The organism is Desulfuromonadaceae bacterium, from assembly GCA_019429445.1.
GTDB lineage: Bacteria > Desulfobacterota > Desulfuromonadia > Desulfuromonadales > JAHYIW01 > JAHYIW01.
In genome coordinates this window covers 1-115,343 of the sequence record JAHYIW010000003.1, presented here as the reverse complement: position 1 = coordinate 115,343, position 115,343 = coordinate 1, and the positions used below count along the sequence as shown (strand labels likewise).

The 115,343-nt window shown below is 54.9% G+C and carries 104 protein-coding genes and 1 tRNA gene (1 of these 105 running past the window's edge); 63 read left to right on the top strand and 42 right to left on the bottom strand.

The features are described from left to right. The 9 genes from K0A93_01995 to K0A93_01955 all read left to right on the top strand — a co-directional run. Positions 1–118 carry the 3' portion of a DUF494 domain-containing protein gene (locus tag K0A93_01995; protein MBW6510876.1) on the top strand. The gene continues 365 nt to the left of window position 1, outside the view, so the window shows 118 of its 483 coding nt (coding positions 366–483); its start codon lies beyond the left edge, outside the window; it ends in the stop codon at positions 116–118. Positions 119–175: 57 nt separating this feature from the next. Then, positions 176–2,542 carry a type I DNA topoisomerase gene (gene topA / locus K0A93_01990; GenBank protein ID MBW6510875.1) on the top strand — a complete coding sequence of 789 codons (2,367 nt, stop codon included), beginning with the start codon at positions 176–178 and terminating at the stop codon, positions 2,540–2,542. A gap of 205 nt (positions 2,543–2,747) precedes the next feature. Next, positions 2,748–4,079, top strand: coding sequence for a methylenetetrahydrofolate--tRNA-(uracil(54)-C(5))-methyltransferase (FADH(2)-oxidizing) TrmFO (gene trmFO, locus K0A93_01985; protein ID MBW6510874.1), 1,332 nt, complete (start codon positions 2,748–2,750; stop codon positions 4,077–4,079). Continuing rightward, entirely contained in the window at positions 4,066–4,677 is a 612-nt protein-coding gene (locus tag K0A93_01980; protein ID MBW6510873.1) for a Maf family protein, read from the top strand. The genes trmFO and K0A93_01980 overlap by 14 nt, the downstream gene beginning before the upstream one ends. Before the next feature lie 139 nt (positions 4,678–4,816). Then, entirely contained in the window at positions 4,817–5,506 is a 690-nt protein-coding gene (locus K0A93_01975; protein MBW6510872.1) for a YggS family pyridoxal phosphate-dependent enzyme, read from the top strand. Positions 5,507–5,627: 121 nt separating this feature from the next. After that, complete coding sequence (locus tag K0A93_01970; protein MBW6510871.1) at positions 5,628–6,044, top strand: hypothetical protein; 417 nt, start codon at positions 5,628–5,630, stop codon at positions 6,042–6,044. Beyond that, positions 6,019–6,846, top strand: coding sequence for a type II toxin-antitoxin system MqsA family antitoxin (locus tag K0A93_01965; protein MBW6510870.1), 828 nt, complete (start codon positions 6,019–6,021; stop codon positions 6,844–6,846). The genes K0A93_01970 and K0A93_01965 overlap by 26 nt, the downstream gene beginning before the upstream one ends. Positions 6,847–6,943: 97 nt before the next feature. Next, positions 6,944–7,819, top strand: a complete 876-nt coding sequence (locus tag K0A93_01960; GenBank protein ID MBW6510869.1) for a transposase — start codon at positions 6,944–6,946, stop codon at positions 7,817–7,819. Positions 7,820–7,874: 55 nt separating this feature from the next. Beyond that, positions 7,875–9,152 carry a hypothetical protein gene (locus tag K0A93_01955; GenBank protein ID MBW6510868.1) on the top strand — a complete coding sequence of 426 codons (1,278 nt, stop codon included), beginning with the start codon at positions 7,875–7,877 and terminating at the stop codon, positions 9,150–9,152. A gap of 178 nt (positions 9,153–9,330) precedes the next feature. Here K0A93_01955 and K0A93_01950 read toward each other — a convergent pair whose 3' ends face one another. Continuing rightward, positions 9,331–9,615, bottom strand: a complete 285-nt coding sequence (locus K0A93_01950; protein ID MBW6510867.1) for an HNH endonuclease — start codon at positions 9,613–9,615, stop codon at positions 9,331–9,333. 156 nt (positions 9,616–9,771) lie between these two features. On the opposite strand from K0A93_01950, the gene trkA reads away from it, so the two are divergent. Beyond that, positions 9,772–11,124, top strand: coding sequence for a Trk system potassium transporter TrkA (gene trkA, locus K0A93_01945; GenBank protein MBW6510866.1), 1,353 nt, complete (start codon positions 9,772–9,774; stop codon positions 11,122–11,124). Further along, positions 11,125–12,567, top strand: a complete 1,443-nt coding sequence (locus K0A93_01940; GenBank protein ID MBW6510865.1) for a TrkH family potassium uptake protein — start codon at positions 11,125–11,127, stop codon at positions 12,565–12,567. It abuts the gene before it with no gap. 1 nt (position 12,568) lies between these two features. Here the strand turns inward: K0A93_01940 and K0A93_01935 are convergent, their stop codons facing one another. From K0A93_01935 to K0A93_01885, 11 genes are all read right to left on the bottom strand, one after another. Continuing rightward, positions 12,569–13,774 (bottom strand): response regulator, encoded by a 1,206-nt coding sequence (locus tag K0A93_01935; protein MBW6510864.1) that lies wholly within the window; start codon positions 13,772–13,774, stop codon positions 12,569–12,571. Further along, positions 13,771–15,297, bottom strand: coding sequence for a hypothetical protein (locus K0A93_01930; protein ID MBW6510863.1), 1,527 nt, complete (start codon positions 15,295–15,297; stop codon positions 13,771–13,773). Before K0A93_01930 ends, K0A93_01935 begins: the two co-directional genes overlap by 4 nt. Beyond that, a complete protein-coding gene (locus K0A93_01925) occupies positions 15,294–15,860 on the bottom strand; it encodes a YfiR family protein (GenBank protein MBW6510862.1) in 567 nt (188 codons plus the stop codon). Before K0A93_01925 ends, K0A93_01930 begins: the two co-directional genes overlap by 4 nt. A gap of 27 nt (positions 15,861–15,887) precedes the next feature. Beyond that, complete coding sequence (locus K0A93_01920; GenBank protein MBW6510861.1) at positions 15,888–17,879, bottom strand: TonB-dependent receptor; 1,992 nt, start codon at positions 17,877–17,879, stop codon at positions 15,888–15,890. 92 nt (positions 17,880–17,971) lie between these two features. Beyond that, positions 17,972–18,766 carry a peptidoglycan editing factor PgeF gene (gene pgeF / locus K0A93_01915; GenBank protein MBW6510860.1) on the bottom strand — a complete coding sequence of 265 codons (795 nt, stop codon included), beginning with the start codon at positions 18,764–18,766 and terminating at the stop codon, positions 17,972–17,974. Between the two features lie 2 nt (positions 18,767–18,768). Continuing rightward, entirely contained in the window at positions 18,769–19,770 is a 1,002-nt protein-coding gene (locus tag K0A93_01910) for an RluA family pseudouridine synthase (protein ID MBW6510859.1), read from the bottom strand. Beyond that, the gene (locus K0A93_01905) at positions 19,771–20,040 is read right to left on the bottom strand and encodes a hypothetical protein (GenBank protein ID MBW6510858.1); all 270 of its coding nucleotides are present in this window, start codon (positions 20,038–20,040) and stop codon (positions 19,771–19,773) included. Between the two features lie 123 nt (positions 20,041–20,163). After that, positions 20,164–20,919, bottom strand: coding sequence for an HAD family hydrolase (locus tag K0A93_01900; GenBank protein MBW6510857.1), 756 nt, complete (start codon positions 20,917–20,919; stop codon positions 20,164–20,166). Further along, a complete protein-coding gene (lpdA, locus tag K0A93_01895; GenBank protein MBW6510856.1) occupies positions 20,912–22,330 on the bottom strand; it encodes a dihydrolipoyl dehydrogenase in 1,419 nt (472 codons plus the stop codon). The genes K0A93_01900 and lpdA overlap by 8 nt, the downstream gene beginning before the upstream one ends. Positions 22,331–22,377: 47 nt before the next feature. Continuing rightward, on the bottom strand, positions 22,378–23,556 hold the full coding sequence (gene odhB, locus K0A93_01890) for a 2-oxoglutarate dehydrogenase complex dihydrolipoyllysine-residue succinyltransferase (GenBank protein MBW6510855.1): 1,179 nt from the start codon (positions 23,554–23,556) through the stop codon (positions 22,378–22,380). A 241-nt stretch (positions 23,557–23,797) separates the two neighbouring features. Next, complete coding sequence (locus K0A93_01885) at positions 23,798–26,479, bottom strand: 2-oxoglutarate dehydrogenase E1 component (GenBank protein MBW6510854.1); 2,682 nt, start codon at positions 26,477–26,479, stop codon at positions 23,798–23,800. Positions 26,480–26,669: 190 nt separating this feature from the next. Here K0A93_01885 and K0A93_01880 point away from each other — a divergent pair, with 190 nt between their 5' ends. Further along, positions 26,670–27,140, top strand: coding sequence for a hypothetical protein (locus tag K0A93_01880; GenBank protein MBW6510853.1), 471 nt, complete (start codon positions 26,670–26,672; stop codon positions 27,138–27,140). On the opposite strand, the gene K0A93_01875 is transcribed toward K0A93_01880, so the two are convergent. Beyond that, the gene (locus K0A93_01875) at positions 27,128–27,244 is read right to left on the bottom strand and encodes a DMT family protein (protein MBW6510852.1); all 117 of its coding nucleotides are present in this window, start codon (positions 27,242–27,244) and stop codon (positions 27,128–27,130) included. The genes K0A93_01880 and K0A93_01875 overlap by 13 nt on opposite strands. A 40-nt stretch (positions 27,245–27,284) precedes the next feature. After that, positions 27,285–27,602 (bottom strand): multidrug efflux SMR transporter, encoded by a 318-nt coding sequence (locus K0A93_01870; protein MBW6510851.1) that lies wholly within the window; start codon positions 27,600–27,602, stop codon positions 27,285–27,287. A 498-nt stretch (positions 27,603–28,100) separates the two neighbouring features. Between K0A93_01870 and pal the strand changes: the two genes are divergently transcribed. Together pal and ybgF are read left to right on the top strand one after the other, a co-directional pair. After that, the gene (gene pal / locus K0A93_01865) at positions 28,101–28,682 is read left to right on the top strand and encodes a peptidoglycan-associated lipoprotein Pal (GenBank protein ID MBW6510850.1); all 582 of its coding nucleotides are present in this window, start codon (positions 28,101–28,103) and stop codon (positions 28,680–28,682) included. Positions 28,683–28,739: 57 nt separating this feature from the next. Continuing rightward, on the top strand, positions 28,740–29,576 hold the full coding sequence (gene ybgF / locus K0A93_01860) for a tol-pal system protein YbgF (GenBank protein MBW6510849.1): 837 nt from the start codon (positions 28,740–28,742) through the stop codon (positions 29,574–29,576). Positions 29,577–29,632: 56 nt separating this feature from the next. Here the strand turns inward: ybgF and K0A93_01855 are convergent, their stop codons facing one another. Next, on the bottom strand, positions 29,633–31,357 hold the full coding sequence (locus K0A93_01855) for a cation:proton antiporter (protein MBW6510848.1): 1,725 nt from the start codon (positions 31,355–31,357) through the stop codon (positions 29,633–29,635). 254 nt (positions 31,358–31,611) lie between these two features. Between K0A93_01855 and pdxA the strand changes: the two genes are divergently transcribed. The 23 genes from pdxA (at position 31,612) to K0A93_01740 (ending at position 53,327) form a co-directional block, all read left to right on the top strand. Then, positions 31,612–32,622, top strand: a complete 1,011-nt coding sequence (gene pdxA, locus K0A93_01850) for a 4-hydroxythreonine-4-phosphate dehydrogenase PdxA (protein ID MBW6510847.1) — start codon at positions 31,612–31,614, stop codon at positions 32,620–32,622. Between the two features lie 16 nt (positions 32,623–32,638). Then, a complete protein-coding gene (gene uvrA, locus K0A93_01845; protein MBW6510846.1) occupies positions 32,639–35,452 on the top strand; it encodes an excinuclease ABC subunit UvrA in 2,814 nt (937 codons plus the stop codon). A gap of 134 nt (positions 35,453–35,586) precedes the next feature. Then, on the top strand, positions 35,587–36,165 hold the full coding sequence (locus K0A93_01840) for an efflux RND transporter permease subunit (GenBank protein MBW6510845.1): 579 nt from the start codon (positions 35,587–35,589) through the stop codon (positions 36,163–36,165). Position 36,166: 1 nt separating this feature from the next. After that, entirely contained in the window at positions 36,167–37,600 is a 1,434-nt protein-coding gene (locus K0A93_01835) for an efflux transporter outer membrane subunit (GenBank protein MBW6510844.1), read from the top strand. A 90-nt stretch (positions 37,601–37,690) separates the two neighbouring features. Next, a complete protein-coding gene (locus tag K0A93_01830) occupies positions 37,691–37,870 on the top strand; it encodes a hypothetical protein (protein MBW6510843.1) in 180 nt (59 codons plus the stop codon). Positions 37,871–37,998: 128 nt separating this feature from the next. Then, positions 37,999–38,760 (top strand): tRNA 2-thiocytidine(32) synthetase TtcA, encoded by a 762-nt coding sequence (ttcA, locus tag K0A93_01825; protein ID MBW6510842.1) that lies wholly within the window; start codon positions 37,999–38,001, stop codon positions 38,758–38,760. 73 nt (positions 38,761–38,833) lie between these two features. Further along, positions 38,834–39,538, top strand: a complete 705-nt coding sequence (locus tag K0A93_01820) for a PilZ domain-containing protein (protein MBW6510841.1) — start codon at positions 38,834–38,836, stop codon at positions 39,536–39,538. 34 nt (positions 39,539–39,572) lie between these two features. Continuing rightward, positions 39,573–40,574 carry a thiamine-phosphate kinase gene (gene thiL, locus K0A93_01815; GenBank protein ID MBW6510840.1) on the top strand — a complete coding sequence of 334 codons (1,002 nt, stop codon included), beginning with the start codon at positions 39,573–39,575 and terminating at the stop codon, positions 40,572–40,574. A 111-nt stretch (positions 40,575–40,685) separates the two neighbouring features. Continuing rightward, positions 40,686–41,546, top strand: coding sequence for a protein-glutamate O-methyltransferase CheR (locus K0A93_01810; protein MBW6510839.1), 861 nt, complete (start codon positions 40,686–40,688; stop codon positions 41,544–41,546). 69 nt (positions 41,547–41,615) lie between these two features. Next, positions 41,616–42,905, top strand: coding sequence for a methyl-accepting chemotaxis protein (locus K0A93_01805; GenBank protein ID MBW6510838.1), 1,290 nt, complete (start codon positions 41,616–41,618; stop codon positions 42,903–42,905). A gap of 2 nt (positions 42,906–42,907) precedes the next feature. Next, positions 42,908–43,324, top strand: coding sequence for a chemotaxis protein CheW (locus tag K0A93_01800; GenBank protein ID MBW6510837.1), 417 nt, complete (start codon positions 42,908–42,910; stop codon positions 43,322–43,324). Between the two features lie 15 nt (positions 43,325–43,339). Then, positions 43,340–43,711, top strand: coding sequence for a response regulator (locus K0A93_01795; GenBank protein MBW6510836.1), 372 nt, complete (start codon positions 43,340–43,342; stop codon positions 43,709–43,711). A gap of 23 nt (positions 43,712–43,734) precedes the next feature. Beyond that, entirely contained in the window at positions 43,735–45,639 is a 1,905-nt protein-coding gene (locus K0A93_01790) for a chemotaxis protein CheA (protein ID MBW6510835.1), read from the top strand. Then, positions 45,640–46,260 carry a chemotaxis protein CheC gene (locus tag K0A93_01785; protein ID MBW6510834.1) on the top strand — a complete coding sequence of 207 codons (621 nt, stop codon included), beginning with the start codon at positions 45,640–45,642 and terminating at the stop codon, positions 46,258–46,260. It abuts the gene before it with no gap. Next, entirely contained in the window at positions 46,257–46,751 is a 495-nt protein-coding gene (locus K0A93_01780; GenBank protein MBW6510833.1) for a chemotaxis protein CheD, read from the top strand. Before K0A93_01785 ends, K0A93_01780 begins: the two co-directional genes overlap by 4 nt. A 24-nt stretch (positions 46,752–46,775) precedes the next feature. Beyond that, complete coding sequence (locus K0A93_01775; GenBank protein ID MBW6510832.1) at positions 46,776–47,555, top strand: outer membrane lipoprotein carrier protein LolA; 780 nt, start codon at positions 46,776–46,778, stop codon at positions 47,553–47,555. A gap of 81 nt (positions 47,556–47,636) precedes the next feature. Continuing rightward, positions 47,637–48,977, top strand: coding sequence for a 30S ribosomal protein S12 methylthiotransferase RimO (rimO, locus tag K0A93_01770; GenBank protein ID MBW6510831.1), 1,341 nt, complete (start codon positions 47,637–47,639; stop codon positions 48,975–48,977). Between the two features lies 1 nt (position 48,978). Next, positions 48,979–49,977, top strand: a complete 999-nt coding sequence (locus K0A93_01765; protein ID MBW6510830.1) for an FAD:protein FMN transferase — start codon at positions 48,979–48,981, stop codon at positions 49,975–49,977. Beyond that, positions 49,968–50,360, top strand: coding sequence for a NusG domain II-containing protein (locus K0A93_01760; protein ID MBW6510829.1), 393 nt, complete (start codon positions 49,968–49,970; stop codon positions 50,358–50,360). The genes K0A93_01765 and K0A93_01760 overlap by 10 nt, the downstream gene beginning before the upstream one ends. Then, the gene (locus tag K0A93_01755; protein ID MBW6510828.1) at positions 50,341–50,916 is read left to right on the top strand and encodes a Gx transporter family protein; all 576 of its coding nucleotides are present in this window, start codon (positions 50,341–50,343) and stop codon (positions 50,914–50,916) included. Before K0A93_01760 ends, K0A93_01755 begins: the two co-directional genes overlap by 20 nt. Before the next feature lie 54 nt (positions 50,917–50,970). Continuing rightward, positions 50,971–51,420 (top strand): hypothetical protein, encoded by a 450-nt coding sequence (locus K0A93_01750; GenBank protein ID MBW6510827.1) that lies wholly within the window; start codon positions 50,971–50,973, stop codon positions 51,418–51,420. Between the two features lie 29 nt (positions 51,421–51,449). Beyond that, a complete protein-coding gene (locus tag K0A93_01745) occupies positions 51,450–52,448 on the top strand; it encodes an NTP transferase domain-containing protein (GenBank protein MBW6510826.1) in 999 nt (332 codons plus the stop codon). Between the two features lie 141 nt (positions 52,449–52,589). After that, positions 52,590–53,327, top strand: coding sequence for a FadR family transcriptional regulator (locus tag K0A93_01740; protein MBW6510825.1), 738 nt, complete (start codon positions 52,590–52,592; stop codon positions 53,325–53,327). 171 nt (positions 53,328–53,498) lie between these two features. On the opposite strand, the gene K0A93_01735 is transcribed toward K0A93_01740, so the two are convergent. The 18 genes from K0A93_01735 to rpmH form a co-directional block, all read right to left on the bottom strand. Beyond that, positions 53,499–53,909, bottom strand: coding sequence for a F0F1 ATP synthase subunit epsilon (locus tag K0A93_01735; GenBank protein ID MBW6510824.1), 411 nt, complete (start codon positions 53,907–53,909; stop codon positions 53,499–53,501). Between the two features lie 38 nt (positions 53,910–53,947). Further along, positions 53,948–55,360 (bottom strand): F0F1 ATP synthase subunit beta, encoded by a 1,413-nt coding sequence (gene atpD / locus K0A93_01730; GenBank protein MBW6510823.1) that lies wholly within the window; start codon positions 55,358–55,360, stop codon positions 53,948–53,950. A gap of 43 nt (positions 55,361–55,403) precedes the next feature. Then, positions 55,404–56,270: an ATP synthase F1 subunit gamma gene (atpG, locus tag K0A93_01725; protein ID MBW6510822.1), complete on the bottom strand. Its 867-nt coding sequence runs from the start codon at positions 56,268–56,270 to the stop codon at positions 55,404–55,406. Between the two features lie 31 nt (positions 56,271–56,301). Continuing rightward, positions 56,302–57,810, bottom strand: a complete 1,509-nt coding sequence (gene atpA, locus K0A93_01720; GenBank protein MBW6510821.1) for a F0F1 ATP synthase subunit alpha — start codon at positions 57,808–57,810, stop codon at positions 56,302–56,304. A gap of 10 nt (positions 57,811–57,820) precedes the next feature. Then, positions 57,821–58,363 carry an ATP synthase F1 subunit delta gene (gene atpH / locus K0A93_01715; GenBank protein MBW6510820.1) on the bottom strand — a complete coding sequence of 181 codons (543 nt, stop codon included), beginning with the start codon at positions 58,361–58,363 and terminating at the stop codon, positions 57,821–57,823. Next, positions 58,360–58,947 (bottom strand): F0F1 ATP synthase subunit B, encoded by a 588-nt coding sequence (gene atpF / locus K0A93_01710; GenBank protein ID MBW6510819.1) that lies wholly within the window; start codon positions 58,945–58,947, stop codon positions 58,360–58,362. The genes atpH and atpF overlap by 4 nt, the downstream gene beginning before the upstream one ends. Continuing rightward, positions 58,944–59,372 carry an ATP synthase F0 subunit B gene (locus K0A93_01705; GenBank protein ID MBW6510818.1) on the bottom strand — a complete coding sequence of 143 codons (429 nt, stop codon included), beginning with the start codon at positions 59,370–59,372 and terminating at the stop codon, positions 58,944–58,946. Before K0A93_01705 ends, atpF begins: the two co-directional genes overlap by 4 nt. Positions 59,373–59,479: 107 nt before the next feature. Next, entirely contained in the window at positions 59,480–59,899 is a 420-nt protein-coding gene (locus K0A93_01700; GenBank protein ID MBW6510817.1) for a polymer-forming cytoskeletal protein, read from the bottom strand. Positions 59,900–59,988: 89 nt separating this feature from the next. After that, positions 59,989–60,843 carry a ParB/RepB/Spo0J family partition protein gene (locus K0A93_01695; GenBank protein ID MBW6510816.1) on the bottom strand — a complete coding sequence of 285 codons (855 nt, stop codon included), beginning with the start codon at positions 60,841–60,843 and terminating at the stop codon, positions 59,989–59,991. Positions 60,844–60,849: 6 nt separating this feature from the next. After that, entirely contained in the window at positions 60,850–61,617 is a 768-nt protein-coding gene (locus K0A93_01690; GenBank protein ID MBW6510815.1) for an AAA family ATPase, read from the bottom strand. Between the two features lie 157 nt (positions 61,618–61,774). Next, positions 61,775–62,431, bottom strand: coding sequence for a 16S rRNA (guanine(527)-N(7))-methyltransferase RsmG (rsmG, locus tag K0A93_01685; GenBank protein MBW6510814.1), 657 nt, complete (start codon positions 62,429–62,431; stop codon positions 61,775–61,777). Further along, the gene (mnmG, locus tag K0A93_01680; protein ID MBW6510813.1) at positions 62,421–64,292 is read right to left on the bottom strand and encodes a tRNA uridine-5-carboxymethylaminomethyl(34) synthesis enzyme MnmG; all 1,872 of its coding nucleotides are present in this window, start codon (positions 64,290–64,292) and stop codon (positions 62,421–62,423) included. Before mnmG ends, rsmG begins: the two co-directional genes overlap by 11 nt. 32 nt (positions 64,293–64,324) lie before the next feature. Continuing rightward, positions 64,325–65,689, bottom strand: a complete 1,365-nt coding sequence (gene mnmE / locus K0A93_01675) for a tRNA uridine-5-carboxymethylaminomethyl(34) synthesis GTPase MnmE (protein MBW6510812.1) — start codon at positions 65,687–65,689, stop codon at positions 64,325–64,327. A gap of 1 nt (position 65,690) precedes the next feature. Further along, a complete protein-coding gene (locus tag K0A93_01670; GenBank protein MBW6510811.1) occupies positions 65,691–66,323 on the bottom strand; it encodes a Jag N-terminal domain-containing protein in 633 nt (210 codons plus the stop codon). A 16-nt stretch (positions 66,324–66,339) separates the two neighbouring features. After that, a complete protein-coding gene (gene yidC, locus K0A93_01665; GenBank protein MBW6510810.1) occupies positions 66,340–67,998 on the bottom strand; it encodes a membrane protein insertase YidC in 1,659 nt (552 codons plus the stop codon). Between the two features lie 30 nt (positions 67,999–68,028). After that, on the bottom strand, positions 68,029–68,241 hold the full coding sequence (yidD, locus tag K0A93_01660; protein ID MBW6510809.1) for a membrane protein insertion efficiency factor YidD: 213 nt from the start codon (positions 68,239–68,241) through the stop codon (positions 68,029–68,031). 5 nt (positions 68,242–68,246) lie between these two features. Beyond that, complete coding sequence (gene rnpA, locus K0A93_01655) at positions 68,247–68,621, bottom strand: ribonuclease P protein component (protein MBW6510808.1); 375 nt, start codon at positions 68,619–68,621, stop codon at positions 68,247–68,249. Between the two features lie 23 nt (positions 68,622–68,644). Beyond that, positions 68,645–68,797: a 50S ribosomal protein L34 gene (rpmH, locus tag K0A93_01650; protein MBW6510807.1), complete on the bottom strand. Its 153-nt coding sequence runs from the start codon at positions 68,795–68,797 to the stop codon at positions 68,645–68,647. Between the two features lie 291 nt (positions 68,798–69,088). Here rpmH and dnaA point away from each other — a divergent pair, with 291 nt between their 5' ends. From dnaA to nth, 10 genes are all read left to right on the top strand, one after another. Next, complete coding sequence (dnaA, locus tag K0A93_01645) at positions 69,089–70,474, top strand: chromosomal replication initiator protein DnaA (protein ID MBW6510806.1); 1,386 nt, start codon at positions 69,089–69,091, stop codon at positions 70,472–70,474. 213 nt (positions 70,475–70,687) lie between these two features. After that, a complete protein-coding gene (gene dnaN, locus K0A93_01640; GenBank protein ID MBW6510805.1) occupies positions 70,688–71,809 on the top strand; it encodes a DNA polymerase III subunit beta in 1,122 nt (373 codons plus the stop codon). A 71-nt stretch (positions 71,810–71,880) separates the two neighbouring features. After that, the gene (locus K0A93_01635) at positions 71,881–72,954 is read left to right on the top strand and encodes a DNA replication/repair protein RecF (protein MBW6510804.1); all 1,074 of its coding nucleotides are present in this window, start codon (positions 71,881–71,883) and stop codon (positions 72,952–72,954) included. Between the two features lie 19 nt (positions 72,955–72,973). Continuing rightward, the gene (gene gyrB, locus K0A93_01630; GenBank protein MBW6510803.1) at positions 72,974–75,358 is read left to right on the top strand and encodes a DNA topoisomerase (ATP-hydrolyzing) subunit B; all 2,385 of its coding nucleotides are present in this window, start codon (positions 72,974–72,976) and stop codon (positions 75,356–75,358) included. A gap of 61 nt (positions 75,359–75,419) precedes the next feature. After that, positions 75,420–77,921: a DNA gyrase subunit A gene (gyrA, locus tag K0A93_01625; GenBank protein ID MBW6510802.1), complete on the top strand. Its 2,502-nt coding sequence runs from the start codon at positions 75,420–75,422 to the stop codon at positions 77,919–77,921. Beyond that, positions 77,863–78,741: a tetratricopeptide repeat protein gene (locus K0A93_01620; GenBank protein MBW6510801.1), complete on the top strand. Its 879-nt coding sequence runs from the start codon at positions 77,863–77,865 to the stop codon at positions 78,739–78,741. The genes gyrA and K0A93_01620 overlap by 59 nt, the downstream gene beginning before the upstream one ends. A 1-nt stretch (position 78,742) precedes the next feature. After that, positions 78,743–79,786: an NAD(P)-dependent glycerol-3-phosphate dehydrogenase gene (locus tag K0A93_01615; GenBank protein MBW6510800.1), complete on the top strand. Its 1,044-nt coding sequence runs from the start codon at positions 78,743–78,745 to the stop codon at positions 79,784–79,786. Positions 79,787–79,799: 13 nt separating this feature from the next. Next, positions 79,800–80,381: a peptidyl-prolyl cis-trans isomerase gene (locus K0A93_01610; GenBank protein MBW6510799.1), complete on the top strand. Its 582-nt coding sequence runs from the start codon at positions 79,800–79,802 to the stop codon at positions 80,379–80,381. Between the two features lie 47 nt (positions 80,382–80,428). Beyond that, entirely contained in the window at positions 80,429–81,148 is a 720-nt protein-coding gene (locus tag K0A93_01605; protein MBW6510798.1) for a hypothetical protein, read from the top strand. A 2-nt stretch (positions 81,149–81,150) separates the two neighbouring features. Beyond that, positions 81,151–81,801 carry an endonuclease III gene (gene nth, locus K0A93_01600; protein MBW6510797.1) on the top strand — a complete coding sequence of 217 codons (651 nt, stop codon included), beginning with the start codon at positions 81,151–81,153 and terminating at the stop codon, positions 81,799–81,801. Between the two features lie 200 nt (positions 81,802–82,001). On the opposite strand, the gene K0A93_01595 is transcribed toward nth, so the two are convergent. After that, the gene (locus K0A93_01595; protein MBW6510796.1) at positions 82,002–82,574 is read right to left on the bottom strand and encodes a cytochrome d ubiquinol oxidase subunit II; all 573 of its coding nucleotides are present in this window, start codon (positions 82,572–82,574) and stop codon (positions 82,002–82,004) included. A gap of 393 nt (positions 82,575–82,967) precedes the next feature. Here K0A93_01595 and K0A93_01590 point away from each other — a divergent pair, with 393 nt between their 5' ends. Beyond that, positions 82,968–83,834 (top strand): NAD(P)-dependent oxidoreductase, encoded by an 867-nt coding sequence (locus tag K0A93_01590; protein MBW6510795.1) that lies wholly within the window; start codon positions 82,968–82,970, stop codon positions 83,832–83,834. A gap of 55 nt (positions 83,835–83,889) precedes the next feature. On the opposite strand, the gene K0A93_01585 is transcribed toward K0A93_01590, so the two are convergent. Beyond that, entirely contained in the window at positions 83,890–85,452 is a 1,563-nt protein-coding gene (locus tag K0A93_01585) for a GTP-binding protein (GenBank protein ID MBW6510794.1), read from the bottom strand. 69 nt (positions 85,453–85,521) lie between these two features. Continuing rightward, entirely contained in the window at positions 85,522–86,325 is an 804-nt protein-coding gene (locus tag K0A93_01580) for a sulfate adenylyltransferase subunit 2 (GenBank protein MBW6510793.1), read from the bottom strand. Positions 86,326–86,684: 359 nt separating this feature from the next. Here K0A93_01580 and K0A93_01575 point away from each other — a divergent pair, with 359 nt between their 5' ends. Next, positions 86,685–86,930 (top strand): hypothetical protein, encoded by a 246-nt coding sequence (locus K0A93_01575; protein ID MBW6510792.1) that lies wholly within the window; start codon positions 86,685–86,687, stop codon positions 86,928–86,930. A 110-nt stretch (positions 86,931–87,040) separates the two neighbouring features. Here the strand turns inward: K0A93_01575 and K0A93_01570 are convergent, their stop codons facing one another. From K0A93_01570 to K0A93_01550, 5 genes are all read right to left on the bottom strand, one after another. Next, positions 87,041–87,466 carry a universal stress protein gene (locus tag K0A93_01570; protein ID MBW6510791.1) on the bottom strand — a complete coding sequence of 142 codons (426 nt, stop codon included), beginning with the start codon at positions 87,464–87,466 and terminating at the stop codon, positions 87,041–87,043. 19 nt (positions 87,467–87,485) lie between these two features. Then, entirely contained in the window at positions 87,486–88,772 is a 1,287-nt protein-coding gene (locus tag K0A93_01565; protein MBW6510790.1) for a TRAP transporter large permease, read from the bottom strand. A 7-nt stretch (positions 88,773–88,779) separates the two neighbouring features. Next, a complete protein-coding gene (locus tag K0A93_01560; GenBank protein ID MBW6510789.1) occupies positions 88,780–89,283 on the bottom strand; it encodes a TRAP transporter small permease subunit in 504 nt (167 codons plus the stop codon). 87 nt (positions 89,284–89,370) lie between these two features. After that, complete coding sequence (locus K0A93_01555; protein MBW6510788.1) at positions 89,371–90,420, bottom strand: TRAP transporter substrate-binding protein; 1,050 nt, start codon at positions 90,418–90,420, stop codon at positions 89,371–89,373. Between the two features lie 114 nt (positions 90,421–90,534). Next, positions 90,535–91,569: a TRAP transporter substrate-binding protein gene (locus tag K0A93_01550; GenBank protein ID MBW6510787.1), complete on the bottom strand. Its 1,035-nt coding sequence runs from the start codon at positions 91,567–91,569 to the stop codon at positions 90,535–90,537. A gap of 266 nt (positions 91,570–91,835) precedes the next feature. Here K0A93_01550 and gabD point away from each other — a divergent pair, with 266 nt between their 5' ends. Further along, on the top strand, positions 91,836–93,302 hold the full coding sequence (gene gabD / locus K0A93_01545; GenBank protein MBW6510786.1) for an NADP-dependent succinate-semialdehyde dehydrogenase: 1,467 nt from the start codon (positions 91,836–91,838) through the stop codon (positions 93,300–93,302). Positions 93,303–93,520: 218 nt separating this feature from the next. Here the strand turns inward: gabD and K0A93_01540 are convergent, their stop codons facing one another. Continuing rightward, positions 93,521–93,700, bottom strand: coding sequence for a hypothetical protein (locus K0A93_01540; protein ID MBW6510785.1), 180 nt, complete (start codon positions 93,698–93,700; stop codon positions 93,521–93,523). Positions 93,701–94,096: 396 nt separating this feature from the next. On the opposite strand from K0A93_01540, the gene K0A93_01535 reads away from it, so the two are divergent. The 13 genes from K0A93_01535 to K0A93_01475 all read left to right on the top strand — a co-directional run bounded on the left by K0A93_01535 (position 94,097) and on the right by K0A93_01475 (position 115,262). After that, positions 94,097–94,744 (top strand): hypothetical protein, encoded by a 648-nt coding sequence (locus K0A93_01535; GenBank protein MBW6510784.1) that lies wholly within the window; start codon positions 94,097–94,099, stop codon positions 94,742–94,744. A 216-nt stretch (positions 94,745–94,960) separates the two neighbouring features. Beyond that, positions 94,961–104,131 (top strand): glycosyl transferase, encoded by a 9,171-nt coding sequence (locus K0A93_01530; GenBank protein MBW6510783.1) that lies wholly within the window; start codon positions 94,961–94,963, stop codon positions 104,129–104,131. Between the two features lie 120 nt (positions 104,132–104,251). After that, positions 104,252–104,749 (top strand): tRNA adenosine(34) deaminase TadA, encoded by a 498-nt coding sequence (gene tadA, locus K0A93_01525; protein ID MBW6510782.1) that lies wholly within the window; start codon positions 104,252–104,254, stop codon positions 104,747–104,749. 10 nt (positions 104,750–104,759) lie between these two features. Further along, a tRNA-Ser gene (locus K0A93_01520) sits at positions 104,760–104,847 on the top strand. Between the two features lie 245 nt (positions 104,848–105,092). Further along, positions 105,093–106,079 (top strand): type I restriction-modification system subunit M, encoded by a 987-nt coding sequence (locus K0A93_01515; GenBank protein ID MBW6510781.1) that lies wholly within the window; start codon positions 105,093–105,095, stop codon positions 106,077–106,079. Continuing rightward, positions 106,034–107,416, top strand: a complete 1,383-nt coding sequence (locus tag K0A93_01510) for an SAM-dependent methyltransferase (protein MBW6510780.1) — start codon at positions 106,034–106,036, stop codon at positions 107,414–107,416. Before K0A93_01515 ends, K0A93_01510 begins: the two co-directional genes overlap by 46 nt. A gap of 195 nt (positions 107,417–107,611) precedes the next feature. Beyond that, positions 107,612–108,541, top strand: a complete 930-nt coding sequence (locus K0A93_01505) for an Abi family protein (protein MBW6510779.1) — start codon at positions 107,612–107,614, stop codon at positions 108,539–108,541. A gap of 41 nt (positions 108,542–108,582) precedes the next feature. Beyond that, positions 108,583–110,007 carry a hypothetical protein gene (locus K0A93_01500; GenBank protein MBW6510778.1) on the top strand — a complete coding sequence of 475 codons (1,425 nt, stop codon included), beginning with the start codon at positions 108,583–108,585 and terminating at the stop codon, positions 110,005–110,007. Positions 110,008–110,153: 146 nt separating this feature from the next. Then, positions 110,154–110,375 carry a hypothetical protein gene (locus tag K0A93_01495; protein ID MBW6510777.1) on the top strand — a complete coding sequence of 74 codons (222 nt, stop codon included), beginning with the start codon at positions 110,154–110,156 and terminating at the stop codon, positions 110,373–110,375. Positions 110,376–110,380: 5 nt separating this feature from the next. Beyond that, positions 110,381–110,992 (top strand): MBL fold metallo-hydrolase, encoded by a 612-nt coding sequence (locus K0A93_01490; protein MBW6510776.1) that lies wholly within the window; start codon positions 110,381–110,383, stop codon positions 110,990–110,992. 106 nt (positions 110,993–111,098) lie between these two features. Next, positions 111,099–112,364 carry a nickel-dependent lactate racemase gene (gene larA, locus K0A93_01485; GenBank protein MBW6510775.1) on the top strand — a complete coding sequence of 422 codons (1,266 nt, stop codon included), beginning with the start codon at positions 111,099–111,101 and terminating at the stop codon, positions 112,362–112,364. Between the two features lie 96 nt (positions 112,365–112,460). Then, positions 112,461–113,843, top strand: coding sequence for an FAD-binding protein (locus K0A93_01480; protein ID MBW6510774.1), 1,383 nt, complete (start codon positions 112,461–112,463; stop codon positions 113,841–113,843). A 144-nt stretch (positions 113,844–113,987) separates the two neighbouring features. Beyond that, entirely contained in the window at positions 113,988–115,262 is a 1,275-nt protein-coding gene (locus K0A93_01475; protein ID MBW6510773.1) for a (Fe-S)-binding protein, read from the top strand. Positions 115,263–115,343: the final 81 nt, after the last annotated feature.

Genomic DNA, 115,343 nt, shown 5'->3' with positions numbered 1-115,343 from the left:
TGGTTTAAAGGAGCTCAAAACGCTGACCATTTTGACCCTCTTCGCCCACGCCCATTACGACTGGCTCCGCGAAGTTGACTGCATCCTGGAGGATGACTGGTCACGACTCTATCACTGAAGCAAAGGGCCACGGGACACCCCGCGGCCCTTTGCTTTGAGTTATTGGAAAGGCACTATGGCACAATCGCTTGTTATCGTCGAATCGCCTGCCAAGGCGAAGACTATCGAAAAATTTCTCGGCAAGGGCTACAAGGTTCTGGCCTCGTACGGTCACGTCCGCGCCATCCCCAGTAAACAAGGGATGGTCGATGTCGATAACGACTTCGAGCCCCAATACCAGATCCTGGCGGACAGCGAAAAACACATTCAGACGCTGAAAAATGCCGCCAAGGGTGCCGATGAACTGATCCTCGCCACTGACCTTGACCGCGAGGGGGAGGCCATCGCCTGGCACCTGCTGCAAGCCCTCGGGATCGACGAAAATGGTGCCAAACCAACAGTTAAACGGGTGGTCTTCAATGAAATCACCAAGGGCGCGATCCTCGCCGCGATGCAGCAACCTCGTGCGGTCTCCAAAGAGATGGTCGATGCTCAGCAGGCGCGCTCGGTCCTCGACTATCTGGTCGGCTTCAATCTCTCCCCCTTCTTGTGGAAGAAAATACGTTATGGACTTTCCGCCGGGCGCGTTCAGTCGGTAGCGTTGCGCCTGATCTGCGAACGGCAGAAGGAGATCGACGCTTTTAATCCCGAAGAATACTGGTCGATAGAAGCGACCCTCGATACGTTGCGCAAAGAGCCGTTCAGCGCGCGACTCTACTCAGTCGACGGCAAAAAACTCGACAAACTCGGGATCACCAATCAGACCTATGCCGACGAACTGGCCACTGCGTTGCGCACGGCCGATTATCGGGTCGCCCGGATCGACAAGAAGACCAAAAAACGCAATCCCAGCGCCCCGTTCACCACCAGTACCCTGCAACAGGAAGCAAGCCGCAAGCTCGGCTTTACCGCGCGCAAGACGATGACCGTGGCGCAAAAGCTCTATGAGGGGATTGACGTCGGCAGCGAAGGTGCCGTCGGTCTGATCACCTACATGCGAACCGATTCACTGACCCTGTCGTCAGTGGCCCTGGAAGAAGCCACCCAGGTCATCACCGCGCAGTATGGTGCTGAATACGCCTTAGCGGCTCCGCGCATCTTCAAGAATAAGAGCAAAAACGCCCAGGAAGCTCACGAGGCGGTGCGCCCCACGACCCTCACACGAACCCCGGAAGCGATCAGGAAATATCTCAGCTCCGATCAGTTCAAACTCTACCAGTTGATTTGGCAACGCACCGTCGCTTCACAAATGGCTGCGGCACTCCTCGCCGCGACCTCCGTCGATATCGCCGCCGGGGAAAAATTTCTCCTTCGCGCCAGCGGTCAGGTCGTCGAGTTTCCCGGCTTCATGCAACTCTATATCGAGGGAAAAGATCAGAATGGCGATGAGGACCAGGAGGGGTTGTTGCCGGTCATGGCTGAAGGCGAAACTGTTGCCCTCAAGGAGCTGGTGCCGGAGCAGCACTTTACCCAACCACCACCAAAGTTCACTGAAGCGAGTCTGGTTAAGACTTTGGAGGAATATGGCATCGGCCGCCCGTCAACCTACGCCAGCATTATCCAGACTTTGACCACCCGCAAATATGTCCGGATGGAGAAAAAAGCGTTTCAGCCGGAAGATGTCGGCATGGTCGTCAGTAACCTGCTGGCGGAACATTTTGCCACTTACGTTGATTACGCCTTTACCGCCGGAATGGAAGAAAAACTCGACGCGATCTCGCGCGGTGAAAAAGAGTGGCGGCCGACCCTCCGGGAATTCTGGCAGCCGTTTATCACCCTGCTGAAACAAAAAGACACCGAGGTCAACAAGTCTGACGTCACCACTGAAAAGACCGACAAAACCTGCCCCAAGTGCAGCAAGGGACTGGTCATCAAGCTTGGCCGCTCCGGGCGGTTTCTGGCCTGTTCCGGTTTCCCCGAATGCCGCCATACCGAGCCGCTGACCAGCGATGGCCAGCCCGCTGAAGAGCCGGAGGTCTCGGACGAAAAGTGTGACAAATGCGGTGCGCCGATGCTGATCAAGATGGGCCGCTACGGCAAATTCCTTGCCTGCAGCGCCTACCCCGGGTGCAAGAATATTCAGCCGCTGGAAAAGCCGAAATCGCTCGATATTCCCTGCCCGACGTGTAAAGAGGGGGTATTGATGGAGAAGAAGAGCCGCTACGGCAAAATCTTCTATTCATGCAACCGCTATCCGTCCTGCAAATATGCCCTCTGGGATCCACCGAAAGAAGAGCCGTGCCCGCTGTGTAAATGGCCGCTGACGGTAATCAAGACCACCAAACGCTTCGGCACCGTGCAGCGCTGTCCGCAGGATGAGTGCGAATACAGCAAGGTGCTGATCGAGCCGCAAAAGCGGCCGGTCGAGAAGAAGGCTCCCGCGAAAAAAACTGCCGCCAAGAAGCCTGTGGCCAGGGAAAAAGCGAAAAAAAAGTCATCCTGACCGATCATCTGGTTACTGTTTCACCTGTCCGGCCGGACCTCAGGGTCCGGCCGGTTTGTGTTTAAAAAAAATGATTTCAGCGTGAAGCACGCTGAGGAGACGAGGAAACGATCACCTGTTTTATTTTTCTTGGTGAGCTTCGTGAACTCCGTGGTAAAAACAGACCATAAATCATTCGACTTAACACCATTTGCAAGGATCAAGCATGGATATCACCATTATCGGCGGCGGTCTGGCCGGTTGCGAGGCCGCCTGGCAAGCAGCGGCGGAGGGGCTGCACGTCACCCTCTACGAAATGAAACCGCTGCGCTATTCACCGGCCCATCAGCGCGAAGAGCTGGCGGAACTGGTCTGCTCCAACAGCCTGCGCGGCGCGGGGATGAATAACGCCGTCGGCTGCCTGAAAGAAGAGCTGCGGCGTTGCCACAGTCTCTTCATTGCCGCCGCCGATGCCACGGCGGTCCCGGCGGGCGGGGCGCTGGCGGTTGATCGGGAAGCCTTCGCCACCTTCATCACCGCGCGGATTACCGCTCATCCACGAATCAAGCTGATCCGCGAAGAGCTCACCGCGATTCCCGCTGCCGGGACGGTCATTATCGCCAGCGGCCCTTTGACCTCCCCGCCCCTCGCCGCCGCCATCGCTCGCTTTACCGGAGCCGAGCAACTCTATTTTTATGACGCCATCGCGCCGATCATCGAAGTTGACTCGATCGATTTCTCCCGCGCCTGGCGCGCCTCCCGCTACGCCAAGGGGGGGGACGACTACATCAACTGCCCCCTTGGCAAGGAGGAGTACCTGCGTTTTATCGACGACCTCAACGGGGCAGAAAAAGTCCAGCCGCGCGACTTTGAACAGGCCATTCACTTTGAAGGGTGCATGCCGATCGAGGAGCTGGCGGCGCGCGGCCCGCTGACCCTCGCCTTCGGACCGATGAAGCCGGTCGGACTGCCCGATCCGCGTACCGGGCGGGAACCGTTCGCGGTGATTCAGCTGCGCCAGGACAACCGCCACGCCACCCTCTTCAATATCGTCGGCTTCCAGACCAAACTGACCTACCCGGAACAGCGGCGCATCTTCCGTACCATCCCCGGACTGCGCGATGCCCGCTTCGCGCGGCTCGGCAGCATGCACCGCAACACCTTTATCAACGCGCCGCGCACCCTTGACGGGCGGTTGCGCGCCAGGACCGATCCGCGCATCTTCTTTGCCGGTCAGATCACCGGTGTCGAAGGGTACGTCGAATCGGCCGGGAGCGGCTTTCTGGCCGGGATCTTTGCCGCCCGGACGCTCAAGGGGATGACCGTCGTCCCGCCGCCGCAGACCACCGCGCTCGGCGCGCTGCTGACCCATCTGCGCAGTGCCGACGCCGACAATTTTCAGCCGATGAACGTCAATTACGGCCTCTTCCCGCCGCTGACGGAAACCCGCAAACTTAAACGCGCCGACCGCCGCCTCGCCCAGGCGGAACGCGCCCTGGCCGATCTCGCCCCGTGGTGGGCACAGCTCATGGAGGAGCGCCGCGATGGCGGAGAATGAACAGATTGTCCTGGCGTCGGCTTCACCGCGGCGGCGTGAACTGCTGACTCAGGTCGGAGTGCAGTTCACCGTGGTACCGAGCACCGCCCCGGAAGAAGTCTTGCCGGACGAGACTCCGCAGGCCCATGTCACCCGCCTGAGCCTCGCCAAGGCCCGCGAGGTCGCCGCCCGCGCCGAGGTTGCCGGGCGCTGGTTCATCGGCAGCGACACCGTCGTGGTGCGCGACGGCGTAATCCTCGGCAAGCCGTGCGACGCCGCCGATGCGGCGGCAATGTTGCGTTCCCTCTCCGGCCGCAGTCACCGCGTCTGGTCCGGCTACGCCATCATCGACCGCCTCAGCGGACAGCAGGAGGCCTACGCCTGCGTCACCGTGGTCACCTTCAAGGAGTTGACCGACGCTGAAATCGTGGGGTATATTGCCACTGGTGAACCGATGGACAAGGCCGGAGCGTACGCCATCCAGGGACGCGGCATGTTCATGGTCCGCGCCATCGACGGCAGCTATCCGAATGTTGTCGGCCTGCCAGTCTGTGAAGTCGTCACGCGCCTCGAAGCACTCGGCGCGCACCGCATGTTCGGCGCAACAGAGACCACTTAAGGGCAAAGGGCAATAGGCCGCTGATCAAATCTGATCAAGGCGGATCTTGAATCGGCCAACCCTGCTTGCGCTCTTCGTGTCCTCGTGCCTCCAGTGAGTGCAACGAACGGGTGGTAAAAACCAGAAAAGGAAGATGACAATGCCTGAAAATATCGCCGCGAATCTTGCTGCCATTCATACCCGGATTGCTGCTGCGTGTGCTCGTTCCGGACGTAATCCGTCAGCCGTTCGGCTGGTCGCGGTTTCCAAGATCAAACCGGCGGCCGATGTGAGCGCGGCGTTTGCCGCCGGACAAACCGTTTTCGGCGAAAGTTACGCGCAGGAGTTGCGGGACAAGGCCGAGCAGCTCAGCGACCCGGTCGTCTGGCACTTTATCGGCGGGCTGCAATCGAACAAGGTCAAGTACCTGTGCGGCCATGTCGCCCTGATCCACTCCGTCGATCGCCTGTCGCTGGCCGAGGAGATCGACAAGCAGTGGGGCAAGGACGCGGCAATCGCCGACATCCTCATTCAGCTCAATCTCGGTGCCGAGCAGACCAAATCGGGGACCACCGCCGCCGCCCTCGAAAAGCTGGTGCGTCAGGTCGCCGCGCTGCCAAACCTCCGCATTCGCGGACTGATGGCGTTGCCGCCCTGGGAGGACGACCCCGAAGCGGTGCGCCCCTTCTTCCGCGAACTGCGCGAACTGGCCGCCGGGATTGCCGCGCTGCATATCCCCCGAGTGGAGATGAACGAATTGTCGATGGGGATGAGTCACGATTTTGAGGTGGCGATTGAGGAAGGGGCGACGCTGGTGCGGGTCGGGTCGGCGATCTTCGGGGAGCGTTGAGATAGCGGAAAAAGATGAGGCTGGAAAGTCGCTGATATTAAAACTTGACAATGGTATCAATTGATACCATACTTACGCCGAGGTCTGGTTCCTGCCACCTCGGCTTTTTTGAGGGGATACAATGGCAAGACCGAGCCATAAGGAACTGAACGGTAAACTTCACCTCGCGCGTGATGCGGTTCACGACAATCGAATTATCCTTATCGAACCTGCTGTTATTGTTTCAGATGCCATGGCCCTCGGCTATTCGATTCGGCATGAATTGCAACTGGTTTTACTGGAGCTTCTGAACAACACCGGGCCGGATCGTTATGCAGGCCATCATCCACCCGAAAGATCTTACGAAAAGCGGATTCGCAATCTCGATTTGTGGGCGTTTTCGGTGTCGTGCCAGAGATTTGAGCCGCGCGTCTACTACAAGTTTTCTCTCCAGAACGCATGGTTTTACCTGGTGTCGCTGCATGTTTGCACCAGTACGGGGGAGAAGTGGAGAACCCAAGATGAGTCAATCCATGAAAGAGATCTGCCCCAGCTGTGAGGGGCGAGTAGCGCAGGTCAACGTTGAAAAACAAACCCAAGTCAAAGGGGTGGATGTCACTTACACCGCCAGACTGCACCAGTGTTGCGATTGTGGGTTGGAGCTGGCTGATACTGAAGAAACCGCGACCATGCAGGAACGGCTGGCCGATGCTTACCGGCATGCCGTTGGCCTGCTCAGCAGTGAAGAAATTCGTCAGCTGCGCCAGAAACAGGGTTTTTCGCAACAGGCCCTGGCTGAGGCGCTGGAGGTTGGTGTTGCCAGCATCAAACGCTGGGAAACCGGAGTGGTTCAAAGCAAGTCGATGGATAACCTGCTGCGCACTCTGCTGCAAGACCATCCGTGCAACGAACACACCGGTAACCGCGATTTTTCCATCCCGCGCATCCGTCTGGTTCTCGATGCTTTTGAATCGCAGTTAGGGCGTCCATTATTGAAAAAAGATGATCGTATGCTCTATGCGGCCAAATACCTCTGGTATGCCGACATGAGCGCCTGTCGCGATCTTGGCCGAAGCATGACCGGGTCCACCTATGCGGCTCTGCCGATGGGACCTCAGCTTAACAACTATCGCGATCTGGTCGATGAGATATTCAAGGCTGATTTAACCGATGTCCCCCCGCTCAGTCAAACAGAAGCAGCCATTATCGCACTGGTTGCCAAAACCTTTCCGACCAATAAACAGGTGTTCGATGCTTCACACCGCGAAGCACTCTGGCAGGGCTGCCCGACCGGGGCGCTGATTCCCTATTCCCGTGCCGCTGAACTGATCGAAATGCCTCACCTCAAGGATCTCCCATGACCACTGAATTTGATCAACCAAGCGCCGGGGTCAAAAGCACCGGGGTCCACCGGGGTCAAGTCTTGCAATCAAACATTTCTATGGTAATTTTTTACCCATGGCCCGACAATTACGTATTGAATATCCAGGCGCAGTTTATCATGTGACTTCCCGTGGCAATGCTCGGAATGCCATTTATGCCGACGATGTTGACCGGGAAAAATTTCTAAAGGTACTGCATTCCGTTGTCACCCGCTACCGCTGGTTTTGCCATGCCTACTGCCTGATGGACAACCACTATCATCTGCTGATCGAAACCCCGAATGCCAACCTGTCGCAGGGAATGCGCCAACTCAATGGCGTTTATACCCAGAGATACAACAAACGGCACGGTTTGGTCGGTCATCTTTTGCAGGGGCGCTTTAAAGCGATAGTGGTCGAAAAGGAGAGTTATCTACTCCAGCTCTGTCGATACATTGTCCAGAATCCGGTGGCAGCAGATATCGCTTCGACGCCTGGGGAATGGCTGTGGAGCAGTTTCCAGGCGACCTGCGGACTTGCCCCCGCACCGGAATGGTTGAGCGTTGATTGGGTTCTCAGCCAGTTCAGCGAAAATATCGATGAGGCGCGGGATCGGTACCGGGAGTTCGTCGGCGCGAGGATAACGGACTGTAGCCCATGGGATGCGTTGATCGGTCGCGTTTTTCTGGGCAAGGAAGGATTCACCGAAAAGCTTGGACCACGACTCGCCGACCAGGAACAACTGGTGGAGGTTCCGAAAGAAGAACGCTTCGCCGCGAGGCCATCCCTGAGCAATCTCATGACAATGTCCCCACTGGTGAGCAGATCGGAACGGGATGCAAAAGCCTTCCGGGCCTACCGTGATTTTGGTTATACCCTGAAAGAGATTGCAGATTTTCTGGGCGTGCATTACGCGACGGTGAGCCGGGCGATAAAAAAAGTTGAGACCGATTTGCACGATTGCAAGACTTGACCCCGATGTTATTAACCATTGACAGCCGCGCGCATCCCTTGTAAACAACCCTACCATGACCTCCCATCGTCTGACCCAAAAAGAGATCGCCCTGTTCTTCTTTCCGCTGGTTCTCAACGTCCAGCTGATGAGCGTTTCGCATTCGATTATCAACGCCATTCTGGCGCGGCAGGACGATTTTATCACCGCGCTGGCCGGGTTTTCGGTGGCGATGGTTGTTCACCTCTTTCTCGCTTCTCCCTCCTACCAGAACCATACGATCACTATCGCCATGGTCCGCGACCGCCAGTCGTTGCGGAGCATGGCGATCTTCATCGTGCTGGTGGCTACCTACATCTCGATCATGCTGGCGCTGGTTGCTTTTACGCCGCTGGGCGTCTGGCTGCTGCGCGACCTGCTCGGGGTGAATAGCGCGGTCATGAGTGAAGCGCAAAGCGTCCTCGCCCTGCTTGTTTGCCTCCCTTTTTTCACCGGTTTTCGTGGATTGGCGCAGGGGCTGGTGATCCGCGCGCGGCGCACGGCGCTGGTATCGCTGGCCACCGGGGTGCGCATCGGCGCGCTGTTTGGATTTTTGCTGCTCGGCACCCGCTGGTTTTCCGGCGGGCAGATCGGGGCGTTCGGATTGTTGATGTGTGTCGCAACGGAATCGCTGCTGATCGGTTTCTTCGCCTGGCGGGTCAGGCTCCCCGCAGAGCAAGGCAAAGGTCGAACCACCGGGGAGGTTATTCGTTACGGCTTGCCGCTGGCCTACTCCTCGTGCCTGCAACAGACGATCCCGCTGCTGATCAACGCAATCATCAGCCGGATGCCTGACGGCACCCTGGCGCTGGCCGCCTTCGGCATCGTGCGCGGCTTCCTGTTTCTGCTCGCGGGACCGATGCGCAACTTGCAACAGGCCTATTTGACGTTGGTACACAGCGTTGAAGATTTTACCGCGTTGACCCGGTTTTTTGTCCGCGTGGGGATCGGGATGGGGGTAACCGTGCTGGTGCTTGCTTATCCATTGAACCCGCTGATCTTCGGTTCGTTGATGGGGGTGGCTTCACTGTTGCGCGACTATCTGACCTTGCCGTTGGCGCTGTGCGCGATTTTTCCACTGCTCTACGGGGGATCAAATCTGCTGCGTGGCTGGTTCGCCGGCGTCCATCGCACCGGGATGCTGGGGCGCTCGACGCTCCTGAAGACCGGCTACATGCTCGGCTGGTGGGGATTTCTGACCCTTGTGCCGCTGCCGATTTCCGGGGCGTTGCTGGCGGTCTTGCTGCTCCTTTCGGCGGAGTGCGTCGAGGGGTTGTATCTGCACCGGCAGAGGAACAGGTTTCTTGCCGGATAAGATCCCTGAATTACGCCGTTATTTCTCCAGCCGCGCCAGGGAGCCTGTCCGAGAATGAATGACCGGCTGCAAACCCAGCTGTTTGGCTCATATTTCAGCTCCTTTTTGCCCCATAGCTACGGGAGGCTGCAAACGAGCCAAAATCTGCCCTCAAACGTCTGGATTTTCGCTTTGACCCTTATTCTCGGAAAGACTCCAGATACTCCTCCCACTCCAGCGGTAGCAGACTCTGTTTTTTGGAATTGCACGCCTTGCACGCCGCCACACAATTTCCCCTGGTGCTGCGCCCGCCGCGAATCAGCGGCACCACATGGTCGAGGGTCAGCTCCTTCGGGGCGACCTGCGCGTTGCAGTAATGACAACGGCCAGCGGCGATCCGGTTTTGCCACCATCGGGTTTTACGCAGCTCACGCGCCTTGTTGCGTTCGCGGCGGATATCTTCGTCACTCGGTTCAATCAACATAGTACAACTCCAGGGTTCTTTTTTTCGGACTATAGTTTACCCGCAGAGGGCGAACAAGTATGTTAGAATCTGTTCGCCTTGCATATTTTTTTCAAATATGGCATGTGTTGCCGCTGTGATTGTGAAATCGTGGAGCAGAAAGAAACGAAGTCATTTATGAAAATTCTGATTGTTGGTGCCGGCCAGGTCGGTTATTTTTTGTGCGAACGGCTGGCCGCGGAAAATCATGAAGTCACCCTGGTGGACAGCAATGAAGACCAATTGCTCCGCGCCAGGGACCGTCTGAATTTACTCGGCATCCTCGGCAACGGTGCCAGTGCAGAGAGTCTGGAACAAGCCGGGATCAAGACCACGGATATTTTTATTGCTGTCACTGACCTTGATGAAGTCAATATCCTTGCCTGCCTCATCGCCCGTGAATATCACGTTAAAACGTTAGTCGCCCGCGTCAAAAGTATCGAATATTCCAGCCATGGTGCGATCCTTTCCAAAGAAAAACTCGGCATCAGCCTGTTGATCAACCCGGAGGATGCTGTCGCTGATGAAATTGCCAAAATCGCCTGTCGCCACGGGGCCTTCGATGTCGCTGAATTCGTCGACGGGCAGATTCAGTTTCTCGGCTATCGTATCAATGAGGACAGCCCACTCTGTGATCTGACCTTGAAAGAGCTGGGCGATATCCGCAGGATGTACCGTTTTGTCATTGCCGCGATCACACGTCAAGGACAAACAATTATCCCCCGCGGCGACGATATCATCTACTCCGGCGACAGCATTTTTGTCTTCGCTCACCATAAGGACCTGCCTGCAATCCAGTATTTGCTCAAGCTGGAGGGCGTGTCGCATAGTCGCTCACAACGTGCCTTCATCCTCGGTGGTGGACGGATCGGCCTGCGCATAGCCGAACAGCTGGAAAAACAAAAGTTCAATACCCGGCTGATCGACCGTGATATGAAACGCTGCGAGACCCTTTCCGCCAAATTGAAAAACACCCTGGTCATCCACGCCGAAGGGAGCGATATCCACACCTTGCAAGACGAAGGGATCGAAGGTGCAGATGTTTTTATCGCCGCAACCGAGAATGATGAAAGTAACATTCTCTGCTCGCTGCTCGCCAAACAGCATGGCGCGAAACGCATCATGACGCTGATCAACCAGCCGGAACTGTTCAGCCTGGCGTCGACACTGGGGATTGATGTTTGTGTTTCGCCACGGATCGCCGCGGCAGGAGCGATTCTTAAATATGTGCGCCGTGGCGACATTGTTTCTGTCGCCACAATCGAAGGGAGCAATTCCGAAATTCTCGAACTTGAGGTCAAGGCAGATTGTGCGATTGTCAATTTGCCCCTCAAGGATTTGAGCTTCCCCCGTGGCGCGGTGATTGGGGCGATCGTACGTGGCAAGGAGTACGAAATCCCCACCGGTGAAAGTATCCTGACTGCCGGAGATCGGGTCGTGGTTTTCGCTCTACCGGGTGCATTTGCCAAGGTGGAAGGATTTTTCAGCTAAATGAATATTCTGCTGACCGGACGCATTCTTGGGGCACTGCTCCTCTTTCTGGCGACGGCGCTCCTCATCCCGGTCCCCTTTTCGCTCTGGTATGATGACGGTGCGGCACTTGCGCTACTCGCTGCGGCGACAACCTCCCTGGCGGCAGGGGCCGTACTGTTCCTTAACTGTCGCAGCAATAAAGAACTTTCATTACGTGAAGGTTTTGCCATTGTTTCTTTCGGCTGGCTGTTCTACGCCCTCTTCGGGGCTTTGCCATACGTCATCAGTGGCGCGATCCCTTCGTACCTTGATGCGGTCTTTGAAACGATGAGCGGCTTTACAACCACCGGTTCGACGATTCTGGTCAACATCGAAAGGTTGCCCGAGAGCCTGCTGTTTTGGCGTGCCCTGACCCATTGGCTCGGCGGGATGGGGATCATCGTTCTGTCATTGGCGATCCTGCCGATGCTCGGGGTCGGCGGGATGCAACTGTTCAAAGCCGAGGTGCCGGGGCCGACCACCGACCGCCTGAAACCCCGCATTCAGGATACCGCGAAACTCCTCTGGGGGGTCTACGTGCTGTTGACAGCAGCGGAAACGCTGCTGTTGATGTACGGCGGCATGAACTTTTTTGAGGCGATCTGTCACTCCTTTGCGACCCTGGCAACCGGGGGATTTTCAACACGTAATGCTTCTGTTGCGGCGTTTGACAGTCCCTTCATCGAATGGGTGATTATCGTCTTCATGTTTCTGGCGGGGATTAACTTTTCACTGCACTATCACGCCTTGCGCGGGCGATTTCAGGAATATCGGCGCAACGAGGAATTCCTTACCTACGTCGGTATCACGCTGGTTGTAACAATTGTGCTGACTTTTTTGACTTTCGACACGGGGCATGGCGCGCTCGCCACGAGTCTGCGCGACAGCGCATTTCAAACCGTTTCGATTCTGACCACGACCGGGTTCGGCACCGCAGACTACGAGCTCTGGCCGGTGCTGGCTCAATATCTGCTGGTATTTCTGATGTTTGTCGGTGGCTGCGCCGGATCGACCGGGGGGGGGATGAAAGTTGCGCGCATTTTACTCCTGTTCAAACATGCCCAGGTGTCGGTCTTTCGGCTGATCCACCCCCGGGCGGTGCGGCTGGCAAAACTCGGGGGCACCCCGGTTGATCGCGAGGTCATGCAATCAATCCTCGGGTTCTTTGCACTTTTTATGGGGATCTTTGTTGCCGCATCGTTCATGCTTGCCGCGACGGGGCTGGATCTGGTTTCGGCCGCGGCAGCGGTCATCGCCACCCTCAGCAATATTGGCCCAGGACTCGGCAGTGTCGGGCCCACCGATAATTTTGCCCATGTTTCCGATCCGGGCAAGGGCATCCTGATTTTCTGCATGCTCGCCGGTCGCTTGGAACTCTTTACCGTTCTGGTTCTCTTCTTCCCCAGCTTCTGGCGCAAATAAACTACACATCCAGCGAACAGTCTTCGTAAAGAGCCGCAACCAGGCGCTCGACATCCCCCTGGGGGTGCCCGCCGGCCAGCAAAGCGTCCCGGTAACTATCGAGGGCACTGCGTAGCGGTAATGCTGCGTTACTGTCCTGATACAAACGCACCAGTCGCCTGAGCGCCACATCATTCAGTGGCTCCCTGAGTATAACCTCCTCGACAACCTTGATCGCTGCGCTAACGTCACGCCGCGCGGAATAAATAGCGCTGAGTTGCAAACAACAATTATTGAGCAGGGTTTGCACTTCCCGGCGTTGCGCAACCACTGGTGCAAAGTCAGGTAATACCGGGAGGAACGGTTCTTTGGCCAGCTCGATCGCTGCCAGCAGCGAACCCTCGGCGGCATTCAGGTGGCGTTGTTTAAGGTGCACCGCAGCTGTTTTGCACAACTGTGTAAATTGCGACAGATCACTCTGACAGTCGGGCAGCATCAGGATGCTGTGCTTGACCACGATCAGATCATCGACCCGCCCCTTGGGCAAGACGGCTTCAACCACTCTGCGGGTGCGCAAGATAAGCGAATCGAAACTTGATCGCGCTTTCGGTGCCGGGCTGTCCGGCCAGAGAGCCGCGGCCACGGTCTCGACCGGCAATTGCCTGAGGGACGCGCTCAGCAATAATCCGAAAAGTGCGCGTTGGGTCTTACTCAGTTGCTCACTGCGCAAAACCACCCGCTTATCGACCAACAGTTGCAAGCCGCCGAAGGTCTTGAAAATGAAGGGGGCGTTGGCGTCAAGCGGAGCGGCGGCGCGATCCCCCCCGGCAATGGTCTGCCGCAGTCGGCGTTCAACCTGGCCCCGGTTCATTGCCAGGTCGATGGCAACACAGAGCCTTTTTTCCTCAAATGGTTTGAGAATATAACCGAAAGCATCAATGCCGATGGCCTGATCAACCAATTCCTGCTCACCAAATGCGGTTAAAAATACGATCGGTGTCCACTTCTGACGCTGAATCTCACGCGCTGCTTCCAGGCCGTCAATCTTTCCGCCCAGGCGAATATCCATCAACACCAGGTCAGGCTTCTCGCGCGTGGCGACCCGAATCGCCTCTTCTCCGGAGGTCACGCAACCGGTCACCGAAAAACCATAATTTTCGAGGGTTTCACAAATATCCATCGCCACGATACGCTCATCTTCAACAACCAGAATGCGCCCCTTACTCATATCAAATCCTTTTCAGCGTCTTTGTGACTGTTGGCCTGGTCGAGAATGGCGGTCGCCCTGCTGACATGAAAGGGGAACTTGAGGATGGCGCACGACCCGTTTGTGTCGATAAATGTCATCTCGCCATTTAATTGTTCGGCCAGGCTGTGCACCAGAGTTAAACCAAGGGATCGCGTTGTTTTGTCAATCCCCCCCCGTCCATTATCTTCAACACTTAACATCACGAAACCTCTCACCTGGCGCAGAGTCACAACCACATTTCCCGATTTTCTGCCGAGGAAAGCATGTTTAAACGCATTTCCCAGCAACTCACTCAAAATCATGCCGCAAGGCATTGCCTGATCGACACTGAGGTTCACGGCATGTAATTCTTCGCGAACGGTAATCGACCGGTCGGTGGCCCCGTAAACAACGGCAAGCTGGTCGATGAACACCCTGATAAAATGATCAAAAGCAACCTCATTCAACTTCTCACCACGGTACAGCTGCTCGTGAATCAGCGCCATGGAACGGATGCGCTCGCGCACGGAGAGTAATTCGGAGTGCCCTTCTGCAACACCATTTTTACGCAGTTGCAAGCTGATCAAACTGGAGATCACCTGCAAGTTGTTCTTCACCCGATGGTGAATTTCCCTGAGCAGTAATTCTTTTTCCGCGAGCAGGGCGTCCTTCTTTTTCTCGATACGCACCCGGCGGTTAACTTCCGAAGTCAGGCGGTCGTTGGCCAATACCAGTTCAGCGGTGCGTTGCTTGACCCTTTCCTCCAGCCTGGCGTTGACTGTTGTTAATTGTCTTTCGTGCTGATTAATCCGCGCCAGCATGCGCTTGAATCCGTCCAGCAAAACACCGATTTCGTCCGCACCCCGCCCGATCTGCGGCGCTTCCTCGTCGCGCTTGTCACCAAAAACTTCGCCCATCTCACCGACCAGCTGTTGCAGCGGTTCTGAAATCAAGCGTTGTAACCGCAAGGTCAGAAAATAGGCAACGACCCCGGCGACCAGCAGCGCCCCCAGGCTGATCAGGCTGGTCAGCAGATAACGCTCCCGCAACGAACTGAGTTCCGCCTTGATAAATAGTTTACCGATCAGCTCGCCTGCGATGACAACCGGTTGATAAAAATATAAAAAGTCGTCTGAAAAATATTCGTGGGTAGCAAAGACTTCCCCTCCGGGCCAGTCAACAGATTGCCACGCTGTGTCCTGGCGTTGACCCTTGCGCAAAAATTCCGCAAATGGGCGCGCATTATCAACGAGCAACACAGCCTGAACGATTTCAGGTTCAAACTGGAAGGCACTCAACATCTGATTTGCCGCGTCGGCATCGTTAAAAGCGACCGCAGCACGACTGTTGAACGCAACGACAGCGCCGATGGCGCTCAGGTCAGCAACCGTGTCACGACGGTCCTGATGCACATTGACCAGGTCATTGATCAGGGTAACCAGGAGGATAGCGGTGCAACTGATGGTCATCATCATGATGATCAGTTTGGTTTTGATCGGCAGCTTGCTAAAGGAGAAGATCATTCTATCCCCCTCACCGGAACCTTGCCTTCAACCTCATCGGCCAACCGCAACACCTCGGAACTGATCGTTATACCGGCTTTTTTCGCTGCAACGAGGTTGATCACAAAGTGCAGGCGCCGCTCAACCGTAAAGAGCCTGATCATGCCCCCTGCCGCGGTAAAATCGGGTGCCCGGCCAACCGTGAGTATCGGCAACCGGGAGATTCGCGTCAGCAAGGGGGGGGAAGGGCTTTCGCCTTCCCCAAAAAACACAATGTGCGGCGCGGCATCACCTTCGTCAAGATTGTGCAGTAGTTGTACTTTAACCGGACGGTCAGCGACATACCGCCCGGTGAGCGTCGCGGCGGCAATGTCAGCAAAATCTTTATCAAGGGTGGCAATGACAAAAAACTCCCGCTGGTCCAGAGCAGACTTTGGCCAGTGGGAGAAAAGGGCGAAATTATACAGGTAGGCTGCCGTCACCTGATCCGTCGGAAAACGGTAGGACAAGTCACGCCCCAACGCTCCTGCGGGGAGGAACAGCAGGATAATCAGCAGTGAAAAAAGAAAAAAACGTGGTCCCATCTTGTTACACATTCCCCTCGCAACAAATTACCAGAGGCAGGTCAGCTTGAGATACCCACCCCGTTCAACCTCCGCAGGGTAAACACTGAAGAGTGTCTCTCGCGGAAACTCCTGACGCCGCGCATCAAGCAGATTCTGGCCGACCAGTTCAAGCGTCAGGTTGCGCTGTAACTTCCACGCCAAACGTAAATCCAGATCCAAATATGCCGGAATATCGTCGCGGCCCATATGGCTGGCATAACGCAGGGTTAAACCGGTCTCGGTGTGTTCCGTCGGGTCATAGTCGATGCGCAGATAGGCATGATACGAGGGAGTTTTTTCTTCTTCGTCTTGTGCAAAACTGCGCACCAGAGCACTGGCATTGGGGTCACGATGTTTGAAATCAACGTGAATATAGGTGGCGGAAAAAAAAGTTTTCAAACGAGCGGACAGTCTCCAGTTAACCGCCAGTTCGGCCCCGCAGGTTTCCCCGCTGACGTTATTTTCAATGCTTCCGACCAATGTCGGCGCAGTTCCCCCGACGACTTCAAAGCTGCGCAGGTGACTGTATTTATTGTAAAAAAGCGCGGTATCGAAACTGAAATCCTCGGTCGGGGAGCTGCGGTATCCCAGTTCGTAAGCAGTCACTTGCTCCGCGTCAAAGTCCGGGTTGCCGTAAAGAATCCCCAGGCCATTCACGGCGAGTCGGCTCTCACGTTCGAGGCGACCGGGGGTTCGGGCCACACGGGAAACAGCGCCCCATAACGAATGACGCTCGTTCGGTACCATCAGCAGACGCAGATTCGGCTGTGCCTCCCAATGGGTATAGGGATTATGTTCCAGCTTCACGCCGAGAGTCGCCAAAAACCGGCGATCCAGCAATGACAACTCATGTTGGGCAAAAACGTTATAAACGTTTTCGCGTCGGTCTACCGAACTCAAGGAATATTTTGGCGAGCCATGCGCATGGCTGCTGGTGCTCCGATATCCCCCCCCCCACAGAATGGTATTGGCTCCCAGAGAAAAGTCATGCTGAAAATCAAGATCATAAACGCCGCGGGATTCCTCCAGCAAAAAATCTTTCCGACTTTCGTAGTCGTAATAGAGTCTTAACTTGGTGGCATGTCCGGCAAGATCTTTGCGCTGCCAGTGCAGCAGCAGATTCCCCCCGGCGATCAGAGTATTATCGGTGACGATTGCCGGGGGCGTACTCTCACCAACGATCCCGGCCCGGCCTTTGAACAAATCACCTTGCAGCGTAACCGACTGATCATCAATCCGCTGATCATAGCGAAACCCGGTACGCTGCATGGACCATTCGTCATGGCTGTCACTGTCCGCCACGGTCCGATAATTATCGCGTAAAAAATGCTTGCCGAAGATCCGCCAGGCCCGATCAGCAGAGGAATTTTCCCCGATGCGCCAATTGACAAAACCACGTTCTTCGCTCCCCGCCCCCGCTGACATCAGCACCCCCGGAGTGAGTTGGGCGCTGCGGGTAACAATGTTGATCACCCCGTTTACCGCATGGGAGCCCCACAGTGCCGCCGCCGGCCCGCGAATAACTTCAATCCGGTCGACATCTTCCAGCAACGTATCCTGACTGGTCCACAACACGGCGGAATAAAGGGTATTAAAAACACTGCGTCCATCGATCAGGACCAGTAACTTGTTTGCATAAAGGCTGTTGAAGCTGCGTGAACTGATCGCCCATTTATTGCTGTCAACACGGGAAACCAGCAGCCCCGGCGCCATGCGCAGCGCCTCGGGAATACTGGTTACCCCGGAACGGCGAATATCCTCGCGAGTGATGACAAAAACGGCCGCCGAAACCTCCGCCAGCTTGCGCTCTTTTTTGGACGCTGACGTGACCTCCAGCGACATCAATTGCTGCAGAGCGAGTGCGGAAATCTCGCTTTCCGGTACCAAGCGGTCGTGTTCAGCGGCACGTGCCACGCCCCCGCCAAGTGAAACGATGCTCAGGACAACGCCAAAAAGCAGCAGAGCGAAATGGCTTTCCCTTGGTAAGACAACGGTCATAAACAATCACTTTCCAGATTCCGCAAAAAAATTCATCCTGACCGGTGATGAGGACCTCGGTGCAGTCCCTCACGCCCCCCGAAATTAATAAATCAATCGATCAATACAAACCCAAGCTGGCGACCGGTCTGCCCTTTATCCCGCCGATGGGAGAACAACGTCTCGCGGTGACAACAGGTACACTCCCTGGCGATCTCGATCTTGTGCGCCAACAGTCCCGCTGCATTGAGTTGCAGTTCGCAACAACGGCGCAGGTCGAGGTGCCATTTCCCCAACGCGACCTCAACGGAAATTTCGTCCCAGCGCCCCGCTCCATGGCGGAAAGCATCGCGCACCGGACGATCGACCTGGTAGGCATGCGCGCCGATACCGGGACCGACCGCCGCCAGTAACTGTTCCGGTCGACAGCCATATTCGGCATGCATGACCTGAACGGTTTTCTCGATCAGGCTGTACGCCGCGCCACGCCAGCCAACATGAACGACGCCCGCAACCTTGCGTTGCGAATCGACCAGCAGCACCGGGTAGCAGTCGGCGGTCAGAATACCGACCATGATTTTCGGTTGATCGGTAACCACAGCATCGCATGCGACACTCAGAAAGTATGACAGGTCGGGGTTCGGTTCATTGACCAGCAGGACATCGCTGCCATGGACCTGATTAACTGTCAGTAACTGGTGCGGGCGCAACCCGAAGGCGCGGGTCAGGGTCGAACGATTCCCCTCGACATTGACCGCCAGATCGTCGGTATTGTACCCCAGATTCAGCGAGTTGAACGGTGCCCGACTGACGCCACCATTCCTCCCGGTAAACCCGGCGCGAACGCCGCAATGTTCCGCCCAGGTCGGTTGCAGATAACCAATTTTACCCTCGTGTGCAAATTTCATTATCATTCCTTCTCGTCCGGGCATGGCGAAACGGGCTCCGCAGTACCGTATTTTTCATCGAGATAATCCACCAAGCGGGCCATATCGGTCGGCAGAGGACTTGTGAATTCGCAATATTCACCGGTTAGCGGATGACTAAAGCCGAGCAGCCGGGCGTGCAGCGCCTGACGCCCCAAAGCACGGATCAACGCACACAAATGCTCATCCTTGACGCACTTGCGCGGATCTCTGCCATAGGTCTGATCCCCTACCAGGGGATGGTTGTACTCAGCAAGATGGACCCGGATCTGATGGGTCCGCCCGGTTTCGAGGCGCAATTCCACCAGGCTCAAACGGTCATCCTCGTAGCTGCGTAAAACTTTCCAGTGAGTGACTGCCCGACGCCCCCCGCGCCCCTTGCCACTCATCTTTTTGCGTTGCGTTGGGTGGCGACCAATCGGCTGATCAATCGTGCCGCGCGGGGTCGGTAATATCCCGTGAATCAACGCCTGATAGCGGCGGTTAACACGATGTTCACTGAATTGCTGCGCCAGGGACTGATGCGCCGCATCATTTTTCGCTGCGACCAGCACCCCGGAGGTGTCCTTGTCCAACCGATGCACAATCCCTGGACGTAACTCCCCTCCGACTCCGGACAGATCGTCGCAATGATGCAACAATGCATTCACCAGCGTGCCATCGCCATGCCCGGCGGCGGGATGAACAACCAGCCCGGCCGGTTTGTCGATGACAATCAGAACCGGATCTTCGTAGAGGATGGTAAGGGGAATTGCCTGGGGAAGGGTCTGCGTCGGGACCGGCTCCGGGAGTGTCACCGACAGGGTTTCACCACCCTTCAGCTTCGTTCCCGCTTTAATGGTACTGCCGTCAATAATGACCTGGCCATCGTCGATCAGCTTTTTCAATTGCGAACGTGACAGCTCCGGCAACGTCCTGGCCAAAAACCGGTCAATCCGTTCGGGGGGCTGTCCGGGAGGAAAGACCAGTGCCCTGTGGTCAGCCATTTACCAGATGGGGCTTTCGATCTTGCCTGCCTGCTTGATCATGACATCAACAATTGCCCGATCAAAGAGCTGATCCCGCTCGGTGAGCGCGGGGTCAACCCGGCCATGAAAATGCTCCCGGCCCTCTTGCAGCTCTTCGGCGAGCGCATCGAAGATGTTGTCGTTTTTTATCCCGTCCTTGACCTTTTCCTGGTTGTAAAGCGCGATATCGGAGATAATCGCCCGCGCCAGGCGGAATGCAAGCTTAGGATTGTCAACCAGTTTGGCCATGCTACCTCCAATAGTTACCGCGCCCATCTAACCGCCACACACTGCGGCGAGCCAGGAACGGTTGCCGCACAGGGGATTTCCCAGCAACGAACTCGGGCAGAGTAACGGAAATTTGCCAGATTGTCAATTTTTACCAGGCGTTCCAAGGGTTTCCAGAAAAATTCCCAGTTGTGTGTGATCACCACGCCAATCACAGCTGTAATGGGGACCGTTCCGCTCAATTAACCAGGGGTCGACCAGGAAGGTCGGGATGCCCACTTTGCGGGCCGCCAGATCATGTTCCGTATCGTTGCCAACCATCACCACTTCAGCGGCAGACAAGCCGAGTTTCGTCAGTACCTGGCGGAAATAACCAGGGTGCGGTTTACAATAATGGCTGTTTTCCAGTGACGTAACCAATGCGTAAGGCAATGCGCCGATCCCGGCCCACTCCAGCCGGGCCGCAACCACCTCGCGCGGAAAGACCGGGTTGGTCGCGATGACCACCTGCATCCCCCGTTCAAGACAAGTGAGCAAAAGCGCCTGCGCTTGTGGCAAAGGCGTCACCAACGATTGTAATCCGGCAAGGCTTTGTGCATAAAAGTTTCTGAATCGAACCGCGCCGACCAGCGGATCGATCCCCAGTCGTCGTTCCAGCACCTCCGCAACCACCAGCGCATTCAAGCGCCCGTCGTCTGCCTCAAGAAGTGCCGAGATCAGTCTGCGCATCGTCCGCGCAAAGCGCTCGGGGGCGACCAGATCGGAAAAATGTCCAGCCAGTCGCTCAAGATAAACAGGAATAAAGCGCGACATATCGACATCCAGCAGGGTTCCGTCAAGATCAAAGAGAACGGCGCGTACCCGTGCCGGATCGAAGCGGTCGACGCACCCGTCAACCATGTATTGCCGCCTTCTCGACCGCCAGCGCCGCCTCTTTAAATGCCTCGGCCAGCGTCGGATGTGCGTGAACCGTTGCCGCAATATCGCGCACGCTGCCGGAAAAACTCATCACTGCGGTTGCCTCGGCGATCAGTTCTGAGGCCCGTGCCCCGACAATATGCACGCCAAGGATCCGGCCATCCACGGGTGCGGCGAGCACCTTGACCAGCCCCTCGGTTGCGGCCAGACAGTGGGCACGTCCGCTGGCGAGAAAGGTGAACTTGCCAACCGCATAGTCGGTCCCGGCACCTTGCAGTTGTTCCTCGGTCTTGCCGATCGTCGCGACTTCCGGCATGGTATAGACCACGCCGGGAATCAGCTCAAGATCGACCCTGGTCTGGCGTCCATGTTGCCGTTCGACAAAGGCAACCCCTTCCTCCATCGCCTTGTGCGCCAGCGGCGGACCGTCGATCAGATCACCAAGGGCATAAACTCCGGCGGCACTGGTTCGATAATCGACATCCACCTGAACCCGCCCGGCAGCGGTCAGCGCAACGCCAGCCTCTTCGAGCCCCAGCCCGGCCGTTACCGGTTTACGCCCGATCGCCACCAGCAGCTTGTCGCAAACAAGTTCATCCGCCCCTTTCGGCCCGGTGACCGTCGCTTTGATCCTTTCCCCGTCTTCTTTCCAGGCGGTGACCTTGCTCTGCAAATGAAATTTAAACCCTTGCTTGTGCAACGCGCGTTGCAGCGTAGCGGCAATTTTACGATCAATCTGCGGCAGGATATGGGGCAGCATCTCGACCACCGTAACTTTGGCTCCGAGGCGGCGCCAAACCGACCCGAGTTCCAGACCGATAAAGCCGCCGCCGATCACCACCAAATGTTCGGGAACCTGGGTAAACGCCAGCGCGGCGGTCGAATCAACAATCCGCTGTCCGTCAAAGGGCAGTTCGGACAACCCCTGCGGCTGCCCCCCGGTAGCCAGCAAAACCTTCCGCCCGACCAGCTCTGCCGGAAGGCCGTCAGCGGCATCCACCAACCGAACATGTCGCCCTCCCTCCCCCGTGTCCCCAAGGATACCACGTGCCTGAATATGTTTGATCTTATGTTTTTTAAACAGCAGAGCGATGCCGCCGGTCAGTTTGGTGACCACTTCGGCCTTGCGCTCCTGCATCCGCGCCAGATTGAGTCGCGGCGCTTCAATGTCGATCCCATGCCCGGCAAATTCATCCCGCGCCAGGGAAAAATATTCACTCGAATCAAGCAACGCTTTACTCGGAATGCACCCTTCGTTGAGACAGACCCCCCCCAGAGTTGCGCGTTGTTCAACCACCACCACCCGCTCCCCCAGTTGCGCCGCACGGATTGCCGCGACATAACCGCCAGGGCCACCGCCGATCACCACCAGATCAAAAATATCCTCCGCCATTTCTTGCTCCGTAATTATTTTTTGTAAGGGCATGGATGTTCCCCCCTTCACAGTTCGAGAATCAACTCTTCCGGAGCCTCAACCAGATCCTTGATGCGTTTGAGACAACCGACCGCCTGACGACCATCGACAAGACGATGATCATAACTCAACGCCAGATACATCATCGGACAAATAACAATTTCGCCATCGCGGGCCACCGGGCGCTCCTGAATCGCGTGCATGCCGAGCACCCCGCTTTGCGGAACATTGAGGATCGGCGTGCTCAATAAAGAGCCGTAAACCCCGCCGTTGCTGATGGTGAAAGTGCCGCCCTCCAGCTCCGCCAGGGCAATCTTGTTAGTGCTGACTTTTTCCCCGAACTCCGCAATCTGACGTTCGATCGCCGCGAAACTCAGCTGGTCAGCGTCGCGCAATACCGGCACCACCAACCCCTTCTTGCCGCCGACCGCAATGCCAATGTGCTGCGCGTGATGATAAACAATATCGTCGCCGTCGATCTGTGCGTTGACCTCAGGGAATTCCTTGAGTGCAGCCACCGTCGCCTTGACAAAGAACGACATGAACCCCAGCTTGACCTGGTGCCGGGCCATGAAATGTTCCTGATGTTCACGGCGCAGCCTGATGATATGACTCATATCCGCTTCGTTGAAGGTGGTCAGCATCGCCGTCTGCTGCCGCGCCTGAAGCAACCGCTCGGCAATTTTTTTGCGCAGCGGGGACATCGGTTTGCGGGTGGTCCGCTCTGCTGCATCGTGCCACTCAGTCGGTGGGGATTCCCTTGCGGGAGTTACCGTAGTCGTCTCCTGGTCCGCCACGGTGGCGCTCGCCGTCAACACATCAGCGACGATCACCCGACCATCGCGACCGCTCCCGTGCAGTGTTGCCGGATCGATGCCACGTTCTTCCGCCAGTTGTCGCGCACCGGGATTGATCGGCGCCGCGCCAGAACTTTTCGCGGTTCTGGTCACAGTCGGCGCGGTGTCCTGGACAGCCGCGCTTGCATCGATCGTGGCAATGGTCGCACCGATCGGCAGCGTTTCACCTTCTGCCGCCTGCAGCGCAATCGTCCCCGCCGCATCGGCACGGATTTCAACGGTGACTTTGTCGGTTTCAAATTCGCAGATCAATTCGTCTTTTTGCACCGTATCACCCGTTTTTTTATGCCACTTGGCAATCAGCCCCTCGAGGATCGACTCGCCGACTGCCGGTATTTTGACATCCATAAAAGACTCCATATTGATTAGTAGGGCTTGTAAAAATGGGTTAAAGTTGGTTAAAGGGTAACTATCCACCTACCCGTCCAAGGGTCGTCATCCCCGAAGGATCCTGTCGGGGATCCAGACTTTCAACCCTGAAAAATCTGGATTCCGGCTAAAATCATGCCGGAATGACGCTGTAGGAGCCACCTTCAGGCGCGATGATTCGCGGCTAAAGCCGCTCCCACAGAAGATCTGAACAGTTACGTTAAAGGGTCAACGCCGCGTCGATGATGTGTTGCTGTTCCTCCAGGTGCAGACGATGCAAACCGACCGCCGGAACCGCCGCAGCCTCACGTCCAAAATAGCCGACCTCACCGGCTGCCAGCGCTGCCAGCTGCGGACGCAAGTGACGCCATGCCCCCATATTTTCAGGCTCTTCCTGCACCCAGAACAGTGGTCGATCTAAAGCGCGATACGGTTCCAGCGCAGCGCTGAGCAGCTCGGTATGCAGCGGATAGAGTTGCTCAACACGGATCAGGGCGACATCGTCACGCTGTTCCTCATTGAGCCGGGCCAGCAGTTCGTAGTAAATTTTCCCACAGCACACCAGCACCCGCCGCGTTGCCTGCGGGTCGCTGGTTGCAGGAAGCACTGGCTGAAACGTGCCACTACTCAGTTCTCGCACACTTGAACGACAAAGCGGATTGCGCAGCAGACTTTTCGGGGTAAAGACGACCAGCGGACGCCGGTAGGGCAGCTTGACCTGTCGCCGCAGCAGATGAAAAAACTGGGCCGGGGAACTCGGGTAAGTGACCAGCAGATTCTCTTCGGCACACAGTTGCAGATAGCGTTCGATTCGGGCGCTGGAATGCTCCGCCCCCTGCCCCTCATAGCCATGCGGCAGGAACAGGGTAATCCCGCTGGCGCGATCCCACTTGGAAATCCCGCCGGCAATAAACTGGTCGATGATCACCTGGGCACCGTTGGCAAAATCGCCGAACTGCGCCTCCCAGATCGTCAGCCCTTCGGGGGTCTCCAGCGAATATCCGTATTCAAAACCAAGGACTGCCGCCTCGGAGAGCATACTGTTGTAAAACTGTGCCGCTGCCTGTCCTCTTCCCAGTGCCGCATAAGGCGTGAACAGCGCGCCATTGCGCTGATCGACCAGCATGGCGTGACGGTGATTAAACGTCCCGCGCCGTGAATCCTGCCCTGAAACCCGCACTGGCACTCCCTCCGCCAGCAGGCTGGCAAAAGCCAGGGCCTCGGCGTTTCCCCAGTCGATTGCCGCGCCTGACTCCAGTGCCGCCAGGCGTCCGTGCAACAACTTTTCCACTTTCGGATGCAGCGCGAACCCGGACGGAACGTGCGCCAGTTTCTTCCCCAGCTGCTGAAGGGTTTTCGCCGCAACTGCGGTGACCGGTTGCTGCGGCGAATAATCCCGCTGCACCCTCGCCCACTTCTCTTGATAACCCACTTCGGCCGGTTGCGGCGCAGCTTCCAGCGCCGTCTCCAGCCTGGCGGTGACCTCCTGCGCCAACGCGTCGATCGCCGCAGGGGGAACCCCCTCCGCCACCAGCTGCTCGGCGTAAACCTTATCGATCGGCGGGCGATCCTTGATCCTGGCATACATCAGCGGTTGAGTAAAAGATGGCTCATCCCCTTCATTATGCCCATGCCGACGGTAGCAGCAGATCTCAACCACAGCGTCTTTGGCAAAACGCTGTCGATAATCAAAGGCCAGTTCGGCGACGAAAACCGCCGCCTCGGGATCTTCGCCGTGGATATGAAAGATCGGTGCCTGGAGCATCTTGGCAACATCGGTGGCATAGGGGGTCGAGCGGGCATCTTTCGCCGTGGCGGTAAAGCCGATTTGATTATTAACAATAACATGCAGCGTACCGCCGACCTGATAACCATCAATCTGCGACAGGTTGAGGGTCTCGGCAACCAGCCCCTGCCCGGCAAAAGCCGCATCTCCGTGAATCAATACCGGGAGCACCTTTTGTTTCCCCCCCGGACCATGCAGATTGTGACGCGCGCGAGATTTGCCGATCACCACCGGATCGACCGCTTCAAGATGGCTCGGATTGGGAGCGACAGTCAGATGAATCGTCGCCCCGGAGGGGAGCTTGCGGTCGGTTGAAAACCCTTTGTGGTATTTGACGTCACCGTCACCGATAAAACCGAGTTCGAGGTTGTCGGCGAATTCGGCAAAAATATTCTCCAGCGGTTTGCGTAAAATGTTGGCCAGCACATTCAGCCGCCCGCGGTGCGACATCCCCATCACCAGGTCGCGAACGCCACTGCGGGCAGCGTGTTCGACCAGGGCATCAAGGAGCGGAATCAACGTCTCGCCACCTTCGAGGGAAAAGCGCTTCTGGCCGACAAATTTGCGCTGCAGAAATCGCTCAAAAAGGGCCGCTTCCTGAATCTTTCCGAGCACCGCGAGCTTTGTCTCGCGACTTAGCTGCGGCCGATTGCGACACGGTTCCATCCGCTCCTTCAACCAGTCGCGCTCGACCGGATTCTGGATATGCATGAACTCCACTCCGACGCTGCGGCAATAGGTGTCGCCAAGGATGGCAAGGATTTCACGCAGGGTGGCGCTTTCTTTTTCGAAACGCACCGAATGAAAGACTCGATCGAGATCGTTTTCATCAAGGCCGAAGGACTCCAGGGCGAGCCGGGGATGCGTCGCGGGGGCAGGGTCGAGCGGATTGATGGCGGCCTGCAAATGACCCAGATCACGATACCGATAGAGCAGCGACTGAACCGCTGATTCCTTCAGCGCCGGTTCTGCAGCAAGCGGCGTTTTTGTCTCCAGCGCCAGATCGAACCCGCTGAAAAAAAGCTGCCGATCGGCAGCCACCGAATCAGGATCAGCCTGCCAGCGACGATATTCCTTCTCCAGATATTCAGGACTGAGGTGCATCCAAAAATTCATGACTCCCCCTGCAAAACAATGCGGTTTCTTTATCGAAGTAGAAGTATATCAGGGCAAAGAAGCGATGCAAAGCGACAAAGGTCGAGCCTTATTTCGTTTGTTACCGGCAAAAGTCGACAGATGAAATTGTCGTTCGCCACCGCGACAGTTCCTGCTATCCTTCCCCCTGTCTCAAAAAGAGAGAGGGCCAATGCTGAAAAAATCGTTACAACTCTGCGCAGAGATCGAAAGCATGATCGGTCAGCTTTATCGCAACTTTGAGCAATCGTCCGCATCGACGCCAAAGATGAAAGCCCTCTGGGCACAGATGGCGCTTGATGAAACCGGCCATGAGCGCCACATTTGCTTTGTGCTGCGGTTGCCAACCAACGAAATTTGCCTTGATAAGGAGGGGGAAGAAGATCGGCGGGTTGCGGCGCTGCATGGTCAAGTCCGCGCGGCCCTGACCCGAGTTGAGCAAGAAATGTTGACCGCCAATAAAATGCTCGACCTGGCCGAGCAGCTGGAATCACACTTTATGGCCGTTCATGCGGCCAACGCTGTCGCCAGTCAGCACAAATCATTAACGAACATGCTTACCGCACTGGGCAAACATGACCAGGAACATGTCGCGCAGCTGACCGAATTTATTAAAGATTTCCGCAGCACTCAGCCTTCCTGAAAAAACTCCGGTGCGTACCAGGCGAACGTCATAAATACATTCGACAACGTCAGTAACGCAACGGTCTGCAACACCACGGGAATTTTGAGGCCGACGAATGGCATCGCATGCCTATCCTTGCCGAGACACAACGCTTGACATGGATCAATGTGCCACGTTGAGCGTGGCAACCCCAGCCACGATAAGTGCCACACCTATATATCTGGTCATTGAGGCTGGATCGCCATAACAGAGAACCCCGACAAAAAAAGTTCCAGCAGCGCCGATGCCTGTCCAGACGGCATAGGCCGTACCGATGGGAATTTGTCGCTGAGCCAGCCAAAGAAGAAATCCACTGACTGCCATGAACACAACCGCGACCCCAATCCCCGACCACCGGGTTTCGGGTGTTTGTGCCATCTTCAGGCCGACCGGCCAACCGATCTCGGAGAGGCCAGCAAAAATCAGGTAAACCCATGCCATAGTGATCTCCGTAACTGGGCACTAACCGCCGGGACGCCGCCTGATGGCACGATCCTCTCAAGCATCCGGTTGTGCAATTTTTTTTGCAGATCCAGTAATTATATGGGATTTTATCGTGGAAACTGGTGTGATCCGGGCAAGAATAGCGGGAATAACAGCTAACGACAATGAAATTTTTATCGTTGCGCTCTTAGACATTAGTGGTGGCCGGTTGGTTTTGATGGTCAGGGTCTCATTCCCGGTGGTGTTCAGTTCCATAATATGCCGTGACCGGGGTTCTCTCCACATATTTTCCTTGGTAATACGGTAATGCGGTAATGTGGGTTGTAATCCTTCGCCTATTCTGTATAATTAAACACTATTTTGCGGAGTATAAATGAGAGTCATTAACCGATTAGTTATTTTTTGTTCGAAAGGAGCGGAGAGATGCAATTGAAAAAATCAGTGATTCGTTTATTGGTATTGGCCGCTTGTGTAGCGTTGGCCTCGGGGTGCGCCATGCAGGCGACAAACGGTGGCGAAGAGACGGCTGCAAAGGCCGACAGCACGCAAGCAGCGACGTCTGAAAGTGCCGCCAGCACCGGTTCCTCAGCCGCGAGTAGCGGGGCGCAAGGTGGCGTTGCCGGATCCACCGGCTTTACGGAGCAGGCGGTGGGTGATTCCAGTACTGCGCGCGGGTCAATGACTGAAAGCAGTGCGATGACTGACAGTGGAGCAAGTGCCTCGGCTGGTGCTGAGGGCGCCCAGATCAGCAGTCTGAAGCGGATTCACTTTGATTTTGACCGTTACGAACTGTCGGAAGAAGCCCGGATGACCCTGGCCGGTAACGCGGCGTATCTGAAGGCCAACCCGAATGCACGAATTCGCATCGAAGGTCACTGTGATGAGCGCGGTTCCGATGAGTACAATCTGGCTCTCGGCGAGCGGCGCGCAATCGCTGCCAAACGCTATCTGCAATCTCTTGGGGTTGACACCTCGCGCCTGACGATGATTTCCTACGGCGAGGAACGACCGCTTGATCCGAACAGCAATGAGGCGGCCTGGGCCAAGAACCGGCGGGCGGAATTCATCAGTCGCTAACAATGAGACCCCCCCTGAGGCCGCTTACGCGGCCTCAGTTATTTGGAGCTCAAGATCATGAAACAGGGTATCTGGGTCGCTGCACTTGTTGTTCTGCTGACCTTGAGCGGCTGTCTCGCTACGAGCCAGCAGCTGACGATGGAACGCAACCTGAGTGAAATGAAACGTCGCCTTGCCGAAACGGAACGGGGGCTGGCTGCGTTGCGCCTGGAGCGCAGCACCGAGACTCAGGAACGCCTCAATGAGCTGCACCGGCGTGCCGCTGATCAGCAGGTGCATCTCGATGCCTTCCGCGTCGAGTTTCAGTCATTCTACGGGCGGCTGGAAGATTTTTCACGAACCAACAACCAGCTGGCCGCCGGCCTGGGCTTAACTCAGGACGAGTTGAGCATCAAACTGGCCGCGCTCGAAAATCGGCTGGCGGCACTTGAAAGTGCCAAAGCCGACCAGCCTCCCGTGAGTACGGCGACTCCCTTACCCCCCGAAAAGGTTACGATCACTACCGACACCGCTCCCGAAGCCTTCTACCAGGCGGCGCTCAAATTACTGCGTGAGCAGGGAGAATATGCCGCCGCGCGTGAACGGCTGGGTGTTTTTATCGAGCACTTTACCAATCACCCGCTGTGCGGCAATGCCAGCTACTGGATCGGTGAAGCCTATTTCGCCGAGAAGAAGTTCGACCAGGCAATTCTTCAATTTCAACACGTGATCGACAATTACCCCGGTCACGCGAAATTGCCCGCGGCGCTGTTGATGCAGGGAACCGCATTCCATCTGTTGGGTGATACCGCAAGCGGCAAAGTGATTTTGCGGCAACTGCTGAGCAAGTATCCTGAAGTGGCAGAAGCGCGCAAGGCTGAGGCTCGCCTCGAAGAGTGGGAAACAAAGAAATAAGGGCAGCGCAATTTTCGAGAAAGCAGGGGGACGGCAAACGATTGCCGCCCCCTTTTTCATGGGTCGGCTTTCAACCGGCGGAAGGCGGCAAGGACATCGTTCTGGCTGAGGATGCCGAGAAGACGGTCCGGCTCATCTTTGCTGACAACCGGAAAATAGCTGATATTACGGTTCAGTTGCAGCACCTTCAACGCTTCGCGCAACGATTGTTCGGGGTTGATCGCATGAGGGTTGGCGGCGGTAAGATCCCCTGCAACGACCAACGGCGCAAGGGTCGGTTCAAAGAGCAGGTCGCGAATTTCAGTGTAGTTGATCATACCGAGAAAACGCTGTTCGGCATCAACCACCGGAAAACGGTCATAGCGGCTGTGGGAAATAAATTTGAGCAGATCGTAGTAGGGTGTGTCATTGCGCACAGTTTCAATATTCTGACGCATGATGTGGCGGACGTGGATGTCGCCTGGATCGCTGAAATTATGTCCTGGTAGCCCAAGCGCCGCACGGAAGTGCTGGGCGACATTATGCAACCCCTCCATGGTCCTGAGGGGGGCGCGCTTCTGCAGCAGGGAGAGGAGCGGAACCTCCCCGGCTTGAACCAGGCCGTGGCGAATCGCCAGCGGTCCGATCAATTCAAAGATCACTACCGCGCCAAGGACGATAGTTTCAATCAGGTGGCCGCCGGTCGGCCATTGATACGCGATCTGGCCGGCAAGACCGATCGCGACTCCGCCCTGAGCAAGCATCGTTATCCCCGCATAGGCCCGCTCACGTTTGCCGAAACCGCCGAGTTGTGCACCGCAACGACTGCCAAGCCACTTGCCAAGGGTTCGGGCGAGGACATAAGCCACACCGATCAATCCGATCTGGCTGAGTGTTTCTATATGCAGCGTCGCTCCGGCAAAGACAAAAAATACAACATAGAGCGGATAATCGATGTGACGCAAGCTCTCCTGTAGCCGGTGCCAGCGCGGTGAGCTGTTGGCGAGAACCATGCCGAGCATGAGATTAGCCAGCAGGAAATCAACCTGTAGATAACGGCAGAGCGCCGTGCAACTGATGACACCGCCGAGCAGGAGTGTTTTGTGTTCGCTCGGTAGTTCCAGTCGCTGCGCCCAGGCGGCGAGGAAAAAGCCAAAAACGGAGCCGATGAGCAGTGGCCCGCAGGTTTTCAGCAACAATACAGCGACACCCTCTTCGGGGCGAAGCAGGGAGTATGTCACGATCACAAAGCTGAGCACCGCAACCAGATTGTTGAGACCGATCAGCGTTAGAATGGTGCTGGTCACGGGGCCCTCCGCTTCGTATTCGCGGACAACCATCATCGTGACCGCAGGAGCGGTCGCCGAGGCGATGATGCCAAGAAAAATGGCAGAAAAAAGTGACGTCTCCCACAGGGACAGACCGGAAATTATATGATGCAGGTAAAACTGATTGAGCAGACCAGTCGCCAGCGCGACCGAAAAGAAGGTAACGAGAATCTCGGTGGCGGAAAAAATCAACAAGCGACGTCCCCAGCGGCGCAGATTTTCAAGTTCGAACGACCCGCCAATATTCATCAGAATCAAGGCCAGCGCAACATCGGCGATGATCCGCATCTCTTCCAGCGCGGCCCCGGTCAAGAGCGACGGAAGCCCAAGAAGCCCGGACATCGACGGGCCGATCAGCAGGCCAACCAGTAGATACCCGGTTACGCGCGGCACATAACACATTGAAGCAAGTCGACCGCCGATCAACGCGCCGAGAAAAACCGTCGCCAGCCCGGTGAGCAGTTGCAACATCATCTTCGATCTACCTCGTAACCACGGAATTTCACATCGTCCGCCGGGTCAGGTATGAGAGCAAACCATTTTGCGTCGCACCAAGTTTAGCTGATAAAATCATTCCTCACCACTATTAATTATCATTCCCCCCTGGCAAAAACGGCTGATTAATTGGCACCGCCGGGGCGCAGATATGCTTTGATCGACAGTGATTACGATTGAGTTTGCACACCCGGCTATTCTATACTGTGTCTTTTAACTGTAGCGAGAGCGAAATGAAACCACTGTTGATTACCATGGGCGATCCGACCGGGATCGGTCCCGAAATTATTATTCAGGCTCTCCTTGCGGGAGCGTTGAGCTCGACACGACCAGTGATTGTGGCGGGGGATGTCGCCGTGCTCGCCCAGGCTGCCAGGGTGTTTCATGTCGCGGCCCGGACTGAAGCCGTCCCAGGGGCACCGCTGCTTACCCATCGTTTACACCTGGCCGGTCGGGAACTGGCGGTAAAAAATCTGTCGCAATTAGCGGTGGAAACCCTGCTCCCCGGTCAACCGGACCTCGCCTGTGGCCGGGCGATGCTCGACTATATCGAGTGGGGTTGTCAGGCCTGCCGCAGCGGTCAGGCCGCCGGGCTGGTGACCGCGCCGATCAACAAGGCGGCGATCCGCAGCGCCGGGTGCAATTTCCCTGGCCATACCGAGCTGCTGGCGGAACGTTGCCAGGTGGAGAAGGTGGTCATGATGTTGGCCGGAGCGCGATTACGCGTCTGCCTGGTGACCACTCATCTGCCCCTTTCCGCCGTTCCCGCAACCTTGAGTCGCGCGGAGATCGAGGCAACCATCCGCATCACCGATCAGGCGTTGCGCGACTACTGCGGGGTGCGCACCCCGCAGCTGGCAGTCCTGGCGCTCAACCCCCATGCCGGGGAGAGTGGGCTGTTTGGCGACGAGGAAGAACGTCTGATCGTTCCGGCGATTGCCGCCGCCCGCGCCGCCGGAATCAACGCCAGCGGGCCACACAGCGCCGATACTCTCTTCCATTTTGCAGCACGTGGTGCTTACGACGCGGTCATCTGTATGTATCACGATCAGGGGTTAATCCCCCTTAAACTGCTGCATTTTGAGGATGGCGTGAACGTCACTTTAGGATTACCGATCATCCGCACCTCGGTCGATCACGGAACCGCCTACGATCTGGTCGGCACCGGCACGGCAAGCTTCGCGAGCCTGGTGGCAGCGGTGCGGATGGCGGAAGAAATGACACAAAAAAGCTCTCATCTTTGAGCTGAAAGTTAACCTCATGGCCACCAAAATCATCATCAAAAATGCCTGTGAACATAACCTCAAGGGGATTGATGTCGAAATTCCACGCGACCAGCTGGTGGTCATCACCGGCGTTTCCGGCTCAGGCAAAAGCTCGCTGGCCTTCGATACTATCTACGCCGAAGGGCAGCGGCGCTATATTGAAAGTCTTTCCGCCTACGCCCGCCAGTTTCTGGAGCAGATGGAAAAACCGGATGTCGAGAGCATCGAGGGCCTTTCCCCGGCGATTTCGATTGAGCAGAAAACCTCCTCAAAGAACCCCCGTTCCACAGTCGGTACGGTCACCGAAATCTATGACTATCTGCGCCTGCTCTTCGCTCGCGTTGGCCGGGTCCACTGCCCCGGCTGCGGTCGTGAAATTGCTTCGCAAACGATCGAGCAGATGGTCGACCAGGTACTGACATTGCCAGCACAGACAAGACTGCTGATCCTTGCGCCGATTGTGCGTGGCCGCAAGGGTGAGCATCGTAAAGAGCTCAAACACCTGCAAAAGAACGGTTTTGTCCGGGTCCGGATCGATGGCACAATGTACGAGTTGAGTGATTTGCCGGAGCTTGAAAAGAACAAAAAACACGAGATAGAGGTCGTCGTCGACCGGCTGGTGATGAAAGCGGAGATCGCCGGACGCCTTGCCGATTCCCTCGAAACCGCCCTGCGCCTCGCCGATGGCGTGGTGCGGGTGGAAGTGATCGACGGCGAAAGCATGCTTTTTTCCGAGCATCACGCGTGCGTCGCCTGTGGAATCTCCTTTGCTGAAGTCACTCCGCGCATGTTTTCTTTCAATAGTCCCTACGGAGCATGTCCGGACTGTTCCGGGATCGGCACCCGCCAATACTTCGACCCCGACCAGGTGGTGCCAAATCGGGAATTATCGCTGCGCGAAGGGGCGATTGTGCCGTGGGAGAGCCGCAGCGGCGTTTACTATCAGCAGATTCTTGAGGCCCTGGCAGAGCATTATCACTTCAAAATCACCACCCCGTTCGGCCAATTACCGGAGCAGGTGCGCACAGTGTTATTACACGGTTCAACCCCCGAAAAGGTCAAATTCTACTTCGATCAAGGGGAGCGGCGTCACTTTTACCACAAAGTGTTCGAGGGGGTGATCCCGAATCTCGAACGGCGCTACCGCGAAACCGATTCGGACGTGGTGCGAGAAAACCTCGAACGGTTTATGAACATTATGCCCTGCCCGACCTGTAACGGGGCGCGGTTGCGTTCCGAATCGCTGTACGTAAAGATCGGCGGGCAGACAATCTGTGACCTCACTGCCCTGTCAATTGTCGAAGCGGAAAACTTTTTTCGCGACCTTGAACTGCCCCCGAAGGAAGCTGAAATTGCCCGCCGGGTACTCAAGGAGATCCTGCAGCGACTCTCCTTTCTGACCCATGTCGGCCTGGACTATCTGACCCTCAACCGCACCAGCGGGACGTTGTCGGGGGGGGAAGGACAACGTATCCGGCTGGCGACCCAGGTCGGCTCATCGCTGGTCGGAGTCCTGTATATTCTCGATGAACCGTCGATCGGTCTCCACCAGCGCGACAATCGCCGCCTGCTCGACACGCTCAAGCGGTTGCGCGATCTGGGCAACACCGTGCTGGTGGTCGAGCACGACGAAGAAACGATTCTCGAAGCCGATTACGTCATCGATATGGGTCCGGGCGCGGGGGTCAACGGGGGGGAGGTTGTTGCCGCCGGTACGCCGCAGGAAATCCTTGCCAACCCGGCATCGTTGACCGGACGCTACCTTTCCGGCGAGCTGGAGATTGCCACCCCGGCACAACGGCGACGCAGCGATCAGTTCCTGCGTATTCGCGGAGCCAGTGACAACAACCTGCAAAATATCGATGTTGATATTCCGCTCGGAGTTTTCACCTGTGTCACCGGCGTCTCCGGGTCGGGGAAATCAACTCTGGTTATCGACACCCTCTACAAAACGCTGTCGCAACGCCTTAACCGTTCAAAAGAAAAAGCCGGGAAGGTGCGTGAGATCCTCGGACTGGAACTGCTCGATAAAGTGATCGATATCGATCAATCGCCGATCGGACGCACCCCGCGTTCCAACCCGGCGACCTATACCGGCATCTTTACCGATATTCGCGATCTCTTTGCGCAACTCCCCGACGCCAAAATCCGTGGCTACAAGCCGGGGCGTTTTTCTTTCAATGTCAAAGGGGGACGCTGCGAGGCCTGTCAGGGAGACGGCATCCTCCGCATCGAAATGCATTTTCTGCCCGATGTCTTTGTGACCTGTGAAGTGTGCAAGGGAGCACGCTACAACCGTGAGACGCTGGAGGTGCACTACAAGGGGAAGTCGATTGCCGATGTACTCGATATGACCGCCAATCAAGGCGCGCGTTTTTTCGAAAATGTCCCCCGGATCAAGAATAAACTCGAAACGTTGCGCGAGGTCGGACTTGGCTATATCAAGCTCGGCCAGAGCGCCACCACCCTCTCCGGCGGCGAGGCGCAACGGGTTAAACTGTCGCGGGAACTCGGCAAACGCGCCACCGGGCGCACCATCTATATCCTTGATGAACCGACCACCGGGCTGCATTTTGCCGACATCCAGAAGTTGCTCGATGTCCTCCACCGGCTGGTCGACACCGGCAACACGGTGGTCGTTATCGAACACAATCTTGATGTCATCAAAACCGCCGATCACCTGATCGACCTCGGTCCTGAAGGGGGGAGTCGCGGCGGGCTGATCGTGGCCGCCGGGACGCCGGAAGAGGTCGCGAAAGTGTCCTGTTCACACACCGGCAACTACCTGCGCTCCTATCTCGATATCTGAAAATTGTCCGTGTAAAAATTTCCGGCGGAGAGGAATGAACTACCCCGCAGCAAGCTGCCGGGGATCAACAGCCTACAACCCTTACTAACGCGCGCAGCAAGCTGCGGGGAATTAGACCCAACTTTTGATTAAATATGGGCTACGAAGAGCGTCAGGCCGGAGCCCAGGCTCCGGCGCTCTATGCCATCTCATTGCTGGTGGTCTTCCTTTGTCTGGCGGCCCTTTATGAGAGTTGGGCGGTCCCCGTCTCGGTCATGCTCGTCGTGCCGCTGGGGATTGTCGGGGCGGTGCTGGCCGCGACCTCACGCGGTTTCGCCAACGACGTGTACTTCCAGATTGCCATCCTCACCACCGTCGGGCTCGCGTCGAAAAATGCCATCCTGATCGTCGAGTTCGCCAAGGAGCAGATGGAGCACGGCAAGGGGTTGATCGAGGCCACCCTGGAGGGAGCCCGGCTGCGGCTGCGTCCGATCCTGATGACCTCGCTCGCCTTTTTCTTCGGGGTCCTGCCCCTTGCGCTCAATAGCGGAGCCGGGTCAGGAGCGCAGAACGCCATGGGGACCGCGGTGAACGGCGGGATGCTCACCGCCACCGTTCTGGCAATTTTTCTGGTCCCGGTCTTTTTTGTGGTGATCCGCAGGATATTTCCTGCTAAACAGTTAGTTGACAGCAAAACGCTCCCGACCAACAGCCAACCCGTGGAGGTTGATTGATATGAAAAAACGACTTTTGACAATAACTGCTGCGGCGTTCCTCGGTCTGAACGGCTGCACAACCATGGCCCCTGAGTACGCCCGCCCCGAAGCGCCTGTCCCGGCGCAATGGCCAACTATCCCGGCCGACCAGGGCGACACTGCTGAAGGGTCTGCCCAGCTTGTGGCTGATCTTCACTGGCAGGATTTTTTTGCCGACCCAAAACTGCGCCAGTTGATTGCGCTGGGACTGGAAAACAACCGGGACCTGCGCGTCGCAGCACTCAATATTGAGCGCTCACGGGCGCAATACCAGATCCGCAGAGCCGAGCTCTTTCCCCAGCTCGCCGGGGTTGCCGCAGGCAGCGGACAGGGGATACCGGCCGATCTTTCGAGCACGGGAAATGCCACCACAATTCACCAGTACAGCGTTGGTCTCGGGGTCAGCGCCTATGAGCTGGACATGTTCGGGCGGATACGCAATCTCAAAGATCAGGCGCTGGCACAGTACTTCGCCACCGAACAAGTGCGCCGCAGCGTACAGATCAGCCTGATCGCCGAACTGGCAAATAACTACCTGGCCTTGGCTGCCGACCGTGAACGGTTGGCCCTTGCGCAAAAAACCCTGACTAATCAGCAGGAAGGTTACCGTTTGATCAACAGTCGCGTCGAGGCCGGCGTTTCTTCGGTCATTGATCTTAACCGTGCCCGTACCAGCGTTGCGGCCGCGCGGGTCGATATCGCCCGTTATACCAATCTCGTGGCACGGGACGAGAATACCCTGGCGGCGATTCTTGGCACACATGTCCCTGTTGATCTTCTCCCTGCCGCGCTGACCGATGGTTCCTGCGCTTTGAATGAACTCTCCCCGCGCCTGACGTCAGCTGTTCTGCTGCGCCGTCCCGACATCCTCCGGGCCGAAAATCTACTCAAAGCGGCCAATGCCAACATCGGTGCCGCGCGCGCAGCTTTCTTTCCACGCATCACGCTGGTTGGTTCGTTCGGTACCGGCAGCAACGAATTGGAGGGGCTCTTTCAGGCGGGTTCACGCGCCTGGAGTTTTGCCCCGCAAATTACCCTGCCGATTTTCACTGGCGGCAGCAATCAGGCTAATCTTGAGGTCGCAAAGGTCGATCGTGAAATCGCCGTGGCCCGCTACGAACAAGCCATCCAGGAAGCTTTTCGCGAAGTTGCCGACGCTCTCGCCCAGAAGGGGACTATCGACGAGCAACTCGCGGCCCAACAAGCGCTCACCGATGCCACCGCAGAAAGTTTCCGGCTCTCGCAGGCCCGCTACGACAACGGCGCCGACAGCTACCTGGCGGTACTTGATTCCCAGCGTACCCTCTATGCTGCTCAACAGGGGATAATTACGACCCACCAGACCCGCCTCAACAATCTGACAACACTCTACAAAGTCCTTGGCGGAGGGTGGAAGGAACAACCTCAGCCGTAATGTGCTGCGACTTGCGCCTGCGTCAATGCGATCCTTGACGGGACCATCGAACAGGCCGAGTTTGAACAATCGCGCTGGTTTCGATTGAAGATGCCCAAGGAACTGCAGGATGTCGACAGCAAGGGACTCAACCCGCGTAATGCCTGGGCCAACAAGGATGCGTTCGATGCGACGGCAAGAAAATTGGCCGGAATGTTCATCGACAACTTGAAGAAGTCCATCAAGGACGACAATACCTCCGACTTCACTCAGGCCGGGCCGCAAATTTAAACCGCAGCAGTTGCGCTCGCGAAAAAGGGGCGGCCAGCAGGTCGCCCCTTTTTCGCGAGCTTTCACCTTGCATTTTTGCTGCGTATCGACTACACATAAGCGCCTTGATTCAGTCCTGTGGAGGCGACATGGCGATTACCGAAGACGCCCTGTTTCGTAAACTCAAAAAACTCACCGGTCAGGCGATCGGAGATTTCGAACTGATCGCAGCGGGTGATCGCATTGCGGTCGCGGTGTCGGGGGGGAAGGATTCGTACACCTTGCTCCATCTGCTCGACGCACTCCGCCGCCGTGCTCCGATCAAGTTTGAGCTGATTGCGGTCAATGTCGACGTTGGCTATCCGGGCTATCGCAAGGAACGCCTGGAAGAACATCTGCAACAGTTCGCTTTCGCCTATCGGCTGGAAGAGACCAACGGTTACGAAATAATTGAGGCCAGGCGTCGCCCCGGCACCTCCTACTGTTCCTTCTGCGCCCGCCTGCGCCGCGGAGTTCTTTACACTCTGGCGACAAAACTTGGCTGCAACAAGATCGCTCTCGGTCACCATCTGGATGATTTTATCGAGACCCTGCTGCTCAATCAATTTTACGTCGGTGCATTAAAAGCGATGAGCCCCAAGCTGGTTGCGGACAACGGCATCCACACGGTCATTCGCCCTCTGGTCTATGTCGAAGAACAGGATATTATCACCTTTGCGCAACGCAATGCGCTGCCGATTATCTGCTGCGCCTGTCCGGTCTGTGGTCAGATCGACCAGCAACGCCAGCGCATGAAGCGGCTGGTCAAGGAACTCACTACCGATATTCCTCACCTGCGCCGCAGTGTTTTGCATGCCCTGGGAAACGTTCAGCCGCGTCATCTGCTCGACAATACGTTAAATTTCTTTTAATGTCTTGGCAACCCGATCGGTCTGGGCTAGAATTCAACCAGCGTAAAGAGCACATCAATATGGAAATACATCCATGGGAATCCTGAACAGCACATCGCGGCGCGAGCGCAAGTTCGTCGGCCTTGCCACCCGCTCCGAAGCGTTGGGCATCTTTCTCGGCGCCTTGATTGAGGAGTGGGGACACCAGATCAGCGACACCCCCGCCCCCTCTGCGCTGTTACTGGCGGAGGAGGGTTGTATCGCCGGGAAGGGATGGGCTGACGTTTTGCGTATCGGTTCGACAGACAACGAGGAGCGAAATACGCTCGTTTTCCCACTTTCACTCGAACGTCTGTGGCGCACTCTCGAAGCTTATTTTTTCAAGCCATCGCGGTGTCATCTGCGCATTAATCTGGAGCTGAATGTCAAACTCAAAGTTCGCAACCGGGCAGTCACCGCGACCCTGATTAATCTGTCTGACCTCGGTTGCCGAATCCATCTGCCCTTTGAACTGATCAAAAAGGAAGAAATGCTGCTGCAGCTTCGTTTGCGCAATAAAACGGTCCTGTTGCAAAGCAAGGTTTCCTATGTTTCCTCCAACCATGAAGTAAACGGTTCTCAGATCGGGCTTCAATTTCAGCGCATAGCGCCGGAAATGAGTCAACTACTGCGCGACTTTATCATTATCGATTATTTATCCCGGGTCCGCAAAAAAATCCCCGGCTGGGTCTTCAGTGAAGGGCTTACCTTCTTTGCTCTTGCGCCGGGCGTTCTCGGCGCCTTGCGTGAAGACATCTGATCCTGTCCCGGCGCAACAGCATACCCGACAACGTATGAACCAAAAAATAAAACTCTGTAATATCGGTGAGTTCGGTCTGATCGAACGCATCCGCAAAGGCACTGCAACGCAGCCGGACGTGGTCCTCGGGATCGGTGATGACTGCGCGGCCGTGGTGCTGCCAGCCACTGACCTGCTGCTGACCAGCACCGACCTGCTGCTGGAATCGATCCATTTTTGTCTCGACTGGACCGACTGGTTCATGCTCGGTCGCAAGTGCGTCAGCGTCAACGTCAGCGATATTGCCGCCATGGGCGGAACGCCGCGATATATCACCCTGGGACTCGGAATGTCGAAGAATCTTCCTTTGGACCATATCGAGCAGTTCTTCGCTGGCGTCCGTGCCGCGGCCAAAGACTACGACGTTGTGCTGATTGGTGGTGATACCTGCCGCTCCCCCGGACCACTTTTTATCGCCGTGACGATCCTCGGGTCAGTCCCCCCTGACGAAATGATTTGCCGTGCCGGGGCGCATGCCGGTGAACTGCTTTACGTTACCGGCACCATCGGCGACAGCGCCTTGGCCCTGGCGCTGCTGCAACGTGGAGAGCACCCTCCCGAGGTACTGGCGCAGCGCCATTACAACCCGGTCGCGCGCACGTTGATCGGTCGTGAACTGGCCCGCCAGCATCTGGCCACGGCGATGCTTGATATTTCTGATGGACTTCTGGGTGATCTGGAACATCTCTTGACTGCCTCAGCAGTGGGGTGCCGTCTTGACGGTCGGGCGTTGCCGTTATCGAAGGCCTTTGCCGCGTCCCTGTCAAACGATCCTGAGCTGTTGAACCTGGCCCTGAACGGCGGAGAAGATTACGAATTGCTTTTCAGCTCGCCCGCAGAAAAATCGGTGGCCATCGAACAGTTATCGGCAACCACTGGCCTGCCGATAACCTGTATCGGCAACCTCTTAGCAGACCCCGCTGCGCGACAAATTACCGACCACCTGGATAAAGCGTTTGATCTTCCTGCCCAAGGCTACAACCATTTTCGCGACTGACTGGTGAAATAACCCTGAAATTTGATCATTCACCTGTTTTTGCTGAGGTTTGATCTTTCTTTGCCGCCTTTCTTATGCTCTAATGTACTACTGGAGGTATATTTCTATCCCATGACGAAGCAATCTGCCGGCAGTGAACCTCTTGTCGGTTCGGAATTTCCTGACGACGCCTTCGCCGAGATTCGCGCGTTGTTGTTGGCACGCCGCGATCTTGATCTTGACATGTATAAAGATCGTTGTCTGAAACGCCGGATCGCCACCCGGATTCGGCGCTGCGGATTCCATGAGGCAACCCCCTATATCGCCCTGTTGCACCAAAGCGAACAGGAGGTTGATTCGCTGGTTGAGGCATTGATGATTCACGTCTCCCAGTTCTTCCGCAACCCGTCAACATTTATCCTGCTGGAAGAGAAGATTCTTCCACTGCTGATCAACAAACTGCACGCTTTCGGGCGCAGCGAGATCAACATCTGGAGCGTCGGTTGCGCCGGAGGAGAGGAACCATATTCTCTGGCTTTATTGCTTGACAATCTTGACCGCAAGGGGCTGGAGGTAAAAATTCTCGCGACCGATCTGAGTGATGACATTATTCGTCAGGCCAGTCAGGGGCGCTATGAGGAGCAGCGCCTCGCCGAAGTCCCGCCGGAAATTCTTGCACGCTACTTTGTCAAGGAGGATCGCCACTTTCATCTCGCGAAAAGAATCCGTAAAATGGTAACCTTTCGCCAGCATAATATTCTTGGCAAAGATCTTTTCCCTGATTGTGACATGATTATGTGCCGGAATGTGATGATCTACTTCTCCCGGGATGAGCAGGAAAACGTTTTTCGCCGCTTCGCCAAGGCGCTTAATCCCGAAGGCTATCTCATTCTTGGCCGAGCGGAGACGCTTCAGGGAAACACCAGACGCCTTTTCACCGTTGACTCGCCTGCGGAACGCATTTACCGGCGGACCCTGGCCGAGGCGTATTAAAATATCCTGTTTATGCGTGATAATTTTGCTATAATTCCGCCAATCGATTTTATTAAAAGGAGAGGATAAATGCGCGTAGAGATCAGTTATAAATTCATCCTCGGTTTTATCGTTGTCATCGGTTCGATTGTTCTGGTCAACATCATCACTCCGCTGACCGGTGTGCCCCCGGAATGGCAACAACTTTTTTCCGTCGGCTGTGCCATTCTTGTCGGGCTGGTTCTGGGGGCGGCCTTCGCCAAGGCCTTTACCGGCAATATCAGGATATTGACCGGGGCGGCGCACCGGCTCGGAGAAGGGGATTTGTCGCAGGACATTGAAATACATGCCGGGCGCTTTCCTGACGAGACCAGCGATCTTGCTGCTTCGCTTAACACGGTCGTTCACAGCCTGCGCGAACTTCTCGGTTATATCCGTACGACGGCAGAGAAAGTTACTCATTCAGCACAAGGGCTCTCAACAACCTCGGAGCAAATGACCGCCTCGACCAACGAAGTTGCGGGCACCGTTGAACAGATCAGCCGCGGCGCGGAGACGCAGTCGGAGATGGTTGAACGTTCGACCCGCCTGATCAAGGAAATCGCGGTCTCGATCGACCTGATCGCCTCCTCGGCCAACAAGCTTGCCGCTTCGGCCAGCGAAACAGCCAGCGCGGCTCAGAGCGGGGGAGACAACGCCCGCGAAACGATGACTAAGATGAAACAGGTGCTCGCCGATGTTGAAACCAACGGCGAAAAGATCCTGGCCTTCAGTGCCCAGGTGCAAAAAGTCGGAACGATCGTCGAGTTCATCACCGGGATTGCACAAAAAACCAACTTGCTGTCCCTGAACGCGACCATTGAGGCCGCCCGCGCCGGTGAATACGGTCGTGGTTTTGCGGTGGTCGCCGAGGAAATCCGCAAGTTGGCCGATTCAACGGGGGCGTCCGCTTCGGAGATTACCCGCCTGATTGAGGTGATCCGCGCCGAAAGTGCGGATATCCAGGTGTCGATGCGGGAAACGATCAAAGAGATGGATAGCAGCCACCAGGCGATCGATATCAACAGCCAATCGTTTGAAAAAATCATCGATACCGCTAAAAACACTCAAATCAAGGCGACCAGCATCGCGGAACTTTCGCAGAAACAGCTCAGCAGCTCCAAAAACATGGTACAGACGATTGAGGAAATTGCCAAGGTTGTCTCTGACAACGCGGCGGCAACGGAGGAAGTTTCCGCAGTGACGCAAGAGCAATCCGCCTCAATGGAAGAAATGTCACACGCCGCGAATGAGCTTTCCTCTCTTTCTGAAGAGTTGCTGGAAGTCGTCGAACGATTCAAGCTTGAAGAAGCCACAGATGCAGAAGTGATTGAGGATTGACGGTGGAACAGTTTCTGCTTTTTCACCTCGATCGTGAACTGTTCGGGCTGCATATTGATTACATCCAGGAAATTGTCGAGTCGCCGACATTTCACTATATTCCACGGGCTCCGCGACATCTCTTTGGTGCAATCAATTTTCACGGCAATGTCGTGCCAATTATTGATCTCGCCGCGCTGATTGGCTACGAGGGAGACCAGCGCGATGCGCGCGTCGCTATCCTCTCCCTTAATATTGCAACGCTGGGGCTGGCGTTTACTTCAGTCGGGGCGATTGTTTCCCTCGACACCGAGGGGATGCAGCCGGTTACACCGGAGGTCAGCAGCAAACAACTGATCCACGGCGTATTAACCAGTGATGAGGGGATGATTAATCTACTTGACGTTCCACAACTATTATCATCCTTGGGTGAAGACTGATGACAGGAGGCAGGAATGGCTGTTAGGGTGATGATCGTAGACGATGCCCTGTTTATGCGCAACATGCTCAAGGAAATCATGATCAAGGGCGGCCTTGAAGTTGTCGGGGAAGCAGCGAACGGCGTCGAAGCTGTCGAACGTTACCGCGACATCCGCCCTGATCTGGTCACCATGGATATCGTCATGCCGTTAAAAAGCGGTATCGAGGCTCTTGGCGAAATCATTCACGAATTTCCTGATGCCAACATCGTCATGTGCAGTGCTCTCGGGCAGGAAGCGTTGGTTGTCGAAGCCGTTGAAACCGGGGCAAAGGACTTTATCGTCAAGCCGTTTAAGGAAGAACAGGTGTTGGAAATCGTTCGCCGCATCGTCACTGCCTCCCGCTGAGGTATCGTTTCAGGAACGCCACTATGGATATGTCCAAATACCGCGGGATGTTTCTTTCCGAAACAAACGAACATCTCAAAAACATGGGACAACTCCTGATTGCTCTGGAGAAGAACCCGCACGATCGCGAGTGTATCGATACCCTCTTTCGTGACGCCCATTCTATTAAAGGGATGGCGGCCTCGATGGGTTATGTCCGAACCGCCGAGCTGGCTCATCACCTGGAAGATCTGCTCGACGGTTTTCGCCAGAGCGGCAGTGTGCCCGGCGGAGCTATTGATCGCCTGCTGGCCGGTCTCGACGTCCTCGAAGGGTTGGTCGAGGATATAAATGCCGATCTTCCCGAACGCGATATCACCGAGTTTCTAGCGGTTGCGGCGCCGCCGCAAAATGCTCCACAGGCCGAACCGCCAGCGCAACCGGTCCCTGCTCTTACCCCGCTAACTCCCGCTCCCATCACCGCTGCTCCGCCTGAGACAGCCAGCATGAAAATCCAGATCGCGCTGGCCACAGATGCGGCAGCACCGGCGGCGCGCGCCTTACTGATTCTCCGCCAGGTGAAAAGTCTCGGCCAACTTCTTTCCAGCTCCCCGAGCGAAGAAGAGTTACGTTCCGGCGCACCGTTCTCCGGGCTGTCGATTCAGCTCGTAACCGACCGTGATCCGACCGATCTTCAGCCCCTGCTTGCCAGCATTACCGACGTGGCCAAAGTTACCTGTGAGCTGTCCCCCGCCGCGACAATCCATCCCGCGCCGCAGACGTCACGCAAAGATGACGCGCCACGCACAGTGCGGGTACGCACCCGCTTGCTTGACCAGTTTATCAACCTGACCGGTGAACTTTTAACCAGCCGCTACATGTTGCAGGCCGCCGCTGATCAGGAACAGTGGCATGACGTACGTTCAGGACTCGATCAACTCGCCAGGCTGATCACCGATCTGCATCATCACGTTTTGCAGGTTCGCATGACCCCGATGGAGAGTATCACCGGGCACCTGCCACGTATGGTGCGTGATCTTGCCAAAAAAACCGGCAAACAAATCGATCTTCGCCTGGAAGGCGTGGACGTTGAAATGGACCGGGCAATTCTGGAAGAACTTTCCGACCCGCTGGTGCACATGGTTCGCAATGCGATTGATCACGGGATTGAAAAATCTGGTGAAATCGTCATCAAAGCGTGGCGCGAGAAGGATCTTGTGCTGATTGAAGTTGCTGACAATGGCGAGGGTATGGATATCAGCGCCATCCGCGCCAAAGCAGTGGAAAGCGGTCTTTATTCCCAGACACAGCTTAAATCGATGCCGGTTCGCGATGTTTTACAGCTGGTTTGTCATCCCGGGTTTTCTACCGCCACCCGCGTAACGGAAACCTCCGGGCGTGGCGTGGGCATGGATATCGTAAAATCCGCCGTTGAAAATCTGGGCGGAACGCTTGAGTTTTCTTCGCGTCCCAAGCAGGGAACCCGTATTTTGTTAAAACTCCCCCTCTCCGTGGCAATCATTCGTATCCTGCTGGTTGAATGCGGCAACGAGACCCTCGGCATCCCTATCACGCGGGTGTTTCGCACGCTTGAACTGGAGAGCAGTTCGATTGAATTGTCCGGTCGGCAGAACGTTACCCGCTTTGACGGAGAGATTATTCCCCTTTTATCCCTGAGTAAAGTTCTCGGGATCGACGCCCCGCCCCCCGCTGACACCATCCAGGTTGTCGTTTCCGAGGCACGGGGTCGCAAGGTCGGACTGGTTGTCGACCGGCTTTCGGGACAGCGCGAAGCGTTTGTCAAAACGCTGTCCTTCCCGCTTGACTTGCTGGTCGGCGTGAGCGGTGCGACAATCCTCGGCGACGGTCGGATTATCTTTATCATCGACCCACAATACCTGCTCGCCAGTCGCCTGAAGGCGGTGGCGAGTAAATCGCGGGAGCACTAGATGGTCTTTCAATCGCTTACCGATCAGCAACTCGACGCGCTGAAAGAAGTCAGTAACATCGGCATGGGTCACGCGGCGACGGCAATGAGCCAGCTGATCGGTCAAACAATTTATCTTAAAGTGCCACATGTTACCGTCACCGACATCTCTGCGGTTCCGGAAATCCTTGGTGGTCCGGAACGGCTGGTGGTGGGCATTTCGTTGCAGATCCTCGGAGGAGCCAGAGGTGATATTTTGCTCGTTTTTCCGACCGACAGTGTCAACCGGCTACTGACGATTCTGCTTGGCGATGCGCACCGGGGTAGCGAGCTTGACGACATTGCTACCTCCACCCTGAAAGAGGTCGGCAACATCCTTGCCTCGGCGTATCTGAACGCCCTCGGTTCAGTTCTCGGTTTGACCCTGATCCCTTCGGTTCCGGCCCTGGCTTACGATATGGCCGGGGCGATAGCGGATCACGTCCTGATCGAATTGAGTCAGGAAGGCGATTACGCGTTGATGGTGGAAACGGTTTTTCACGGCACCCAGCACACCCCTGACGCAATCACCGGCCATTTTTTCCTGCTCCCGGATCCCGGTTCGATGGCAGTCATCCTGCGCGTCGTGGGGAACCCGTTATGAGCGAGAATCGCCTGCGCGTCGGGATTGCTCAATATCTGATCGCCACCCCTCCTGCGGTACTGGTGACCTACGGACTGGGCTCATGTCTCGCGGTTGTGCTCTACGATGAATCGTCCGGACTTGGTGGTCTCGCCCACACCCTCCTCCCCCATGCACTGGCCAGCAACGACGGTCAACGCCGTGAAAAATTTGTCGATGAGGCCATCACCATGATGATAACCGAGTTAAATGGACGTGGATGCGCGACCGAGAACTTGACCGCCAAGCTGGTCGGCGGCGCGACAATGTTCGAGCCATCACCAGGGTCGGGAAAAGAACCGATCGGGGTTCGTAATACCAGGGCGGCGCGGGAGGTTCTAAAAAAACGCAACATCCCGGTCATTGCCGAAGACGTCGGCGGCAACCATGGGCGGACTCTCGAATTTGACCTGGCGTCTGGAATGGTTATTATTAAGTCGGTGCGCGGGCAGCACCACGACCTGGCGTTATAAAATCATTTCAGCGAGGAGTTTCATATGAAACGCATCATTTTTCTTTTGTCCTCATTCCTGTTACTGGCTGCGGTGGCTTGCGCCGCTCCCCCGGGCGGGAAATCAATCGGTCTGCGCGAGGTCATTGCCGCGCTCGAACGGCCGTTTACTCCCGACGCCCCACCGGAAGAAAAAATCGTTGATTTCCAGGCCGATTTTTTTCAGGAGTCCCATATCTCCTCCCTGGATCGCAGTCAACGCGGTGAGGGGCGGGTCTTCATCAAGTTTGATGAGGGTAGCGCCGGGCGAGTTCCGAAGGTGCTCTTTCGCTGGGAATACGACCGGCCAACCCGCCAGGAATTCGTCTCTAATGGTGAAAAACTGTGGGTTTATCTTCCGGAAAACCGGCAGGTGATCTTGTCCAATATCGAACAGACGACGCTGGCGCGGCAGAACAACCCGATGACGTTTCTGACCGGACTCAGCAATCTGTCCCGCGATTTTTTTATTCGCTGGGCCGACCCGAACGAGGATGTTGCGGGGAACTATATTCTCCAGCTGGAACCGAATCGAACCACCACCATGTTTCACAAAATGCTCGTCGTCGTTGATCGCAATGCGGTTCTCGCGCGGCACAGCGGCACACCTGATAACAGCATTTTCCCGATTCTGTCAACCAGCGTCTACGACACTTACGATAATTTAACGATCATTGAATTCAGTAATATTCGCACCAATCGCGGAATGTTTTTGCAATCGTTCGATTTTATGATACCACCTAACGTCGATGTGGTCCGTCCGACCGGGGAATCGATGGGTTTTTAATCTCATCTTCAGTTGCGTGGATCACGTCTTACGCGCGGCAAGGTCTCCTTGCCGCGTTCATTTTTCGTAAAGGGCATTATTTTGAAACAGCTCAAAGTCGCTTTGGTCAGCCTCGGCTGCCCTAAAAATCTGGTCGATGCCGAAATCATGCTCGGCCACCTTCCAGATGATCGTTACACCATCACTACCGACGAGAGTCTGGCAGATATCATCATCGTCAACACCTGCTCTTTTATCAGCGATGCCCGCGAGGAATCGGTCGATACCATTCTCAGCGTTGCCGACTACAAAATCAGTGGTCCTTGTTCGCTGCTCATCGTCAGCGGCTGTCTGCCGCAACGCTACCGGGATGAATTGAGTAAGGAACTTCCCGAGGTTGATCTGTTTATCGGCACCGGTGATGCGGCGCGCCTGGCGACGCTGATTGAACAATGTCTTGTGGATAGAATCCCGTTGACAGACATCGGCACAGGTAATTTTCTCTACGATCACACCACGCCGAGACTGCGTTCTTCGCCATTTTATTCAACTTACGTCAAAATCGCTGAGGGGTGCTCCAACCACTGTTCCTACTGCGTCATCCCGGAGATTCGTGGCGCGCTGCGCTCACGGGAAATTGCATCTGTCGTTGATGAGGTGCGTGCCCTGACCAGCGCGGGGGTCAAAGAAATCAACCTGATTGCCCAGGATATCACCGCTTTCCGCCGCGACTTTGGTGAATCCGGCGCACTGGAAAAGTTATTGCGCGAGCTGGTACAGATTGAAGAGCTCGCCTGGCTACGGCTGCTTTATGCCTATCCCGATAACATCAGTGACGAACTGCTGGAACTGATGGCGACTGAAGATAAAATTTGCGCCTATCTCGATATTCCGCTCCAGCATTTTGCTGATGACATCCTGTCGCAGATGAATCGTCGCGTGGATCAGGCAGCGATTCGCAAGCTGATCGCGCGGATCAGGCAGGCGGTTCCCGACATCACCTTGCGCACCTCATTTATCGTCGGTTTTCCAGGCGAAACCGATGACCACTTTCGACAGTTGCTCGATTTTGTTAAAGAGGGGCATCTGGAGCGGGTGGGGGTGTTTCGTTATTCGCGTGAAGATGGTACTCCCGCCGCGCTGTTTGCCGATCAGGTCACCGACACCGTCAAGAATCGCCGTTACCACCAATTGATGAAAGCCCAGGGTCGTATTTCGTTTCGCAAGAACCGGGCGCTGATCAATCGGGTTGAGCCGGTTCTGATCGAGGGGCTCAGCGATGAAACCGACCTGCTGTTGCAGGGACGTTCAATTCGTCAGGCGCCGGATATTGACGGTAAAGTCTATGTGACCGCCGGTAACGCAGAGGTCGGTCAGATCGTCAACCTGCGGATCACCGACTCGTCGGAATACGATCTGGTCGGTGAAATCGTCGAGGCCTAGCGTGCGGTCGTCACGCATCAGGTTCGCCCTGTTTTCGATCCTTGTGATCATCGTCGGTTTTTTTGTTCTGCTGCCGACCAGCCATCAACTCCGTCGACAGCAACTTTTGCTCGGCACGGTGGTGGAAATTATCGCCTTTGGCCCCGACCTGGACATCCTTGAGGAATCTTTGTCCGCAGCTTTCTGCGAAATTGCACGCATTGAGCATTTGATGTCACCACATCTTGCGGACAGTGATGTGGCGCGTCTTTCGGTAGCGACTGAACCTTTTGCTGTTGCCCCTGAAACGGCCGAGGTTCTCGCCCTGGGGTTACGCGTTGCAAAAGCCTCCCGCGGAGGGTTTGACATGACCCTTGGGCGGCTCAAGCAGCTCTGGGCTATCGGTTCGACCGCACCGCATGTCCCGACGGCGGCTGAAATCTCGGTCGCAGTGACCGGCGTCGGTCCAGAGGCCCTGACCTTGAACGGGCAAATAGTAACTAAAAAAAATCCGCATCTCGCTGTCGATTTGGGTGCCATTGCCAAAGGCTATGCCATTGATCGCGCCGCACTGTTGCTGCGGCAGCGCGGCATTAAGCACGCTTCGGTGAATGCTGGTGGCGATATTGTCCTGCTTGGAGGGAAGTCGCCGGAGGAACGCTGGTTAATCGGTATTCAGGATCCGCTTGCACCAGACAAAACGGTTGCGGCACTCGCACTCGCCGATCGTGCGGTGGTCACATCAGGGGACTACGAACGGTTTTTTGAACGGGATGGTGTCCGTTATCACCATATTTTTGATCCGGCATCTGGCTTCCCCGGTCGCCGCTCCCGCAGTGTCACGATTGTTGCCGACAGTGCGGCACTGGCGGATGCCCTGGCGACCGCTGTTTTTGTCCTCGGTCCGGAGGCGGGGATTGCCCTGCTTTCCGACTTTCCTGCAACCGAGGGCCTGATTATCGACCCGGCGGGGGAATTCCATCTGACGCCGGGGATGTCCACGTTGCTGTCATGGCACTGAAGTATCTCTGGCAACGGATGACCGTTGGCGACCGGTTGTTAGTCAGCGGACTGATCCTGTTTTGTGTTTTTTTTCTGTCCTTGCGTTCCTTCCGTGCTGCCGGTGTGCATCTCATCGTCGAGCAAAAAAACCAGGTGACCTACAAGCTGGCGCTCGACACCGATCGCGTTATTAACCTTGATGGTCCACTTGGCACCTCAAAAGTTGTTATCGAGGACGGTGCGGTTCACTTCATTGCATCCCCCTGTCCAAATCAGGTCTGCATCGGCATGGGGCGCGCCAGCAAGTCGGGCGACCTGCTGGCCTGTGTGCCGAACCAGTTGCTGCTGCGCATAACCGGTCGCAGTGGCCGTGATCTTGATTATGACCTCATCACCCGTTGACCCGCTGCGTCTGGAGCGCACCCGCCGCTATATTTTTCTTGCCTTGCTGGCAACCCTGGCAACCGCCATTCATACGGTCGAATATCTGTTTCCAACCCCTGCCCCCTGGTTTCGTTTCGGTTTTGCCAATATTTTTTCTTTGCTGGCCCTCTATCTGTTTGATTTTAGAGCCGCGTTCACTGTCACCCTCACCCGTATCGGTTTTGCTTCGTTGCTTCTCGGGCGAATTTTTTCACCGGGCTTTTTTCTTTCCCTTGGCGGTGGCCTGGCCGCTGTTGCACTGATGTCACTCGCCTGTCACCTCGGCAAGCGCTACTTCAGCCCGATCGGCGTTTCAGTTATTGGTGCGGTCGGCCACGTATTCGGCCAAATGCTCCTCGCCTGGTTGTTGCTGGTCCAGCATCCCGGTCTCTGGTCGCTCTTCCCATTTTTTCTTTTCTTTGCTCTTGTTGCCGGGCTGATTAATGGTTTTGCGGCTGATTTTCTGCTGCAAACCATTCGTCGTCACCCTTCGTTTGCTGAAGCGCCCACAAACCGCCCCACAGAACCGCTTTAATGCTCCTTTTCGTTCTTTTTTTTGTTATAATTACCCCGCTTTCAAGGAGAAACCATGTTTCGTTTGCTATTTATCCTGATATTGTCGGGCATTCTTTCCTGCGCTCAGGTCATTGAGCAGCCCCCCCCGCTTTCGATGCCCGCTACGCCACCGCCGGCTGCTTTACACGCGGCGGATATTCAACTTGAATCGGTTGTGGTCACTGCTGCCCCCCTGCGGGTTCAATTTGCCGAGCCTTTGTTCAATCCTGGTGCCGTGTTCCCTCGTCTTGTGATGCTCACGCAGCTCGCCCAATGGTTCGATTTTTTGCAACAAAAGCCGCAAAGCTTCTGGCGTCTGGAAGTGGTCGCTGCAGCGACTGAAACAACGGACCCCGCTGCTCTGGCCACAGCGCGAATGGACATTCTGCGTCGTCTGCTGGAACGGCAAGGTTTGTCGCTGGCGCGTTTCGAGTTCACCAGCGCGACTTCGCCCACAAGTAGCGTCATCTTTTATCTGAAATAAGGCCGTTTGGCCGCAACAGTGGAGAAAATATGAAAATCATTCTGCCCGTCGCGGGGAAAGGGACCCGTTTACGCCCCCAGACTCTGATCCGCGCCAAGTCACTGGTTCAGGTTGCCGGTGCAACCGTTCTTGAGCACATTATTAATCGTCTTGAGCCGCTGGCCGCTGCTGAATATATCTTTATCACCGATGATCTGGGCGAGCAAATCCGGAGTTTTATGACCGAACGCTATCCCCATCTTCATTGCAGTTATTATCTGCAGCGAGACCGTCTCGGTCCCGCTCACGCCGTGTTGCAGGCAGCTCCTTCGATCGCGGAGGGTGATGATGTCCTGGTGGTTTTTAACGACACTATCTTTATCACCGACTTACAGAATATCCCTGCATTGGTGGCCGACTGTGATGGTTTGATTTATTCCAAGGAGGTTGAGGATTACCAACGCTTCGGCGTCAATGTTCTTGACGGAGACTTTATTGTCGATATGGTCGAAAAACCTGACACGCCGATTTCCCGCCTTGCCCAGGTCGGACTTTACTACCTGAAGGATGCAGCAGCGTTGATGCACTACCTGGAAGCGGCGGTAAACGCAGGGGAAACGGTTAAAGGCGAATATTATTTACCTGCTGTTTTTATGGATATGATCTCCGCCGGGTTTAAATTTCGTGCCCCTGAGATCGATTCCTGGCTCGATTGCGGTAAACCGGAAACGTTACTTGAAACCAATCGCCAGCTCCTGCTTGAAACGCAGAAGATTCACGGCGAGATTATTGACTCCGTTATCATCCCTCCGGTTTATATTGGTCCCGGTACGGTTGTCCGTCAATCGGTCATCGGCCCTTTTGTCACCGTGGCAGAGAACTGTACGATTGAAAATACGGTGATCCGTGATTCAATCATTCACGCTGATACCTCAGTCAAACAAAGTCAGCTGCAGCACTCCTTGATCGGTGCGCACGCCTGCGTCGTCGGTGGCTCACACACGGTGAATCTGGGCGACTACTCTCATCTGCTGGGCTTGACCGATTAGGATCCGTGTTGATTCCTCGTGGTGAAACTTGGTTATACCCGCAGTCGAGAAACGTGCTTAGCGACATGCTGATTTTGCTGTTGATTATTACAACACCTCATGCTAAATCGGTCATACCAATCGACCTTAAGGAGTAATGGCATGACCATCGCTTTTAAACCTATCCGTCCCAAAAAAATCTCCGAGGAAATCGTTCAGCAAATCAAGGACCTTATCTCGGTCGGCCAGCTCACTCCCGGATCGCGGATTCCATCAGAACGCGATCTTGCTGCAATGATGGGGGTCAGTCGGCCATCAGTGCGTGAGGCGCTCATGGTTCTTGAAGCCATGGGGCTTCTCGAGTCGCGTCAAGGGGGGGGAACCTATGTCCGCTCCCTGACCGAAACCACCCTGACCGATCCACTCACCAACATGGTTGAGAACAACCCGCAATTACTCCAGGCGCTGGTTGAAGTTCGCAAAGGGATTGAGAGTTGGTCAGCATTTCTGGCGGCAACACGTGCCAGCGTGGAAGAGATTGAAGAACTGGGTCGCCTCTATCGCGAGATGGAACGCCAAACCCTCTCTGGCGGGTGGGATCCGAATATCGACACAAAGTTTCATATCATAATCACCGCAGCAACCCATAATACATTACAACAGCACGTTCTTAATTCAATTCACGGACTTTTTAGTGCAACTATTCATCTCGCACTTTCCGAATTTTACAAACGTGCAGGCTACTTGCAGCCGTTACTGGAACAGCATCGCATGATTTACGAAGCAATTTCATTGCGCAACCCCGAGGTGGCCCGTGACCGGATGATGGATCATCTTGAGTTTGTAGAAGAGAAGATGCGGATCCTCGAAGAAGAAAAAGATTCCCTTAAATTAAGCTAGCTTTTTCCGCTTTGCAGGGGCTGCATCTTGGCGGGTGTGGCTCTCAAAAACGTTTTCCGGCAGACCGGGCGCTGTGGTAACCCCTCCGTCACGCCTGAGGGAACAAGCAATAAGGGCGATCACCGTCAGGTGATCGCCCTTATAAATTGGTGTTTCACATGAAAAAAACGACTAACTGTGCCGTGTAGCGACCTGAATCCGCATCAAAGCCCGGGTGAGCGCCGCTTCCATGATCTTGAATTGTTTATCATCCGGTGGAAGTGTTTTCAACGCATTTTCAGCTCGACTGAGGGCCGCCCTGGCCCGTTCCAGATCGATTTTGTCTGCCATCTCTGCCGTTTCGACCAAAACGGTTACGTTGTCGTCTTCAACTTCAACATAGCCCCAGTTCACCGCGACGTGTTTCACCTGATTCCCCTGCCGATAAGTCAATTCGCCCACCTTCAGGGTTGTCAACATCGGCGTGTGCCCTGGAAGTACGCCGAATTCTCCGATCGCACCGGGAGCGGTAATTTCGTCCACCTCTTCCGACAGCACCAGTTTGTGGGGGGTGACCATTTCCAGTTTGAGTTTTTCAGCCATCAGCTAATGTCCTTGGATGCTTTGCGCAGTCAGAGTGATCAAGCGGCCAGTTTCTTGGCTTTTTCAAGAACTTCCTCGATCGTACCGACCATGTAGAATGCTTGCTCGGGCACATCATCGTACTTGCCGGCAACAATTTCCTGGAAACCTTTGATGGTATCTTTAAGTTCAACATACTTGCCGGGGGAACCGGTAAAGGCCTCCGCGACATGGAACGGCTGGGAAAGGAATTTTTGAATTTTCCGCGCCCGGGCAACAACCAGCTTGTCATCTTCCGACAGTTCATCCATGCCGAGAATAGCAATAATATCTTGCAGATCCTTGTAACGTTGCAGGACGAACTGGACGTCACGGGCCGTCTGGTAGTGCTCTTCGCCAACCACCTGGGGATCAAGAATCCGGCTGTTCGAATCGAGGGGATCGACCGCCGGGTAGATCCCGAGCTCGGCAATCTGCCGTGAAAGAACAGTGGTCGCGTCAAGGTGAGCGAACGCAGTAGCCGGAGCAGGGTCGGTCAGGTCATCGGCAGGAACGTAAATCGCCTGGACAGAGGTGATCGAACCTTTACTGGTGGTTGTGATGCGCTCTTGCAGCTCACCCATTTCCGTCGAGAGGGTCGGCTGATACCCGACCGCCGAAGGAATCCGCCCGAGCAAGGCCGAAACCTCGGAACCCGCCTGGGTGAAACGAAAGATATTGTCGATGAAAAGGAGCACATCCTGCCCTTCTTCATCACGGAAATACTCAGCAACGGTGAGTGCTGACAGGGCCACCCGGGCACGTGCACCAGGCGGCTCATTCATCTGCCCGTAAATCAGCGCCGCTTTGGTCAGAACGCCGGACTCTTTCATCTCTTCCCAGAGATCGTTCCCTTCACGGGTACGCTCGCCGACACCGGCAAACACTGAATAACCGCCGTGCTGCTTGGCAATATTGTTAATCAGCTCCATAATCAGGACCGTTTTGCCTACCCCGGCACCACCGAACAGGCCGATTTTACCACCTCGGGCATAAGGAGCAATCAGATCAACAACTTTGATTCCGGTTTCAAACGCTTCAACCTTGGTCGATTGTTCGGTAAATTCAGGCGTCGGACGATGGATTTCCCATTCATGTTCCGTCTTGATTTCACCCGCCTCATCGACCGGCTGGCCGATGACATTCATGATGCGACCGAGGGTTCCGGGACCGACCGGCATGACAATCTGTTTGCCGGTATCGAGCACTTCCTGCCCCCGCACCAGGCCGTCAGTTGAATCCATGGCGATGGTACGAACGGTGTTCTCGCCGAGATGTTGCGCAACCTCAACGACCAGGTTCCATTCGCCCTCACCGAGAGACGGGTTGGTAATCTTGAGGGCATGATAAATTTCGGGAAGCTTATCGGCTTCGAACTCGACGTCGACGACGGGTCCGATAACCTGAGTGATTTTACCTTTATTCATAACGATCCGTTCCTCCTCTTGTCACCCGCAGGCGAAATCTATTTTTAAGTTACTTAATCGCTTCAGCACCGGAGATGATTTCCATCAGCTCCTTGGTAATCGCCGCCTGACGTGCCCGGTTGTACTGCAAGGTCAACTTGCCGATCATTTCCGAGGCATTCTTGCTGGCACTATCCATCGAACTCATCCGCGCCCCGTGCTCTGATGCTACCGATTCAAGCAGCGCCCGAAAAATCTGGACTTCAATGTGTTTCGGTAGTAACTGTTTGAGGACTTCTCCGCGACTTGGCTCATACAGATACTCGGCGACATGAACACTTTCCTCGACCTCTTTCGGGGTAACGGGCAACAATTTATTAAGCGTCGCCTCTTGGGAGATGGCACTTTGAAATGCATTGTATACCAGGTATACAGCGTCGTAGTCGCCACTGACGTATTTTTCGACGACCTCTGCCCCAATCAGTGCCGCAGTAGCATAATTGATGCTGCCGGTAAGATTTTCATGCACCTTGATGATATTCATGCCATCGCGCCGCTTAAGGTACTCTTTTCCTTTGCGCCCAATAATCAAAATATCAATTAACTCATACCCTTCGGCGTTGTCGCGCACAAAACGCTCGGTCATTTTGTTGACATTGGCATTGAAGCCCCCGCAGAGACCGCGATCCGCTGTCATTAGCACAACCATGGCGCGTCCTTTGCCGCGATTCTGCAATAAAGGGTGCGCATTGGCATCCTCACGCAACGCCAGACTCGACAACATGCGATGCAACTTGTCGGCGTACGGACGGGCAGCAACCACCGCGTCCTGTGCCCGGCGCAGTTTCGCCGCAGCAACCATCTTCATCGCCTTGGTGATCTGCTGCGTACTCTTGACCGAGCTGATCCGCTTTTTTATATCTTTGAGATTGGCCATTCCATTAACCCTTCAGCGTGCGCCTCTCGAATCAGGCCGCGAACTGGCTCTTAAACGCGTCCAGAGCCGCTTTAATGCGCCCTTCAATATCATCATCAATCATTTTTTTCGTCGCGAGATCTGTCAGCAACTGTGCTTGGCTGGTCTCAAGGTAGGCGAGCAGTTCTTTTTCATAAACCTGAACCTTGGTTGATTCGTAGCCATCAACATAGCCGTTATTCGCGGCATAGATGACAATGACCTGCTTTTCAACCGGCATCGGCTGGTACTGCCCCTGCTTCAGAATCTCAATCAGACGGGCACCGCGATTCAGCTGCCGCTGGGTCGCAGCATCAAGGTCGGAACCAAACTGCGCGAATGCCGCCATCTCGCGATACTGGGCGAGAGCCAGGCGCAAGGTACCGGCGACCTGCTTCATCGCCTTGACTTGTGCGGAGCCGCCGACCCGCGAGACCGACAGACCAACGTTGATCGCCGGTCGTACCCCGGAGTAAAACAGATCAGTTTCGAGAAAGATCTGCCCGTCAGTGATCGAAATAACGTTCGTCGGGATATATGCAGAAACATCACCTGCCTGGGTTTCAATGATCGGCAGCGCGGTCAATGAGCCTGCGCCTTCGGCGTCACTGAGCTTCGCGGCACGCTCCAGCAAACGACTGTGGAGGTAAAAAACGTCACCGGGATAAGCTTCCCGGCCCGGCGGGCGCCGCAACAGGAGCGACAGTTGGCGATAAGCGACTGCCTGCTTCGAAAGATCATCATAAATGATCAGGGCATGCTTGCCGTTGTCACGGAAAAACTCGCCCATCGTCACCCCGGTATAGGGAGAGATGAACTGCAGAGGAGCCGGGTCAGAGGCTGTCGCGGCAACAACAATGGTGTAGTCCATGGCACCAGTCTTCTTCAACCGATCAACCACCTGTGCGACGGTCGAACGCTTCTGACCGATCGCGACGTAGATGCAGATCATGTTCTGACCCTTTTGGTTGATGATGGCGTCGATGGCAACGGCGGTTTTACCGGTTTGACGGTCGCCGATGATCAGCTCCCGCTGACCACGCCCAATGGGGACCATGGCATCAATCGCCTTGAGTCCGGTCTGCATCGGTTCGTGCACGGACTTCCGGGAAACAATCCCCGGCGCCTTGATTTCAACTTCGCTGTATTGGTCGGTAGCTATCGGACCCTGACCATCGATCGGCAGGCCGATGCCGTTGACAACACGACCGATCAGGCTCTCACCAACCGGAACCTGGACAATCTTCTCAGTCCGCTTGACTGTATCGCCTTCTTTGATGTGATGGCATTCACCAAGAATCGCCGCGCCGACGTTGTCCTCTTCGAGGTTGAGAACCATCCCCATGATGCCACCGGGGAACTCCAGCAACTCACCGGACATCGCCTTGTCCAGACCGTGAATACGGGCAATACCGTCACCGACCGAAATAATGGTACCGGTCTCGCTGACTTCAACCTCACGATCGAAACCTTCGATCTGCTTCTTAATAATCGCGCTAATTTCTTCGGCTCTGATTTCCATAACGACCTTTTCACCCCTTCTTTAAGGTATCTTCAATCCGTTTTAACTGGGTTTTTACACTTCCGTCAAAGACTTTCCCGTCGATTTCGACACGCAATCCACCGATCAATGCCGGGTCACTTTCAGCCGTGATCTCTATCTTTTTGCCTGTCTGCCTGGCCAGCGCCGTACTGATCGCCTGTTGCTGGACTTCATCAAGCGCTGTCGCTGAAATCACCATGGCGCGCTGGATACCGGACAATTCATCCGCCAGTTTGCGATAATCTGTAGCGATTTGCTGAATGTAGCCAATCCTCGACTTGGCCAGAAGCAGTCCGAGAAACTTGCGCATGTCCGCCGACAACTTGAGCAAATCGCTCAGATCGTGGAGAATCGCGGTTTTCTTGCCGAGCGCGAACGTCGGACTTTCCATTAACTGCGCCAGCAGGCGATCGTCGGCAAACAGCGCACCGACAATGCTCAGCTCACTCCCGAGTGACTCGACTTGTTGCCGTTCCGTCCCCAGCTCAACCAGAGCCCTGGCATATCGTTTGGTTATTGCACTGGCACTCAATGTAGTTCTCCTACCTGTTGCATATATTCATCGACAAGCTGTTTCTGATCCTGCTCGTTGACGTTCTTTTTCAGCAAGTCTTCGGCGATTTCGACAGCCAGGCGAACGGCCTCCTGACGCAGCGCGATACGGGCCTTGACGACCTCGTTTTCAGCCAGTTTTTCAGCTTCAGCCTTGATTTTCAGGGCCGATTCTGCAGCGCTGGCAAGAATCTTTTCACGCTCAAGTTCGGCCTCGCGCTTGATTGCCGTATAAATTTCGTCGATCTCTGCCGCAGCACTGGTCAGCTTGGCGTCATACTCAGCAAACTTGGCTTCTGCATCATGGCGCGCCTGCTCCGCCTCAGCCAGACTGGTGGCAATCGCATCGCGACGCCCGGCCAGTCCGTTGCGGATCGGCTTGGTCACAAAATACGCCAGGATCCCCAGCGTCAGGGCGAAATTGAAACAGCGGTAGAGAAAGTCCTTCCACAATACACCCGCGTCTGCATGGTTCGCGTCGCCAGCGGCCAGCGCCGCGCCGACGCAAAGAAGGCTCATCGCCAGCGTGGCAAGGAAAACTGTGATTGTACGCGTGCTCCTCATGCCAGTGCCCTCCCCAAAACTTTTGCGGCGATGGAACCGGCAATCCCTTCGGTCTCTGCCCGCAGCGTTTTTTCGGCAACCGCAGCTTCTTCGGCAACCTTGCCTTTGAGCACCAGCAGTCGCTGTGCGGCCTCCTCGCGTGCTGCGCCGATCAGCTTTGCTTCTTCGGCAGTCGCAGCGCTGCGCATTTCGGCCCGCTCCTGCGATCCCTTTACCTTGGCCGCCTGCAACTGCTCCTGGTAGCGCGTCATTTTTTCCTCGATTTGTGCTTCAAGGTCCTTGGCGCGCTGGTGAGAACCGTCGATTTTCTCTTTACGCTGCGCAAGAACTTTGCGCAACGGGCGATAAAGGAGTGCGTTGAGCACTGCCATCAGCACCAGAAAATTAACGAACTGCAGGATGATGGTCCAGTCAATACTAATCACTACACTACCTCTTCATAAGACTCATCGAACAAACCGTATAAGATGTATACTGTATACATATACCTGGACATAAAACGGCGAATATCTATCACGATCCCCCATTGGTGTCAAGGACGTATTTGCTCTATCGGGCGGCTTTTCTCTTGCTTTTCAGGGACAGCGCCGCCAGTAGCGCCCGTGTTGCCCGGTTTCATGTTGATACTGCCGTTGAACACGACGCCTTCCTCGATCATCAGCGCAGGGGTTTCAATACTGCCCTCAACGTTTGCTGGCGTGCGCAATTCAACCTTTTTGGCCGCCTTGATATTTCCCTTGAAGTGACCACTCAGCACCAGACTGCCAACCGTCACTTCAGCTTGAATGTCTGCCGTTTCGCCAACAATCAAGATGTCTTTCGACACAATTTCGCCACGAAATGCACCGTCAAGACGGACGATTTCATCAAAATGGAGCTTTCCCTCAAACTGACTTCCGGGGCCCAGAAAGGCCTTGATATCGCTTTTTTCGAGACTGGCTTCTTTCTTCATCGGTTCCTTCTTTCCAAACATGATCGTTACCTGTCCTTCCGTACGACGGCTCTTTTTCATTAATTTCGAGGTTTCGGTAAAGCATTAAATCAAACATTGATACCCAATATATTCAGCAGCCGATCAAGATCGCTCGCGGTATAGTAAACGATTTCGATTTTGCCCCCGCTTCCCTTAGCCGCCAACTTGACCTTGGTCCCCAGCACCTGTTGCAGTTCGGTCGCCAGTCGATCCAATTCAGGGCTGTGCGCAACCTCACTGCTTACCTTGGGAGGGGTGGTCCCCTCTTTGAATTTTTTGATCAGCGCTTCGGTCGCGCGAACCGTCAGGGCGCGAGCAACGACTTCATTCCGCGCCTTGCGCATCAAAACTTCATCTTCAAGGGGCAGAATTGCTCGGGCATGCCCCATGCTCAGTGCCCCGTTGACGATATCGTCCTTAAGTTGCCGGGGCAGTTTCAATAGACGCAGTGAGTTGGCCACCGTGGAACGATTTTTACCAACCCGCCTGGCGACCTCTTCCTGGGACAGGTCAAACTCAGCCACCAGCCGGTGGTAAGCCTCAGCCTCCTCCAACGGGTTGAGATCCTCGCGCTGAATGTTCTCGATCAGCGCGACCTCAAAAGCCCAGTCCTCGCTAACATCCTGAATCACCACCGGAACTTCACGCAAGCCGGCTTTTTGTGCCGCCCGCCAGCGCCGCTCTCCAGCGATGATCTGGTAATAATCCTCTTGACGACGTACGATCAGCGGCTGAATCACCCCTTTTTCCCGGATCGAGGCAACCAGTTCGGCAAGTTTCTCGTCATTGAATATCTTGCGTGGCTGCCCGGCCATCGGTTGCAGCTCTTCGATCGGACAGAGGAAATATTTACGCCCACCCTCGTGTGTCGCCGAACTTAACAGCGCACCAATTCCTTTACCCAGTGCAGGTCGTTTCGCCATGATGTGTCAGTCCATCCCTTTGTCGATAATTTCTTTGGCCAGTTCAAGGTAGGCTTCAGCACCGCGCGACGCGATGTCATACAGCAATACCGGCAATCCATGGCTCGGCGCCTCGGACAGGCGAACGTTGCGAGGAATAACCGCTTTAAAAACCTGTGCGCCAAAATGGTCGCGCATCTCATCTTCAACCTGACGTGACAGATTGTTGCGTCCGTCATACATGGTCAGCAAAATACCCAGCAATGTCAGTTCGGGGTTGAGATCCTGCTGGAGCAGCTTGACCGTCTGCAACAGATGGCTGAGCCCCTCCATGGCGTAAAATTCACATTGCAACGGCACGAGCACTGCGTCAGCCGCAGTTAATGCATTGATCGTCAATAAACCAAGCGAAGGGGGACAATCGATAATAATGTAGTCATAATCGTCCCGCAATTCCTTGAGAACCCAGAGTAACTTTTTTTCTCGGGAGATGGCCGACACCAGCTCAATTTCCGCCCCGGCCAGGTCAGTGTTGGACGGCAGCACGGCAAGTTTTTCCAGTGCTGTTTTAACGATGATTTCGGAGGGGTGAACGGAACCCTGCAGCACGTGATAGATGGTCAGTTCCTGCGCGCTCTTGTCGACCCCAAGACCACTACAGGAATTAGCCTGCGGATCCATGTCAACCAGCAAGGTCCGCTTTTCGGCAACGGCCAGTGACGCCGCCAGATTAACTGCCGTCGTCGTCTTGCCGACCCCGCCTTTTTGGTTGGCTACCGCGATAATGCGCGCCACGTATAGTACCTCACAGGATAAATTGAATTAGAATTAGAGTTGCGCAGGGTATCATAAACCCTCGTGGCTTGGAAAGAAGAAATAGACCAAAAATCAGTGCCTTTTCTATACTTCATGATCTTGTGTTGCAATTCTTGGCCGCCCCAACATATCGTGGTCAACCGTTGTTTTTAAAGATCAACAGCTGCCGTTCCGAACCACTGAACGGCAACCTCAAACGACGTACTTCGACCAACTCCAGGCCGTATTTCTTCAAGGTCTGCGCAGAACCCGGCACTTCATGCTCCCCCTCCGGGCCCTTCATTGCCACCAACCGACCGTTCGCCGTCAGTAAAGAGCCGGACCATTCAACGAGTTTGCCAAGGTCGGCAACGGCACGCGCAGTGATCAAAGAAAAACCGCTTCGGCCTCTATCTGTCATTGCAAAGTCTTCAATTCGCGCATGCTGGGGGTGAAAACCGGTCAGCGCCAGCTGACGAACGATATGGCGCTGAAAGTTGACTTTCTTGCGCACCGCGTCGAGTGACCAGATCTCCACCTCCGTTCGCGCGATTTTCAGTGGTATCCCCGGCAAACCGGCACCAGAACCGAAATCGAGAACACTTTCATCGCCCGACAATAGTGGCAAAAGGGTCACAGAATCGAGCAGGTGTTTTTCCAGCGCGACCAGCGGATCCTCCATTGCAGTTAAATTAATAGCGCCACTCCAGCGCATGAGTTCATCAAGAAATACCAGCAGGCGTGCTTGTCGTAGCGGCTCCAGTTCAATCTCAAGCTGTTTCAGCCCGGCGTCTAAATAGCGTTCAAGTTTCACGCACGCCCCGTTTCAACATCACCGAGAGAATTGCAATCGCTGCCGGTGTTATCCCTGGAATGCGCCCCGCCTGGCCGAGGGTTGCCGGCTCTATCCGGGAGAGTTTCTCCCTCACCTCGGCGGACAGTCCATTGATCTCAGTGTAGCGAAACCCTGGCGGAATCTTGACTTCCTCAACCTTGCGCAGTCGCGCAACCTGCTCCTCCTGGCGCACGATATAGCCAGCATATTTCGTTTCTATCTCCAGTTGTTCGCGCGCTCTGGGTGTCAGTTCGGCCAACCCTGGGTGGAGAAAGAGCAGATCCCTGATATAAATATCGGGACGTTTCAATAATTCACACAAGGTCGCGCCGTTACTCATTTTCTCAAGGCCAAGTCGGGCCAGGTCTGCGTGTTGCGAGGGAATGATCCGGGTTTCATTGAGCAGCAGCCTCCCGCGCTCAACCTCCTCCATCTTGTCACAGTATCTTTTCCATCGATGATCATCAACCAGTCCAACCTTGCGGCCAATCGCCGTCAAACGCCGATCAGCATTATCTTCACGTAACAGCAATCGATATTCGGCGCGCGAGGTAAACATCCGGTAGGGCTCAGTTGCTCCAAGGTTGACCAGGTCGTCGATCAGCACCCCGACATAGCCCTGATCACGTCCAACAATGACCGCCTCTTCCCCGCTAGCCTTCCGCGCAGCATTTATCCCCGCAATCAGCCCTTGCGCCCCGGCTTCTTCATAACCGGAAGTTCCATTGATTTGTCCAGCATGAAACAGGCCACTGACGCGCTTGGTTTCAAGCGTCGGGCGTAACTGGGAAGGGTTGACGTAGTCATATTCAATGGCATATCCCGGGCGGACAATTTCGACCCGCTCCAAACCGGGGATGGTCCGCAAAAATGCGAGCTGCACGTCCGCCGGAAGGGAGGTTGAAACCCCGTTCGGGTAGTACTCAAGACTGTTGCGTCCTTCTGGTTCGAGAAATATCTGGTGTCGATCCTTTTCAGGGAAACGCACCACCTTATCCTCGATCGATGGACAGTAACGTGGACCAACCCCCTCAATAACTCCGCGATACAAGGGGGATCGATCAAGTCCGGAGCGAATCACGTCATGCGTCCGTTGATTAGTCCATGTCGTGTAACAGGGAAGCTGTTCAACATCTAGTTGATCATTGAGAAAAGAGAAGGGTTGCGGGGGGTGGTCACCATACTGCGGTTCCAGTGAAGAAAAATCGATGGAACGCCCGTCCAGACGCGCCGGGGTTCCGGTTTTCAAGCGCCCCACATCAAAACCAAGTTCACGCAAATGATCGGAAAGACCAACCGATGGCGGCTCTCCGGCCCTTCCCCCGGCATAACTGTTCAGGCCGACATGTATCAGACCGCGCATAAAGGTTCCGGTCGTCAATACCACGGTATCGCCTTCGTAGTGCACACCGTCGACAGTCACCACCCCGCCGACCCGACCATTTACCACCATCAGTCGTGCGACGGCTCCCTGCTTGAGGTCAAGCAATGCCTGTCGCTCTACAACACCTTTCATCCGATCGCGATAGAGATAACGATCTGCCTGCGCGCGTGAAGCGCGCACCGCCGGGCCCTTGCGTGTATTGAGGGTACGAAACTGGATACCGGTTGCATCGATATTCAACCCCATCTCCCCGCCCAGAGCGTCAATTTCGCGCACCAGGTGGCCCTTGGCCAAACCACCGATTGCCGGATTGCACGACATCTGCGCAACGGCATCAAGATTAAGGTTCAACAGCAACGTATGACACCCCATACGCGCCGCTGCCAGGGCCGCCTCGCACCCCGCATGCCCTGCCCCAACCACAATGACCTGATAACGCTTTCCGTATGAAATCATCCTGTTACCCCGAAATGTTTCACGTGAAACATTTATTTGCCAATACAAAAACGTTCAAAAATAATGTTCAACACGTCGTCAGGGGTTGTTTCACCCGTAATTTCGCCGATCGCGAAAAGGGCTTCGCGCAAATCATAAGCAAGAAACTCTGCCGACAAACCAGCAGCGAGTTGTTCGTGAAAGGAAGCTATTTTAGCTGAACAGCGCGACAAGGCCTCAAAGTGGCGAGAACTGGAAAGGCACAACGACTCCCTTCCAGCAAGACCCGAGACCGAAAAGCGCTGAAAGATGACCTCCCGCAACGCGGCCAAACCAAAACCGGTTCTGGATGAAAGCTCGATCCTTTCCAGCTCCGAGAAAGGGGCAAGCAACGGTTTTTGCGCGAGGTCACTTTTGGTCACAACCAGCAAGGTGCGCCGCAGATCACAGAACTTAAGCGCGTAAAGATCATCATCCGACACGCCGTAATGGCCATCAACCAGCAAAAGCTGCAAATCAGCAGAAGCGATCTTCTGTTGGGATCGCCGCACACCTTCAGCCTCGACTGGATCGTCGGTGCGACGGATTCCAGCGGTATCGACCAGGCGTAAAGGAAGCCCGTTGATTGTCAGTCCCTCTTCGATAAAATCACGCGTGGTACCCGGAATATCGGTCACAATGGCTCGCGACTCACCAAGTAGCGCGTTCAACAGGGAACTTTTGCCAACATTCGGGCGACCGACAATTAATATCGATATCCCCTCACGTAAAACACGCCCTGAATCGAAAGAAACAAGCAAGATGTCCATGTCTGCGATAAGTTGCTGCGCAGCGCACGATAGCTGCTCATTGTCGAGAAGAGCAATCTCCTCATCAGGAAAATCGATGTAGGCCTCAACCAGCGCAACGAGATCGCGCAAGCGGACAGAAAGTTTTTCCATCTCACGATAGAGCCCGCCTTCCATCTGTTGCACGGCCAATTGTCGCGCTGCATCAGAGCGCGCACGAATGACGTCGATCACTGCTTCGGCCTGGGTCAGATCAATCCGGCCATTGATAAATGCGCGTTGGGTGAACTCCCCCGGTGCAGCTAAACGCAGGCCTTCCTCCAGAAGAAGTCGTTGCACACGGTACAACACGGCACTTCCACCATGACAGTGAAACTCGACAACGTCTTCGCGGGTATAAGAAGCCGGCGCACGCATCAAAACAGCCATCACCTCGTCAACCAACTCACCAGTCACTGTGTAAATATGGCCATAATAGAGTCGGTGCGAAGAAAAGGCGGTGAGCTTCTTTGCTGGTCTGAAAAAACGCTTTAACGCCGTCTCGGCCAGCGGACCGGAAATTCGCAAAATACCAATCCCACCCTCACCTGGTGAGGTTGCCGGGGCAATGATCGTGTCGGTGTATGACATCCTAGCCACCACAAGCGGCAATAAACACCTTCCGCTCAAACCCCTGGCCGATCGAACGAAACGCGATAGCCGGGTCACCTTTGAGCGCCTGATGAATAATACGACGCTCATCGGGAGAAAGAAGATCTGTCATAACCGGCTCCCCTGAGCGTTTCACCTGACCTGAGAGGCGGCCAGCGAGTTGGCGTAAAAAGCGCTCTCGACGAACCCGGTAGCGATCGATATCAATGACCAGGCGAGTTCGATCTGCAACCAGACGATCAGTCAGGGCGACGGTAAGGAGTTGGAGGGCTTCGAGGGTCTGCCCGTGACGACCGATGATCAATGAAGATTCTTCGCTGGTAATAATGAGATCGATCACTTCGCGGCCAGGACATACCGCAACAGACCCGGAAAGATTTGCAAGGGACAACAAGTGTTCAAGAATGGAGCGGGCCACACAACCACGATCAGTTAAAACGACCCGCACCAGAGCAGGTTTGGGCCCCCAAAAACCAAAAAAACCGCGCGTCGGCAGGCGCAAAATTTTAACGTCAACATCGGCCCGCGAACAGCCCAACTGTGCTAGCGCAGATGCAACCGCCTGGTCGACCGTTGAGCCGACCTGCTCCAAAGACAAAAGATCCTCAACCATAATAGCTGCTCATCAATCATGACGGTTTTTTATTAATAAAATACTGTTGCGCAATCGTTAGTACGTTGTTGACCAGCCAATAGATGACCAGCCCCGACGGAAAATTCAGAAAGAGGAAGGTGAAAATTATCGGCATAAACATGAAGATTTTTGCCTGGGTCGGGTCCATGGTACTGGGTGACATCTTCTGCTGAATAAACATGGTGATCCCCATAACTACCGGGGTAATATAATAAGGGTCCTTCGCGGACAAGTCGGTCAACCACAAACCGAACGAGGCGTGACGCAAATCGATCGTGCCCAGCAAGGCTCGGTAGAGAGCGAAAAACACCGGTATCTGCACCAACATCGGCAAACAACCGCCCACCGGATTAACCTTCTTTTCCTTATACATTTCCATGACCGCCTTGTTCATCTTTTCGCGGTCATTCTTGTATTTTTCTTTCAACTTGGTGATTTCAGGTTGCAGTTGTTGCATCGCCTTCATTGAGGCGTAACTCTTGTGTGTCAACGGCCAGAACAGTGCCTTGATCAGGATCGTTAGCAGAATAATACTAACACCGTAATTACCGATATAGCCGTAAAAAAATTTAAGTATATGCACCAGGGGTTCTGCAATAATAGCAAAAAAACCGTAATCTATGGACTCAACCAGGCGATGACCGACAATTTGAAGTTGATCTGGGTCACGCGGGCCAAAATAAAGGAGGTAATCGAGTTTCCGGGTTTCTTGCGGGGCCAGCGTAATCAGCGGGCTGATGAAGGTATTTTCGACGCTCTGCGCAGTCAACTCCAGCTTGACTTGTTCTGCAGCGGAATTGAGCGGTACCGCCACCGACATGAAATATTTGGTTTCAAACCCGCTCCACACCGGAGCGATAAAAGACTTGGAACCTTTTTTAAGATCCTTGGGAGCAACCGTCTCAACTTCCTCACCAACCAGGGTCATCGGACCGACAAATTCGTACATCGCCCCCTCATTGGAATCATCCCACAATTCAACCAGGGTCAACGAGGATTGTCCGCGCAAAGGCTTGAGACTTGTGTTTGTCAACTGCTGCGTAAGGTCGATCGTATAGCGATCGGCATAAAAAGTATAAACCTTCTCCAGCAACGCCCCGGAAGGAGTGCGCGCAGCAAAAACCACTGTTTGACTGTCATTCCTGCTCAGGTTGAGCGACGACGCGGTGGTTGATAAAGAGAAGGGGGTCTGCGCGGATAAAGAAAATTCTTCGGTCCCGGAAGAACGCAGCGTCGCCAGTTGCAAGGAAGGGCTACTAATAACTGTGAAGGGGGCATCACTGTCCGCTTCCTGCCGATATTTTTTCAACTCTATCGACTTCACCACCGCGCCGACACTTGACAGCTGGAGACGATAAAGGTCGGTCTCAACCAGCAGAATACGCTCTTCTGTGGGGGGCATTTCGATTCGGTCGGTGAGGTCAGTATTCACTACAGCGCGGAGATTGACCGCATTTGTCGGCAACGCAGTTACACTCTGCGCGGCGGGTTCATCGGCTTTAGACGATAACCCGACGGTTGTCGGAGGCGTTACGACCTCAGTCGTCGCCGTGACCAAAGGGGCAGGTTGCGCGGGAAACAGAAAATTATAACCGAGCCAGACAACAGCCATCAAGGTCAGTGCGATGATTAAGTTCTTATTGTTCTCTTCCATCAAAAAAACTCCAGAGTAACAGAAAATTGATTAACGAAGGGGGTCATAACCGCCGGGATTCCAGGGATGACAACGCCCCAGACGCAACATTCCCAGCCACACGCCGCGGACAATACCATAACGTACAATCGCCTGATGCATATACAGTGAGCAGGAAGGATAAAAACGGCAGTTTGGACCGAGCAGTGGCGATATGAGAAATCGATATCCGTCGATCAGTCTCAGGATTGCTTTTGTCAGCATCGATCTCAATCTTCAGGATGTGACGCGACCACACCGATCATGAGGAGAATGTCCAGCTCCGCATGCAGTTGCGAAGAGGAAAGAACGGCTGTGCCGGGTCGGGCTATAATGGAAATATCGGCGGCTGTAGGCAGCCGCCGATAATGAATTCTGACATACTCACGGATCATTCGTTTCACGCGATTGCGAACCACTGCGCCACCGACTTTGCGGCTGACGGTAATTCCCACACGGCAGGCGCACGCTGAACCACGTCGACAAACAACAATCAAAAAATTTTTTGTACGCAGCTTACGACCGTTTAGCCACGTTTGTTGATATTGATGACGTTTACGTAAACGATTTTCTTTCGGAAAAGTATATTCTGCGCAAGATTGAATAATAACAAGACCATCAATAATCGTTATTTTACAGGGGTCGTCGCCGCGAGCACTCTGCGCCCGCGTGCACGCCGACGCTTGATAACAGCGCTGCCATTTTTACTGCGCATCCGTTTGCGGAATCCGTGGGTTCTTTTCCGGCTGATTCGACTCGGCTGATAGGTTCTTTTGGACATGCTCTTATAAACTCCTTACTTTTAACGATTTTTAGGCAAAGGGTACTTTTAAACAGATCAAAAAGCTTTGTCAAGAGCAAAATTCCGGATTCCCCTTAAGTGATTATTTCAAACGGAAGCAAACATGAAAAACAACTTGCAAATAAAAGGGACGTTTGCTAGCCTGCAGTGTCATTGTACAAACACCCGACAACCGCTTAACACCTGAAGAAAATACACTTATTTAAATATCCACACCCTGTCAACAAAGTGTGGATAAATCGTTGTATCAAGAGGAAAATAACCGGTTTTATGGAAGATATCTGGCAAAAAATTCTTGATCACCTCGAGAAAAAGCTTAATCCTCAGCATTTTAAAACATGGATAGAACCCCTTTGCTTCAAAGGAATTGACAACGGTCGTGTATGTCTGGAAGTTCCGAATCGTTTTATCCATGACTGGGTGCGCGATAACTACACTGAAATCATTTGTGAAACCCTGTCCGACATCGGTACTGATTATCAAGTCACCTTTAAAATAAATAAAGATTTAAAGCGTCCCGCCAGCAAAATCACTTTTCCGATCACCCATGAAAAACAAGAAAAACCTGAAAAATCAGCAGAAAAAAAAGATAAAAAAAACTTAAATAATACTGAACATCCATTTAATTGTGCAAACCATTTTAACATTAACGAAAAATATACATTCAATGAATTTGTTGCAGGTTCTTCCAACCAGTTTGCCTTTGCCGCAGCAATGGCGGTAGCAAATAAACCAGCTACAACCTATAACCCGCTCTTCATCTATGGAGGAGTAGGACTTGGCAAAACCCACCTGATCAATGCCATTGGTAACCACATTATTGCGGCAGATCCGAAAGTGCGCGTTTGTTATTACACATCAGAAAAATTTATGAACGAGCTTATTAATTGTCTGCGCTACGCAAAAATGGATGAATTTCGCAATAAATTTCGTTCGATGGATATCCTGTTGATTGATGACGTTCAGTTCATCGCCGGCAAAGAACGAACCCAGGAAGAGTTTTTTCATACATTTAATGCGCTTTATGAATCGAATAAACAAATTGTCGTTACATCGGATAAATTTCCCAAAGATATTCCGGGGCTGGAAGAACGCTTGCGCTCCCGTTTTGAATGGGGATTGATAGCTGATATACAAGCACCTGATGTTGAAACCAAACAGGCAATTCTGAAAATGAAAGCTGAGCAGAACAGTATAAAATTACCTGAAGACGTATGTTATTTTATTGCAAATTCGGCAAGCAGTAATGTTCGTGAGCTGGAAGGTTATCTTATCAGAATTGGCGCTTATGCCAGTTTGACTTCAGCCACAATCAATATAAATATGGCCAAAGACGTTCTGAAAGATATTCTGGTTGAAAAAAACAGGGAAACAAGTATTGAGGACATTCAAAAAACTGTTGCCTCTCATTTCAATATAAAAATTTCAGATTTAAAATCCCCGAAAAGACTTAAAGCATTAGTACTCCCTCGACAAATAGCTATGTATATATCACGTCAAATTACTTCGAGTTCTTATCCTGAAATAGGAGAAAAATTTGGTGGCAAGGATCATTCAACAATTATACATGCCATAAAAAGAATTGAAAGTCGACTTGCTGATGATTTTCAACTGGAAAAAACTATCAACACCCTTAAAGCCAGTTTGGAGAGATAAGGTGTTAACAGGTGTGGATAATTGTTCACAAATAGACTTTTTTTGAAGAATAAAATTATCATCTGTTTATAAAAAATATTTATAAACAATTTTATCAATCAAAAAAATCTTTATAAAACAGTTAATTATACTGATAAAAACAAATCAACAGGACTTATTACTATCGACTATATTTTATAAATATAAATAACAATAACAGGGGGAGGAGTAATGATGGAATTTCAAATTGAAAAAAACATCTTCCTTAAGGGATTAGGTAAAATTCAGGGAATTGTAGAAAAACGCAATACGATTCCGATATTGGCTAATGTTCTTATTGAAGCGACAAATAACGGAGAAATTCAGCTGACTGCAACCGACCTGGAAGTAGGTATGCGGGCAAATTACCCGGCACAAGTTGAAAAAACAGGGAAAATAACCGTATCAGCAAAGAAAATTTACGAAATTATCAAGGAACTCCCAGAAACAATAATATCGTTTAAATCTAAAGAAAATTGTTGGATAGAAATAAGGTGCGGAAAAGCCGTTTTTAATATTGTTGGTTTGGCAGCCGATGAATTTCCAAATTTTCCAACAGCCGAAGAAACAAAATTTTTAAAAATTGACTGTTCCAAATTGAACAGTTTGATTGAAAAAACAGCACTTTCCATGGCGACCGATGAAAGCAAATATAATTTAAATGGAATTTTTTTCAATATTATATCCGAACAAGAAAAATATTTTTTACGCTTGGTCGCGACCGATGGACACCGTCTTTCGCAAATAGACCATTGTATTGAACAAACAAATATTGATGATTTATTTGATGGCGTTATATTTCCGCGTAAAGGAATAATTGAACTTAAAAAATTAACAGATGAATCAGAAGGTTATATAGAAATAGGAATTAAAGATAATAATGCTGTGATCAGTAAAGATAAAACACTGATTGTTATGCGACTTGTTGATGGAGATTTTCCGGATTATAAAAGAGTTATTCCAAAAAACAATATGCATGATGTTGTTATTCCACGGAATGATTTTCTTCATGTATTAAAAAGAATGTCAATTTTAACAAGTGAAAAATCTCGTGCTATAAAAATATCATTAACACTAAACAATATAAATATTTCGTCATCAAATCCTGAATTAGGTGAATCACACGAGGATCTTGGAGTTGATTATTCCGGACCGGAAATGATTATAGGTTTTAATGTTCGTTTTATGATTGATATTTTGCAAATACAACAATGTGAAAATATTATTATAAAATTAAATGATAATATTTCTCCTGGAATTATAGTGCCAGATGACAATGACGACTATTTATCTGTTATTATGCCAATGCGTTTGTAATTTATTGAATAATAAAATTATTTTAGAAGTCTTTTATATGTGAATAAAAAATGTATTTAAGAAGACTTACATTGCGAAACTATCGCAATTTTATTGAACAGATATATATAACCAACGCTAATATAAGTGTTATTTATGGCAGAAATGCACAGGGTAAAACAAATTTTCTTGAAAGTATTTATTTGCTTGGTAATTATAAAAGTTTCAGGACACAGCGAAATAGTGAACTGATAAGAGTCAATGTAGAAAAAGCTGAAATACATGCATTGATCACATCAGGTGGAGTAGAACATGACATTACGATGAGTATCGATCGGGATAGTAAAAATATAACGGTTGACGGAAAAAAATCGATAACTCCGGAAAAAATATCCGGTTTATTGCGCCCTGTACTTTTTTCACCCGAAGAGATCGGGATTATAAACGGACCTCCAGCGGAACGACGGGCATTAATCGATCGCGCTATATTTCATACCAATCCTGAATTTTTGATTCTTGCACGAAAATTTAACCGGGTATTGCGTCAAAGAAATAAAATACTCAGAACAGATGTGCAGGCACAGGAATTAAAAATATGGAGTGAGTATCTCGTTCAATATGGTGCCGCGATCAGGGACGAGCGGAAAAAATATGTGAAACGGCTTGTGCCGCGACTTAAAAAAATATATCAACAGATAGTCTGCGATAGACCAAATGAGCATGAAAACATAGATTTAATCATAAATGAGGGGAGCAATACACATTCCGCAAACCAGTTGCGTGATGAGTTGGACCGGGTTCTGGAACGCGAAAAAATTCACAAAACAACCCTGGCAGGACCTCAACGTGACGATCCCTTATTTAAAATTGACGGGCGATTACTGCGTCAGTTCGGTTCTCAAGGCCAAAAAAAATCATATATTCTGGCATTTAAAATCGCCCAAATTGAAGACCTTGAGAAGCAGTTTGGTGTTCCACCACTGCTTTTACTCGACGATTTTGCCGGGGAACTCGATTTTGGGCGACGTCAGTTTCTTTTTGAATATTTATGTCAACATCGGGGGCAGGTCTTTATCACGACAACGGATAAAAACATATTAAGCAACACTATTTTTCATGACGTGGACTATTATTGCGTCGATCAAGGAATCCTGAGCAGGGACTAACTGGTATACCGAGGTTTGCATGACAACAATAAACGAAAACAGTTACGGCGCAGACAGTATTAAAGTACTTGAGGGCTTATCTGCCGTGCGCAAACGTCCGGCTATGTATATTGGATCAACCAGTGCCAACGGTCTCCACCATCTGGTCTACGAAGTGGTGGATAACTCCATTGACGAAGCCCTGGCTGGACACTGTGATGAAATTTTGGTGACCATCCATGTCGATGGTTCGGTGACGGTGAAAGACAATGGTCGCGGTATTCCGGTAGAGATGCATTCGACCCAGAAAAAATCCGCTGCCGAAGTTGTCATGACAGTGCTACATGCCGGCGGCAAATTTGACAATGACAGTTATAAGGTGTCTGGCGGCTTGCACGGGGTCGGCATCTCGGTCGTTAACGCCCTGTCGGAGCACCTGGAGTTGGAAATTCGACGCGGTGGCAAGATCTATCGGCAGAACTATGTGCGTGGAGTGCCTGAATTTGATCTACGCGAAGAGGGGGAAACGATCAAGCGCGGTACCCGTATTACTTTCTGGCCAGACCACGAAATTTTCGAGACGACAGATTTTTCATTTGAGACCCTTTCACAACGGTTACGGGAACTGGCTTTTTTGAATGCCGGGATCAAGATCAGAATTCTCGACGAGCGCTTTGACAAGGAGCATGATTTTTTTTATGAGGGAGGGATTGTTTCCTTCGTCGAGTATATCAATCGGGCAAAAAACCCTATTCATCCCCAACCGATCTATTTCAGTGGCGAAAAAGGCGGAGTCGCAATCGAAGTTGCAATCCAGTATAACGATGCTTACGACGAAAAAATCTTTGCTTTTGCCAATAATATCAACACCCATGAGGGAGGAACCCACCTGGTCGGGTTCAAGGCAGCTTTGACCAGAACGATGAATAATTACGCCACGGCCAACAATTTACTTAAAAATATCAAGGCAACGGTTTCGGGTGACGATCTGCGCGAGGGAATGGCAGCGGTCATTTCTGTCAAGATTCCTGATCCGCAGTTTGAAGGGCAGACCAAAACCAAACTCGGAAACTCGGAGGTCAAGGGTTACGTCGAAACAATGATGAACGAAAAGTTATCGACCTTCCTCGAAGAAAACCCGGCAGTTGCAAGAAAGATACTGGAAAAGGGGATTGAAGCCGCACGGGCCCGTGAAGCCGCGCGCAAGGCGCGCGACCTGACCCGGCGCAAGGGCGCTCTTGACGGCCTGGCGTTGCCGGGAAAACTGGCCGATTGCCAAGAAAAAGATCCGGCTCTGTGCGAAATTTATCTGGTCGAGGGCGATTCTGCTGGCGGAAGTGCCAAACAGGGGCGAGAACGTCGCTTTCAGGCAATTCTGCCGCTCAAAGGAAAAATTCTCAACGTTGAAAAAGCCCGCTTCGACAAAATGTTATCCTCCCAGGAGATCCGGACACTGATCACCGCGATGGGAACCAGTATCGGCAAGGATGACTTCAACCTCGAAAAACTACGCTACCATCGTATCATTATCATGACCGATGCCGATGTCGACGGATCGCACATTCGGACCCTGCTGCTGACTTTCTTTTTCCGGCAAATGCCGGAACTGGTCGAACGCGGATATCTCTATATCGCGCAACCGCCGCTCTTTAAAGTCAAACGCGGCAAGAAGGAGATGTATCTCAAGGACGAAGAAACTTTGCAGGACTATCTCCTCAATGAAGGGGTTGAGGGGATGTCGGTGCGCATGGACAACGGCAAGATCCTGCGCGGCAAACAGATCATTCCGACCTTGCGTAATATTATCGACTACAACCAGCATTTCGACAAAATGCTGCTGAAGGGGGTCAACAGCGAGGTTCTGAAGATCTTCGTCAAGGGGAAAATTGTCAATGGTTTTGCCGATCTGGCTGACTTGGAGCCGTTGGCCGAGAAGCTGCGTCAGGTTGCTCCGGAAGCCACCATCAGTATTGCGCCGGAAAACGGTTTTCTGCTCTTTACCCTGGGCAACGTACGGGCACGAATTGATCGTCACATGCTTGAGCAGCTTTCGACCCATGAATATAAACTGTTAATTCAGGCCTATCGGCTGGTGGAAGATATCTGCCGCGACGAGGAGGCACTGATCAGCCAGGATGAAAAGGATGACAACCGGGTTGTCTCGCGCCAGGAACTCCTCCAGTTTTTCCTCGATCGCGCCAAAAAGGGGATCTACATTCAGCGCTACAAAGGGCTGGGAGAAATGAATCCCGAGCAACTGTGGGAGACGACGATGGATCCAGACCGGCGCATATTATTGCAGGTCAAAATTGAGGATGCGGTGGAGGCGGACGCGATATTCACCGTGCTGATGGGAGATCAGGTTGAGCCACGCCGTGAATTTATCGAAAAAAATGCACTCAACGTGGTGAATCTGGACGTCTAAAAATGACCGGTTGAAAGGGCATTGCAAGATGCTGCGGCCAACCTGATTTTCGGAGGAAAAAATGCTTTCCGAACAGAATAAAATTTCCGTCAATATCGAAGACGAAATGCGCAAGTCGTACATGGAGTACGCAATGAGCGTGATCGTCGGTCGCGCGCTGCCTGACGTGCGCGATGGACTCAAGCCGGTTCATCGGCGGGTTCTCTTCGCCATGAATGAACTGGGAAACGAATACAACAAACCCTACAAAAAGTCGGCGCGAGTCGTCGGCGATGTCATCGGTAAGTACCACCCGCACGGTGACTCTGCGGTGTATGATACGATCGTACGTCTGGCGCAGGATTTTTCCATGCGCTACCCGCTGGTCGATGGTCAGGGAAACTTTGGCTCGATCGACGGCGACTCCGCAGCGGCGATGCGTTATACCGAAATTCGCATGGATCGTTTATCCCAGGAACTGCTTGCCGACCTCGACAAGGAAACTGTTGAGTTCGGACCTAACTACGATGATTCGTTGCAAGAACCACTGGTTTTGCCATGCAAATATCCAAACTTGCTGGTCAACGGTTCCGAGGGGATCGCGGTCGGTATGGCGACCAAAATTCCGCCGCACAACATGGGCGAAGTGATTGATGCGCTGATCGCGATCATTGATCGTCCCGATCTCGGCTTCGAAGAACTGGTGACCCTGATCAAAGGGCCTGATTTTCCGACTGCGGGTTTTATCCTCGGCTACGACGGGATTCGCGATGCGTATCGCACCGGGCGCGGCATTGTGCGCATGCGCGCCAAAGCGATGGTCGAGAAGGATAAACGCACCGGACGGGAAAGCATCATCGTCAATGAAATCCCATTTCAGGTGAACAAGGCCCGCCTGATCGAAAAAATTGCCGATCTGGTCAAGGAACGCAAGATCGAAGGAATCAGTGATCTGCGCGATGAATCCGACCGGGACGGGATGCGGATCGTGGTTGAGTTGAAAAAAGATACCATCCCCCAGGTGATCATCAATCAACTTTACAAGATGACCGCCATGCAATCCTCCTTCGGGATCATTATGCTTGCCATTTGCAGTGGCCAGCCGCGCATCATGCCGTTACGCGAAATGCTCGACAAATTTGTCGAGCACCGCCTCGAAATCGTTACCCGCCGCTGCATCTTTGAGCTTAAAAAAGCCGAAGCGCGCGCCCATCTTCTCGAAGGGTTCAAGATCGCCCTGGAAAATATCGACGAAGTGATCCGCATCATCAAGGCCAGCGCCACCCCTGCCCAGGCCAAGATCGGGTTGATCGAACGTTTCGGCTTCTCGGAAATCCAGGCCCAGGCGATTCTTGAATTGCGTCTGCATCGCCTTACCGGGATGGAGCAGGACAAGATCCTCGAAGAATACAACCAGGTTCTGGCGCTGATCAAACGGCTCAAGGAAATCCTCGCCAGCGACCAGGAAATTCTCAAAATCATCAAGGAAGAGTTGACGGATATCCGTGCACGGTTCGGAGATCCTCGCCGGACCGAGATCATTGCCCAGACCGCCGACCTCTCCCTGGAGGATATGATTGTCGAGGAAGATATGGTGGTTACGGTCAGCCACGGTGGTTATATCAAACGCAATGCCGTTTCTCTCTACCGGGCCCAACGCCGCGGCGGCAAAGGAAAGACCGGTATGCGTCCGAAAGAGGAGGATTTTGTCGAGAACCTGTTTATCGCCTCGACCCACTCCTATATTCTGATCTTTACCGATAAAGGGAAGGTCCATTGGCTCAAGGTGCACGAAATTCCCCAAGGGGGGCGTGCGACACGAGGCAAGGCCATCGTCAACCTGCTACAACTCGGCAACGACGAAAATGTCATGACCATTCTGCCGGTTAAAGAATTTGTCGAAGGACGCTACATCATCACGGCGACGGAAAAAGGCACCGTTAAAAAAACGGAACTGATGGCGTACTCGAACCCCCGTCAGGGCGGCATCATCGCCCTGAAAATTGATGAGGGGGATCGGTTGATTGCGGCCCGCCAGACCGGCGGCGAGATGGATATTTTGCTTGCCAGTCGGGATGGCAAGTCGATCCGTTTTCCGGAGGAGAATGCCCGTCCCATGGGGCGCGACACCCGCGGGGTGCGTGGCATGATGCTTGAGGGCGATGATCGCATCATCGGTATGGAGGTGGTCAGCGATGCGACCGCCGCTTCGCTGGTTACGGTTACCGAAAATGGTTTTGGTAAACGGACCGACCTGACCGAGTACCGGACGCAAAGTCGCGGCGGCAAAGGGGTTATCACCATCAAGACCTCGGAACGTAACGGCAAGGTGGTCGATATTAAGTTGGTCGATGATGATTCTGATCTGATGTTCGTCACCGACCGCGGCAAGGTGTTGCGGACCCGCATTGCAACGATCCGCTCGATTGGCAGAAACACGCAAGGGGTCAGACTGATGGTGCTGGAAAGCGAAGAACGCATTGTTGCGGTAGCAAAACTGGCTGAAAAGGATGAAGAAATCGACGATGGAATTGGCGAAGCTGAAGAAGAAACTACTACAGGAGGAATTGCGCCGGCAGAATAAAATATCACTGCGTCGCAAGCTGGCCTACGCAGTCCTGTTGTTCATCGCGGTCGGTGGAACGGCACTTGGCTGGTACTACTACAATCTGGACAGCATTCTCGCCGGTCGTTTTGCAACGGCGGAGCGGTTGTTGAAGGAGCAAAAACCGCACCAGGCTGCGGAGCGTTTTGCGGCGCTGCAACGTAATTTCCCCAGCGCGGCAATTGCGCCCGAAGCACTTTTTCGACTGGCCGAAATTCAGGAATTGTATCAACGCAGTTATCGTGAAGCCATCTTGACCTGTACATTGGTCGAGCGTGATTATCCCGATCACCCCCTGGCACTGGTTGCCCGGGAGCGAGTTGCCCGAATCTACAAAGAACGGTTGCACGATAACGAACGGGCGATCACGGTCTATCAGGAACTCGTCGATGCCGGAGTCCCTCACTCCGACCGGCTGATTTATGAAATCGCCGATGGTTACTTTCGCGAAAACAACTTTGAGCAGGCGCGGATCGAGTTCGAGGGCCTGATTAAAAACTATCCGCAGAGCACCTTGGTGCCGGAAGCGAGTTACCGGATCGGCGTGGCTTACGCACTCGAACACCAGAGTCAGGCCGCAGAGCTGGCCTATCGCCAGGTGCTAGAGCTTTTTCCGAACGATCCGTTCGCACGTGAGGCACAGCTGGGGCTGGCTGGTGTGATGGAAGATCAGGAGCGGTTGCGCGAGGCGCTGACCGTGCTTGAAGGGCTGGTGGAGGTCTACCCCAACCAGAACGTGCTGCAGAAAAGAATTGAACAGGTTCGTGAGCGGATTAACAAGAAGCAGAAGGCGATATAGCATGACACAAAGAGCTGTGGACTATACGACGGTACAGCGGAAGATCGGCGTCCTCGGTGCGGGCAGCTGGGGAACCACCCTGGCCAACCTGCTCGCCAAAAAAGGTTATCCGGTCACCCTGTGGGCATATGAGGCCGATCTGGTTGAGCGGATCCAGACGCAGCGGATTAATGATCTTTACCTGCCGGGCATTCCCCTTGCGGAAACACTTACCGCGACCAATGACCCCGGGGAAGCGGTGCGCGACAAAGACCTTGTGCTGCTGGTGCCACCGTCGCAGCTGATGCGCCGCGTGGTCGGTGCCGTAGCAGAACAGATCGGGGCGCAGACAGTGATCGTTTCGGCCTCAAAGGGGATCGAAAACGAGACCTTGATGACGATGTCCGAGCTGCTCGAAGAAGTCTTGCCACCATCGTTGCGGCGGCACACGGCTTTTTTGTCCGGTCCCTCGTTTGCCAGGGAGACCGCCACCGAACTGCCCACCGCCGTGGTCGCGGCGGCCAAAGACGAGTCTTTAGCCCGCCAGGTTCAAACCATCTTCGCTACAGATTACTTTCGTGTTTATACCAACAGCGACGTTATCGGTGTTGAGCTGGCCGGAGCGCTCAAGAATGTCATGGCACTGGCCGCCGGGGTTGCTGACGGGCTTGGTTTTGGTTACAATTCGCGGGCCGCGCTGATTACCCGCGGACTCACGGAAATGACCCGCATCGGTCTGGCCAAGGGAGCGCAGGCGGAGACCTTTGCCGGGCTGGCCGGAATGGGCGATCTGGTGCTGACCTGCACCGGTGATTTGTCGCGTAATCGCAGCGTCGGGATAGAGCTGGGGCGCGGGCGCGTCCTGGATGAAATACTGGGGGAGATGAACATGGTTGCGGAAGGGGTCAAGACCACCCTTGCGGCCTGGCAGCTGGCACAAAAACTCAACGTCGAAGCCCCGATTATCGAGCAGATGTTCCGCATCCTCTATGAAAACATTGACCCCCGCCAGGCGGTCAGCGAACTGATGGGGCGTGCGCCGAAGGCGGAAAAACTATCCCGGTAAAGGAGTGCAAGAAATGCGTCGAATAATGGTAATGACTCTTTGTCTGCTGCTGTTTGCGGTGAGTGTTCAGGCCAAACAACAGGTGCTTGTCAAGACCAATATGGGAGATATCAAGCTGGAGCTGGACGAAAAGAAAGCGCCGATTTCGGTTAAGAATTTTCTGGCCTACGTCGATTCCGGCTTTTATAAAAACACGATCTTTCACCGTGTCATCAAGGATTTTATGATTCAGGGGGGCGGGTTCGATACGGCGCAGAAGAAGAAAGAGACGCGCGCACCGATCAAGAACGAGGCAACAAACGGGCTGAAAAACCAGCGCGGGACGATTGCCATGGCCCGGACCAGCGTCGTCGACAGCGCGACCGCACAATTTTTCATCAACTTGAAGGACAATACCTTTCTCGATTACAGCGCACCGAATCAGCGCGGTTACGGTTACGCAGTCTTCGGCCAGGTGGTTGAGGGGATGGCTGTCGTCGATAAAATCGGCACCGCACCGACCCGCAAAATCAACGCGCTCTTTCAGGATATGCCGACCCATCAGGTGGTAATCACCGACATCGTGCGGGTTGAAGCGGCTCCAAAGAAAAAATAACCAGGCCGGTCACAGACCGGGGGGTACGGATGAACAGCATCCGGATAATGACATACAATGTAAGTGATTGCTGCGGCGGGGATAGCGAGGAGAATCCGGGACGGATTCTTGACGTGATCGGCCACGCCGCGCCCGACGTCGTCGCCTTGCAGGGGCTGACGACCGGAAAGATGGAGGACCAACTTCAGTTCCTCGCCAAACGGCTGGGGATGAAGGCGTATCGCAGTCCGCATCCGACCGGCAACGCGTTTCTTTCCTACTACCCTCTTAAAGGGCTGCAACAGGTCGAATTGGGGGGCGCGGGATGTTCATTGCGCGCCGACCTGCATACCGACAACCGGTGTATCCACCTTTTTAATGTGCGCCTGAGTACCGGACGGGAGTTGCGGCGCGAGCAGATCACGCATTTACTTGGTCCCGATCTGCTCGGCAACGTCAATCTGGTTTGCCCGCTGCTGGTGCTTGGTGATTTCGGCGATTTTTTCTGGTCGCCAAGTAATCTGGCGTTAACCATGGTGCTGCGCAAGGCGCGGCGTCCGCTCTTCAACGGCACCTATCCGGCGCGTTTGCCCCTCGTTCCCCGCGATCGTGCCTACCTGCGCGGCAACCTGCGTATTCTCGAAAGCAGTATTGATCGCACCATCATGGCCCGCCAGGCAGCAACACACCTGCCGCTGACCCTGACCATACAGATTGTCGACCTGCGCAATTATCTCACGCTTGAAAAAATCCCGCGCGCCCGGCGCATGGAAGCCGCCCCCGGCTGACCATGTCCCCCGCGTCTGCCCCTCGCCTGCCCGCTACCGACTATCGGGAGCTGGTTGCCCATTACCCCGACGCGCATTGCGCGCTCCACTACACCACCCCCTGGGAACTGCTCGTCGCGACGATCCTTTCCGCGCAGTGTACTGATGTACGTGTGAACCTGGTCACTCCGGAACTCTTCAAGCGTTTTCCGCAACCACACTTTTTGGCGGCAGCAGAACCGGCGGAGGTCGAAGCACTTATTCGTTCGACCGGCTTTTTTCGTAATAAAGCAAAAAACCTCATCGCCTGCGCGATGCGAATTGATGCCTGTCACGGCGGCGTTGTGCCGGACACGCTCGACACGCTGGTCGCCCTCCCCGGCGTCGGTCGCAAAACCGCCAACGTGGTTTTGGGGAATGCCTTTGGTATTCCGGGGATGGTCGTCGATACCCATGTCGGCCGAGTTTCCCGTCGCCTGGGCTGGACACAACAGACCGATCCGGTCAAGGTGGAGCGCGAGTTGTGCCCGTTGTTGCCAGCGCGGGAGTGGACGATGTGCGGGCATGTGCTGATCGCCCACGGACGGGCTCTGTGCAAGGCACCGGCACCGCTCTGCTCGCAATGTTTTATGGTGGGAAGGTGTCCCCAGGTGGGGGTGAAGAGGATCAGGTGACAAAGATAAACACGAAGTTTTTAATAAAACGCCCCCGCTGCGCTGCCGCAGTGGCGGCGTTTTGCTTGTTGCACGCAGCTGTGGATAAAATTACAGCTGGCCGGTGCGGGCCAGCACCCGGATAATAATCTGATAAGAAACAACAATGACTGCCAGCCAGCCGACGATTAAAATAGTTGCCAACATAATAAAACTCCCCTTCAATAAAGGTCGTGTGATTGTTCGTCAAGTTGCTCGACGGTCAGTGGCCGGGCGTCCATCAGTCGCCAGAAATAGGCGATATACGCCAGGACAAACGGCACGGCAAGAGCAACGTAGCTCATCACGGTCAGGGTGTAGTGACTGCTCGATGCATTGTAGATGGTGAGGCTGCTCTGCAAATCAAACTTCGATGGGTAGAAGGCGGTGTTGTTATATCCGGCCAGCGAGAAGAGCGCCAGTGCGACCAGTAGCGTACCGAGTCCTCCCGCCCAGATGCCGCGACGACTGTCGAGAAAGCGCGCGGCGATTACCGCCCAGATAACCAGCAGCAGGCCGACCAGCAGCAGGCCGTAAACGAGCGGCATGGCCAGCAGGTTGCCGAGGTATTTGTTGGCTTCAAGGGTGACCACACCCGTCTCCGGGGCGACAGCGTAGCTGTCCATGGTTACCAGCCGGAGTAGCACAAAGAGCAGAAACGGTAACGCCAGCAGCAGGTTGATCAGGCTTGCCTGGCGGCAGCGCCGGTTAAGCGCGTCATGATCAATACCAGCTTGATCAGGATTATCGTCCATAACGTTCGGCCGAGACACATGGAACGAAACCGCTGACAATAGAAATTGGAAATGTTACCGAAAAAATGGAATTTCTTTGGTCAGCACCTGATCGTTCTCGTCACCACCGGGCAGCTACGCCATCATGGCCGCGACTCAGTAGTAAATATGATAAAATTGGTAATTTTTGCAGCATATAGCGCAAAATATATCATCTTTATGGACGTAAACAATTGTTCAAATATGCCAGCGGTACACTCTTGCAGGTGTCAACCGACCAGCTTTGTCGAGCGTGCCCTCCCCTTTGTCGGGTGTCGGCGGAGACGAGCCTTGCAAAAATTATTAGCTTGTTTTAAATAATATTCGTACTAGACTTGGAGGGATTCAAAATTAATCGGTTGCGGGAGGAAGAGAATGATTAAAGAGATTGGATTTATTGGTTTGGGAACGGTGGGGCGGCATATGGCGGCCAACCTGACCAAGGGAAGTTTTAATTTGACAGTCTATGATCGTAATCCGGCCGAGGTGGCCGAGCTGGTCAAGCTTGGAGCACGTGCCGCAGCGACCCCTTTTGAGGCCACCAAGGGGCGGGACATGGTGATCGTTATCATTTCCGCCCCGGATGAGACTCAGGCCATTTTCCCTGGTGCTGACGGGGCACTGGTGGGGCTCGATCCGGGGACCATCCTCGTTGACATGGGTACGCACTCGTTGGAAACAACGATGGAACTTGCTGATCAGGCCGCTCAGCGCCGTCTGCTGTTTCTTGACGCTCCCGTGTGGGGGACCAAGGAGCATGCCGCCAACGGCTTGTTGACGATCCTTGCCGGCGGGGATTCAAGTCTGATCAGCCGTTGTCGCGAAACCTTTGCTTTCTTCGGTTTAAACATTATCCATGTTGGTGACGTCGGGGATGCCACGAAAATGAAGTTTGTGGTCAACCTGGTTCAGGCCGAGTTGATGGTTGCCCTCTCGGAAGGGTTGGTGCTTGGTGAAAAACTCGGTTTCAAGGCCGACAAAATTCTTGAGGTACTTGACTCCGGCGGGGTGGCCTCGCCGCTTTTTCACGCCAAGGGGCGTTCAATTTCACGGGGCGACTTTTCACGCAATCTCGCCCTCAAATACGTTCAGGATCAGTTGCTGCTAGTTCAGGAAGCCGCCAGCCAATCGGGGCTCAAACTGCCTGTCGCTGATGCGGTGGTCGGGGTCTTTGCCCAGGCCATCAAGGATGGTCGCGGCGAGGAGGATTTTTCGGCGGTGGTCAAGGTTTTGCGTAAATAATCGGCACATTGAGTCAGACCATTTTACCAGGGGCACCCGATCGGGCGCCCCTTTTTCAGATTGCGATGTCGGCTGTTGCCGTCTGCGTCGCCGGTTTTGCCGTGCTGAACAGCACCAGAGCGATAAAATCTTCTTCACGGCTGAAGGTAAAACAAAAATTGTGCTCATAGGCAAGCAGGGCCACCGGCTCAATCTGTTTGGGGCCGCGCAACTTGAAGAGCACCCGCTCTCCCGCCGCCAGTCGATCACCAAAACGCCCGGTGACGACAAACTCGATACTGCCGCGACTGCGGGTCAAATCGATCATGTTGCCGTCAGGTTCGGTGGCGAAATGATCGTCAAGGCGAATCACCTGGGCCTTCTGGCTCCCCTCTGCGGCGGTCAGGTCACGCACCGTGCCCCCTCCACCGATGAGGAAATTATCCTCGATCACAAATCGCCCGAGAGGCCCGTTTTCCAGATAAAGATCGGCGGCGATTGCCTTTTTCAGGGCAAAGATTACCGTGCCGCTTTCGCTGCCGTGCAATTCGGCGCCATGACGTTCGATGACCTCCAGCGTAGACGAATCGAGCCGTTCTTCGATATCGACACAGACGGCTGAAACTTCGGCGGTCGCCAGTTTCAGGGTGTAGGTCTCCCCTTTTTGCAGTGGCCGTTTCCCCAGCCAGAAAACGCCGGCCTTGATTTCCCCGGTCACGATCGGCAAATCGTTAGAGGGGGCCAGCACTTCGCCGCGCTCCACAAAAATTTCTTCATCAAAGGTGAGACCAATACTCTCCCCGGCCCCGGCAACCTGCGCTCCGCCCTGCGGCCAGCGCTCGATCGACTTAATTTTTGTTTCTCGTCCGGACGGGAGAAAAGTGACCTGAGTGCCGACCTTGATGCTTCCGGTGGCGACCCGACCGACGTAAATCCGCCGCGTCCCGACTTTATACACATCTTGAATTGGCAGACGAAACCCCAGCCGGGTATCGGCACGCAGATTTTCAAAGGTGTCGAGGGCGCTGAGGATTGACGGTCCGTTGTACCAGACGGTGCCCCCTTGCGCGGCAGCAATATTTTCTCCTGAGCGTGCCGAGATCGGCACCACATAGGTGGGCACGATGTCGAGGGTATGGAGAAAGGCGCGGATCGCATTTTCTGCCTGCTGAAAAACCTCGCGGCAAAAGTCGACCATGTCGAGCTTGTTGACCGCCACGATCACCTGCCGGATGCCGAGTAACGAGAGGACGTAGGCATGCCGACGGGTCTGCTCCTTGACCCCTTCGATCCCGTCGAGGAGCAGAATCGCCGCGTCGGCACAGGCCGCCCCGGTAATCATGTTTTTCAAAAACTCTTTGTGTCCCGGTGCGTCGATAATCACATAGGGGCGCTTTGAGGTCTGAAAAAAGGTCTGGGTGGTGTCGATGGTGACGTTCTGCTCGCGTTCCTCTTCCAGCGCGTCCATCAGGTAGGCAAACTCGAACGGTCGCCCCTGCCGGCGGCAGGTATCGGCGACCTCCTGATAGCGCTTTTCAGGAATTGAGCCGGTATCGAATAACAGGCGACCGATCAGGGTCGACTTGCCGTGGTCGACATGACCGACGATGACTATTTTCAGGCTGTCACTTGAATTCATTGCTTGGTCCTTATCTTCAGGAAAGATGGCGGGTTGCTGACTTCTCCCGTTCGGGAGCGCCGGAATGGACTACATGTACCCCTTCGCCCGCAGCTTCTGCATCGCGTAATCGCTTTCCTGATCCTGCGCCCGACCGGCCCGCTCAGGGTCTTTAATGACCCTCAACTCGGCGATAATTTCTTCCAGAGTGGACGCCGTAGAGGCAATCGGCCCGGTACAGGGCATGCAACCAAGGGAGCGGAAACGCTTCCCCTCGGCGGCGAAATAAAGCGGGCAGATCTCGATCTTTTCGCGGGCGATATACTCCCAGATATTGATCTCGGTCCAGCCGAGAATCGGATGGATACGTACATGGGTATCAGCGGAAAAGCTGGTGTTGTACTGATCCCAGAGCTCCGGCGGCTGATCCTTGTACGCCCACTCCGAGTTTTTGTCGCGCGGCGAAAAGACCCGTTCCTTGGCACGACTCCCCTCTTCATCGCGGCGGATGCCGAGGAAGAGGCCTTTGAAATCGTGTTGCTCGATCAATTGTGCCAGCCCCTCACTTTTGAGTTTTTCGCAGCAACGCATCCGCCCCTGCTCCGGTCCCATCCCGGTGGCGATCGCCTCCTCGTTGCGACCAACGACCAGCTCCGCGTCCCACTCCTTCACCATCCGATCACGGAAAACAATCATTTCCGGATACTTGTAGGTGGTATCAACGTGCACCAGCGGAAACGGTATTTTGCCGAAAAACGCTTTGCGCACCAGATGTGCCATCACTGTCGAATCTTTGCCGACCGAGTAGAGCATGGCCAGGTGATCGAATTTATTGAAAGCTTCGCGGAAGATGTAAATCGATTCCGCCTCCAGTTCATCCAGGTGTTCGTACATGGGAGGACTCCTGCTGTTATCCGGCGGTTGTGGTGGGCATGGCTGGAGTGCTCCGGATAAACCCCGATGGCTGCGGGGCGCATGGATTATGCCCCCTGAGATAAACCGCCAATTCACCATAAGATTGATGTGTTTTGATAGTACATAAACTACACATGGTTGTAAAGAATATTTTTTAAAAAAAAATTATTCTTTATCTTCTTTGTGGAGTTTGTGAGGTTCACGACAACAAAGTGTTTCGGCGCCGCAGAAAATATTGCGCAGCTTAAATATTGACTTTAAAATGTCAGATAAATGTGATAATGAAGGGAACGTCAAAGTAACGAACAAACGAGGCTGTTTACTCGAAGGGGGAGGGCATGTCGGAGTTAAAAAAACGAACACGTGAAGAGGCCCAGGCGCTGCTGAAGAAACATGGCGTGCCGGAAGATGCGACGCTGAAAAGTATTTATAAAGAAGCGCACGATACCTGGATGAATCTCCCCTGGGTGATTCATCGTAAAACCCGCCTGGGGAATATTCTGGAAGAGACCGCCGAAACCTATGGTTTCACCCATTGGATGACGTTGAAGACATTGATGCAGGTGTCGGATCGAGGCCGCTGACCCGCCAAGTACTGTTCAGCAATGAAGCCCGGCAAGGTCCCCCCTGCCGAGCTTCATTGTGTCCTCGATCAGATTCAGCCAGGGTGCGCTAAACTGTGGGTGACAGGCTGCTAGAAGAGCAGTACCGGGCAAGTAACGTTGTGCAGGACGTAGTTGGCCACCGAACCGAACAGGACTTCGCGGATTTCTCCGCTGTTGCGGCGGCCGATGATGAGCAGGCTGAACCCTTCATCATTGGCGATGCGCGGGATGATCTTGCGCGGGTCGCCACTTTCCAGGCGGGCGGTGGTGCTGATTCCGGCGTCCGCCAGCTGGCGACGAAATTTTTCAAGGAGGGCATTGCCGGCATTCTCGGCGCGCGACTGAACCATGTCCAGTTGAAAGTCGGGGATCATCCGGTAGGCAAGCTGTTCGGTGTTGACCACGTGCAGCAGTGTCAACGGCACCGGAAAACGCTCCTTTTGAGCAATAATCGTGGCGATAGTGCGTTGCGAAGCGTCGGAATCGTTAACCGGCACCAGAATCTGAATACGCATCGGAGGGCCTCCTTCCAGCTCAACCGTAAACCAGTCGCGGCAGCAGCAGGACCAGGTCGGGGAAGTATGTCAACAGCAGCAAAATGGCAATCTGAATCAGCAAAAACGGAATAACGGCTTTTGATACAAAGATCAGGTTACGATCAACCACTGCTCCGGAGATATAGAGGCTGACCCCCAAGGGGGGCGTACAGTAGCCGATGCCGAGATTAAGGGTCATCAGCAGACCGAAATGCATGGTGTCAATGCCAAAGCGTGAGAGCAGCGGCAGGAAGATCGGCGTCAGGATCAAGGTCGCGGAGATAATATCCATGAACATGCCGATCACCAGCAGCAGACAGTTGACCGCCAGCAAAAACACCCAGGGCGACTGAATGTTGCTGACGACAGCGTTGGCAATCTTGTCGGGAATTTGTTCAAAGGTCAGATACTCGCCGAAAACCGAGGCGCCGGCGACAATCACCAGCAGCGTCGAGGAGGTAATGGCTGACGAGACAACAACCTTGCGAATATCAGCGAATTTCATGTCGCGATGGATAAACAGTTCGACGAAGAAAGCGTAAACACAGGCGACAACCGCCGCTTCGTTGGCGGTAAAGATTCCGGAATAGATCCCGCCGAAGATCAAAATTGGCAGAAACAAGGCCCAAATGCTGTTACGAATGGTTGCCAGCAAAGTGTGCAGGGTGGGGCGTTCGACGCGTTTGAAATTACGGCTCTTGCAGTAAAACCAGGCGTAAAGCGACATCCCGACCATGATCATGATGCCGGGAATAAAACCGGTAAGAAAGAGGGCTTCCAGCGGATCGTTGCTGACCATTGCGTAGAGGATCATCGAAATCGAGGGCGGGATAATCACGCCGAGGATCGGCGCGGTGGTCATTACGCCGACGCTGAAGCGTTCATCGTAGTCATTCTCGATCAGCGCCGGGATCATGAATCCGCCGATAGCGACGACCGTTGCAACGGTTGATCCGGAGATTGCGCCGAAGAATCCACAGGCCAGAATCCCTGCCATGGCCAGTCCACCGGGGAGAAAGCCGACCAGGGTGTTGGCGGTATCGATCAGTTTTTTAACGATCGTGCCGGTGGTCATGATGTTGCCGCAGAGAACAAAAAAGAGGACGACGACCAGGGCGAATTTGTCCATGCTGCGGTAAAGGACTTCAATAACGATCTGTGGGTCAATCCCGACGATCAACACCAATCCAGCCATCCCGGTAAAGAAAAGCGCCATGAAAACCGGAATGGTGGTGGCGAGGCAGCCGAGGAGCAGAGCGATGATCAACAGGGTATTGGTCTCCATCAGCCCCTCATTTCGTTTCCGGCGCGCTGCCGCGCCAGTCTTCCACGGCGACGATCAGCGTCCGCAAAAACATCATCCCCCCCATGACCGGCAGAACCAGATAGAAGTACCATTCGGGAATTTGCAGCGTGGCGGTGCGGGCGTATTCATCCTGATAGACGGTCATGGTCATGGTGGTCCCCAGCTTGACCATCATCGCGGCGAAAACCATGACCGCCAGGTGGCTGAACAGGGTCAACGGCTTTTTTAAAAACGGCAGCAGCTGAGGGAGGGCATCGATGCGGATCAGGGAACGGGAGCGGATCGCCGCCACGCAGCCAATATAGGTACTGAAGTAGATAACCTTGCGCACCACCTCGTCTGACCAGAAAAGATTGACGTCGTTGGTCAGTTTGCGCAAGGCGACATTAGCCAGGGCCGAAAAGAGCGCGGCCAGAACGGCGACCAGCAGCGTCCAGTCTTCGACGAAAGTCAGGGTTCTGTCGATAACGCGAAATATTTTTTTAAGCATATCCAGGACCTGCAAACGGCCGGCAAGCATCATTGCTCCCGACCGTTTGTTTCTAGCAGTTTCTCCTCGATTTAGCAACCGGGTTAATCAGTTTTTTAGTGCAGAGCGAACCTGGTTGAAGTAATCCATCCCGACCTTTTCTCCCCAGGTGGCGTAAACCGGTTTCGTCAGTTCGATCAACTGTTGCAGTTCGGCTGCGGGAAGGGTGAAAAATGCCACGCCGTCTTGTCTGGCTTTGGCAACCTGATCCTCGTACTGCTTGCGGGTGCGGGCGCGGGTGTCGGCACTTTCCACCTTGATCGCAGTCATCAGGATTTCTTGCAGATCTTGCGGCAGCTTGTCGAACCATCTTTTGCTCATCAGGTGGAGAAACAGCCCCTGCGCATAGTTCAGCTCGGTGAAGTTTTTGGCGATGGTGAATTTTTTGGTGATGTTACAAACGATCGCGGTATGATCAAGTCCGGTAATGACGCCGGTTTGCAGCGCCTGCGGTACGTCAGGCCATGGCATGACGGTAAATTTCAGCCCCCATGCTTTGTAAAAATCGATATTCACTGGAGCCTGGGCAATGCGGAAATTGATCGAACGGGCATCCGCAAGGGTTTTTACCGGAGCCGTGGTGCCCCAGCCGTACGGCCCGTAGCCGGTGACATCGACGGTCATGATGCCAGCGGAGAGCGCGCTGTCGGCAAACGGTTGCCAAAGTTCCGGGGTATTGCGGAATTTGTCAAGTTTATCAAAGGTATCGATGACATACGGCAGGTTGACGATGCCCAGCCGGTCAGCAACGTTGGCGGCAGCGACCGAAGAGCTCAGCATGCCATGGATGGCGCCGAGCTTCAGCTTGTTGATAACATCTTTCTCGCCACCAAGTTGCGCCAGGGGGCGAAAATCGACATACAGTCGCCCGTTCGATTCTTTCCAGACGCGGTCACGGATGCGATACCCGACGCCGACCCCATCGATCACCGGATGGGAAATATTCGACAAAATATAGGTATATTGCGCCCCGCTCGGGTCAAAATCCGCTTTCCAGCTGGCCAGCGGGTCTTTCTTCTCTTCAGCCGCTATGGCCGAACTGCAAACGGTGGTAAGTCCAACCAATACAACCAGCACGTACATCGAAATTTTGCGCATGTTAACATCTCCTTCATGGGGGTTGATGAATTAAGTACCATAAGTCCTCCCATGTTAGTACAAACGCTGTTTTATTTCAAATGTTTTTCTTGGTTGTGCTGCCGGGAAGGGTGCTCACGAGCCGAGAGCGGCACGCACCTGGGACAGATATTCGCTCCCGATCTTTTCCCCCCATTTGTCATAGACCGGCCGGGCGAGCTTGATCAGCTGCTCTTTGTCCCTCTGTGACAGGGTGAAAAAGTTGACCTGATGGGCTTTGGCGGCCTCAATTTCCGCCGCTTGCTGGCGGCGAGTAAGATCGCGGGACACAGCACTTTCCGCGCTAATGGTGTCGAGCAGGATGTGTTGTAAATCGGTCGGCAGTTTTTTCAACCAGCGGGTATTGATCAGGTGAATATAAAGTCCCTGCGCATATTCAAGTTCGGTGTAATTTTTGGCGACGTTGAATTTGCCGCTGATGTTGCAGACGATCGGGGTGTGGTCAAGACCGGTAATGACACCGGTTTGCAGCGCCTGGGGTACATCGGGCCACGGCATGACCGTGAATTTCAATCCCCACGCCTTGTAAAAATCGATATTGACCGGTGCCTGGGCGATGCGGAAATTGATCTCTTTGGCTTCCGCCAGGGAACGTACCGGGGCGGTGGTGGCCCAACCGTAGGAACCGTAGCCGGTGATATCGCTGACCAGGATGTTTTTTTTCAGCGCCGCATCACGAAATGGTTGCCAGAGTTCCGGTGTTTTGCGGAAGCGATCGAGTTTTTCGAAGGTGTCGACAATGTACGGTAAATTTACAACTCCGAGGGCGTCGGCAATGTTCGCGGCGGCAACCGACGAGCTCATCATCCCCTGAATGGCCCCGAGTTGCAACTTGTTGATCACATCCTTTTCTCCGCCGAGTTGTGACAAGGGGCGAAAATCAACATAGAGACGTCCGTTACTTTTTTCCCAGACCTTGTCACGAATGCGGTAGCCGACGCCGACCCCTTCTATCGCCGGGTGTCCGACACACGACAGGATGTAGGTAAACTCGGCGCCGCTGGGGTCAAATTTCGGTTTCCAGTTGGCCATCGGGTCGGCCGCGAAAGTGATCGAGGCCAGGACGGGGAGCAGGGTAAGCAGCAGCATGAGCGCACGGACGTATGGCATGAAAAACTCCTTTTTTCAGGTTCAGTTAGCACACAAAAGAGGACAAATCATAACCGGAAAATAGTTCAAATGCAAAAAATTTGCAAAAGTTAATTCCGCGTCAGATCCGTGCAGGGAAAAACGGTGCGGAGTATTAATCGGGTCGCGGGAGAGAAACGAAAACCGATTGAAGATGGGATGGCAATCGATTAGTATTCATCGTGAGCAGATGATCTTCCTATCTGAATACCGAAACTGATCGTAGCGACGACACAAAGGGGGAGAAGATGTTGAAGGAAAAATTACGCGACGCGACACTGCTGCGGCAGCAGTGCTACATTGATGGTGAATGGCTGGACGCTGACAGCGGTGAAACGATTGCGGTCACCAACCCGGCTACCGGCGACAGGTTGGGGACTATCCCCAAAATGGGGGCGGTGGAGACGCGCCGGGCGATCGCCGCAGCCAACCGTGCCTGGTCAGCGTGGCGCCGCAGGCCTGCTGCAGAGCGCAGTGCCATTCTGCGTCAATGGCGCGACCTGCTCCTTGAACATCAGGAAGATCTGGCCATTATCATGACCGCCGAGCAGGGCAAACCGTTGGCCGAAGCGCGCGGCGAGATTGCTTACGGTGCCTCTTTTATCGAATGGTTCGCCGAAGAAGGGAAGCGGATTTACGGTGACGTGATCCCTCCAACCCTCAGTAGCCAGCGGCTGGTGGTGATCAAGGAACCGATCGGCGTGTGCGCCGCGATCACCCCCTGGAATTTCCCCACCGCCATGTTGGCGCGCAAGGTAGCTCCGGCACTGGCGGTCGGCTGTCCGATGGTTGCCAAGCCGGCAACGGCGACCCCTTATTCAGCGCTGGCGATGGCCGAACTTGGCGCGCGTGCCGGAATTCCGGCAGGTGTTTTCAATGTCGTGACCGGCGCTTCGGGGGCGATTGGTGGCGAGATGACGGCCAATCCGCTGGTCCGCAAGCTGACCTTCACCGGTTCTACGGAGGTGGGCAAAGAGCTGATGATGCAGTGCGCCGGAACGATGAAGAAGGTCTCGATGGAACTGGGTGGCAACGCGCCCTTTATTGTCTTCGATGATGCTGATCTAGATGCCGCGGTCGAAGGGGCGATGATTTCCAAGTATCGCAATACCGGCCAGACCTGCGTCTGCACCAACCGGTTTCTGGTTCAGGACGGTGTTTATGATCAGTTTGCTGCAAAGTTGGCGGTCGCCGTTGCCACGCTGCGCGTCGGTGACGGTCTGCAAGGGGACACCCAGCAAGGCCCGCTGATCAACATGGCGGCGCTGGAAAAAGTTGAGGAACATATTGCCGATGCACTCACCAAGGGGGGGAAGGTCATTTACGGAGGCAAACGCCATGCCAGCGGTGGGACTTTTTTTGAACCGACGGTATTGACCGGAGCGACCGCGCAGATGCTGGTCGCCCGTGAGGAAACCTTTGGTCCGTTGGCCCCGCTCTTCCGCTTCACCAGCGAAGCAGAGGCGCTCCAGATGGCCAACGACACCGAATTTGGACTGGCCGCCTATTTTTACACACGCGACCTCGCCCGGGCCTGGCGGGTCGGAGAGGCGCTGGAATACGGAATGGTCGGGATCAATACCGGGCTGGTGTCAAATCCGGTGGCCCCTTTCGGGGGGGTCAAGGAATCGGGAAATGGCCGCGAAGGTTCAAAATATGGTGTCGACGATTACCTGGAAATCAAATACCTGTGCATGGCAGGGATCGATAGCTGACCACCGTCGCCGGATCTTCAATAACAACGCCCCCGCAGCGCAAGCTGCGGGGGCGTTGTTAACAGCACCAGCAACGCAGCGTATAAAAGATGTTTTGTCATGCTCTATGCTCCTTGCTGTCAATAACTGTTGTGAATTTCATTTTCATTATAGCGCACAGTGAAAAAAATGCCGGGGCGGGGAAATTCCCCGCCCCGGGAACGACTTGTGGATGCACCTCAGAGTTCTTTTGGCTGGCAAACGTTTGCTGCATCGTGAACCTTGACCCCGCAGTTCGTGCAGGCGAAACGCGGGTTTTCAAACATTTTGTCAATCTCGGGAGCGCGGATGCTGGCCGTTAACTGGCACGCATGCAGATCACAATGTTGCTCAGGATTGTTGCAACTGTATTCGGTCATCGTCCTTCTCCTTGGTGTAATTTAAATGGTGTTACGAGCGCGTTCGGTTCGATTATACCACGGGATAGATTATTTTTCTGCGCGAGAGAGGAACATTTATGCTGCAGGCACGTGTTCGGGGACGACTATTTTGAAACAATGCCCTTCTTGCCGGTTTCATTGATTGAACGCCAGCGCCGAATCAAGTACACTGCTGGCGAGGTGTTTGGTTTGATGGCGTCGCAAAAAGTCCGCCCGACTGCGTTACGCTGATTTTTTAGGACCTCGACCTACCTGATGTAGGTCTTCGCCCCTGAAAAACCACCAGGTCTTGGATGACGAAATTTTTGCTGAGCCATCCCATGCTTTTTTGCGAGAGCATCTGGTTTGAATTTGAATGTTTTAAGGGATGAAAAAATGATTATCGGTTTTGCCGGAAAAGCGGCGGCGGGAAAAACGACAGCAGCGAACTTCCTGGCCGAAAGCCTCACCCAGGAGGTGCTGATCGTCCCGATGGCGATGGTGCTGCGCGACGAAGTGGAACGATTTTTACGCTCAGTCGGGGGCGACGAATTTGTTCCCCTGGTTTATGGTTGTCAGCAAGACAAAGTGCGGGTTTTTACTGTTGACAGCCAGCGGGCGCGTGCGGTTTGTGAGCAGTGGGACCACTTCATTGCCGAGCACCAGGACATTCAAGCCGTTCAGGGTCGACCGGAACGTACCGCGTTGACGGTTCGCCGATTGCTGCAATGGTGGGGGACGGAGTATCGTCGGGCGCAGGATCCCGATTATTGGACCAAGGCCTGGAAAGCCAACGTTGCCAGCTACGATCTCGACCGGACGCATCTGTTGATCGACGATGTGCGTTTCGCCAATGAGCTGGCGACGATCAAGGCCCTGGGCGGACTCATCGTCAAGATTGAGCGGCCTGGTTGCGACGGTGCCAACAAGCACAGCAGTGAGACCGCCCTTGACGCTTTTGCGGGGTGGGATGCGACGATTGTCAATGATGGCACGTTGTCCCAATTGCACGACAAACTCGTGCAGTTCACCGCCACGACTTGACAGGTTGAGTAACGAGGACGGCGTTCTTTGGCACCAACCGGCCCATCCACAACCTTTATCTACTCACCCTTTGCCACCCTTCTGCACGTTGCATCTCAATGAAAATGAACTAGTATTAAGTTTTAATTGCGCCGCAAAAAATCGGGGTCACTGCGTCTTTGTCTTTTTAAAATCTTGTCACCCCCTGAACAGTTTATTTAGCGAGAGGAGCTAATTGTGAGCGATGGCGTTCTGATCGCCTATTTTGTCAGACAAAGCGATGCCCGACGAGCTTTGTGGGAGTTGGGGAAACGCGGCTTCTTTCGGGCCGCAGTGTTGCACAAAACCGCCGATAATCGATTGCTTACGAATGATCCTTATTTACGGCGACGGTTGCTGGGGATCTTCTTTGCCATCCTCGGATTTTCCGCTGTCGGTGCGGTACTGACCTACTTTTTCCCCACCCCTCCCGACTGGCTTCCCCAATTTATGCAAAATCATCTGGTGCCGATCGGTGGCGGAGCGGTAACCGGCTTGCTGGTTGGGCTGTTGATCCTGAGGCGGGAGCACTACGGTGTTACTCCACAGTTGCTGGTGAAATATTCGGGCAGTCTTTTTCACGATGAAACGGCGTTGGTTCTTCAGGCACCGGTTGCGATGATGGGGGATCCGGTCACGCTGCTGCGCGAAAAAAGCACCACGTCACCGACAATTTTTGTGCTCCACCCGCCCCGCGAACGACGTCGCGAACGGCGTGATGTGACACCCCCGGTCAGCGGCTCGTTGATTGAAAAACGCGGGCGGTCGAACGTCTATCAATCGCGGGGCGGGCCGCAACAGCAGCGCTACGCGTTACTGAAAAAACTCAAACGGGCCCGCAGCTGGGTGCAAAAAATCTGTTCGGCGCTGACTGAGGCAAGTCGTCTCGGGCAGGGGGCCACACCGGTTGCCGAGTGGATTATCGACAACGAATATCTGATCGTCAGAACCATCCGTGATGTGTTGCTTAACCTGCCCAAAAGTTTTTATCGTCAACTCCCCCGCCTGGCCTCCGACCCCGAACGTGTTGGCATGCCTTATATTTACAGTTTGGCCAAGAAGCTCGTGGCCGCGGTTGAATTGCGGCTGACGAAAGAGAACATTCTTGCGCATCTTGCCGAAAACCAACTTGAACGGACGTTGTCGATTGCGGAACTGTGGGCGTTTCCTCAGATGTTGCGCGTTGCCCTGATCGAGAGTATTCAGGGGCTTGCGGTGCGTGCCCAGACCGATCTGTGCGAAAGCCAGGAAGCGGCCTTCTGGGCCAATCGCCTGATCGTCTCCAATCGTTCCGATGTTAACCAGTTATTCACTGCCCTGGCCGATCTGGCCATGGCGCATCCTCAGCCGAGCCCCTACTTCGGGGCCCAACTGGTCGATCTGCTTTATGACGAGACGACGGTTCTGGTCTCGTTGCAAGGGTGGCTGGAACGTACCTACGGCAGCTCTTTGAACGATCTCATCCAGCAGGAACAGCACCGTCAGGCGAGTGACCAACTGGCCATCGGCAACGCTTTTACCAGCTTGCGTCAGCTGGTACAACTCGACTGGCGGACCGTGTTTGAAGCGTCAAGCCGGGTCGAGCAGATCCTCAAACGGGATCCCGCCGGCATTTATGCCGGGATGGATTTTGAGACTCGCGATCGCTATCGTCAGGCAGTTGAGGAGTTTGCCAACCGCTCGCGAAAAACCGAAGAGGCAATTGCCAAGGCGGCTGTCGATATCGCTCAGGGGGCACGCAAGGAGGGGCTCGACAACCCGTTGCTGGAGCACGTCGGAGCGTATCTGATCGGTGCGCAACGCCAGGCCTTTGTGCGCCAGACCGGTTGCCGCGAGTATCTTCGTTGTCGGTTGGTAAGTTGGGTCAGACGCTATCACACCCCGCTTTATTTTGGCACAACCGGGGGATTGGTGACCCTGCTGATCGGTTTTCTCTGCTATTTCATTCCGCCCGGCACGCCCGCTTGGTGGACGCTGGCCATCCTGCTCAGCGCGCTCTTTTTAACCAGTCAGCTGGCGATCGAAGTGGTCAACTACCTGGCGACGCGCGTGTTGCCTCCCGATGCCCTGGCGAAGTTGGACTTTTTCGAGACCGGCATCCCTGACCGGTTTCGTACGCTGGTGGTGGTGCCGACACTGCTGATTAATGAGCAGGTGATAAAGAGCGAAATTGAGAAACTGGAAATTCGTTTCATGGCGAATCGCCACGACAACCTGCTCTTCAGTCTTTTTACCGATTTTACCGATGCGGCGCAACAACACATCCCGGAAGATGATGCGCTGATCGCCCTCGCCCGTGCCGGCATCGAAGAACTGAACCAGCGGCATGGCCCCCGTTTTTTGCTCTTCCATCGGCAACGCAGCTGGTGCAGCACGGAAAAGAAGTATATCGGCTGGGAACGCAAGCGCGGAAAACTGGAACAGCTCAATCGTCTCCTGGTAGAACGGCGGGACGACCTGGCACGCGAGTTGATTTATGTCGGGGAGGCAGCGCAACTAACGCGGATTCGCTTTGTCATTACTCTCGACAGCGACACCCAGCTTCCGCATGGCTCGGCGCGGCGGATGATCGAGACCTTGGCGCACCCGCTCAATCAACCGCGCTTTGCCGCCGATGGTTCGATCACGTCCGGTTATACGCTCATTCAGCCGCGCGTCACACCGTCCCTGCCGAGCAGCAGCTATTCACTTTTCAGTCGCCTCTTTTGCGATGCAGTCGGGGTCGATCCTTACACCCGGGTCGTCTCCGATATCTATCAGGATCTCACGGGTGAGGGTTCTTACCATGGCAAGGGAATTTACGATGTCCGGGCTTTCGGACAGATACTTGATGACCTCTTCCCTGAAGGGTTGATCCTCAGCCACGATCTGCTGGAAGGCGCCCACGCGCGAGTCGGACTTGCCAGCGATATTGAGCTCTACGATGAATTCCCCCCCGACTATCTGGGTTATGTTTCACGCATGCATCGCTGGATTCGTGGCGATTGGCAGATTGCCGCGTGGATTCTGCCGTGTGTCCCGCGCCACGATGGGCGCTGGGGGAAAAACCCGCTCTCGCTGTTTAATCGCTGGAAGGTGTTTGACAATCTGCGGCGCAGTCTCTTGCCGGTGATGAATCTGGTGTTGCTGGTCGCGGTCTGGTTGCTTGACCGGCAACTGGCAACGATGACGATGGCTCTCCTCGGGGTCATGCTGTTTTTTTCACCCCTCACCCAGCTGCTCAATGTGCTTACCCGTCTCAGTGGTTGGCAGCATTTTTCATTTTCCGCCCTGCGCCATACGCTGGTAAGGATCTGTATTGAAATCGCCCTGATGCCGCATCAGGCTGTGGTGTCACTGGGTGCGATCCTGCGCGTCTGGTACCGCTTGCTGATTTCGCATCACGGACTGCTTGAATGGACCTCGTCGCAAGCAGTAAAGAGCAATACCCGTCGTCGCTGGCGGCTGATTATCTCTTTGGGAGGGGCGAGTCTCTTGGGGGGTGCGCTCGCCCGGCTGATTATGAGTTATCAACCGGAAAGCCTGTCCCCGGCAGCGCCGTGGCTGTTGCTCTGGGCGGTCGCGCCGTTTTGCGGCTGGCTGGTTACCCTCCCCCCCCGCCCGGCACGACGCCAGACTGCGTTGCCGGATAAAGACCGGTTGTTTCTGCGCCGGATCACCCGGCGTACCTGGCGCTATTTTGATGATTTTGTCAATGTCGGCACGTTCTGGCTACCGCCGGACAACTACCAGGTATCACACCAGGATCAGCTGGCAATGCGCACCAGCCCGACCAATATCGGGCTGTGGTTGCTCAGTGCGCAAGGGGCGCACGATTGCGGTTACCTGACCCCCGTGCAGGTGATCGACCGGCTGAGCGCAACCATCGACACCCTGAGTCGGCTGGAACGCTATCAGGGGCATCTGCTCAACTGGTACGATATCAACACGCTGAAGCCGCTCGAACCGCGTTATGTCTCCGCAGTTGACAGCGGCAACTTCCTGGCTGCGCTGTGGACCCTCGACCAGGGATTGGAAGAACTGTTTCGCAAACCGCTGCTGACCGGGAGGGTGTTGTCCGGCCTGCGTGACACCGCCGGAATCCTGCGTGAAGTCGCGGGGCAAAGTAAGCTCGGTGCAACCGCGCTGGTACAGCTTGATGATCTGGTCAGAAAGTTGCGCGCCAGACCCGCCGCAGGGGGTGTCAGCATCCCTTTGTTGCGCCGCTGCACGGAGGAACTTGATAAGCTGCTGCGTGGCATCAACACGCAAACCAGTGACGACGGAGAGGCCTTCTACTGGGGGAACGCCCTTGCCGGACAACTGGAGGCCTGGCAAACACTGATCGACAGTTGTCTGGGCTGGTACGAACCGCTGAAGACCTTCGCCGCCGATCTTCCCAACCAGAAGGTGGCGCAACCAGGCGCCTGGAGCAGCGATGCGCTCAGCGCTTGTACCCAAACAATTCCGTCTTTGGCGGAGATTGCCGATGACCGTGTCGCCGCGATCACGCTGTTGCGCAGTTGGGGTGACAGTGCCACGACGGAGCACCCGGTTTTAGTCGCGCGCGGCAGGCAAATCCTGTCGAGCTTCGATCTGGCACGCACGGCGGCGACGGCGATCATGGATAAAGGCGAAGCGTTGCGCCGTGCTGTGCAAGAGATTTCCGCAGCAATAAACATGGCGTTCCTTTTCGACTGCGAACGCAAGCTCTTTTCCATCGGTTACAATGTCTCCGCCGGGGTCCTTGACAACTCCTTTTACGACTTGCTGGCCAGTGAGGCGCGCCTCGGCAGCTATGTTGCGGTTGCTCGCGGTGATGTCCCGATGGAGCACTGGTTTGCCATGGGGCGTTCCCATGCGGTGGTCGGTGGACGCAAAACCCTGCTCAGCTGGAGTGGCACCATGTTTGAATATCTGATGCCGCAACTGCTGCAGAAATCGTACGACAACTCGCTGATCGACCGGGCCGTGCGGCGTGCGGTCGAAATCCAGATTCGTTATGGTCGTCATCAGGGCGTTCCGTGGGGGATTTCCGAATCGGCGTACGGTGATCTGGATTTTAATAAAACCTACCAGTACATGGCGTTCGGAGTGCCGCATCTCGGCCTGAAACGCATCTTGAAAAACCAGTTGGTGGTCGCGCCCTATGCGTCGTTACTGGCGGTAGGACTGCGCCCGCATGAGACGGTAATCAATCTGCGTCGGCTGAAAACGATGGGGTTACTCAGCACCCACGGCTATTTTGAGTCCGTCGACTTCAGTCGCGACTCAGAGCGTGGCGGGGTGCGCGGAGTGATTATCAGGGCCTACATGGCGCATCATCAGGGGATGGGTTTTCTGGCGCTGATTAATTTTCTGCACCACAATCCGTTCCCCGAGCGGTTCCACGCCGATCCCCGCGTGCGTGCATTTGAGCCGCTGTTGCAGGAAAAGATTCCGGTGGTGCCGCCACTGAAGTTGATCGCAACGCGCGAAAGCACGCCACTCTTTGTCTCGGCAGGGGAATCGACCCCTGCGGCGGCGAGCTTTTCTACCCCCCATACCTACATTCCGAAAACGCGCCTGCTCAGCAATGGCAAGTTCAACCTGATGTTGACCAACACCGGCGGCGGTTACAGCCAGTGGCAAGGACAGGAGCTGACACGCTGGCGCTCTGACCGCACCTGCGATTGCTGGGGCAGTTTTTGCTATATTCATGACCCAGCGAATGACCTGCTGTGGTCGGCAGCGTATCACCCGGTGGGGAGTGAAGGGGAGGAGTATCTGACCGATTTTGCTCTCGACGGGGTGGTTTATCGGCGACTTGATCACGGGATTCGCAGTGAAATGGAGGTGATCGTTTCACCGGAAGATGATGTTGAGATCCGGCGCATTACCCTCTTCAACCGCTCCGATGAACGGCGACAACTCAGTCTGACCAGCTATATGGAACTGGCCCTGGCGGCACACAGTGCCGATCGGCAACACCCGGCGTTCAGCAAGCTCTTCATTCATACCGAAGCCCTGCCTGATCGACACACCCTGCTTGCCCAGCGGCGCCAGCGTGGCCCGGATGACGCAACGCTTTATGTTGCGCATCGCGTGACTGTCGAAGGAGCTGACGGCGCATTCAACTATGAAACAGATCGCCACCGTTTTATCGGCCGGGGGAACACCCTGGCTGCCCCGCGAGGAGCGACCCGAAAGCTCGGCAACAGCGCCGGGTTTGTGCTCGATCCGATCTTCAGTCTGCGCCATGACATAACCCTGGAGCCGAGTCAGCGAACACAGGTTTCCTTCATCCTCGCGGTCGCCGAAAGTCGTGACGCAGTGCTGGCACTGACCGAGAAGTACGGGGAGGTTTATCAAGTCAACCGGGCCCTTGAATTCGCCTGGCGCTCAACCCAGATCGGTTTGCGCCTGCTCCACATTCAGGCCGACGAAGCACGCTGGTTCCAGCATCTGGCGAATCATATGATATTCCCCAATCAGCTTCTCAGCGCCCCCGGCGAGCAGATTCGTGAAAATCACAAGGGGCAGTCCGGACTCTGGCCCTACGGAATCTCCGGTGACCTGCCGATCCTCCTTGTAACCATTGGCGAGACGCGTGATTTAAACCTGATTCGGCAACTGCTTCAGGCACACAGCTACTGGCGAACGCAGGGCTTCGTTGCCGATCTGGTCATTCTTAATGAAGAGGTCGGCAGCTACGACCAGCCGTTACGTGAGCGGCTGATCAATCTCATTCAGGCCTATTCGCCGACCACCGGTCGAGACCGTTTTGGAGGGGTCTTTCTGCGCAGTGCCGATGAAATTCCGGCAGATGACCAGCGGCTGCTCAAAGCGGTCGCCAGCGTCATGCTGGTTGCGGCACGCGGCCCACTGGCGCAGCAGCTCGGTGTCCCGCGCAAGGCGGCCGATCCCCCGGCGTTGCTCGAAACCAGGCCGGGGACGATCGATCCACCCCGGGCCCTGCCTCTTCTTGAACTTGTCCACAGCAACGGCTTCGGCGGTTTTACCGCAGGCGGGCGCGAATATGTCATTGACCTCGGGCGCTCGGTGATCACCCCCGCCCCTTGGGTCAATGTCATCGCCAATCGCAATTTTGGCACCATGGTCAGTGAAAGTGGCGGCGGTTTTACCTGGTTCGGGAACAGCCAGCGCAACCGTTTGACCCCGTGGGCCAACGATCCGGTCAGTGACCCGCCGGGGGAAGTCCTCTATCTGCGCGACGACGTCAGCGGTGAATTCTGGACTCCCACCATCGCGCCGATCCGCGAGGACGGGCCGTATCGCGTTCGTCACGGGGCCGGTTATACGCTCTTCGAGCATCACAGCCACGGACTCGCCCAGGAGCTGCTGGTTTTTGTGCCGACCACCGGCAGCAATGCCGATGCCGGTGATCCGCTTAAATTGCAGCAACTCTATGTGCGCAACGACAGTCCGCGACGGCGCAAAATTTCTCTGACCTATTACGTGGAACTGACCCTCGGGGAGCACGCCGAAGCGTCGCGATTGCAGACGATTACCTACCACGACCGGCGCACCAGCGCGCTCTTCGCATTCAACCGCTATCATCCCGACTATTCCGAGCGCGTGACGTTTGTTGCTCTTGATCCACAGCCCGATTCGTGGTGTGGCGACCGGGTCGAATTTATTGGCCGCAACCGCACCCTTGCCGCACCGGAAGCGTTGGAGCGTGAAACGCTGAACAACCGGACAGGCGAACGGCTTGACCCCTGCGCGGCACTTCAGGTTGCGATTGAACTCGAACCGGGAGAGGAACGAACCTTGAGCACAATGCTCGGTCAGGCAGGATCGCAGGACGAGGCGCGTTGGCTCATCAAAACGTACAGCAAGGAAAATGCCTTCGTCGATGCTCTCGCCGCGACCGGTGCCTGGTGGGAAAACCTGCTCGGCGGCATCACCGTCAGCACCCCGGAACCCGCCGCCGACCTGCTGATCAACCGCTGGCTCCTTTACCAGAGCCTCAGCTGCCGTATCTGGGGGCGCTCGGCCCTCTACCAGTCGGGTGGCGCGTTCGGTTTTCGTGATCAGCTCCAGGACGTCACCGCATTCCTTGCCGTGCGCCCGGAGCTGGCGCGTGAGCAGATCAAGCTGGCAGCCAGTCGACAGTTCCCAGAAGGCGATGTACAGCACTGGTGGCATCCACCGGGGGGCGCGGGGATCCGCTCACGTATCTCCGATGATCTGCTGTGGTTGCCGTTGGTCACGGCGCACTATGTGCGCGTCACCGGCGACGTCGAACTGCTCCGCGAAGAAGTGCCATTTCTCAATGCCCCGTTGCTGGAGGACGGTCAGCATGAAGCCTTTACTGTGCCGGAGATGATGATTGAACCGGCATCCATTTTTGAGCACTGCCGCCGGGCGCTGGAAAAGGGGTTCACCAGTGGCCCGAACGGATTGCCATTGATCGGCACCGGGGACTGGAATGACGGGATGAATCTGGTTGGCGCCGAAGGCCGGGGCGAGAGCGTCTGGCTCGGCTGGTTCCTGGTCGACGTTCTACAGGGGATGACGGAGCTGGCGGTGCAGCTTGACCGGTCGGAACTGGTTGCCGATTACCGTCAGCGCCGTGTCGACCTGATTGCCCGGATCGAGGCCGTGGGTTGGGACGGGGAGTGGTATCTGCGCGGCACGTTTGATGATGGCTCACCGCTCGGGTCCGCGCGGTGCAGCGAAGCGCAGATCGATTCGTTGCCGCAGAGCTGGGCGTGGCTGACCGGTGCCGCCGACCCGGCGCGCGCCACTCAGGCCCTTGACGCCGCGTGGGATCATCTGGTGCGGGTCGACGAATCGCTGGTCCAGCTCTTCGACCCGCCTTTCGAACATGCCGACCCCTCCCCCGGTTATATCAAAGGGTACCCGCCGGGGGTACGCGAGAACGGCGGGCAATATACCCATGCCGCACTCTGGTTTGCCATGGCATTGGCGCGCAAGGGTGACGGCGAACGAGCGGTGCAGATGCTCAACATGCTCAGTCCGGTCGAACTGGCGGCCGATCCCGAAAAGGTTGCGCGCTATTGTGTCGAACCGTACGTGGTTGCCGCCGATGTCTATCGCCTCCCCGGTCGCGTCGGTCGTGGCGGCTGGTCGTGGTACACCGGCTCGGCCGCCTGGATGTATCGCGCCTGGGTCGAGGAAATTCTCGGACTGAAGGTGCGCGGCACCTATTTCGTGATTGAACCGGTGATTCCGTCAAGCTGGCCGGGCTTTACTCTCAGCTACCGTTGCGGGGAGGCGCTCTACACCGTCACGGTCGAAAATCCCGACCGGGTCGGCAGCGGTGTTACCCAGGTGACGCTCAATGGTGAAATCCTCGCGGATCAGCGGATTCCGCTCAGCCGTGATGAGGGGGAATATGCGGTGATGGTGCGGATGGGGTGAGGATGGGGTGAGGATGCAGCGGGGAGGGGCACCGATTTTTTCCTTGTACCACTTTGTTGATCTATGCTAAAAATCACGGTCTTGAACGCGGCGCGTGTGCCGCACAGGGCAGAGTGGCCGATGTATTCCAACGAACACGATAGCCGCTTCATGCGGGCGGCGCTCGACGAAGCGGCAGCGGCGGCAATGCGCGGCGAGGTGCCGATCGGCGCGGTGATCGTTCACGCGGACAGAATTATCGCCCGAGGGTACAACCTGCGCGAAGGGAACAACGATCCCACCGCCCACGCCGAAATGATCGCCATTCGCGCGGCGGCACAGCAGATCGGTCACTGGCGGCTGCTCGATTGTACCCTGTATGTTACTCTGGAGCCGTGTGTGATGTGCATGGGCGCAATGATTCTGGCCCGCATCCCGCGGCTGGTCTATGCCTGTCGCGATCCCAAGGCCGGGGCGGTCGGTTCGAATTACGATTTTTCGCAGGATGAGCGCTTTAACCATCGGGTCGCAGTGACCGAAGGGGTGCTCGATGAAGAATGCAGCGCACTGTTGAGCGGATTTTTCAGGCGTTTGCGCGAAGAGAAGAAAGCCGCCAGAGCGGCGCGATCATCCTGCTGAACAGGTTTGCGGAGAGGTGTCCGAGAGGCCGAAGGTGACAGACTCGAAATCTGTTGTAGTGCAAGCTACCGTGGGTTCGAATCCCACCCTCTCCGCCATTAAAACACAAGGGCTCAGCCGGTAACGGTTGGGCCCTTGTTGTGTCAGTCCTGCCGACGGCGGGACGGCTGTCCCCGCCCCCGACACCCGGCCAGGCGCTGGCTAACGGGTCTTTTCCCTTCATGAATGGGCTAATCTCTGCTAGAGTAACGCGGTTCAGAAACCCTTTTTTGCTGGCTGTTCTGGTCCAAAACGAGGGGACCTCTCCCCTTCGATGTGTCCCAACTTCAGAAGGTCGAACCCGATGACACCCAACTTCACCCAATCCGCCGCGTTTCTCTGGTCAGTCGCCGATCTGTTGCGCGGTGATTTCAAACAAAGCCAATACGGTCGCATCATTCTCCCCTTTACCCTGTTGCGTCGTCTGGAGTGCGTGCTCGAAAGTGACAAGGCGGCAGTGCTGAACAAGCACGCCGGAGTCAGCAAGATGAATCTGCCGGAAGAGGCGGCGGAGAAGTTGATACTTCGCGCGACGGAAGCGCAGTTTTTCAACACTTCGCCGATGGATCTCTCCAAGCTTGGTGAGGCGGGGATCAAGGATAATCTGGAGACCTACATTCAGGCGTTCTCCAAAGATGCGCGGGAGATTTTTGAATACTTCAAGTTTGCCGAGTTCATCGGCCAGTTGAACGATGCCAATCTGCTCTACAAAGTGGTGCAGAAGTTTGCCAATACCGATCTGAGTCCGCAGCGCATTTCCAACTACGAAATGGGTCTGGTTTTCGAGGAACTGATCCGGCGCTTTGCGGAGAGTTCCAATGAGACCGCCGGGGAGCACTTTACCCCGCGTGATATCGTCCGCCTGACCACCTCGCTGGTCTTCATGGAAGACGACGAAGCGCTGACCCAGCCAGGGATCATCCGCACCATCTACGACCCCACGGCCGGGACCGGCGGCTTCCTCTCGGCGGGGATGGATTACGTCATTGAACTCAACCCCAATGCCGTGATGCGTGCCTTCGGGCAGGAACTGAATCCTGAGTCGTACGCTATCTGCAAGGCCGACATGCTCATCAAGGGGCAGGAGGTCGACCGCATCAAGCTCGGCAACACCCTTTCCAACGATCATCTCTACGCCGACAAGTTCGACTACATGCTCTCCAATCCGCCGTTCGGGGTCGACTGGAAGAAGGTTGAAAAAGAGATCAAGGACGAAAGGGGTTCGCCGGTCGCTTCGGTCCCGGCCTGCCGCGCGTCTCGGACGGCTCACTGCTGTTTCTGCTGCATCTGATCAGCAAACTGCGCGACACTAAAGATGGTGGTGGCCGCATCGGCATCATCCTCAACGGTTCACCCCTCTTCACCGGCGGCGCCGGCAGTGGTGAGAGCGAGATCCACCGCTATATCCTCGAAGCCGATCTGCTGGAGGCGATCGTCGCTTTGCCGACCGACATGTTCTACAACACCGGCATTGCCACCTATGTCTGGGTGCTTTCCAACAAAAAAGACCCGGAGCACAAGGGGAAGGTGCAGCTCATCAACGGCGTCAACCTCTGCGGCAAGATGCGCAAGTCCCTCGGCTCCAAGCGCAATGTCATGGGGGAGGATGATATCGCCACCATCACCCGCGCCTTCGGGCAGTTCGAGCAGATCGACAGCGTTGAGCTCGACAAGCCGGATGATGCGAAGAGCAACCGGGGGCGTCAATCCGACAACCCGAAAGCGCTGGAGCCGAAGACCTTTTCGAGTAAGATATTTGCCACCACCGATTTCGGTTACCGGCGTATCACCGTTGAGCGCCCCTTGCGCTTCTCGGTGCAGTTCACCGGCGAGCGCCTCGAAGAGCTGCGCTTTGCCCCCAAGCCGCTCAATGCGCCGATGAAGTGGGCCTATGAGCAGTTTGGCCAAAACTGGACGGCTGCCACTTACGGTGATCTGTCGGACGTCGCGGTCGAGGTGCGGGCGTACGTCAAGGCGAACTTCAGTGATCTGAAAGAGAAACAGATCAAGGAGTTGCTCGACGCCAAGCTGTGGCGCGATCAGCAGGCGCTGCACAAGAGTGGGCAGAAGCTGCAAGCCGCGCTGGCCAAACAGATGGGCGCGGCGGCGATTGTCGAAGGCTTTTGTGATGACTTCAACCGGTTTGAGGATGCGTTGAAGCAGGCGATTAAGACCACCGGTGTCAAGCTGAATCTGCGGGAGAAGAAGCAGCTTCTCGATGCGGTGAGCTGGAAGAATCCCGAGGCGCAGCGGGTGATCAAGAAAATTCACACCAAGAAGGCCGATCCGCTTTACGGCCTGTTTGCGGTGGATGGCAAGGTCGTTGAGTTTCAGGCCGACGGCGATTTGCGCGACAACGAGAACATTCCCCTCGATCAGTCACGCAGTGTGACTGAGACGGTCGAAGAGTATTTCCGCAAGGAGGGCGCTCCCCATGTGCCGGAGGCCTGGATTGATGCGGGGAAGCGGGATGAGAAGGATGGGGAGTTGGGGGTTGTCGGCTATGAGATTCCCTTTAACCGGCATTTCTATGTTTATACGCCGCCGCGTGATTTGGTTGAGATTGATCGGGATCTGGATCTGGTGAGTAAGGAGATTATGGCGCTGCTGCGGGAGGTTCATTCGTGATGTGCAATAAAATGATGCGGTTCACTCCGTTCACTGTGATTTGCGGGTTTAAAAAAGTAATTGACTGTATTGCTGGGAAACTGTACTGTTTCTCTATCGCTTCGGCGAATAACCTTAAAAACACCCTCCAAGCCTCTCAGGCGGTTCGCCGCCATGATGCTCAAACCGGAGGGTTTATTTTTTTGAGGGTAAGCTATGCAATATAATAAACCCCCTCTTTCCATTGAAAAGCAAGTAGATCGTTTAATTCAGCGCGGGTTGATCTGCGAAAATCTTGAGCGACTCAAACATTACCTTACCCATATTGGCTACTATCGCCTAAGTGCCTATTGGCACCCCTTTGAACAACCTCCTGTAAGAACAAACAGTCGAAACCATAATTTCGAAGCAGGTACGACCTTTGACAGGGTTTTGGATCTCTATGACTTTGACCGAAAACTTCGGTTATTGGTGATGAATGCCATCGAACGGATTGAGGTCGCAATCAGAACTCGTTGGGCAGACGCAATGTCAATGCGCCACGGCCCACATGCCCATATGAATTCTGGACTTTTTAAAGATCCGTGGCAACACCAACAGGATATGGCAACGCTTTCCCGTGAAATAAAGAAGAGCAGCGAAGTTTTTATTAAGCATTATCGAGATCAGTATTCAGAACCTTTTCTCCCTCCCATCTGGGCCATTGTTGAGATGATGAGTTTTGGACAGCTGTCTTACTGGTTTTCAAATACGAGTGATACAGAAATTAAAAAAGAAGTAATGCGGAGCCTGAAGGTACCTACGGTTGAGGTTTTAGAAAAGGTTCTGCACACATTGACGCCAATGCGCAACACTGCTGCACATCATGGTAGGTTGTGGAATCGTCAATTTCCGATGACTTTGCCTGAAATAAAGCGACTGAGAAAGAGGGTCGTGCCAAATAATACCCCCAATAGGCTGGGTCATCGCATATTCAATTATTTGGTCATCATCGAATATTTAAAGAGTGTTATTAATCCAACAGGGCAATGGAAGTCCCAGTTGATGATCCTCCTCGGCACTGTTTCGAACAGTGATTTGATGGCAATGGGTTTTCCGGATGATTGGCGTGAGCGGGAGCCTTGGAGTGAGAGGACTGAGGGATGATGGGGCGTTACCAAGCATATCCTGCTTATAAAAACTCGGGTGTGAAGTGGCTTGACGAAATACCATTCGATTGGAGTCACCAGGCCAAGGCGATGGTGGTGACCAGCTCACGGAAAGAGGTGGTGCGCTACAAGAAGGAGTTCGACAAATACATCGCCCGCAAGGGGTATAGCGGTATCAGTGCTCTGGTCGCCTTTTCCGGCGAGGTGGCGTTCAGTGACAGCGACCCGAACGCTGCCGAACTGGTGGGTGAGAAATTCACCGAACAGAGCATGAATCCCGGTCTCAAGGGGCGCGACATGCGCAAGGCGTTCGACACCGATGAGTTCCAGGTGATGCTGGTCGCCAACAAGTTCCAGACCGGCTTTGATCAGCCGAAGCTTTGCGCCATGTATGTTGACAAGAAACTCGGCGGCGTTGAGTGTGTGCAGACCCTCTCGCGCCTGAACCGGACCTACCCCGGCAAGGCTGAAAGCGGCACCTTCGTCCTCGACTTTTTCAACGATCCGCAGGATATCCTTGATTCTTTTCAGCCCTATTTCCAGACCGCCGAGCTGACCGATGTCTCCGCTCCCGACCTGGTTTTTGATCTGTTCGACAAACTGCGTGCCGAGGGAATCTTTACCTGGCAGGAAGTGGAACAGTTTGCCGTGGCCTTCTTCGCCAGGAACAAAAGCAGTGCAGCGATCAGCAATATTTGCAAACCGGCGGTCGAGCGCTGGCAGGGCCGCTACAAGCTGGCAATCGATGCCTACAAAACCGCCAAGCAAATGTTCGAGCGCACCAGGAAGACTGGTGACGCGGTTCTGATCGCCAATGCCGAAAAGAGTTTTACCGAGTGCAAGAAGGAAAAAGACCGGCTGGAGATCTTCAAGAAGGACCTTGGCAGCTTCACCCGTTTCTACGAGTTCATGTCGCAGATTGTCGACTACAACGACAAGGATCTGGAGAAGCTCGCCCTCTATGCCCGGCACCTGCGGCCACTGCTGCGCGAGAAACTGGATGACGATGACGACATTGATCTGAGTAATGTTGCCCTCAGTCACTACCGGCTCTCCAAGATCCGCGAGCAGTACATCGTGATGGAGACCGAGGGGGTCTATGGCCTGAAGCCTGGCAGCGACCTCGGCTCAGGCAAGGCAAAGGATAAGAAAGAAGAGTTCCTGTCGCAGATTCTGGCGCGGCTCAACGACCTCTTCATGACCGACGGGCTGACCGAAAATGACCTGGTCAATTACGCCTATACCATTCGTGACAAGGTGCGCGAAAACAAGAGCGTCATGGATCAGCTTCACAACAACACCCCCGAACAGGCGATGCTGGGTGATTTCCCCAAGGCGCTCGATGATGCGGTGATGGACAGCAGTGAGGCTCATCAAAAGCAGATGATGCAGATACTGTCCAATCGGCAGGTGGCAGAAGGGTTTGCGCGAGTGGTGTTTGATTTGATCAGGCAGGGGAGCTGAGCGCGCGGCACGCCCTTGAGTTTTTGTTTACCTGAAAACAGCACCATGGTACAGTTTTGTACACTTGAAAAAGCCAATGAACTCGATGGACAACAGGGGCGCGGTCGTTGCGGTCGGGCCCGATAGATCACTGGAGAATTAAACACATGGCGTTCAACCTGAAAACAAAAATCTGGCAGACCGGCTCGCTCGACTGGTGGGGCATGATTGGTGACGAGGATGTTTATCTCGGTAGCCGTGAATTTCCGCAACCGGCAGAAGAGGGCGATGAATGGGTGGTGAAGAAAAGCGGAGACCAGTTCAAGATCATCGACGGCGAGATCAGGAAAATCGGTCATGTTGTCCTCACCCCGGCACCATGGGAGTAGGAGCCTTGCTCAATATTATACAGATTCCCGCCGGTGAAATGAATAACTTTTCATATCTGCTCTGGTGTTCGGAGACTTGCGAGGCCCTCGGGGTCGACCCGTCACTGGCACCGGAAAAGATGCTCGCGGCACTGACCGAACATCGGCTGACCCTCAAAATTCTGGTCAATACCCACGGACATCATGATCATGCCGCCGGGAACGATGTCATTCTCACCGCCACCAAAGCGCATCTGGCGGCGCACCCCGCCGCCGAAATCGATGCCGATATGAGTATTGACGAAGGGGCTTTATTGCCGGTCGGGAAGAGCAGCGTGCGGGTGTTGCACACCCCCGGCCATACGCCGGGATCGATCACGCTCAATCCTCCCGGCGCGCTGATTACTGGTGATACCCTCTTTGTCACGCGTTGCGGGCGGGCGGATCTCCCCGGTGGTGACCCGCAAGCACTCTTTGGCAGCCTGAAAAGGCTGGCGACCTTTGCCCACGAAACGCGAGTCTACCCCGGTCATGATTACGGTCCCCATCCAACCTCGACGATCGGCTTCGAGCTGGCCAATAATCCGTTTATGCAATGCCCCGATCTGGCAAGTTTTGTCCGTTTACGTATGGGCTGATGCCGACCGGCACGGTGGTGATAACGCGGCTTGCTGCGCAGCTACCTGTGGACAGGCGCGTGGATCTTCCGTTACAATCAAGAGGTGCCCCTGAAAGATTGTCTTTATGGTAAAGCTTAAATACGGCCTCGACATCTGCGCCTGCACAATCACCAACGCCACGGTTCTGCGCCCGGTCTGCACCCCGGATATCCCTCCGGCGGAAGAACTGATCCGCACCGCGCTAGCGCATCCACTCGGAACCCTGCCGCTCAACGCGATCGTCCGCCGCGGAGAAACGGTTGCCATCATCACTTCGGATATCACCCGTTATACCGGCAGTGAAATCTACCTGCCGCTGGTGGTTGCCGAACTGAACGCCGCCGGGATTAAAGATGATGATATCCTGATCGTCATCGCCCTTGGCATTCATCGCCAACAGACGGCAGCGGAACACCGCAAGATCCTTGGCCCGCTTTTCGGTCGCATCACTGTCATCGATCACGATTGTGACGACCCCGAGCAACTGGTCGATCTGGGGACAACGGCGGACGGGCTTCCGGTTCAGATCAACCGCCGGATCGTTGCCGCCGACCGCGTCATCGTTACCGGCACTGTCGGGTTGCACTATTTTGCCGGCTTCGGGGGCGGTCGCAAAGCGCTGGTTCCCGGCGTTGCCAGCCGTGCCACCTGCATGGCAACGCACTATGCGATCTTCAACCCGCCGCAAATTGGCGGCAAGCAGCCGGGCGCAAAAACCGGTCAGCTCGATGGCAACCCGGTGCATGCGGTGATCCTCGCCGCCGCGCAGCGTGTCCACCCCGATTTCATCCTCAACACCGTGCTGACCCCCGATAAACAGTTTGCCGGAGTCTTCTGCGGCGAGCTGGAGGCCGCCCACCTGGCCGCCTGTCAGCTGGCGCGAGAGATCTATACCGTGTTGCTTGAAGAACCAGCGGAGCTGGCGATTGTCTCGTGCGGCGGGCATCCGAAAGATATCAACTTCATTCAGAGTCACAAGGCTCTCGATTACGGAGTCAACGCCCTGCGCCCGGGGGGAACCCTGATCCTGCTCGCCGCGTGTCCTGACGGTTTCGGCAACGCGACCTTTTTCGACTGGTTTCGCTATCAGGATTTGCAGGAATTCGAAACGGCGTTGCGTGCCAACTATGAAATTAACGGTCAGACCGCCCATGCCACGCTCGACAAGGCGCGGCGCTTCCGGGTGATCCTGATCAGTCATTTCAACGCCGAGCAAACGGCCCGCATGGGGATGGAAAAGGCCGCCGATCTTGACGCCGCGCTGCAGATGGCGTATGACCAGCTGCCGCCGTCACCGCGCACCGTGATTATTCCCGACGGCGGGACGATTTTGCCGATCATGAAAACTTAATTTCACCACGAAGCTCATGGAGCGCACGAAGAAGCCCCACGTCGCAGGACTTCCCTGCCCTTCGAGATCATGAGCCCACGCCCCACAGGATTGAATATGCTCAGCGAAAAAATTATCAAACAGCTGCAACGAATCGTCGGCGCGGAGTACGTTTCCACCGCTAAAGCCGACCTGATCTGCTATTCCTACGACGCCACCCAGCAGCAGTATCTTCCGAATGTGGTGGTCCATCCGGGGCGCACCGAGGAGGTCGCCCAGCTGATGCTCCTCGCAAATGCCGAAAAAATTCCGGTCTTTCCGCGGGGTTCCGGGAGTGGCTTTACCGGCGGCAGTTTGCCGATTGCGGGAGGGATTGTGCTGGCGATGACGCGCCTCGACCGGATCGTGGAGATCGACGCCGACAATCTGGTCGCCACCGTCGAACCGGGCGTGGTCACGGAACAGTTTCAGAAAGCGGTCGAGAAGGTCGGGCTCTTCTACCCCCCCGATCCCGCTTCACTGAAATTTTCCACCCTTGGCGGCAATGTCGCCGAATGCGCGGGCGGGCCGCGCTGCGTCAAGTACGGGGTCACCAAGGATTTTATTCTCGGCCTCGAAATTGTCACCCCGACCGGCGACATCATCCGCACCGGCGGTCCGACGATGAAAGGGGTGGTCGGCTACGATCTGACCAAGCTGATGTGCGGCTCCGAAGGGACGCTCGGGATCATCACCAAGATTATCATCAAGCTGCTGCCGCTGCCGGAAGCGAAAAAAACCATGCTGGTGCTGTTCGCTTCGATCGACGGTGCCGCGCAGGCGGTCTCGGCGATCATCCGTGGCAAAATCATTCCGACCACCCTCGAATTCATGGACGCGGCGACCATCGCCTGCGTCCGCCAGGCAACCGATCTCGATGTCCCGGAGAGTGCCAAAGCGTTGCTGATCATCGAGGTCGACGGGGACCGGGAGATGATAGACAAACAGGCGCAGAAGATCGCCGCCATTGTCCAGCCCCTCGGGGTGGTCGAAACCCGCATCGCCGAAACGTCCGCCGAAAGTGAAGCGCTCTGGCAGATTCGTCGTTCAGTCTCCGCCAGCCTGCGGAAAGTCAACCCGGACAAGTTCAACGAAGATATTTGTGTGCCACGCAGCAAAGTCCCGGAGATGATCCGCAAGGTTGAAGCGATCAGCGCAGAGCTCGGCATTTCGATTGTCAATTTCGGCCATGCCGGTGACGGCAATATTCATGTCAATGTGATGATCGACCGCAAGCGGCCGGGGCAGCTGGAAAAGGCGGAACGCGCCATTGAAGCAGTCTTTAAAGGTGCGCTGGCCCTTGGGGGCACGATGAGTGGCGAGCATGGCGTCGGCATCATGAAGTCACCATATATCAATCTGGAGCTTTCGGCCGAGGCGCAGTCCTACATGGAGACGATCAAAAAAGCGCTCGATCCGAACAACGTGCTCAATCCGGGGAAAATTTTTCTGCAACGCTAAGGAGTTTTCTCACCACGAAGTTCACGAAGAAGGGCGCTAGAGGCTTTAAATTGCACATGCTCCCGGAGAATTTTTGTTTCATCCTAACCTGTGAGGGTTTCTTCGTGATCTGCGTGCCCTTCGTGGTGAATAAAAAATATCACTATGAAAAAACTGAAACGACTCGACGAATATCAGGAAGAAATCGCCCAGTGTGTCAAGTGCGGGGCCTGTCGGGCGCATTGCCCGGCGTTCGGTGCCGAAAAACACGAAGGGCGGGTGGCGCGAGGGAAGATTGCGTTGGCGGACGCGCTCCTTAAGGGGGAGGTCGATCTGGAAGACAAGTTCCTGCTCGACATGTCCCAGTGCCTGCTCTGCGGCAGCTGCTGCGCCCAGTGCCCGAACAACGTGCCGACCGATGAGATTGTCGCCGCCACGCGCCGTGAGATTGCCCGACGCAGAGGGTTGTCGACCTTCGCCAAAGGCGTTGCCGGGATCCTGAGCAGACCGGAGCTGATGAACCTGCTGGCCAAGTCCGGGGGGAAATTATCCACCTTACTCTTTAAAAAATTACCGCAAAGCAGCGGTCTGCGCTTGCGCTTTCCCGCCCCTTTCATCAGCGCCGACCGTACCCTGCCGTCCCTTGCGTCAACACCGTTTCGTGAACGTTACCCGGAAAAGATTGCCGGGGCAGCGGGGCGACCAACCGTGGCTTTTTTCACCGGCTGCGGGATCAACTACATGTACCCCGAAGTTGGCGTAGCGCTGCTCAAGGCGTTGCAGTTTATCGGCGTAACGGTGGTGATTCCGGCCGGGCAAGGGTGCTGCGGGCTTCCGGCCGTCAGCGCCGGGGCGGGCGAGGTGGTTGAGCAGCTGGCGGAACAGAACCTCAAGGCGCTTACCGCCACTCCGGTTGATTGCATCGTCACCGCCTGTGCGTCGTGCCACGCCGGGCTGGGGAAGGTTTATCAGGATTTTGGGGCGGAGTTCGCGCCACTCACCGCCAACGTCAAGGATATTTTCGTCTTTCTGGTCGAACAGGGGCTGGTGGAAAAACTGGCCGCGTTGCCGAAAGCCGCTAAGCGGATGAAGGTGACCTATCATGACCCCTGCCATCTGCGTACCCAGGGGATCACCAAAGAGCCGCGCGCAATTCTCAAGGCGCTGCCGCAAGTTGACTATGTCGAAATGGAAGACGCCGGCACCTGCTGCGGCCTGGGCGGCACTTATTCTGTCTATCATTACGACACCGCCAAGAAAATCGGGGCGAAAAAAGCCGGGTTTATTGAAGAGAGTGGTGCGGCGCTGGTCGCCACCGACTGCCCCGGCTGCATCATGCAGTTGCAGGATGCGGTCAATCATGCCGGGCAACAGCAGCGCGCAGTGCACATTTTGAGCTTGTTGATGGAGGCGTTGGAGGAAGTAAGAGAGGACAAATAAGCTGGTCACCGGTTAAATTTCTCAGTCGTCGCTGATTTTCACCGGCGGGGCGGAAAAATTTTGCAGTCGAGAAATATGCGG

Coding starts and splice junctions, on each gene's coding strand:
- gyrB (MBW6510803.1), top strand. CDS start 72,974: ATGACAACAATAAACGAAAACAGTTACGGCGCAGACAGTATTAAAGTA.
- K0A93_01885 (MBW6510854.1), bottom strand. CDS start 26,479: ATGAATTTTTGGATGCACCTCAGTCCTGAATATCTGGAGAAGGAATAT.
- yidC (MBW6510810.1), bottom strand. CDS start 67,998: ATGGAAGAGAACAATAAGAACTTAATCATCGCACTGACCTTGATGGCT.
- mnmG (MBW6510813.1), bottom strand. CDS start 64,292: ATGATTTCATACGGAAAGCGTTATCAGGTCATTGTGGTTGGGGCAGGG.
- K0A93_01775 (MBW6510832.1), top strand. CDS start 46,776: ATGAAACGCATCATTTTTCTTTTGTCCTCATTCCTGTTACTGGCTGCG.
- uvrA (MBW6510846.1), top strand. CDS start 32,639: ATGGCCACCAAAATCATCATCAAAAATGCCTGTGAACATAACCTCAAG.
- lpdA (MBW6510856.1), bottom strand. CDS start 22,330: ATGGCGGAGGATATTTTTGATCTGGTGGTGATCGGCGGTGGCCCTGGC.
- K0A93_01870 (MBW6510851.1), bottom strand. CDS start 27,602: ATGGCATGGGTTTACCTGATTTTTGCTGGCCTCTCCGAGATCGGTTGG.
- mnmE (MBW6510812.1), bottom strand. CDS start 65,689: ATGTCATACACCGACACGATCATTGCCCCGGCAACCTCACCAGGTGAG.
- K0A93_01480 (MBW6510774.1), top strand. CDS start 112,461: ATGCTCAGCGAAAAAATTATCAAACAGCTGCAACGAATCGTCGGCGCG.
- K0A93_01695 (MBW6510816.1), bottom strand. CDS start 60,843: ATGGCGAAACGACCTGCACTGGGTAAAGGAATTGGTGCGCTGTTAAGT.
- odhB (MBW6510855.1), bottom strand. CDS start 23,556: ATGGATGTCAAAATACCGGCAGTCGGCGAGTCGATCCTCGAGGGGCTG.
- K0A93_01965 (MBW6510870.1), top strand. CDS start 6,019: ATGAAAGAGATCTGCCCCAGCTGTGAGGGGCGAGTAGCGCAGGTCAAC.
- K0A93_01700 (MBW6510817.1), bottom strand. CDS start 59,899: ATGAAGAAAGAAGCCAGTCTCGAAAAAAGCGATATCAAGGCCTTTCTG.
- atpF (MBW6510819.1), bottom strand. CDS start 58,947: ATGAGGAGCACGCGTACAATCACAGTTTTCCTTGCCACGCTGGCGATG.
- K0A93_01570 (MBW6510791.1), bottom strand. CDS start 87,466: ATGCGTATTCAGATTCTGGTGCCGGTTAACGATTCCGACGCTTCGCAA.
- K0A93_01560 (MBW6510789.1), bottom strand. CDS start 89,283: ATGCTTAAAAAAATATTTCGCGTTATCGACAGAACCCTGACTTTCGTC.
- K0A93_01565 (MBW6510790.1), bottom strand. CDS start 88,772: ATGGAGACCAATACCCTGTTGATCATCGCTCTGCTCCTCGGCTGCCTC.
- K0A93_01610 (MBW6510799.1), top strand. CDS start 79,800: ATGCGTCGAATAATGGTAATGACTCTTTGTCTGCTGCTGTTTGCGGTG.
- K0A93_01550 (MBW6510787.1), bottom strand. CDS start 91,569: ATGCCATACGTCCGTGCGCTCATGCTGCTGCTTACCCTGCTCCCCGTC.
- pdxA (MBW6510847.1), top strand. CDS start 31,612: ATGAAACCACTGTTGATTACCATGGGCGATCCGACCGGGATCGGTCCC.
- K0A93_01805 (MBW6510838.1), top strand. CDS start 41,616: ATGCGCGTAGAGATCAGTTATAAATTCATCCTCGGTTTTATCGTTGTC.
- K0A93_01590 (MBW6510795.1), top strand. CDS start 82,968: ATGATTAAAGAGATTGGATTTATTGGTTTGGGAACGGTGGGGCGGCAT.
- K0A93_01810 (MBW6510839.1), top strand. CDS start 40,686: ATGACGAAGCAATCTGCCGGCAGTGAACCTCTTGTCGGTTCGGAATTT.
- pgeF (MBW6510860.1), bottom strand. CDS start 18,766: ATGAAATTTGCACACGAGGGTAAAATTGGTTATCTGCAACCGACCTGG.
- K0A93_01475 (MBW6510773.1), top strand. CDS start 113,988: ATGAAAAAACTGAAACGACTCGACGAATATCAGGAAGAAATCGCCCAG.
- K0A93_01735 (MBW6510824.1), bottom strand. CDS start 53,909: ATGGCTGAAAAACTCAAACTGGAAATGGTCACCCCCCACAAACTGGTG.
- nth (MBW6510797.1), top strand. CDS start 81,151: ATGTCCCCCGCGTCTGCCCCTCGCCTGCCCGCTACCGACTATCGGGAG.
- K0A93_01830 (MBW6510843.1), top strand. CDS start 37,691: ATGCCCAAGGAACTGCAGGATGTCGACAGCAAGGGACTCAACCCGCGT.
- K0A93_01950 (MBW6510867.1), bottom strand. CDS start 9,615: ATGTTGATTGAACCGAGTGACGAAGATATCCGCCGCGAACGCAACAAG.
- K0A93_01580 (MBW6510793.1), bottom strand. CDS start 86,325: ATGTACGAACACCTGGATGAACTGGAGGCGGAATCGATTTACATCTTC.
- K0A93_01505 (MBW6510779.1), top strand. CDS start 107,612: ATGCAATATAATAAACCCCCTCTTTCCATTGAAAAGCAAGTAGATCGT.
- K0A93_01515 (MBW6510781.1), top strand. CDS start 105,093: ATGACACCCAACTTCACCCAATCCGCCGCGTTTCTCTGGTCAGTCGCC.
- K0A93_01855 (MBW6510848.1), bottom strand. CDS start 31,357: ATGATGTTGCAACTGCTCACCGGGCTGGCGACGGTTTTTCTCGGCGCG.
- topA (MBW6510875.1), top strand. CDS start 176: ATGGCACAATCGCTTGTTATCGTCGAATCGCCTGCCAAGGCGAAGACT.
- K0A93_01840 (MBW6510845.1), top strand. CDS start 35,587: ATGGGCTACGAAGAGCGTCAGGCCGGAGCCCAGGCTCCGGCGCTCTAT.
- K0A93_01535 (MBW6510784.1), top strand. CDS start 94,097: ATGATTATCGGTTTTGCCGGAAAAGCGGCGGCGGGAAAAACGACAGCA.
- K0A93_01785 (MBW6510834.1), top strand. CDS start 45,640: ATGGTCTTTCAATCGCTTACCGATCAGCAACTCGACGCGCTGAAAGAA.
- trkA (MBW6510866.1), top strand. CDS start 9,772: ATGAAAATTCTGATTGTTGGTGCCGGCCAGGTCGGTTATTTTTTGTGC.
- dnaN (MBW6510805.1), top strand. CDS start 70,688: ATGGAATTTCAAATTGAAAAAAACATCTTCCTTAAGGGATTAGGTAAA.
- K0A93_01960 (MBW6510869.1), top strand. CDS start 6,944: ATGGCCCGACAATTACGTATTGAATATCCAGGCGCAGTTTATCATGTG.
- K0A93_01755 (MBW6510828.1), top strand. CDS start 50,341: ATGACCTCATCACCCGTTGACCCGCTGCGTCTGGAGCGCACCCGCCGC.
- rpmH (MBW6510807.1), bottom strand. CDS start 68,797: ATGTCCAAAAGAACCTATCAGCCGAGTCGAATCAGCCGGAAAAGAACC.
- K0A93_01540 (MBW6510785.1), bottom strand. CDS start 93,700: ATGACCGAATACAGTTGCAACAATCCTGAGCAACATTGTGATCTGCAT.
- ttcA (MBW6510842.1), top strand. CDS start 37,999: ATGGCGATTACCGAAGACGCCCTGTTTCGTAAACTCAAAAAACTCACC.
- K0A93_01790 (MBW6510835.1), top strand. CDS start 43,735: ATGGATATGTCCAAATACCGCGGGATGTTTCTTTCCGAAACAAACGAA.
- K0A93_01575 (MBW6510792.1), top strand. CDS start 86,685: ATGTCGGAGTTAAAAAAACGAACACGTGAAGAGGCCCAGGCGCTGCTG.
- gabD (MBW6510786.1), top strand. CDS start 91,836: ATGTTGAAGGAAAAATTACGCGACGCGACACTGCTGCGGCAGCAGTGC.
- tadA (MBW6510782.1), top strand. CDS start 104,252: ATGTATTCCAACGAACACGATAGCCGCTTCATGCGGGCGGCGCTCGAC.
- K0A93_01620 (MBW6510801.1), top strand. CDS start 77,863: ATGGAATTGGCGAAGCTGAAGAAGAAACTACTACAGGAGGAATTGCGC.
- K0A93_01910 (MBW6510859.1), bottom strand. CDS start 19,770: ATGGCTGACCACAGGGCACTGGTCTTTCCTCCCGGACAGCCCCCCGAA.
- ybgF (MBW6510849.1), top strand. CDS start 28,740: ATGAAACAGGGTATCTGGGTCGCTGCACTTGTTGTTCTGCTGACCTTG.
- K0A93_01935 (MBW6510864.1), bottom strand. CDS start 13,774: ATGAGTAAGGGGCGCATTCTGGTTGTTGAAGATGAGCGTATCGTGGCG.
- K0A93_01940 (MBW6510865.1), top strand. CDS start 11,125: ATGAATATTCTGCTGACCGGACGCATTCTTGGGGCACTGCTCCTCTTT.
- K0A93_01670 (MBW6510811.1), bottom strand. CDS start 66,323: ATGGTTGAGGATCTTTTGTCTTTGGAGCAGGTCGGCTCAACGGTCGAC.
- K0A93_01595 (MBW6510796.1), bottom strand. CDS start 82,574: ATGGACGATAATCCTGATCAAGCTGGTATTGATCATGACGCGCTTAAC.
- gyrA (MBW6510802.1), top strand. CDS start 75,420: ATGCTTTCCGAACAGAATAAAATTTCCGTCAATATCGAAGACGAAATG.
- atpG (MBW6510822.1), bottom strand. CDS start 56,270: ATGGCCAATCTCAAAGATATAAAAAAGCGGATCAGCTCGGTCAAGAGT.
- K0A93_01905 (MBW6510858.1), bottom strand. CDS start 20,040: ATGGCCAAACTGGTTGACAATCCTAAGCTTGCATTCCGCCTGGCGCGG.
- K0A93_01615 (MBW6510800.1), top strand. CDS start 78,743: ATGACACAAAGAGCTGTGGACTATACGACGGTACAGCGGAAGATCGGC.
- dnaA (MBW6510806.1), top strand. CDS start 69,089: ATGGAAGATATCTGGCAAAAAATTCTTGATCACCTCGAGAAAAAGCTT.
- K0A93_01495 (MBW6510777.1), top strand. CDS start 110,154: ATGGCGTTCAACCTGAAAACAAAAATCTGGCAGACCGGCTCGCTCGAC.
- yidD (MBW6510809.1), bottom strand. CDS start 68,241: ATGCTGACAAAAGCAATCCTGAGACTGATCGACGGATATCGATTTCTC.
- K0A93_01880 (MBW6510853.1), top strand. CDS start 26,670: ATGCTGAAAAAATCGTTACAACTCTGCGCAGAGATCGAAAGCATGATC.
- thiL (MBW6510840.1), top strand. CDS start 39,573: ATGAACCAAAAAATAAAACTCTGTAATATCGGTGAGTTCGGTCTGATC.
- K0A93_01955 (MBW6510868.1), top strand. CDS start 7,875: ATGACCTCCCATCGTCTGACCCAAAAAGAGATCGCCCTGTTCTTCTTT.
- K0A93_01900 (MBW6510857.1), bottom strand. CDS start 20,919: ATGGTTGACGGGTGCGTCGACCGCTTCGATCCGGCACGGGTACGCGCC.
- K0A93_01740 (MBW6510825.1), top strand. CDS start 52,590: ATGACCATCGCTTTTAAACCTATCCGTCCCAAAAAAATCTCCGAGGAA.
- K0A93_01585 (MBW6510794.1), bottom strand. CDS start 85,452: ATGAATTCAAGTGACAGCCTGAAAATAGTCATCGTCGGTCATGTCGAC.
- K0A93_01930 (MBW6510863.1), bottom strand. CDS start 15,297: ATGATCTTCTCCTTTAGCAAGCTGCCGATCAAAACCAAACTGATCATC.
- K0A93_01820 (MBW6510841.1), top strand. CDS start 38,834: ATGGGAATCCTGAACAGCACATCGCGGCGCGAGCGCAAGTTCGTCGGC.
- K0A93_01795 (MBW6510836.1), top strand. CDS start 43,340: ATGGCTGTTAGGGTGATGATCGTAGACGATGCCCTGTTTATGCGCAAC.
- K0A93_01750 (MBW6510827.1), top strand. CDS start 50,971: ATGTTTCGTTTGCTATTTATCCTGATATTGTCGGGCATTCTTTCCTGC.
- K0A93_01980 (MBW6510873.1), top strand. CDS start 4,066: ATGGCGGAGAATGAACAGATTGTCCTGGCGTCGGCTTCACCGCGGCGG.
- K0A93_01745 (MBW6510826.1), top strand. CDS start 51,450: ATGAAAATCATTCTGCCCGTCGCGGGGAAAGGGACCCGTTTACGCCCC.
- K0A93_01605 (MBW6510798.1), top strand. CDS start 80,429: ATGACATACAATGTAAGTGATTGCTGCGGCGGGGATAGCGAGGAGAAT.
- K0A93_01925 (MBW6510862.1), bottom strand. CDS start 15,860: ATGGGACCACGTTTTTTTCTTTTTTCACTGCTGATTATCCTGCTGTTC.
- larA (MBW6510775.1), top strand. CDS start 111,099: ATGGTAAAGCTTAAATACGGCCTCGACATCTGCGCCTGCACAATCACC.
- trmFO (MBW6510874.1), top strand. CDS start 2,748: ATGGATATCACCATTATCGGCGGCGGTCTGGCCGGTTGCGAGGCCGCC.
- K0A93_01780 (MBW6510833.1), top strand. CDS start 46,257: ATGAGCGAGAATCGCCTGCGCGTCGGGATTGCTCAATATCTGATCGCC.
- K0A93_01555 (MBW6510788.1), bottom strand. CDS start 90,420: ATGCGCAAAATTTCGATGTACGTGCTGGTTGTATTGGTTGGACTTACC.
- atpA (MBW6510821.1), bottom strand. CDS start 57,810: ATGGAAATCAGAGCCGAAGAAATTAGCGCGATTATTAAGAAGCAGATC.
- K0A93_01920 (MBW6510861.1), bottom strand. CDS start 17,879: ATGACCGTTGTCTTACCAAGGGAAAGCCATTTCGCTCTGCTGCTTTTT.
- K0A93_01835 (MBW6510844.1), top strand. CDS start 36,167: ATGAAAAAACGACTTTTGACAATAACTGCTGCGGCGTTCCTCGGTCTG.
- K0A93_01760 (MBW6510829.1), top strand. CDS start 49,968: ATGGCACTGAAGTATCTCTGGCAACGGATGACCGTTGGCGACCGGTTG.
- K0A93_01975 (MBW6510872.1), top strand. CDS start 4,817: ATGCCTGAAAATATCGCCGCGAATCTTGCTGCCATTCATACCCGGATT.
- K0A93_01970 (MBW6510871.1), top strand. CDS start 5,628: ATGGCAAGACCGAGCCATAAGGAACTGAACGGTAAACTTCACCTCGCG.
- pal (MBW6510850.1), top strand. CDS start 28,101: ATGCAGGCGACAAACGGTGGCGAAGAGACGGCTGCAAAGGCCGACAGC.
- K0A93_01875 (MBW6510852.1), bottom strand. CDS start 27,244: ATGCCATTCGTCGGCCTCAAAATTCCCGTGGTGTTGCAGACCGTTGCG.